The following is a 93,401-nucleotide window of genomic DNA, read 5'->3' on the forward strand; positions in this document are numbered from 1 at the left end:
CCGACTGGTACCCCGACCGCACGGTGATCGGCTACAGCGGCCGACTCAGCATGGAGAAAAACGTCGACGAGATCCTCCGCGTCGCCGACGCCCTCCCCGAGTACGACTTCGCGATCGTCGGCGACGGCCCCTTCCGCGAGCGCCTCGAGCGGGAGGCGCCCGACAACGTCGAGATCCGGGGGTTCCTGCCCCGCGAGGAGCTGCCGGCGTTTTACTCCTCGCTCGACGTCTTCGTCACGGCGTCGACGGCCGACACGCTCGGGCTGTCGACGCTCGAGGCCAACGCCTGCGGAACGCCGGTGGCCGCGACCGACGCGGCCCCGTTCGACCGCACGATCGGCCTCGACAACGGCGAGCGCTTCGCCTACGGCGATCTCGAGGGAATGAGCAAAGCGATCGAGTCGTGTCTGGCGGGCTCGCGGGAGACGCGGGCAGCGGTCGAACGCTACGACGTCGAGCGCACGCTGTCGCACCTCGAGTCGCTCTACCGGGGCGCGCGGTCGGCGGCGGAGGTGCCGACGGCGAGCGACGACGAGTGGGGCTTCGGCGGCGAACCCCGGGAGTTCGGCGACTGACTGCCCGACGGAGCGGAACGCGGTCTCCGGGATACAGTCGAGCGCGACGACGACCCGCGGTACCGCGGGTTACGACGAGCGGTTCGTCGTCAACACCGGCACCGGGGCCGTGCGAACGACCCGTTCCGAAATGCTTCCGAGGAACCGTTCGTCGAGTCCCGTTCGGCCGTGCGTTCCCATGACGATCAGATCGTTCCCGCTGTCCTCGGCGTAGGCGGTGATCTCCCGCGGGACGGAGCCCGACTCGACGGCGGTCGCGACGTCGTCGACTCCCTCGTCGTTCGCCGTCGACTCGGCGTCCTCGAGGACGTCCTGCGCTCGGCTCTCGCGTTCGTCGTCGCCGGTGAGCGAGCCCAGCAGTTGGTCGTCGAGAACCGAGAGGAGGGAGAGCTCGGCGCCGCCGCGCTCGGCGACGGCCGCGCCCAGCCCCAACGCGGCGGTCGCGTGGTCGCTCCCGTCGACGGGAACGAGGATCGACTCGTAGGGGTACGTCGGGGGATCGTCGGTCGCGCGAACCGTCAGTACCGGCATCGACGCCGCGTTGAGCACGCGTTCCGCGACGCTGCCGACGACCTGACGCTCGAGCCCGTCCCGACCGTGGGTGCCCATCGCGACGAGGTCGACGTCCTTCCGCTCGGCGTAGTCGACGATCGCGTCGTGGGGAGCCCCCTGCACGACGTCGGTGGTCGCGGGGACGTCGCGGGCCGCCGCCCGTTCGCGAGCGTTCGAGACGATCTCGTCGCCCTCGCGCTCGAGGACGTCGACGACGTCGGTGCCGACGCGGGTCTGGCTGGGTTCGTTCGTGTCCGCGACGTAGAGCAGCGTCACGGTGGCGTCGTGATCGGCGGCGATCTCGAGGGCGTGCTCGAGCGCCGCGGTCGCAGGATCGCTTCCGTCGACGGGAACGAGGATGCGGTCGAACATGGCTGCCCTCGACTACGTTCCGCGACGGTTTACGAATTCGCGTGGCGAAAGCCGGCGACGGGATCGGGGGCGGTCACTCGAGGTAGCCGAGTTCGCGCAACCGCTCGCGGGTTTCCTCGTCGGCGTCGTCCAGCGCGTCGGCGTCGTCGGTCGTCTCGGCCGGATCGTCCCACGCGCCGCCGACGGCCTCCTCGAAGCGGGCGAGCGCCCGCTCGGTCGCGGCGACGGCGTCGTCGTCGTCGGGATCCACCGGAGACTCCTCGAGCGGGTCCTCGTCGAGTCGGTAGGCCTCGTCGGCGATTCGGTCCGCCCGGACGTACTTCGCGTCGGTGCCGCGGGCCGCGCGCAGTCGCGAGTAGGCCCGGTGATCGTCGGGGAGGTCGATTCCGGCCTCGTCGGCCTTCTCCTCGAGGTGGTGGAGTTCGATCACCGGCTGGGCGTACTCGACGAACGCGTAGTCCTCCCCCTCGTGGGTCGCTCGCTGGCCGGGATCCGGGTCGGCGACCCCGTCGAAGGCCCGATACTCGTTCGAGAGCAGCGACCGCGTCGGATCGAAGTCGGTCGCATCGCCCTCGCCGACGGCGTCGGGGTCGACGTCGAGGGCCTCGAGGACCGTGTGATAGCAGTCGAGCAGTTCGACGAGGTCGTCGCGTCGGTCCGCCTCGAGGGCGGGGTGTTTGACGAGCAGTGGGACGTTGATCAGCTGCTCGTAGAGCGCGAACTCGTGGCCGTAGAGGTCGTGCTCGCCGTGGAGTTCGCCGTGGTCCGCGCAGACGACGACCGTCGTCTCCTCCCACCGACCGGTCTCGCGAAGCCAGTCGAACAGCCGTCCGAGTTCGGCGTCCATGTGGGCGATCTCGGCGTCGTAGAGCCCGCGGATGGCTTCCCACTCCTCGCCGTCGATGTCGCGGGCGCCCGAGTTGTACTCCTTGGAGTTTTGACAGACGTCGTCGGGGTCGACGCCGGGAGCGAACTCCTCGCGGTACTCCTCAGGCGGGTAGTACGGCAGGTGGGCGTCCATCAGGTTGACGAACGCGAACCAGCCCTCCTCGCCGTCGCTGTCCTCGACGAACGACTTCGTCCGGTCGATCACCGAGGGCGTCTTCGAGTCGGCCCCCTCGCCGCTGGCGAGTTTCGAGTGGGCCTTCGCGCCGAGGTGAACGAGCGTCGACGCCAGGTCGCGGAGGTAGTCGTTGTCGTTGACCGCCTGCCACGCGCTGGCCAGTGGCCCCGAGAGGACGTCCCCGGGCAGCACCTCGAAGAACGAGTCCTGCTCGGAGAACCCGTCGGTAAGGCCGGTGTAGGGCGTGATCCAGGCGTTCGAGGAGTAACACGCCGTGTCGTACCCCGCGGCCGACAGCGCCGACGCGAGGGTGGTCTCGTCCTCGAGGTACGGGCTCCCCTGGTCGGCCCCGTGCTGGCTCGGATACAGGCCGGTGAACACCGAGGCGTGGACGGGCAACGTCCACGGCGCGGGCGCCACCGCCGACTCGAAGACGGTCGCCTCTTCGGCGAACCGCGAGAGCTCGGGGGTCGTCCCCCCATCGTAGCCGTACGGACCGAGCCGATCCTTCCGGACCGTATCCAGCACGACGAAGAGCACGTTCGACTGCTGTGTCCCGTTCATTAGGTGTGACGAGTGAGTCCACTCAGATAAAACGCGCCTTCCTCGTTCGGCGGCGTCGTCCGCGACGCGTCGGGCGCGGGTCCCACGGGCGGGTCGACGAGCCTCGAGCGGAGCCGAAACGACCGAGTCCGTCGCTCCGAACGCGCGCTCGAATAGCTACTTTTTTTAATCGACACCGCCGACTCGTGAGGTATGGCAACTCGTGACTCCCGTAGTGTCGACGACGCCCCCGTCGAACTCCCGCCCGCGATTCCGCTCGACGTGTCGCAACCGACGCGGCTGAGCTGGGCGCTGGGATCGCGCACCCTCGAGGACGAGGAAACGAGGCTTCGGAGCCGCTGGGAGGACACCGAAACGCCGTGGCGACTGTCGGTCTTCCGCGCGACGGACGCGACCGTCATCATCAAGGTGTGCACGCCAGTCGGGAGAGAGCGGTTCTACGGCGCCGCGGAGGCCGATCTCGAGAGCGCCGTTTCGGCCCTCGAGGCGGCGCCGACCTGGCGACGAGCCGAGTGAGACGCGGCGACGGGGTCGGCGCCGCCGAATCCCGTCGGCGCATCGTCGCCGAGCAGGGAGCCGACCCGTCGAACTCGAGGAGTCGCCACGCCGGACCGGTGGGACTCACCGCGGTCGAGCCCTCCGCGGGCGGCTGAAGATGCCGGGCGGAACGTGATACGACTGCGACCGCATAGCGGTAGTATGGGTATGCTCGAGGGAAAATCGGCCCTGGTTACCGGCGCGTCGCGAGGCATCGGCCGCGGGATCGCGGCGGCGTTCGGTCGCGAGGGCGCCGCGGTCGCGGTCAACTACCGCTCGAACGAGGACGGCGCCGCGGAGACGGTCGAGGCGATCGAGAGCGAGGGCGGCACCGCGGTCTCGGTCCAGGCCGACGTGAGCGACGAGGACTCGGTCCGACGACTCGTCGAAACGGTCGAGGACGAGTTCGGCGGGATCGACGTCCTCGTCAACAACGCCGGCGTGCTCGAGCCGTCGACGCTCGACGAGATGGACGTCGAGACGTGGGATCGAACCGTCTCGGTCGACCTGCGGGGCACCTTTCTGGTCACCCGGTTCGCCATCGAGGGGATGCTCGAGCGCGGCGACGGCCGCGTGATCAACGTCGCGTCGCAGCTGGGGATCAAGGGCGCCCCGGAACTCGCCCACTACTCGGCCGCGAAGGGCGGCGTAATCTCCTTTACACGCGCGCTCGCCAGGGAGGTCGCACCCGACGTGCGGGTCAACGCCATCGCGCCGGGCCCGATCGAGACGGACATGCTCGAGAACACGACCGAGGAGTGGCGCGAGAACAAGGAAGCGGAAGTGCCCCTCGGTCGAATGGGAACCGTCGATGATGTCGCGCCGACGGCGGTTTTGCTCGCCGGGGACGGCGGCGACTACTACACGGGCCAGACGCTCAGCCCCGACGGCGGCGACGCGATGCACTGAAAACCCAGCGACGCTACGCGTCGAGCCGCCGTTCCCACTCGTCGGCGGGCATCGATTCCCCGGTTACGCCGTCGGCCCCCTGGGCGAGCAGGCGCGTCGCGGCGTCGTCCATGACGTCGGGCTCGAGGATCTCCGATCGCTCGTCGTCCGGGAGGTGGTCCCAGAACGTCGTCGCGACCCGGCCGCCGGGATCGACGGCGTTGACGGTGATCCCGTACTCCGCGAGTTCCTCGGACTGGGTCCGGGTCATCCCCTCGAGTGCCCACTTCGAGGCGACGTAGGGGCCCCAGGTCGCCGATCCCCGACGGCCCAGTCCCGACGAGACGTTGAGGACGGTTCCCCCGCCCGACTCGATCATGGCGGGGACGGCGTGTTTCGAGAACAGGAAGACCCCGGTGACGTTCACGTCCAGGATCTGCCGGAAGTCCTCGGTCGCGACCTCGTGGAGGACGCTGCGCTCGTCGTGCAGGGTGAGCAGCCCGATGGCGGCGTTGTTCACGAGCCCGGTCAGTTCGCCGTATTCCTCGAGGGTCGCGTCGACGACCCCGCGTACCGCGGCCTCGTCGGTGACGTCGGCGGGCGCGACGAGCGTCTCGCCGTCGATGCCGTCGGCGACGTCCTCCAGGTCGGATCGACTGCGGGCGGTCAACGCGACGTTCGCGCCCTCCTCGGCGAACCGGGTCGCCATCGACGCGCCGAGGCCGCGGCTCGCTCCGGTCACGATCACCGTCTCCCCGTCGAGTAGGCTCATGGACGGAACTACCGCGAAGCGAGAGAAGAGGGTGGCGTTTCGGCCGCGTCAGGAGCGCCGTTCGGTCGCGATCGCGGCGCCCTCGACCAGCGCCTCGAGTTTCGCCCACGCGATCTCGGGGTCGACCATCCCGATGTCGGCCTGCGTGTCGAAACCGCAGTCGGGGGCGGCCACCAGCGGCGTCGAGTCGTCGACGGCCTCGGCGACCCGTTCCAGCCGATCCGCGATCGTCTCGGGGTGGTCGACGATGTTCGTCTTGACGTCGACGACGCCGGGGATCAGCGTCCAGCCCTCCGGCAGCGGCTGCTCGGCGAACGCGCGGTACTCGTGTTGGTGGCGGGGGTTGGCCTGCTCGACGCTCAGCCCCGAGATGTCGGCCTCGTAGATCTCCGGGAGCATCTCGACGAGGTCCGTATCGAGGTGGTGGGGGCCCTCGTAGCTCCCCCAGCAGGTGTGGAGCCGGACCTGCTCGGCGGGGACGGTCGACAGCGCCTCGTTGAGCGCCTCGACGTGGAGACGGGTCACGTCTTTGACCTCCTCGAGGGGCGCGTCGGCGAAGGCCGCCGTGTGGCCGGCCGTGAGGAGTTCGGGCGCGTCGATCTGGATCGTCGCGCCGGTGTCGGCGACGAGCTCGTACTCCTCGGCCATCGCCTCGGCGGTGGCGAAGAGGAACTCCTCGTAGTCGTCGTAGTAGTCGTCGACGTGCGTGGCCGTAACGATGCTCGGCGAGGCCGCGGTTACGAACGTCTCCTCGATGTCGGCGTCGACGGCCTCGAGCGCCGCCTCGAACGCCGCGAGCTCGGCCTCGGCTTCCTCGTGGCCGGTGTATTCGACGGGACCGGTAACGACGGGGTGCATCGAGAGGTCGATGACGTCCGTCTTGAACGTCTCCTCGGCGTAGTCGGGGAACTCCTGGAGGTCGGCCCACAGCTCCTGCTCGCGTTTGCCCTCGATCCCGCTGAGGCGGTCCGCGACGTACCAGTTGAACGAGACTCGGGACTGTTCGCCGTTGTTGACGATATCGAGTCCGACCTCGGCCTGGCGCTCGACGACGTCCCGCGTGGCCTCGTCGACGGTCGCGTCCCACTCCTCGTCGTCGACGTCCTCGCTCTCCTGGCGCGCCGTCAGTAGCTCGAGCAGCGCGGGCGGTCGCGGGAGGCTTCCGATGTGCGTCGTCCGGATTCGGTCGTTAGTTCCTGTCATTGTGTACTTGCATGAGTAATATATTCAGACCGTATTATAACCAGCGGTATTCGAACGCCGGCCTCGAGTGCGACCTCCGTGCGGGCGAGGGCTGTAGCCGACGGACTCGAGGAGGAGGCCGAGAGACGGGCCGAACGAAGGCCCCACGAGTGGGACCACGACCGGTCGATCCTGTAGGGTGTTCTAGGTGATATAGCCAACGCGTTCGAGCTAGCAATCCCCCCCTCAGTATGTAGATCCTGAGTTCGATTAGCGGGAGCGATTATATACCGGCGCCCGCTTCGAACGAACGATGACCGACGCCGAAACGGACCACCCGATCGAGGACGTCGACGAGTCGACCGAAACCGCGCTGGCCGACGAGACCGAACGCGTGCAGTACGTCTCCCCGTCCGCATCGAGGATCGGCAGCCACTACTAGGCCCGAGCGAACCAAGTAGCTCCGCTCGAGATACGGGTACATGGCACGCGTTCGCGTACTGAGCACGGGCGGCACGATCGCGTCGACGGACGGGGCGGACGGAGCGACCCCCTCGAGGGACGGCGACGACCTCGTCGCCGCGGTCCCCGAACTCGAGGACGTCGCGAGCGTCGACGTCGAGTCCGTCTGCGACGAACTCAGCTTCCACCTCTCCGTTTCGGACGTCGCCGCGCTGGTCGAGGCGATCGAGCGAGCCGACGACGACGGCGTCGACGGCGTCGTCGTGACCCACGGGACCGACACGATGGAGGAAACGTCCTACTACGTCGACATGGTGACAGACGCCGACGTCCCGGTGGTCTTCACCGGAGCGCAGCGACCCGCCGACAGGGCGGGAGCCGACGGCCCCGCGAACCTGCTGCAGGCGGTTCGGACCGCGGCCGACGACCGATTCGAGGCGGGCGCGTACGTCGCGTTCGGCAACCTCGTCCACGCCGCCAGGTGGGTGACGAAGGCGCGGGCGGGACGGCCGGAGGCGTACGCCTCGCCCGACGCGGGACCGGTGGCGGAGCTCACGGCCGACGGGCTCTCGCTGCGGCGCGAGCCCGGCAGCGAGTCGGTTTCCCTCCCCGCGAGCGAGCTGACCGCCCGGGTCGAGACGTTGCCCAGCGGGCTCGGCGTCGACGCCCGCCAGCTCGAGCGCGCCCTCGAGGACGGCGTCGACGGGCTCGTGCTGGCGGCCAGCGGCATCGGGAACACGACGCCCGCGCTCGGCGACGGCGTCGCGGAGGCGATCGAGGCGGGCGTGCCGGTCGTCGTCGCGACGCGGTGTTTCGACGGCGCGGTCGGCGCCCGGTACGGCGGGCCTGGCGGCAGCCGTACCGTCCGCGAGCACGGGGCGATCCCGGCGGGCGATCTGCCGCCCTGGAAGGCTCGCATCAAGCTCGGTCTGGCGCTCTCGGCGTTCCACAAGCTCGAGGACGTCCGGGCGGCCTTCGAGGCCCAGCGCGGCGTCCCGACCGCGGAGTAGCCCGGACCCCGTCGCGCCGATCGCACCCGCGCCCTCGAGGACGCCGGCCCGAACGAGGGCTCGACGCCGCGGGACGTGTCGGCTCGCCGATCAGATCGGGGAAAGGGTTTCGGCCCCGCGACGCGGATGGTACTCCAGAGAGTACAGTGAGCCGAAACGGTCGGGATCGATCGGTTGACGTCATCGACGGCGGACTGGTGTGGCCGCTGGTGGTCCTCTCGGCGCCGATCGTCCTCACCAATCTGCTGATGGTGGGGTACAACCTCGCCGACACCTTCTGGGTCGGTCGGCTCGGCCAGGCCGGCGTCTCCGCGCTGTCGTTCTCCTGGGCGATCATCTTCCTGGTGATCAGCTTCGGGATCGGCTTCAACGTCGCGGGAACCGTCCTCGTCGCCCAGAACAAGGGCGCCGGCAACCTCGAGCGGATCGCGCAGGTCGCCGGGCAAACGATCTCGGTCATCCTCGGGCTCTCCGCGCTCGTCGCCGTCGTCGGGTTCGTCCTCGCGCCGGCGATGCTCCGGTTCGTCGGCGCCGAGCCGGGGACTCTCGAGTACGAGTACGCCCTGGCGTACACCCGGACCGAGTTCGCCGGGATGCCCTTCATCTTCGCTTTCTTCGTCTTCCAGTCGCTGCTGCAGGGGTGGGGCGACACGCGGACGCCGCTGTACCTCATGAGCGTCAGCGTCGCGCTCAACGTCGTCATCGACCCGTTTTTCATCCTCGGCTTCCAGGACAACGTCGCCTTCGCGTGGCTGGGCCTCGAGGCCCTCGAGGCTCGGCTGTTCGCGCTCACGGGATTCGACGGCTGGGCGGTCCAGGGGGCGGCGTTCGCGACGATCCTCTCGCGGGGGCTCGCCGCGGCGGTCGGGATCTGGCTGTTGCTCTCGGGGCGGGTCGGGATCGAGCTCTCGACGGACGACTTCCGGCCCGAGCGAGAGACGGTGCGAGAGCTCGTCGCGATCGGCGCGCCCGCAAGCGTCGAGGTGAGCACCAAGGCGTTCAGCGTGACGATCCTGACCGCGCTGGTCGCGCTCGCGGGCCCGACGGCGGTCGCCGGCTACGGGATCGGCACCCGGGTCACGTCGATGGTCGTGTTACCGGCGCTCGGCCTCGCCCGGGGCGTCGAGACGGTCGTCGGGCAGAACCTCGGCGCCGGACAGGTCGGTCGCGCCGAGCGCGGCGTCTACGTCGCGACGGGGCTCGTCGCCGGCGGCTTCCTGCTTTTCAGCGGCGTCGTCTACGCCCTCGCCGACCCGATCGTCGGCGTCTTCGTTGCGGGGTCGGGATCGGCCGCGGTGACGGCCGTCGGAGCCGAGTACCTCCGCATCGTCTCGCTCTCTTACGTCTTCCTGGGCGCGTTCTACGTCGTCCAGGGCGCGTTCCGCGGCAGCGGCAGCACCCGAACCGCGATGGGGTTCGCGATCGTCGGCTTCATCGTTCTCCGACCGCTGCTGGCCTACGGGCTCGCCGAACCGCTCGGGCTGGGAGCGACCGGGGTCTTCGTCGGCGACGCGCTGACGAACGCGCTCATCGTCGTTCTGGCCGGAGCGTACCTCCTCCGAGGGACCTGGACCGAAAGCGTCGTCGAGCCGGACGCCGACCGCGAAGCCGAGGCGACGGCCGACGACCGGTCCCCCGCGGCGACCGGTCCCATCGAGGATCACGACTGAGCGGCCCGGCGTCGGGGAGCCGGCCGGATCGAATCGACCCGGCACGCGAAATCGTCACCGGGTAGTCTCTCTCCGAACAGCCGAGTGTGTCGGTTGTTGCAGCAGTAAGAACGTACTTCTCCGCCCGTGGCGACGCGATCTTCGAGTGCCGAAACTGCGGAACGGGACTCGAAGGAGCCGAGTGGACCTGCCCGTCCTGCGACTCGATCGAGGTCGCGGAGTACGACCGCCTCGAGTGCGACGCGCGCTGAATCCGTGTAACAGCCCTGCCAGGACGTCCCTCTCGGCTGCCGGACGCCGAACGCTCGGCGCGTCTCGCGGACGGCGAGCGTTCGGGGTTCGAGCTACGTCTCCTCCGGCATCGGCGCTCGGATCCGTCCGACGTCGACGACGACCGTGTTGGTCGTGCCGTCGGTGGCGACGACGGCGCCGACGACGACGAGGTCCGAGACCGGGGTCGGGCCGACCACGAGCGGATCCCCCTCCTCGAGTTCGCGAACCGACTGCTGGAAGTGGATCTGGGCTCGGCAGAGATCGGGGTGGTGGACGTTCGTGAAGTCGATCTCGTCGACCGTCGCGTCGACGCGGTCGTAGTCGCGGGCGAGGGTGACGGTCTCGGCGTCGTCCAGCCGCCGTCGCTCGAGGATGCGGTAGGCGGCGTCGGTCGGTTCGTACCCGCCCTCGGGTCCGGCGACGCTCTCGACCAAGCCGACAGCGGACAGCGTCTGCATCTGATTGCGGATCGTTCCGGAGTTCCGTCCGGTTTCCTCGGCGATGACCCGTGCGCTGACGGTCGAGTCGGTCGATTGATACTCGTTGACTAGCGCGGTGAGCGTCGTTCGCTGGCTGTTCGTCAGATCGATCTGGTCCATACCGGAACGAGCGGCGGTTTATATATACGGGTTGCGTTTGTCAGCTTCCGAATCAGTTTCTCGTCGACCGTCGGGAGCGGACGCTCAGACGTTTCGCCGCTGCGGGACGTCGCGGACTCCGTACGTGAGCGCGTAGGCGAGCGCCGCCGCGACGAGCAGCAACGGCAGTGCGTACAGACCCAGCGTGAACGGGTCGGGGGGCGAGACGACCGCCGCGTTCGTCACCGCGATCATCGCGAGCAGCAGCATCGCGGAGAGAAACTTCGAGAACGTCTTCGAGTGCATATAGTCGGTTATCTGGTAAGTGAGGATATCCGTTGTGTCTCGAACGGCGCGGACACCAAACGACTATAACCAATGCGCGGTATTGTCTCCCATGGTAGAAACGCACCTCCCGGAACTCGAGGGCGAGCAGGTCAGGTACAACGACGACACCTGGGAGTTCACCGGGACGATCGACGTGAAACAGAACGGCAATCGGATCCGCGCCGCCGCGATGAAGCCCGAACGGGTACGCGGGAACACCGGTACGCTCAACTTCACGCTCGACGATCCGCCGGCGTCGCTCAACCCGGGAAACCTCGGAGAGTTCCGGTGCGAGCTTCAGCGGGCCGCAAACGGACCGACACTTCTCGTCGACCGAACCCACACGGCCGACAGCTACACGTTGGACAGCCTGAGCTACGACTGAGCGCCCGCCTTCGATCGCGGGTTCGACGTCGGTCGATCAGTCGATCCTGACGACGGGCTCGTCGGCGCACTCGATGTGGATCGTGTACCCCGCGTAGGGGAACTCGATCGTCCCGACCCGCGACGCGCCGCGGCGCGGATCGGCGAAGATCGCCTCGAGCGCGTCGGGATCGACGGCGTCGAACAGCGGCGGCAGCGACAGGGGATCGGCGTCCTCGAGAGAGGCCACACCGACGACGATCCGCTCGTGGATATCCTCAGTCGTTTCCGTCAGAGTTTCAGTCATCGTTTCCCGAAACTATATGATTTCATAAATACTTTCGGCTAATTATTGATCGACGCGACGGACGATCCGCTCCCGTCGCTTCCGGCTCGGTCTCCGTCCTCGGTGACGGCGCAGACGTCGGTCGAGCGGGCGCTCGAGACCGTCTCGAGGGTCGAACGCGGTCGCCCGTAATCGGCCTCGGAGCCGTCGTCCCTCACGAGTTCCGCTCGCTCCCCGATCCGACGGATTCGTCGGCGTCCGCGATCGTGTACGGAACTTGCTTCCGAAACCCCGCGAGGCGGTATCGTTCCCGCGAGGTGCCGTTTCGGGTGGATACTTCGGGGCAGCCAGTCGTTTCAGCCGTTCGATAATCGGAGCGAGTCGTCGGAAATCCGACGGTCGGGCGGTTGCGCGGGAGGACGCGACCGTCCCGTCGGGACGATCAGTCCTCCCGTCGCCCGTCCTCGGCCGTTTCGACCGCCGCGGCCAGTCGCTCCGAGAGATCGCGAGCCTCGTCGGGAGTCAGGGTCGCGTCGACGTGGCCCGTCCCGTGGTCGCCCGCCATCGCGTCGACGCTCAGGACGACGCCGTCCGCGCTCGAGCGAACCGAAACGTCCGCGCGGTCGGGGTAGTCCCGCGGGGGGCCGATCTCGAGGTCGTGCTCGCCGCGCGTGACGCCGATCTGGATCTCCGCCGATCGCTCGAGGTCGAGCGTGTCCGCCGGATCGGAATCGTCGGCACGGTCTGAGTCCGTGGGCATGGTCGGCAGTTACCGGGCTGGAAACTTGGCTGTACCGCCGGCGGAGCGGGGACGGTCGGTTCCGGCGTCGCCGCGACTCGCGGCCCCTGACACAGACGACGGGTAGGGTATCGGCGAACGATCGACAACGCGGTCGGGCCGAGTCGCGCGGGCGCCTACGAGTCGGTGTACTGTCGCTCCCAGTCCTGGCGCTCGCGGATCGCCTGCTCTCCGGCCTCGGTGATGGCGTAGTAGTTCGTTCGCCTGTCGAGTTCGCCCTTCTCGACCAGTCCCTTGTTGACGAGGGTATCGAGGTTCGGGTACAGCCGTCCGTGGTCGATCTCGGAGCTGTAGTACCGCTCGATCTCCGACTTGATGTCCTGGCCCGACGGTTTGTCGGCGCCCGCGATCACGTACAGCAGGTCCCGCTGGAAGCCGGTGAGGTCGTTCATCCCGTCGGCGAGTTCAACGAACAAGTATTTGATATCATTCCCGGGTCGGACTGTAAGTCCCTGCACCGTGAACGTAATCGCGAACGGATCCCGTCGGGTGACGTTCTCGCCACGATTGCGGTTCGGGATCGGACCGAACATTATATTCTAAGGTCAGAATCTAAGACAAGTATCGTAGGCATCTGTCTCAGTCGAGGAGCTAACGGGAGAGTCGGCGTACTCGAGGACTCACTCTCGCGTCGCCGCCCAGTCGAACGCCCGGTGGATCCGTCGTCCCTCCTCGTTCGAGACGGGGCCGACGACGTCGGTGACGCCCTCGAGGATCGTCGCCGCGCGAACCGGCGGGTCGCTACCGGTGTACGCACCGATCTCGTCGCCGCCGACGCTGTAGACGACGCGGTCGAACCCCGCCCGAATCATCCCGCCGGCGCACATCGGACACGGCTCCGTGCTGGTGTACATCGCGGTTTCGGCCCGCTCGTCGGGCTCGAGTTCCCGGCACGCGCGGTAGGCGAGGTGGAGTTCGGGGTGGCGTCGAACGTCGTCTTCCGTGACGACGCGGTTCGACGCCGACGCGACGAGACGGTCGTCGCGGACGAGCACGCTGCCGAACGGTCGGTCGCCGCGGTCGGCGGCCTCGCGCGCGAGTTCGAACGCCCTCCCCATGTGCGATTCGTGGTCGAAGTCGTCGGGGTCCATACGCGAAAAACGGCGAGCGGTCGGATAAGTTCCCCGTCGACGGAACCGGGGGGAACATCTTCGGGAAAAACGGCTTCGAGGGACGCTGGGACGTTGCGCGTACGGAGCGAACGAGCGGACGCGTCGAAACCGAGCGGGCGCTCGAGGGCGACTGCTCGGGTCCGTCCCGACTCGTCGCTCTCGAAGTAGTTCGTCCCCTGATAGGTGTATAAATATACAATTGGGACGACGTGGACGCTACCGATGGATGATCACCTGACCCATGGAACTCACGAACGTGCTACCGGACGACGCGAGAGGAACCGATAGGCTGGGGTCCGTAGCCGAGCGCCTCGAGGGCACCACGGAGGCCGTCGCCGCCGCCTCGGCGCGGATCCGTCGGGCCGCCGGCGAGCGGGCCGCCGACGCCGTCGACCGGGGGGCGGACGAGCTCCGCGACCGGTCCGACTCCGACGGGGCGCTTCGCGACCGCGTCCTCGAGCGCGCGGCCGACGAGGCGTGCAGACGCGCCGTCGGGCGCTCCGCCGCGGAGCTGCGCGAGCGGGCCGAGACGGAGCGCGACGCGAGCCTCGATCGGGCGCTCGAGGCGTTCCTGCGCCGCTACCGCCTCGACGCAACCCGACTGGACGAGGCGACGCTGGCGGCGATCCGCGATCGGGTCGCGCCCGAGGCCGACCTCGACCCCGAGGAGTTGCTCGAGCGTCTCGCCGACGCGGACGGATCCACGTCGAATCGGGACTCGCGGGCGGGCTCGACCGACGCGGCGGTTCCCGTCGCCGACGCGTCCGAGGACGCATACGCGCAGTTCCGTGCGGCGTTAGATCTCGAGGCGGAGTCGCCGGACCGCGTCCTCGAGGCGGTCCTGGACCGGGACGCCGTCGAGGTCGCCCGGGCGCTCGAGCAGGGGCTCGAGGAGTTCCCGACGGATCGAGTCCTCGGAGGACGGCGGCCCGGGACGGAACCGACCGCCGGACACAGCCGGGACGCTAACGTCGGACCGGCGGCGCCGACGGAGCCGACGGTCGCGGCGGGGGCCGACGCCGGCGCCGACCCGGACTCGTCGGCGACCGCGGGGTCCGCCTCCGTAGCGACCGCGGCGGCGCTGGCGGCGACGACGCTCCTGTCGGACGGCGTCGGTGATGGGCGAGCGCTCGCCCGACTGCTACCGGTGCTGGCCTCGGGGGGAGGGGAGAGTAGCGGCGGTCTCGGCGACGGCATCCTCGGGTGGCGCCTCCTCGAGTTGCTCTCGAGTTCGCTGACGACCGCCGACGGCGGCGGCGTCGATCTCGCGTCGCTTCGCTCGAAGTCGACGGGATCGAAGGCGCTCGTCGCGCTGTTCGTCGCCAACCTCGTCGCGATGAGTATCGGGGCGTGGCTCTCCCGGGAGAAGGCGCCGCCGATCCCCGAGGAGATCCGCGATCCCGACGGGGAGACCGTCGTGACGGCCGAACAGATACGGCTGGGGAAGAAGGCGTTCCAGTCCAACGGCCTGATGAGCCACGGCTCGATCCTGGGCAACGGTTCCTACTTCGGGGTCGATCTCACCGCCGACGCCCTGGAACTGAAAGCCGAGTACATCCGCGAGTACTACGCCCGCGAGCGGGGCGCCGACTCCGTCGAGGACCTCGAGGCGGACGAGCGCGCGGTCGTCGCCGAGCGGGTCGAGCGGGAGTTCGACAACGACGCCCCCGCGGGGCCGATCGCCCGCTACTCGGCGGCCGAGGCCTACGCTCACCGCCGCCTCCGCGAGGAGTACATCGACCGTTACCACGGCGGCGACCCCGACCGCGGCGTCCCGGAGGAGTTCGTCAACTCGGCCGCCCAGGCCGCCCGGATCGCCGACTTCGCGTGCTGGACGGCGTGGATGGCCCACACCGACCGCCCCGGCTCGGATCACTCCTACACGAACGACTGGCCCTACGTCCCGGGCACCGGGAACCAGCCGACCGGGCAGGTGCTGGTCTGGAGCACGATCAGCGTCGTGTTGCTCATCGCCGGCGGCGGCGCGGGCGTCTGGGCCTACCACGCGTTCGACTTCGCCGAGCCGGCGACCGAGGTCGTCGACATTCCCTCGCCGGACTCGGTATCGATCACGCCGACCCAGTACGCCGCGGCGTGGTACGTGCCCGTCGCGGGCGCGCTGTTCGTCGCCCAGACCCTCGTCGGCGCGTTGCTGGCTCACTACTACGTCGAACGCACCGGGTTCTACGGCATCGGCGACGCGCTGGGGATCGACATCGTCTCCCTGTTGCCGTTCTCGGTCGGACGCACCTGGCACATCAACCTCGCCATCCTCTGGATCACGGCGCTGTGGCTCGCGGGCGGGCTCTTCCTCCCCGGGCTGTTCACCGACAGCGACCCGCCCCTGCAGGCCGCGGCCGCGACCGGGCTGCTCGGCGTCCTCGTCGCGACGACCGTCGGCGCGTTCGCGGGCGTCTGGCTCAGCTCGCAGGGCGCGTTCGACTCGCCCGACGAGGGCGAACTCTGGTGGTGGCTCGGCTCCGAGGGCCTCGAGTACCTCGAGGTCGGCCGGCTGTGGAAGGTGCTGTTGCTCGTCGGCTTCGTCGGGTGGACGGGTCTGGTGTTACGCAGCGTCCGCCGGCTCGAGGAACCCCCGACCGGGCTCGGTCACTTCATGACCTACGCGGGCGGCTCGATCGCGCTGATGTTCGCCGCGAGCATGCTCTACACCCCCGAGACCAACATCGCCGTCACGGAGTTCTGGCGGTGGTGGGTCGTCCACATGTGGGTCGAGGGCGTCTTCGAGTTCTTCGTCACCGCCGTCGTCTCGGTCGCGCTGGTCTCGATGGAGCTCCTAGAGAAGGGCGACGCCGAGAAGGCGATCCTCTTCGAGGTGTTCGCGATCATGGCCGCAGGGATCGTCGGCGTCTCCCACCACTACTGGTGGGTCGGCCTCCCCGACGTCTGGGTACCGATCGGGACGACGTTCTCGACGCTCGAGTTCGTCCCGCTACTGTTCGTCCTCTACCGGAGCTTCGGCGAGTACCGCACGCTGAAAGCCCAGGGCGAGTCGTTCCCCTACACGCTGCCGCTACTCTTTATCGTCGGCTCGAGCGTCTGGAACTTCGTCGGCGGCGGGGTGCTCGGGTTCTTCATCAACCTCCCGGTGATCAACTACTACGAGCACGGCACCTACCTGACCGTCGCCCACGGCCACGCGGCCACGTTCGGCGCGTTCGGACTGCTCGCACTCGGACTGGGCACCTACGTCCTCCGGGTCGTCACCCCCGAGGCCGCGTGGGAGCCCGGCTGGTTCCGCGGGGCGTTCTGGCTGACGAACGTCGGGTTGGCGGTGATGACGTTCGTGTCGCTGCTGCCGCTTGGCTTCCTCCAGTTGCAGACCGCCTTCCAGGACGGCTACGCCGCGGCCCGCAGCCTCGAGTTCTACGAGCGCGACCGCGTCCAGACGCTGCTGTGGGCCCGAACCCTCGGCGACACGCCGATGATCCTCGGCGCCCTGGCGTTCACCGCCGGGGCGGTTCGCCACCTCCTCGCCGCGCGGCGACACCGGCGAGCGGCTCCGCGGTAGCTCGACCCCCATTCGCTTTCGATCGCAGGCCCGGACGGACGTGACGCCGCGTTCCCGGAAGCCGGGAACCGCCGGCGGTTCTTCGTCGCTCGCGGTGCTCCGTTCAGGTGGAGGGGAGCATGGTCGACTACTACGACAGGGTGCTCGCGGGCATCGCGGCGAGTCTCGCCGGCGGTCTGGCCCTCGGCGTCGCGACGTCGCTGCAGCTCCACACCGGAGTCTTCGTCGGGGCGCTGGTCGCGACCGCGTTCGTCTACGACGCGATGTTCCGGAACCCGCCCCTGCCGACCGCCGAACCCGAGCGGGCGGCGGCGGTGCTCGTCTGGCACGCGGTGCTGTTCGCGCTGGCGCTCGCCGTCTACGTCGAGTAGCGCTCGCTCCCGGCGGCCGGCGGGAATCGAACGCGGGGTCGGCGGCGAGACGTTACCCGTCGCTCGCCTCGAAGGCGGGCGGGAGTCCCCCGTGTTTGATCCCCGTCTGCTCGTCGATCCGGAACTCGTAGACCGCGAGCGTCCCCGAAAGCGACGCCGACTCGAGGATGCCCGGTCGCCACGCGTCGTCGAGCACCTGCTCGAGTTCGTCCCAGGCCGACTCCGGTACGAGGGAGATCCGTCCCGTCAGGAGGACGCTCTCCCAGTTGTACACCGTATCCACCGAGTAGGCCAGAAAGCTCGCGGTGTCGGCGGCCTCGGTCAGCGCCTCCTTGCGGCTGCCCGAGCCGAGCAGGTAGGTGAAGTAGAGCCGGGAGTCCCCATCGTAGCCGAACGACAGCGGCAGGAGGTAGGGCGCGTCGTCGTCGGGGAGGCCGAGGACGCCCGCCTTCCGGGCGGACAGGAAGTCCCGAATCTCGTCGTCGGTCATCTCGACCAGGCCGTACTCCCGCAGTTCGTCGACTGACATACGCGAGCCGACGTCGAGCAGCGCCGAAAAACCCTCGCCCCGTCCTCGGGCGGTGAGGACGATCCGAGCGCTCTTGGCTACGGGGCGGGCGAACAGTCGAGTTCGACCGCCTCGAGGACGGCGGGGACGAGCCCACAGCGGTGGTACCGGATCGTCCCCTCGCGGTCGTCGTAGTCGACGAGCCCCGCGTCCCGAAGCGCCGGCAGGTGGACGTGGTGGAGCGCTACCGCCCAGTCGTTCCGCCGCGGGTTCGGACCGTCGGCGGCCGTCTCCCGGACCAGTTCGTCGATTTCGACCCGGTCCGACGCGGACGCCTCGAGCGCGGCGACGATCTCCCGACGGCGCTCGTCGGCCAGCGCTCGAAGGATCTCGTCCGCCTCGGACGTGCGGGACGCGGCGCCGTCCTCGTCGCGAATGGGACGTTCGTTCATGTGCGGTTAGCTACGAAATAGCTGCAAGCGCACAAAGTACCCCACTGGAGTTCCCGCGAGGTAAAAACTCGAGCGTCGCCGATCCCGTCGGACGGTGTGCCGACCCGACCGTCCGACGGCGGTTTTTGCTCGCGGACGTATCGGTTTTCGATTACATACATACCTACGTAATTCACGTTTCCGTACGGGAGTTTCGGATCGAGCGGGCTGTCCCGTTCCGACGGGTACGACCCGCCGTCTCGGAGCGACGGCGGGGTCATCCGTCGTCTCGGATCGCTCGAGTCGGCCGGGGCTCCCAGTCCGCAGGCGCCGCGACGATCCACCAGTGGACGGCGGCCGAGGGGTGTCGGCGCTCCACGTGTTCGCGGAGGAGCGGACCCGTCGGCAGGGTCGTCCCGCAGAGCGCACACCGGTGGTGGTGGTGGGACGGGGATAGCAGTCGATCGCGACGTCCAGCCCGGTGGATTCGAGGGGGACACCGCCGAGAGGCGTCGGGGTCGACGGCGCCCCGGAGGCGGAACGCGAGCCGATCGAAGTGTACGAACTTCGGGTGGTCGACGACGATCTCCGAGAGGAGAGCGAAGGGGATCGCGATCAGAACCACGACGGCGACCACGCCGGGCGTCACGTCCGCGTCGGTCGCGAACAGGACCGCGAGGACGTCCTCCGTAACGCCGAAGACGATGCCAATGACGAAGAACTCGAGGACGCGCTTGAGTCGCTCCGCGTTCATACGCGTCCCACCTCGAGCGGACGGATGTAGCTTTCAGATCGCCCGAGCGCGTTTGTCCGTTCGCGTCGAAGGGAACCTATGGACGATTCGAACGGAAGCTGGGTCGCGCTGTTTTCCGGCGGCAAGGACTCCTCGTGGGCGCTCCACCGGGCGCTGGAGGCGGGGCTGGACGTGCGCCGACTCGTCCTCGTCCGACCGCCGGAGGAATCTCACGCGTATCACGCGCCCGCACCGTCGGTCGCTCGAGCGGCCGCCCGAAGCGTCGGCATCCCGATCGTCGAGGCCGGGCTCCCCGCGGCGGACGTCGAACCGCCCGACCTGGCGAACGCGGGAGCGGGGAGGGGGACCGACGGCGACGTCGAGCCGCTGGCGGACGTTCTCCGAGCGATCGACGACGAACTCGAGGACGGGCTGGCCGGGGTCGTCGTCGGAGCGATCGCGAGCGACCACCAGGTCGACCGCCTCCGCGCGCTGTGTGACCGCCTCGACTGCGAGCTCTTCGCGCCGCTGTGGCGGGCCGAGCCGCGCGAGCTCGCGACGGAGATGATCGACGGGGGCCTCGAGATCGCGATCGTCGAGGTGGCTGGACCCGGGTTCGACGAGCGCTGGCTGGGACGGCGGCTGGATCGGGAGGCGCTCGTCGAGCTGGAGGCGCTGTCCCGCGAGTTCGGGATCCACCTCCTGGGCGAGAACGGGGAGTTCGAGACGGTCGTGACCGACGGACCGCACATGTCCCGCCCCGTCGCCCTCGAGTACGAGCGGGAGTGGAACGGCGACTGGGGGCGTGTGCGGATCACCGACGTCCGACTCGAGTGATCGACGCGGGCTCAGGGATCGGTTCGGACCTCCTTGCGCCCCGTCATCGCCTCGGGCTCGAGGCGGAAGAACCGGAACGAGACGTCCCGCAGCGGGCGCTCGAAGATGTCGACGATCGGAATCTCGATGGCCCACATCCCGTGGAGATCCCCCGGCTCGAACGGGGAGTCCTCGATCTCCGCGAGCCGACCGTCGGCGACGACGCTTCGCCACCCCTCGTCGGTCTCTCGGTGGGCGACGAACGAGACCGAACGATCGACGAGATCCGCCTTCTCGCTTTCCTCGGTCATCGAGAGGCGGTAGTAGAACGCGGCCTCGTCGGGGTTGTACCCGTACGAGACGGGAATCGAGAACGGGGCCTCGTCGGCTCCCCGCCCGAACGAGAGGACGCCGATTCCGCCCCGACCGAGGAACTCGTTCATCTCGTCGGCGCTCAGCTGGACCCAGCGAAGTCCTTGCATGTCCGTACCTACGGCGAGCGGGCAGAAAGTACCTCGTTACGAGGGCGCTGACAGTCACCGCGAGCGAAACGGCGCGATCCGCAACACCCCGCCGCGAGCGACCGCTACTCCTCGCGGCCGAGGACGCGCTCGTACCGGTCCAGAACCGGTCGGTACCGCTCGCGGTGAGCGTCGGGAAGCTCGGCGACGACGCGGCTGCTCTCCGCCGGAACGACGACCGTCCGCGGGATCCCCCGCCAGTTCTCGCGGTGACCGAAGTACTCCCGTTCGACCCCGTACCGACCGCTCTCGTCGACGTATGCGACCCGCGTCACCGGAAGATCGAACCCCGTGTTCGGAACCGACGCTTCCTCGAGCGAGCGCGCGACCGCCGCGAACCGACACCCCGTGCGATCGGGGTCGCCGTCCTCGAGCCGGCGGATCGTCGACTCGTCGATCAGCGCGACGTCTCGGACGGCGGGACGGGGAGTCGCGTCTTTCGTGTTCGTGTGCATGGTCGATGATACCCCGGAGAACGCGAGGCTCGCCGCTGATACAGCGGGTCGAGGTCTCTCGGCGGACCTCGAACGTCTCCGTCGTATCCTAGGGATCCAGCATCTTAACCCTGTGCCGTTTCTTTCAGAATATAACTGATCGGAAAACCGCGGGACGAGCTCCGGGTCGATCGCCGGACCTCGGAGAGGGTGTCACCAATCTGATAAAATGGGGAGCGCGGATGCGGGTCCGCGTCGGGGGAGCGAACGCCGCCGCTTCTCGAGCCGCGTCGGTCGCGGCCGCGACGGTCGACGCTACCGGCGGTCGCTCCGGCCCGGAACCTCGAGGGCCGCGGTGAGCCGCTGGAACAGTCCCGACCGGTGGGCGCCGACGCTGTCGGTCGCCTCGTACTCCGGCACGAGCGATCCCTCGCCGCCGTCGTCGAACGCAAGCACCGTCAGCTCCGAACGCTCCGCGCGCGCCGCGACGTCGCTTTCGACGGTTCCCGAGGTCGTGACGACGACCGGGTGAGCGTCGACCGACGCCGCGAACGCGACGAACGCGTCGACGGTTTCGGCGTCCGGCATCTCGTGGATCGCGACGATCCGTCGCTCGCCCATCAACCGATCCTCCGCGAGGACGTGGACCGGTCGGGAGGCGCCGTCGACGGCGACGTCGACCTCGGTCTCGAAGCGCCGCTCCTCGAGCGCCGCCGCGGCCGTCCGCCGGGCCGCCTTCTGGCGCCCGAGCCACGCCTCGCCCTCGTCGGCGACGTCGTACCGGTACAGCACTCGTTCGATCGCCTCGAGTGGCGGTACCATCGACGAACACTCGCGACAGCGGAGCCGATCGTCGGGGACGTCGAACGATTCCGGACACCCGTGGCAGCTGTAGCGACGCTTCTTCTCGATGTCGACGGACTCGAGGTCCTGCTCGCAGTCCGGACAGCGGTAGCCGTCGTCGGCGTCGAACTCCGACTCGGGACCGACGTAGCCGCAGGCGTGTTCGATGACCTCCGTTTCGACGGCGTGGGGATCGCCGCAGGCCGGACAAACGGTGGTGTACTGCAGTCCCTCCGCGCCGCAGTCGGGACAGACGTACACCTTCGAGACGAACTCCTGATCCAGCACGTCGCGGCCGGCGAACCGCTCGAGCACGGCGGCCGGTTCGTCGTCGGGCTCGTCGAGCAGGTCCGCGACGCGCGAGTAACTCACCGAGCCGTCCTCGGCGATATCGGGTTCGACCGCGCCGTCCTCGAGCACCGCATCGATCAGTCGAAGCTCCCCTGGTGAAACCATACTCTCTCGAAACTGGGACTACAATCCACCTATATTTTCCCCTTGAGTGGCTACTAGTTCGAATGTGAGATAATTGAAGAGAGTAACGGTGGACGTTTGATCAGCGACGGACACGGAGAAATATATCGACGAACGGCATCGAGCGGGCCGACGACCGCGGGAGCGGTCGCGGCCGGATCTCAGTCCCGCCCGACGTATCGAGCGAGCGAGTGCGGGAGGTGGATTCCCCCGATTTCGATCGCGCCCACCCTGTGGGCGGCGAGGTAGACGAGCAAGGCGCCGAAAAAGGTTGCCGGCGTCAGAACGAGATGCCAGAGGAGCGTCCCCTCGACGTCGTACCCGGCGAACTCCAGGGCCTCCGCCGTCCGCTCTAAGACGAACAGCACCGCCGGGTGCGCGACGTAGACGCCGACGGCGTAGGTCCCCCACGACGGAAGCGGGGTCGACCGCCCGAGGTTCGGCCTCGAGAGGAGGAAGACGAACAGCGAGATCGAGAACAGTGCGGTCCCGACCGTGTAGCTCGCCACGTAGACTTCCTCCGTGATCGACGCCCCGGTCGACGCGTACCCCAGCGCGTACCGCTCGGCGAGGTGGAGCGCGCCGAACAGGAGGGTCGCGCCGAGGTAGCGGCGACTTCGCTCCGCGGTCGGTTGCCACTCGCGCGAGGCGATGACGTAGCCGACGCTGGTGTAAAAAAAGCCGAAGAACAACGCGTCCCTGACCTCGAGCGGGACGTCGACGAACATCGTGTAACTCGCCCCCAGGAGGCCGACGACGTGCAACGCCAGCGAGACCGGAAGCAGGTACTCGGCGGCGTCCAGCCTGGCGAACGCGCAGACGAGCCCGAGCGAGAACAGCAGCGCCGGGAGGAACCACAGGATCACCGAGACGGAGTCACCGTAGTACAGCAGCTCGAGCGGCGACACAAACGTCGCTAATCGCTCGACGGCGACGCTCGCAACCGCTCCGCCCGTGGCGGCCTCGCGAACGACGGCGCCGGCGAGAAAGACAGGCGCCGCGAGCGCCAGCCCGAAGGCGTAGATCGAGCCGATACGGACGGCTCGGGTCTTGAAGTACGCGACGGGGTCGCCGTCGGCGGTCTTGTGAGCGAAGAAGTATCCCGCGGCGAGAAAGAAAAACGGCACCGCAAAGCGCGCCGTGGAATCGGTCACGAAGTTGATCGCCGTTCCGTACGCTCCGACCCCCCTGAATAGATCGGTGTGTATCGTGACGACGAACGCCATCGCGACCATCCGCATCGCGTCGATGCTGTGTATCCGTCCCGTCACTGCCCGAAGCGATTCCGCTATCGATTATGATCTTTTCGTTTCTCGGGACAAAACGTACGGACAATAATAGTATCTGGCGATAAGTCCACCTATCCTGTCAGACATTCTTAGGAGAATGTATTATAATAGTGAATTTCGTGTCGGTTTCCGAACCGTGGGGGGCCGCCTCGAGAGGACGCGGTGTCTCGGTCCGGAGCGGGTAGCTCGTCAGCGCGGTGCCGGACCGCACCGCGACGGCACGGGGGGGACTCAGCCAGGCTACCGATACGCCTCGAACTCCTGACCGAAGGCGGCGAAGTAGGCGACACCGAGCATCCCGACGATCGTCGCGATCGTAAAGGAGAGCTCCGGCGTGGCGAACTCCCAGAGGAATCCGCCGATCGCGCCGCTTGGGATCACGATCGCGCCGCGAATCAAGTAGTAGGTTCCGGTCACTCGGCCGCCGGCCCCGCGCTCGGCCGGACCGACCACGAGCGCCTTGTGGGCGGGCAGCCCCGCGAACCGCAGTCCCGAGAAGGCAAACAGCGCGACCAGGAGCCAGGTCTCGTTGCCGACGTACTGGGGGCCGAAAATCAACAACACCGGGAAGATCGCGTAGACGAAAAAGCCCAGGCCGACGACAGGCTTGAGTCCGACGCGCTCGGCGACCGCGGCCATCGGCGCCATCGTCACGAGTGCGACGACCATCTCGACGCCGAGCAACACGCCGAAGAAGGCCGCGGGCGAGAGGTCGATCGTGCCGACGACGGGCGTCGAGAGCGTCAGCCCGATCTCGAGCAGTTGGGTGATCACGAGGATGAAGAAGGCGTAGACCATTCCGTTGGCGAATCGGACGAACGCGTCGGCGACCAGCAGCGGTCGCAGCGGATCGGGGAGCGCCCGCAGGTCGTCGGCGATCTGACCGATTCCTTCGAACTCCTCGCCGACGGAGTCCGCCTTGGCCTCGTAGAGCAGGTGCTGGACGATCGTTCCGAGGACGGCGAAGACGATCGCGATCGCGAGGACCCACAGGAAGCCGGGCACGAGCTCGTCGGCGACCAGTGCCGCGACGATCAGCGGCGCGATCAGGAACGCGGTCCGCCGGAACGTCTCCGTGCTGGCGAACCCGCGAGCCAGCCGGCTCGGGTCGGTCGCCTGCTTGACGATCGCGTAGTGGCCCCCGATGCCGAAGGACTTCCAGCACTGGGCCAGCAGGAGCCCGACGAACACCCACGCCCACGGCTCGACGGTGACGACGCCGAGGTCGATCGCGGGTACGTAGGCCGACGCCAGCCAGATCGCGAAGCCGAACGTCGAGAGAAAGCCGAAGACCGTCAGGGCGTACCGCGAGCCGACGCGGTCGGAGACGATCCCGCCGTAGTAGGGGTAGACGGCGCCGATGACGTTGCCCAGCGTGGCGAACAGTCCGACGACGAACCCGCCCGCGCCGAGGTAGACGAGGTAGTCCGGCAGGAACCGACTGGTCATCTGGAAGCCGAGGCTGAACGCGAACATCGCCAGCGAGAGCACCAGCACGTCCCGCTCGAGCGAGAAGAACTGCCGAAACGGTCCGGGAGTATCGACGGATTCGCGCTCGGTTCTCATTTATCGGTCGCGTTGGAGGTGAATACTTATTACTGTACACCCAGTCCGCGGTCCGATCGGAGACCGCGGCGACCGCCAGCGAGGAGATCCGGGAGCGGTTCGCCGACCAGAGGGAGGACACGGTGGCACGGATCACCCGCATCGAGGAGCGCTTCGAGCTGGCCGAGCGTCCCCTCGAGGAGCGGGGCAACCCGCTCATAGGAGGTTGCTCGCGGAGAGCGACGAGTTCGTCAGCGAGGGCGCTCTCGCGTTCGACCGGGTGCGTCGGCGGATTCGGCTCACGATCGGCCGCGGGTGCCTGTTGCACTGGCAGGTGTCGGTTTTCAGTGCCTCGAGTCGGACACGCCAGTATGAGCGTCGTCGCCGAGTTCACGATCCCCGCTGACGGCTTCGCGCTGGAACACACCTTCGAGGCCGTCCCCGACGCAACGGTCGAGATCGAACGGCTCGCGACCCACAGCCGCGAGTGGGTGATGCCGTTCCTGTGGGTGACCAGCGACGACCTCGAGGCCGTCGAGCGCGCCCTCGAGGACGATCCCGACGTCGACGGAGTGCGAACGCTCAGCGTCGCCGACGGAATCGGCTACTTCAACGTTCACTGGAGCGAGCGGATCCAGGAGCTGATCGATCTGACCGTCGACCAGCGCGGGATCATGCAGGAGGCCGAAGCGAAAAACGGCCGCTGGTACCTCAAGCTGAAGTTCGTCGATCGGACCCTCCTCGAGGAGTTCCAGGCGTACTTCCGCGAGCGGGACTACACGTTCGAGCTGCAGCGCCTCCACCAGGGGGTCGAGCCCAAGGAGCGTCGGTACGACCTCACGCCGGGACAACACGAGGTTCTCACGACCGCCCGAGAGATGGGCTACTTCGAGGTCCCTCGCGAGACCCAGATCGAGGAGCTGGCCGCGGAGCTGGACGTCTCGACGAACTCGGTCTCCCAGCGGCTGCGCCGCGCGACGGACAACCTCGTCAGAAACAGCCTCACCGTCTCGCCGCCGAAGAGGATGTCCGAGTCGGCATCGGAGTAGCCGACCGCGGCCGTATATAAATGCCCTCGAGTTCAATGCAGAGTCGGTTTTGACGGTGGCTCTCATGATCGAACAAATGGAAGATCCATCCGCCGAGAAATCGGCGTTCGATTCGGCCGCCGAATCGGAGACGACCCGGAAGGTCGCGGCGATCTGTACCGCGTGTGGAAAAGCCTACGCCTCCGAACAGCAGCCGGACGGAACGGTGCGGCCGATCGGACAGCGAACGGGGTGTGAGTGCGGCGAAACGTCGTTCGAGGTCGTCGACTCCGAGGAGGCCGCGTTCGACGACTGACAGTCGATCGGCCCCGTCTACGACGGGACTGCTGAGTCGACAAGAGCGACTCAGGCGTCGCCCCAGTCGGGGCGCTCGCGCGGCGGCGCGAGGACCCCGATCCCGACCGCCGGCTCGGACGAGCGGTTCTCGGCGCCGTGGCACTCCCGGCTCGGAAACCGGTAGCAGTCTCCCGGATCGAGTCGTACCTCCTCGCCGTCGGCCCTCGCGATCAGTCGTCCCTCGAGCACGTACCCGATCTGTTCGTTCTCGTGTTCGTGTACTGGGAGTTCGGCCCCGGGATCGATGCGCCAGAGCTTCACGCTCGCTCGCTCGCCCGTCGCGAGGGTCGCGAGGTACACCCCGTCGCTGACCTCCTCGAGTCCCGCCTCGCTCGCGTTCGCCTTTTCCATGTTATCACACCACGTGACACGTATCCACGAACCTCCTTATAAAAGTTGACGAGAAACGTTTATTAGTGGGGTCGTGATGGGTGTGCCTGTATGCCAGAGAGTGACAGTCTCAATCTGTTCCACCTCCCGTTCTCGTTCGTGTTGCCACAGCGGGTGGCGGCCGAGCGGGGGTACTTCGAGGACGAGGGGCTGGACGTCGACCTGATCGAGCGCGACCGCGGGTCCGTCGAGATCAAGTACATTCCCGCCGAGGAGACGCTAACGGGTGACTACGAGGTCGACCTCTACCCCGTCTGCAAGTGGGAGAGCCTGAAGCGGACGTGGGGGATGGGCGACGGCGAGGTCGTCGCGAACGGCACCTTCGCCGACCAGCCGTACACCGTCTTCACGCGACCGGAGACGCCGATCGAGTCCCCGGCGGACCTGGCCGGCGTCGAGGTCGCCGTCAACCGCCGCACCGGGCAGGAGTACACCGCGATGCGGGCCCTCGAGGAGCACGTCGATCCCGACGAAGTACGGCTGGTCCACTACGGGATGCCGACCGATCGGCTGCGAGCGTTACGGGACGGCGAGGTCGACGCCGTCACGCTGCTGGATCCTCAGTCGGCGCTGGCCGAGCAGCTGGGGTTCGAACCCGTCCTCGAGTTCGAGAACCACATGGGGATCGTCGGCGGCGACGGCGTCGACGCCGAGTTGCTCGAGGCGTACGTCGCGGCCTACGCCCGCGCCGTCCGCGACATCAACGACGATCCCGAGTCGTTCCGCGAGGAGTACCTCGAGATGCTCGAGAAGGACGCCCGGGTCGCGCCCGACCTCTTCGAGGACGTCGACGTGGACGCCCTTCGGGAGCGGGTAACGGTCCCCCGTTACGAGGTGCCGGAACTGGCCGATCGGGAGGATCTCGGCACACAGCTCGAGTGGATGAAAGAACGTGAACTGATCGACGACGAGGCCGAACTCGACGCCATCGTCGCCTCGCTGGGGTGATCGGGATGGCCGAGACTACCGTCGACGTCGCGAGCCAGCAGGCCGAGCTCGACGCCCACCACGGCGAGCCGGGCAATCGACCCGTGTTGCGGGCCCGCTTCGAGCACAACGGAAGCCCGCGGTACATGCTGTACACGATCAAACGGCTCGGGCTCGACCGCGAGCACGGCTTTCACCTCGACGTACAGCTCGTCTCGGATTCCCTCGAGGGCGGCGTCGAGACCGTCGAGGCGAAACTGCAGGAGGGCGACGCCGACCTCATCGACATCGACTACATCTCGACGGCCCGCGAGCGCGCCGACGGGGCGCCGATCGTCGCGATCCACCCGTACGGACGGACCGTCGGCGGGCTCGTCACGCCCGAGGACTCCACGGTCGAGGATCTGACCGACCTCCGGGGCCGTCGGATCGGCGTCGTTCGCCGCCTCGACAAGAACTGGATCCTCGTGCGGGCCGCCTGTCGGAAGCGCCACGGGTTCGACCCCGACGAGGCGGCGACGCCCGTCGAGGCGGGCTCGAAGGTCGAGCTCACCCGCATGCTCCGGGACGGCGAGGTCGACGGCGTTCTCCAGTTCTGGCCGATCGTCCCCGAGATCACCGAGACGGGGCCGTACCGCGAGGTGCTCCCGATGTCCGAGCTCGTCCAGGACCTCTCGGAGACCGACCGAAAGCTGCCGATCTCGACGTTCCTGACCAGCGAGCAGTACCTCTCGGAGAACCCCGACGCGGTGCGGGGGTTCAAGCGCGCCTACCGGGACGCCGTCGACCGACTGACGAGCGACGACGAGCTCTGGGCGGACATCGGCGAGCGCCTGATGTACGAGGACGACCCCGAGATCGTTCGCGCCGTCCGGGACGGCTGGCGGGACATGGTCGTCGCCGACTGGGACGAGGAGACGATCGACGGGATGGATCGGCTGTTCGACCACCTGCTCGAGGTCGCGGGCGCCGACGCGCTCGGCGTCGATCACGTGCCCGACGACATGTTCCACCTGGGGGAGTGAGAATGGAGTCGCTCACCTTCCAGCTCAACTGGGAACCGAACGGGTTTCAGGCGCCGTACTTCCTCGCCCGCGAACGGGACTTTTACGAGGAGGAGGGCGTCGACGTCGCCTTCCTCGAGGGCCGCGGCTCGCCCTTTTCCGCCGAGCAGGCGGCCGAGGGCGAGGCGGATATCGCCCTCGCCGGCGCCAGCGCCGTCCTCTCGGTGCAGAGCCGGGGCCACGATCCCCTGGCCGTCGCGGCGGTGACCGCGAAGACGCCGGCGGCGATCTACACGCTCCGGGACGTCTTCGGCGAACCGCTCGAGGAGCCCGAACAGCTGGCGGGGCGCACCGTCGCTCCCTCCGCGACGAAGACCAGGATTCTGACCGCCCAGCTCCTCGAGGACGTCGGCATCCGCGAGGAGGTCGACCTGCTCGAGGTCGATCCCCACACCCACCACCGCGTCCAGCACCAGGTGCTCGACGACAGCGTCGACGCGGCCGTCGGCGTCGTCACCAACGGCCTCGAACTCGAGTACGAGCACGACCGGGTCGCCGACGAGCTCCCGATCGGGGATCACCTGCCCGTTTACGGGATGACGCTGGTCGCGAACCCCGCCTTCGCCGCCGCGGAATCCGAAACCGTGGGCGCCTTCCTCCGGGCGACCGCCCGCGGCTGGGCCGAGGCGACGGCCGATCCCGAGGCTGCGATTGACGCCCTGGTGGCACGGAACGCAACCCTCGAGCGACGCCGCCGGATCGAGCGCGAGAAGTTCGAGACGGCCGCCCGAGACCTCCAGTTCAGCAGCCACCTCGAGGACGCCGGCTGGGGGAACCACGACGGGGAGCGCTGGCAACGTCTCGGACGGGCGCTCGCCGAGACCGACCTCCTCGAAGGTGAGATCGATCCCGACGCCGCCTGGACCAACGACTACCTCGATCCGGAGGCACCGATCGTCAGGGAGTACGTCGAGCGGGTGAGGCGGTGACGATGCAGGCCGTCGATCACGTCAACGTCGACGTCGACGACCTCGAGGCGGCGTACCCGTTCTACCGCGACGTCCTCGGACTGTCGGTGCGGCGACCCCCGGAGGAGTTCCACGGCGAGCACGCCATGTTCGCCGTCGGCGACACCGTCCTGACCCTCGTCGAGACGGGACGGGCCGACGGCTGGGCGGCCGCGGACCTCGAGCATCCACTGGACAAGGCCCATCTCGCCTTCGAGACCGATCGGGCGAGCTACGACGAGTACGTCGCCGAGCTCGACGGCCAGTTCCCGAATCAGGGCCCCTACGACTGGGACGAGTTCGAGGGGTTCTACTTCCTGGATCCGGACGGGAACCTCCTCGAGGTGATCACCGACAAACCGCCGAACGGGGAGCGGGATCGACCGCTGCTCACCCACGACGACGTCGCCTGATGACGGGTGAACGGTCCGAACGCTACGGCGCCTACGTCGACGGCGAGTTCCGGGCCGAAGACGGGGATGGGAGCCGAGAGGACGGCCCGCTCCGGGTCACGGATCCGGCGACCGAGAAGACGATCGCGACCGTCGCCACGGCCGGCGACGCGGGCGTCGACGCCGCGCTCGAGGCGGCGCGACGCGCCCAGCCCGACTGGGCGGGGACGGATCCCGCCGAACGCAGACGGGTGCTGTACCGCTTCGCCGAGGCGATCGAGAATCGCGCCGACGAGCTCGCCGACCTCGTCACCCGGGAGAACGGCCGCCCGATCGGTCAGTCGCGCGCCCTCGTCGACGGCGCCGCGGACTACATAGCCTACTACGCGGGCGCGACGACCAAGATCGAGGGTGAGACGATCCCCGTTCCGGGCGACAGGCAGGCGTTCACGCGGCGGGAACCCCTCGGCGTCAGCGCACAGCTCGTCCCCTGGAACGCCCCCCTGGCCCTGTGCTGTCGCGGGATCGCGCCCGCGCTCGCCGCGGGAAATACCGTCGTCGTCAAGCCCGCTCCCGAGGCGCCGCTGGGGCTCTTGGGGCTCGCCGAGATCGCCACCGAGGCCGGCGTCCCGGACGGCGCGTTCAACGTGGTTCCCGGCGGGGAGGCGACCGGGGCCGCGCTCGTCGAGGACTCCCGCGTCGACGAGGTCACGTTCACGGGCTCGGTCTCGACGGGCCGGGCCGTCGGACGGACCGCCGCCGACAACCTCGTCCCGTCGACCCTCGAGCTCGGCGGGAACAGTCCCGCGCTCGTGTTCGCCGACGCCGATCTCGAGGACGCCGTCGGGGGTGCGCTCCAGGCGCTGACCCTCGTGAGCGGGCAGGCGTGTTTCGCGACGACGCGCGTGTTCGTCCACGAGGACCGTTACGCCGTGTTCCGCGAGGCGCTTCGCGAGGCCGTCGACGCGCTCACGATCGGCCCCGGTCTCGAGGATCCGGATCTCGGGCCGCTCGTCTCCGCCGACGCTCGCGAGCGGGTTCGGGAGTGCGTGGACGGGGCACTCGAGAACGGGGCGACCGCCCTCGTCGGAGGCGACGTCCTCGACCGCGAGGGGTACTTCTACGAGCCGACGGTGATCGAGGACGTCTCGGACGGCGCGCCGATCGTCAGGGAGGAGGTGTTCGGCCCGGTACTCACCCTCCACGAGTTCGCCGACGAGCGGGAGGCGATTCGGCGCGCCAACGACAGCGAGTACGGGCTGTACGCCACGGTCTGGACGAACGACCTCGGGCGCGGCCACCGGGTGGCGAACGCGCTCGAGGCGGGGAGCGTGATGGTCAACCAGTACGCCGGCTCCTACCCGCAGACGCCCTTCGGGGGCTACAAACGGAGCGGGCTCGGGCGCGAGAAGGGCATGCAGGCGCTCGAGCACTACACCCAGCTCAAGACCGTCAACGTCGACTACGGGAGCCCGAGGGACGGGTCCGACTCCGAGGAGTGAGTCGGTTCGGTCGGCTCTCGCCTCTTCCGCGCGGACGATCGGGAGCTCCAAGGTCTCGCGGTCGGACCTGTACGTATGACCGACGACCGCAGTCGATGGAACGAGAAGTACGACGATCCGGAGTTCGAGCTGCCCGACGACCCGATCCCAGAGCTCGAGCGCCGAATCGAGACCCTGCCGGACGGCCGCGCGCTCGACGTCGCAACCGGTACCGGGCGGAACGCGCTCTATCTCGCCGAGCGGGGGTACGACGTCGACGCGGTCGACGTCTCCGACGAAGCCCTCGAGAGAGCGCGTAAGCGGGCCACGGAGCGGAACGTCGACGTCGACTGGATCCGCGCGGACCTCGAGGAGTTCGAGCCCGAACCCGGGACCTACGACGTGATCACGGTGAGTTTCTTCGCCGCGCTCGAGCACCTCCCGGAGCTCAAGGAGGCGCTCGCGCCGGGCGGGGTTCTGGTCTACGAACACCACCTGCGTTCGGCCGACGACGTCGAGATCGGCCCCTCGAGCGATCGCTACCGGTACCGCTCGAACGACCTCCTCCGGGCGTGTCTCGATCTGACGATCCTTCACTACGAGGAACGCGTCCGGACCGTCACCGACGGATCCGCGGCGGTCGCGACGGTGGTCGCACGGAACTCGAGGGGCGGTGCACAGTCGTATCCCGACCCCGAACGGAACGAGTGATCGTCGCGACGATCCGCGGTTCGCTGTTCCGATCCCGACCGGAGAGCGATAGCGCCGTATATTAGATTCGTAGGACCCCTTCTTAGAAAAGTGTCTTAGAATAGAATCTTAGAGGCGAAGGTCGGCAGTGTGGCCTCTCTTCCGAACCGCGCTACAGGAATGTACCGTTTCTACGGAAACGAAGTACGTCTCGATTCCACAGAGAGGGGGGAACGACGTAGTAACTCGTCTTAGATGAGAATCTTAGATTAGAATACTAGGTAAGATATCGAGCTACGTAACGTACCTGTCAATCGTAGATTGATTGTCTGACGTACTTTCATAGCTATGCAGTGTCTCCGAGGGAGTATGCTGTCGTACACGGTTTACTCCGAGGCCGGGGGCGTCGGGAAGTCCTCGCTGGCGGCGAACCTCGCCGTCGCGCACGCTCGAGCCGGACTCGACGTGCTGGTCGTTCCACTCGACCCCCAGGACGGCGATCTCAGTCGGCTGCTCGGGGTCGACGAGGGACGCGCCGACCGGGACATCGACAACCTCGTTCGCCACCTCGTCCAGAGCGGAAAGGGGTCGTTCGGCGAGCTGATTCGGTCGGCCGAGGGCGTCGATATCGTCCCGGAGCACAACATGCTCTCGGATCTCTCGAGCCACCTCGCTCGCGAACAGCGGAAGGCCGAGAAGCTCGGCGACGCGTACAACGTCTACGCGCAGCTCCAGCGGGTACTTCGGGAGGGCGACGTCCCCGAAGAGTACGACGTGTTGATCTGTGACCCGCCCGCGACCGAGTCCGACCACCTCTACAACGCGATCTACGCGACCCGAAACCTCGTGCTTCCCGTCGAGCCGAGCGCGAAGGGACGGGCCTCGGTCGACGGCCTCGAGGAACTCGCGAGCAACTTCGCCGACCAGATGGGGATCGAGGTCGGCGTGCTGGCGGCCGTTCCCAACGGGTTCAAGCGGACGAACGACCAGGCGGAGCTGATCGAGGAGATCGAGTTCCCCACGCCCGAGGTCCTGCCCGACCGAACCTCGCTGATGGAAGGCTGCTGGAAACGGCAGTGCTCGGCGTTCGAGTTCGTCCGCGAGCACCGCGACCGTCGCCGCGAGTACGAACTCGAGACGCTCGTGCAGTTCGATCAGCTCGCCCGCTATCTGGAGTCCCAGGCCGGGATCGACGCGTCGAACCCGCCCGAGCCGGGCGCGCTCGAGGAGGTGCCGACGGCATGAGCGGGTTCAAAAGCGGCGCGAGCAGCGACGACCCGTTCGGTAGCGGTACTGAAACTGACGGGGAGGACGAAGAGGACGAGCCGAACGACTCCCGCGACGAACCGGCCGCGGAGTTCGACGCGGAACCGTCGACGTCGGTCCCGGAAACGGAGCCGGAGTCGCAATCGGCCACGGACCGCGAGTCGAGCAACGGCGACGGCGCGACCGCATCGGCGAGCGGCGGACTGCCCTGGATCTACAGTCGTGATAGCATCTCCGACGACCGTCCGAAAACGGTCCAGCTCCACCTCCAGGAGTCGACCCTCGATCACCAGCGCGAGACCCGTCGAAGTCTCGAGAGCGAACTCGGCGAGTCGGTCAAGAAGGCCGATCTTCGGGAGGCGGCACTCCTCGTCGGCATGACACGTACCGACGAGATCGCGGACCTCCTGCGCGAGTGGGGCTACGACTTCGGATAAAAGCGCCATCGATGCACCGCCGGATTCCGATTCGGAAGCAGCGCGAGCGAAAAGACGCGTTCGCGAGGATCCCGATCGGGACAGCCCGGTTCGAGTATATATCGTATGGTGCGATACGAACCTGTAGCCCGGCCGGAGAGGCGATACTCCCTCGAGTACTGGTTCGGGGCGAGGAAACTCACCCTACCCATCGGAAAGCTACTTTGGGAACGTCGTGGGGAGTTGGAGTGGAAGATGTCGCGAATATCATACGCGAGCAGACGGGGCCGGAGTAGCACGCGACGGGTTTTGAGGGGAACTGAGGGGACGGAGATCGCCGACCTCGCGAGCTGGCTGGGTGGCAGGCTGACGGTAACTGCCACCGCACCCGAGGGGACGATAGCAGCGACGAAGACGGCGAGGGTGGTAAAGCGTCGACGGGCGCGATCACGCTCGGCGGCTCGACGAGTCTCTCTGACGTCGGACGGCTGTGCGCGCACGAACGTCTGCCGACCCCCACTACCGAAACCGGCGGCGGGAAAGCGGGCGGCGGTACCGCTTCCGGCCTCGAGGTGGGCCTGCAAAACGACGGGAACGACTCCTCGAGGAGCGAAACCGTCTGCCGGGATCTCGTCGGTCGGGAGGAGATCGACTCGTTGGTAGAGCCGAGTGCCCCGAAACTGGTCACTCAGCAGTAGCGGTAGTTGCCGTGACCGAGAGGTGAGTGGTGGTGTCAACAGAACGTCTGAAAGAACGAACGAGCCGACGATTGTCGTCGATTCTCCCGGTACTGGAGTGGCTCCCGCAGTACGGCACGTCGTGGCTCCGCGCGGACGTCGTCGCGGGAATCACCGTCGCAGCGGCGGTCGTTCCCGAGGGGTTAGCGTACGCATCGCTTGCAAACTTGCCACCGGAGACCGGCCTGTACGCCGGGTTGATGGCCGCCATCGCGTACCTTTTTCTCGGCACCTCTCGGCAAGTCATGGTGGGACCGACCTCGGCGCTGGCGATTCTGCTCGCGAGCGGTGTCGGGGTAGTCGCCGGCGGGAACAGCGCCTCATACGCATCGCTTGTCACCGTGACGACGATCCTCGTTGGCGTCTTCGCAGTTCTCGCGTGGGTGTTTCGATTGGGGTTTCTCGTCAACTTTATTTCTGGTTCTGTTCTTACGGGATTTTCGGCCGGGGCGGCACTGTACATACTGTCGACCCAATTAAACAAGCTATTCGGCATCGAAGGGAGCGGGTCGGGTGCCTTCTTCGAGGAAACGTTCTTCGGGCGGATATGGTACACCGGAACCCATCTCGCTGAGGCGAACCCCGAAACAGTTGCCGTCGGCGTTGCTGGCATCGCGTTGCTCGTCCTCGGAGAACGGTATCTGCCGCACGCCCCGAATACACTGTTCGTCGTCGTTCTCTCCATCGTTCTCATGTCGGTCACGAATCTGCAGGCCGAGGGCGTCGAGATCGTGGGATCGATTCCGAGCGGTCTCCCCTCGCTGACGGTTCCGGCGGTTCCCAGCGTCGAGACGCTGGGATCTCTCATCCCCGTCGCCGCCGCGTTGTTCCTCCTGTCGTACGTCGAAGGCATCAGTGCAGTCGAGACGTTCGCCAGACGCCACGACTATCGGACCGATGCGAACCAGGAGCTGCTGGCTGACGGCGGCGCCAACCTCGCTGCCGGCTTCGGTGGCGGATTCGCCGTCGGTGGAAGCATGTCCCGATCGGCGCTCAACGACGCCGTCGGGGGCAAGACACAGCTCACGAACGCTATCGTTGCCCTTGTTCTCGTCGTCGTCTTGCTCTTCCTTACCGATGTGTTCACGAATCTCCCGGAGACAATTCTCGCAGCGATCGTTATCGTCGCCGTCACGGGCCTTATCGACGCGAGCGCTATCCGTCAGCTGTACCGAGTGAGCAAGAGCGAGTTTGCCATCGCGATGTCGGCCTTACTCGGAGTACTCACAGTCGGGATGCTGTGGGGCGTCTTCGTCGGCGTCGTCCTCTCGTTGCTGGTCGCAATCTCTCGAGTCAGTCGTCCGTCGACACACGAACTCGGTCGGCTCGACGGAACGGACCACTTCGTCGCTCTCGACTTGTATCCCGCGGCAACGACTATCGCGGACGTGTTCGTCTACCGCGTCGAAGCCGAGCTGTTCTACGCGAACGCGGATACGATCCGGACCGATCTCCTCGAACGACTCGAAAAACGCGACTCCGACGTCGAATTGGTCGTCTTCGACCTCACGTCGTCATCGACGGTCGATTTCGGGGCCGCACAGATGTTGGAGAAACTCGAAGGAAAACTCGAGTCGCGTGGAATCGACCTCCGTGTTGCGGGGGCGGAGTCCGAGGTTGTACAGATACTCGAAACGACGGGACTTGCGGCGAACGTCGGCGGCGTGAAACTCGAGGAACCGATCGACGACGTCATCAACCGCTGGAGAGCGGAGCCATCGTCCTCGTAGGCGGATCTGTATTCAGTTGGACTCGCTCGAACCTCGCTGAGCCGATCGGACGGATGACCGCGCTCATCCGAGGTGCCCGATCCGGCGTTTTCGGTTAGTCCTCCACGGCCGTTTCGGAAGTGTCACGTGTCGAACCCCGGGGCGATTCGGAGCGGTCAGTTTCGTCGTCGGCTTCCGGTATCTGCCGTGGTAAGAACGTCGATGCGATGAGCAGGAGCACTACGAGCAGTACGAGGAGGAGCAACGCCGCCCGCTGAGCGTCGAACATCGCAGCCTCGAAGATCCCCTCGAGCAACTGTCGTTGCGTCGGAGTGAGTCGGTTCAGGAACTGTTGTTGCGTGGCCTCGGTCGCCGTCTCTGTTGCATCTTCGAGAGCGATCACCAGATCGTTTCGTCGCTCCGTCGAAACGGTCACGTGTTCCGCTCGGAGCACTCTGTCGACGACGCCACCGTAGAAGTGACCGAGAAAGTACGAGCCGACGACTGCAGTGCCCATGGCGAATCCGATCGAACTGCTTACGTTCAGGACGCCGGATGCTTCGGCGGAGTTCGCAGTCGGGACGGCCGACATCGTCATATTGGAGATCTGTGCCAGTATGAGTCCGACACCAGTTCCGTACAGCGCCACCGGGATAACCATCCTGCCGATCGTTTGATCGGGTCCCGTCTGCTCGTACAACAGCGCCAGTCCGAGGCCGATACACACGATGCCGACCTGAATTAGCGTCCGTGGAGAGACGTACTTCCGCCAGTTGGTGGTAAACGCCGCAAAAAGGACCGACGTAAGAGAGTAGGGTAATAACCCGAGCCCGGTTTCGAAGGCGGTGTATCCGAGTACCGCCTGAAGGTAGACTGGAAAGATAAACAGGAAGCCAGCCGAGACGATCGAACGAATATTGTACGTAACGACACCGGCTACAAAAGGGCGGTTCGTCAGCACGTGCAGCGGAACGAGCGGTGATTTCCCGGCACGTTCCAGTCGGCGTTCGTACTGAACGAACGCGGCGAACGCGAGCAGTCCGATGCCGAGCAGCCAGATCGCTGGTGACGTCCCGACGGGATTGAACTGCACGTCGCCGACGAAAAACGGCCGCCGTTCGACTACCCACCCGTACTTCCCGCTCAGAAGGAATCCAGTGACGAACGACGTCGCGCCGACGATGGTCAGCGCTGTCCCACCCTTATCCAGCGAACTGCTCGTTTTTGACAGCGGATTCGGGCGCACGTATCGAACGAAGTAGAGAATAACCCCCACACCAACGATTTGGAGCGTAAATCCCCACCGCCAACTCGCGTACGTGGTGAGTGCGCCACCGATAATCGGTCCGAGCGTCGATCCGACCCCGCTCACGCCAGCGAGTAGTCCGAACGCCTTCGCCCGGTCATCGTCTTCGTAACTGACCGTCAATACGGTAAACGTCAGGGGAAATATCACAGCGGCCGCGGAACCCTGGACGAGTGACCAGCCGAGATAGAGGATCGTCGTGTTCCAGCTAATCGCTGCTACCAGCGTTCCGCCGGCGTAGACGGTCAGTGCGACTGCCATTACACGCCGAGGACTACGCCGAGACGGCAGCGTACCGGCTGGCAGAATCAGCGCAGCGATCACCAGCGAGTAGAGCGAAACCGCCCCCTGAATCACGGTGACAGAGGTATCGAACTCGTCTACCATCGTGGGGATCGCCACGTTCATCAGGGAGGCGTTGACGACCACGATGAACGTCGTCAGGCTCATGGCGATTGCTGGAGCCCAGTATCGTACTCTCCTCTGTAACTCCTCAGATAGAGAGGGATTTCCGTTTGTAGGGGACCCATCTGGGATCATAGCGTAGCCTCATGCTTTTGTCCGTCAAATAATCGGGACGTGGCCAGGCACTTCGACTCGCCGGAGACAGAAGTGTGCGCGCTTCTCGAGTACGATGTTCGGGGGACATCTCTACACAAAAGGCAAATCGAGTGCTTCTGGGGCTTGCCCCCGAGGCGGTTCACGGTGCCGTTACTGTCGTTCCAGGAAACCCGTTCTCTCGATTTCCTCGCTCGCGTGATCCAAACGCGAGCGAAACCGTCGCCTCGACAGCAGATCGAGCTGTCCGCGCGTACCGCCGGTTAGTGGTCTCGAGGTGCGCGCCGAAACTCCGTCACGAGAGAACTATTTCGACGGTCTCGGTCGGACACACCGCGTTTCCGGTGAAACGAGGCCCCTGAGCGCGTATCCGTCGATCCGTACAGAAGAGTGACTGACGAAGCAGTGTCCGATCGGTTTTCACCGGAATCCCGGTGTGAACGCTCGGGACGTGCCGAACCGATCGAGACACCGTCCTTCCGGTGGAATTCGAGGAGCGGAGTGAAAAATCAGGCCTGGAAAGGCTGTCCTTCGGGATTCCTCGGATCGACGTTCATCGGAGGTCCAATAGAATGGGTCAGCGTCGTGCGAGCGGGAAAGAGGCACCGAATTTCCGGTGAATAGTACACACCACGTTTCCGGTGAAGTCGAAGGGTTTCATCCCGTAAACGGCCGGTTCCATCGCGAACGGACGAACCGACAGTTCGAAACTCACTCGACGGTGTCCTCGAGGACGTTTTTGACCACTCCCGGATCCTCGAGGAGGGTGTGTTCGGTGTAGCTCCCCTCCGCGCTCCCACCGCTGTGGCGCGTCTGCTCGAGGATGTCGAGGAAGGCGTGTTCCTTGAGCAGGTCGCGGACGCGGCGAAGCGAGAGGGCGTCGGTACCCTCCTGCCGGCAGATCTGTTCGTAGACGTCGTAGATGCGGGTCGTTCTGAATCCGCTGTTCTCGATATCTCCGTCCTCGCGTTGCTGGTCGAGCGAGAGCACGGTCAACGCCTGGAGGACGTACCGCGAGTGGGGTGTCGAGCCCCGAATGAGCTCGCGGAATCGGTCGATCTCCGCGCGCTCGCGCGCCTGAACGATGAACTCCTCGCGGACCGTCTCCGTTCCGCGCGTCTGGGCGATCTCGCCGGCGTACCGGAGGATGTCGATCGCCTTGCGCGCGTCGCCGTGTTCGCGGGCCGCAAGCGCCGCGGCCCGCGGGATCACCGCGTCCTCGAGAACGCCCCTGCGGAACGCGTCGCTTCGGGCGGTCATGATCTTGTTGAGCTGACTCGCGTTGTACGGCGGAAAGACGAACTCGCGCTCACAGAGGCTCGATTTAACCCGTTCGTCCATTCGATCCTTGTACTTGATCTTGTTGCTGATACCCATGACGCCGATCTTGCAGTCGGTTACCTTTCCCGCCTCGCCGGCACGGGAAAGCTGCATCAGGATCGCGTCGTCCTCGAGTTTGTCGATCTCGTCGAGAATGATGAGCGCAACGTCGTACTCGTCGTTGAGCAGCCGCCAGAGCCGCTTATAGTAGGTCGCGGTGCTGATCCCCTTGTCCGGAATGTAGATATCCGTCGCGTCGGTGTTGACCGAGCTCGCGATCGTCTGGACGGCCTGCGTTTCGGTGGTATCTTGCGCGCAGTCGACGTACGCGAAGACGGCGTTGATGTCTTCTTCCTCGGCAGTCTCGACGAGCCGCCTGGAGATGTACTTCGCACAGAGGGACTTTCCGGTCCCAGTTTTCCCGTATATCAGAACGTTGCTCGGACTCTGTCCGAAGATCGCGGGGTTGACCGCGTTGGCGAGGTGGCTGATCTCCTCGTCCCGCCCGACGATCCGACCCTCGTCCGGAAGGTGGCTGATCTCGAGGAGTTCCTTGTTCGTAAAGATCGGATCCTCCCGAACGAACAGGTCGTCGGACTCCGGCATTGATTCAGACACCGTATTTCCGGTGAATCGACTTGAGGGTTTCGGCACCGGGAACTTCCCGGCCGCACACACACACCACGTTTCCGGTGAAATCGGCTCCGAAGGCGGGTGGGGTGGACTGGAAACGGGGGTCGAAACGAGTGCGAATCCGACTATTCGAACACAGAACGCGAGACGCGGAAGAATTTGATCTGGCGATTCGACGGAAAAGACGACGGGTTCGGCTCGAGAAGGCGGATCCAATAGTGATCAAGGTCACTTCCTTTAGAATGTGATCCAGTCAATGGGCTTTACTCACTGGTCCCTAATAAAACATATGATACTGTACCGAAATGTCTAGATGAAAACCTAAGATACTATCAACGATCGCCGGAGAAATCAGGCAACATTCTCCTGGACCTGCGCTGGAACCCCTCCTCCAGCGGACCGTTTCACCGGAAACGCGGTGTGTGTGTGCGACTCCAAACTCGCCACCTCACCGGACCGATTTCCACCTGCCTTCGGCGTATCGCTTTTCCATCTCCATCGTATCTCTCCATCGAGTTCAGAGTTCTCTCCGCTGTTAGGCCGGGACCGACGAATCCGAAGTAACGAACACGACCGAAGGACGAACTACCGGAATCCCGGACTGCCGTGGCTTCCGCTGCCGTAACGTCCTTGTAATCTCGACCTTTTCGTAATCCCGCCTTCCTCGTATCCCGACCTGTCTCGGTTTCGCACTCGTATCCGACGAGTTCGGTTACGGGTTCGCCTCGACGAGTTCCGCCTCGCCGTACGTTTCGTCGACGGCGGTTACTCGGACCGTCGCCTCGATCGCAGCGATGTCGGCCTCGAGAAAGAGCACGAACCCGCTCTCGGTCTTGCATACGAGCGTCCCGTCGGCCTTCTCGTCGACGATATCGACGGTCACCTCGTCGCCCGTCTCGGGCTTTCCGCCGAGCGGTTCTCCGCACCGCCAACACTCGGCGTCGTACTCGGGAGATCCTTCGGGAGCATTGCTCGCCCCGCACCGAGGCGCCTCGCACTTGATGAACGAATCGTGTCGTCCCGGCTGATATCGTCCCACACGGCCACCGTCGCCATCGTCTCTTAAAAGCATACCGCTAAGTCGACTCCGATTCCTGGTCGATTCCAGGAGCCGTGATCGCTTGCGAGCCGACTCCAGGCGGACGGGGATCGAGTCGCGAGAACGGGATCGACTTCGGATCGCTCGCCCGCGTCGTTCGAGCCACTGCTTTCCTCGAGCGTGCGCCGAACCTTCGTCCGCTGTTTCCAGATCGGGGCTGCTGGCGCGCTCGTGCTCGTCGCCCGATCCGAGCGATCGGTTACGCGGACCGTGGTTCGACGAGGAGGGCGTACTCGCCGCGGACTTGGCCCTCGTCGTGATACGCGACGGGTTCTTCGATCGCGACGATCCGCTCGTCGTCGACGGCCGCGGCCGTCACGATCCCCTCGAGGGGCCGCTCGCCGCTCTCGCCGGTTTCGAGGTCGAACCAACGGAGCGCGTGTGTCTCTGGATTCCGGACGCGGAAGTTTTGAGCGCACGGCGCGACGACCGCGCCGTCCCGCGTCGCGAGCTCGCGGACGAACCCCCGAACGGGCGCGTCCCACAGGGGGTTGCCATCGATTCCGACGGCGACGATGCGGTGCTCGTTCGGGTGGCGGGACGCCGTCTCCCTGCGCCCGACGGCGTACGTGCTCCCGGTGACGAACGCCACGCGTCCGTCGGTCGCGCAGGCGTGATTCGGGTACGCGTACAGCGTCTCGCCGTCGACGTCGGTCTCGACTGCGAGATCGACGCCCCACCGCTCGGTTCCGTCCGCCTCGAGGACGTAGCCGCGCTTGTCGCCGTGGCTCGCGACGGCCAGGCGACCGCCGGTAAACGAAACGTCGCCGACGCGACGGTCGCCGTCGGTTCCGGTGTCCCACGTCCAGTCGGGCTCGCCCGTCCTCGAGTCGAGGACGACGACGCCGCGGTCGTGCGCTCCTGAACACCGGTTGTAGCCGACGGCCAGCCGGCCTCGCTCGTCGTCGAGCGAGAGCGCGGTCGGCGAGGCGTCGGTCTCGTACCGCCACCGGACCGTCCCGTCGTGATCGAGGCCGTAGACGGCGCCGTGCCAGCGACGGTCCTCGCCGTCGCGCTCGTAGCGTCGGGCGGCCGCGTACACCCTTCCGGCGTCGTCGGTCGCGAGCGAGAGGACGTACGGGAGAGCGAAGAGCCGGTCCGTCGCGGGCGCGCCGACGTCCGCGGCGGTGTCCAGGGACCACCGTCGTGTCCCGGACTCGAGGGAGTAGGCCGCGACGGTTCCGTTCTCGCCGCGTTCCCCGACGACGAGCGCGCCGTCGGCGACCGCCAGCGAAACGGCCCGTTCCGGTTCGTCGACCTCCCACCGCGGGGCGAGCGATTCGCGGTCGAACGCGGTGACCGTCCCGTTCCACCGTCCGGCGACGACGAGGTCGTCGGTCAGCTCGACGCTCGAGCGCGTCCACAGCTGCCGGCTTCCCGCGGGATCGATCTCGCCGAGCGGGCGTTCGAACCGATCCGTGCGTTCGGCCATCTTACTCCTCGGTAGGGAAGGTCTCGTGGAGCAGATCGTGGGCCTCGCCGAGGCCGTCGACGACGCTGTCCCCCTGGGCTCGCAGCCGATGGACGGCGCGTTCGGCGTCGCGAACGGCTAACAACCGACCCCGAGTGTAGTCGTACTCCGGGTCGTCGGCGTCCATCGACGCGACGGTCTCCTCGAGGTCGACGAGCGCGGCGTCGAGGTGGCGTTCGATCTCCGCGAGGCTCTCCGCGTCGGCGAGCCCCTCGATGGGGCCCTCGAGGTGGCCTTCGAGTTCCGTCTCCGCGTGGTCGCGGGCGTGTTCGTCCTCGACGCCGAGGACGGTCATCAGTCCGAGTCGAAGCGCTTCGATTTCGTAACAGCTCATGTGGAATCTGGTGTGTGTACTGTGTCGGTGTCGTTCGTTACGAGCGGGCTGTGCGTCGGGTCGTTCTACAGGGTCTGATCGATGAGATCGCTAACGAGCCGATCCCGCTCGAGATGGGTGGAGACGATCCGTTCGGCGTCCGCGGCCGCGACGTCACCGTACCAGGCTCCGTCGGGATAAACCGCAACCATCGGCCCGTCGCCGCAGCGGCCGAGACAGGACGACCGCGTGATGCGGGCGTCGCAGTGCTCCGAGTCGCGGGCTTCCTGCCGGAGTCGCTCGAGGACGGCGGGCGACCCCGCGTCGGCGCAGGTCCGGTTCGTACAGACCGCGACGTGCTTTTCCGGCGCGTCGTGGCTGTGGGGCTCGTCGTCGACGTCGTCCCGATCGGCGTGAGCCTCCCGGTGGGCCAGCGCACGAAGCATGGCTCGCGCGCCGCCGACGTCCTCCTCGTAGCCCTCGAGATCGACCTTGTACTTGCAGGTGTCACAGGACATGGCGACGCTGTCGGTGCGGGCCTCCTGCCAGCGGTCGGCGAGAACGTCGAGCAGCCGCGAGTCGGTGCCCAGCGGATCGCCCGCCAGCGCGTCGACGTACGGGTACTCGTCGTCGAACTCGCTCGTCCGATCCCGCACTCGCTGGGTGAGAACGCCGTCCCCAAGCATGTACGGCAGGACGACGACCCCGTCGGGACGGTGCTTCGAGAGCCCGTGGAGGGTGTCCTCGAGCGTGGGTTCGGTGACGCCGACGAAGGTCGCTTCGCTCCGGTCGAACGCCCGCCCCTCGTACAGCAGCCGGGCGAGCTTGTGGACGTCGCCGTTCGCATCGGGGTCGCTCGAGCCACGCCCGCAGAGGACGACGGCAACGTCCTCGCACGTGCGGTCGACGCCCAGTTCGTCCTCGACCGCGCGGGCCCGGTCGTCGAGCAGGTCGAGTATCGCCGGGTGGATCCCAAGGTGGGCCCCGGTGTCGATCTCGAGGTCGTGTGCCGCCCGCGCTCGCTCGATCGCCAGCGGGACGTCGTTTTTGACGTGGCTCGCCGCGAACAGCGAGCAGTGGACGACCGTCACCCGCGACGTAAGCGTCGCGAGCTCCGCGAACGCCTCGTCGATCGACGGCTCTGCGAGCTCGAGGAACGCGGCGTCGACCGGGATTCCCAGTCTGGACTCCAAGCCGGCGGCCAGCTCTCGCACCTGCTGGTTTGACTTCTCCCGGCGGGAGCCGTGACCGACCAGCAGAACTGCTTCGTCGTCGAACGCCGCCGCGGGCGCGGTGTCGTCTGGCGTGCTCATCTCGGTCTCGTGGGTGGTCGTTCGCTGGTGAGGGTCATGATCTGATGTCGATCGTCGGTTACAGCTCGTCGTACGCCTCGGCCTGCTCGAGGCTCCGCTCGAGTTTGCGACGACGGCTGGGCGCGTACAGTCCGGTCTCCTCGCAGCCGTCGTAGAGCCACGTTCCGAACGCGGGCGCGTCGTCGTCGTCGATCCCGAACCAGTACCCGCCCGAGGACGTCTCCGAGAGGTCGTCGACGGACGCCTCGACCGGACACGCCGCGATCAGCTCCCGGATCAGCTCGAGCAGGTCGCGGTCGTCGTGGACGAACGAGATCCCGACGGTGCCGCTCGAGGACTTGAAACAGATCGTGCCACAGCCCTCGAACAGCCCGCGAAGGAGCTCGCGGTCGTGGCTCGAGAAAGCGCCGAACCGGTAGTTGCCGCGCCCGTCGACGGGAAGTCCGAGCGCGCCGTTGCGCCCGAGCAGGTCGGTGCCGCCCTCGTCGGTCTCGACTCCGTCGTCGCCGATCGAGAGCGTGTACTCGTCTTCCGTCCGAGTGATCGAGGTGTCGTGGGCGTAGTCGCGACTCGTCGTCTCGTGCTCGAGGTCGCCGCCCGCGACGGTCGCGAGCACCTGCGCCGAGGCCTCGTCGTTGGTGACGACCTCGATACGCGCACGGCTTCGCCGTGCGCCATCCGCGGTTCTCACTTCGTTCCGAACCGCGCCATCCGAGACGTCGCCGCTCCCGGCGACGTGCCCCCAGAAGTACGCGCTCGCGGGGTGACCCGCCAGCGGATCCGCAGGCAGTTCGATCTCGAGGGCGTCGCCGTCCTCGCGCGCGCGAATCTCGCTCATTCGCCGACCTCCTCGACGACGATGGCGTCGGTCGGACAGGCCGCGGCGGCCTGTCGGGCCTCGTCGATGCGGTCGTCGTCGAACGTCGCGACGACCTGCCGTTCGGTATCCGCAACCTCGCCCTCGCAGTCGTAGACCGGATCCGCGCCCGGATCGATCGTAGCCAGGTCGTCCTCGCCCTCGACAAAGCGGGGATCGCGCGTCAGGCAGGCGAAGATGCCGTCGCAGGCGTCCTTCTCGATGGTGATCTCGTAGCGCGGCATGGTCAGTACTCGTACTTCGTCTCGTAGCCCCGCGGCGTCACCATCCGGTCGTCCCAGACGTAGGTGTCCTCGGTGCCGACGAGGATCGTCGTCGTCATATCGACGATCTCGCTTTCGCCGAGCTCCTCGAGCTCGCCGAGTTCGGTGATCACGACCTCCTCGTCCTCGCGGCCGGCGCCGTGGACGATCCCGACGGGCGTGTCGGGGTCGCGGTGGGCGAGCAGGATCTCGCAGCACTTCTCGAAGTTCTCGCGGCGCTTGCGGCTCCAGGGGTTGTAGATCGTGATCGTGAAGTTCTCGCTCGCAACGGAGTGCAGGCGCGACTCGATCTCGGGCATCGGCACGAGGTGGTCCGACAGCGAGACCGAGACGGTGTCGTTGACCAGCGGGGCGCCCAGCCGTGCTGCACAGGACTGAGCCGCCGGAACGCCGGGAACGACGTCGAACTCGACCATCGACGCCGTCGCGCCCTTGGACTCGAGGATCTCCAGGGCCAGCCCCGCGAGCGCGTAGACGTTCGGATCGCCGCTGCCGACGATCGCCACGTCGTTGCCCGCCAGCGTGCGGTCGATCGACTCCTCCGTGCGGGACACTTCGCCGCACATCGGCGTGTCATAGATCTCGTCGGCCGCCTCGGTGATCTCGTCCGGAATGAGCTCGATGTAGGTCGTGTAGCCGACGATGTGGTCGGCCTCGAGCAGCGCCGTCTTCGCGCGTTCGGTCATCCCCTCGGCGTGGCCGGGGCCGAGCCCGACCGCCGTCAGCTGGCCGGGCTCGGCGTCGAAGTCGGCGAGGGTGGCGCCGACCTCCTGCTCGTGGGAGGCGCTCTCGTCGTCGGAGCTCGAGGCGCCGCAGTTCGAACTCGAGGACGAGGCGGAACTCGACGCGCCACACTTCGAGCCGCTCGAGTCGTCCGTACTGCTCGAGGCGCCGCACTTGCTGCTCGAGGCGGTCCCCGCGTCGGTGGCGGTCTCGCTCGTATCGCTCGAGGAGGCGCCGCAGTTGGAAGTCGATTCGTCGTCGGTATTAGTATCCATGCTCATAGCTGTGATCAGAAGTCCTCGACGTCGCGCCCGCCGCGGGGCGTGACGAGGTACGTTCGGTCGTCGTTGCTCCAGGTCTCGGTCTCGTGGGTGCCGACGATCAGCGAGGTGCCCATCCCCGAGACCTTGTCGTCGTGGTCGGCGGCCTCGCCCAGCGTCGTGATGAACTCGCTCTCGCCGTTGCGGCCGGCGTCGGCCCGGCCCGCGTCGTTGACGATCGCGACCCGGGCGTCGTCGGTCCGTTCCTCGCGGACGATCTCGACCGCCCGCTCGTAGTTGCGCCAGCAGTTGTACAGCACGATCACGAAATCCGAGATCGCCGCCGCGCGCAGCTTTTCCTCGATCTCGTCCCAGCCGCGCCACTTGTCCGACAGCGAGACGGTACAGAAGTCGTTACACAGCGGCGCGCCGACGTTGGCCGAGCCGCCGAGGGCGGCCGTCATTCCAGGGACGATCTCGATCGGAACGTCGGTCGCATCCTCCTCGTCGGCCATCTTGAAGATGAGGTCCGACTTGCCGTACACCGAGGGGTCGCCCCCCGAGACGTGGGCGACGTCTTTCCCCTCGCGGACGTAGTCGAACGCCGCGCGGGCGAGTTCGATCTGCCGTCCCATCGTCGAGCGGACGATCTCCTGTTCAAAGCCGTCGTCTCGAGTCGCGATACCGTCCTCGTCCGTTCGCTCCTCCGAGGGGATCGTCCCGTCGGCTCGCAGGAACTCCTGGTAGAGACTCGAGGCGATGACGACGTCGGCGGTCTCGATCACTCGCTTCGCCTTCACCGTCATGTGGTCCGGGAGCCCGGGGCCGATGCCGACCACGGAAAGCGTCCCGTGGTCCTCGGGGGTTCCGGCGGTCTCTGCAGCCGCCGAATCGCTCTCCGAACTCATCGGCCGATCGCCACCGTGACCTCGTTCTCGTAGCCGATCTTCTCGAGCACCAGCTCCCGCTCGGCGCCGCCCGCGATGGCGCTGGCCTCCGAGACGCCGGGCCAGCCGATCAGCTCCTTGGACTTCGAAGGGGTCGGGCCCTCGTGGGCCAGCAGCGTCTCCTTGTCGAAGACGACGACGCCCAGATCGAGCTCCCGGGCCGCCTCGAGCAGCCCCTCCTCCTCTTCCTTCCGGGTCGCGGTGGCGACGAACTCGACGTCCGCGAGGTCGTAGTCGGTCCGCTCGAGGGCCACCTCCCAGGCGGTGAGGAACGCCTCCTTGTCGGCTCCGGAGACGCTCCCCGTTCCGAGGACGACGCCCTCGTCCGCGTTGCGCTTGAGGACGGTGACGTCGTCGCCGACCAGCACTGCTCGGGGACCCTCGAGTCGCTCGACGGGGCCGAGTTCGTCGTCGAGCACGGCGAGGTTCGTCTTGACCGTCGAGTCGCCGTTGACGACGTGGGCGTCCATCGCCTTGGCCTTCGACTCGACGCCCTGCTTGCCCGCCGCCTCGCTGGCGGTGGTCATCGCCGGAACGGCGCCCATCGTCGCCAGGTCCTGGGCGACCTGGTTCGCGCCGTGGTGGCCGCCCGTGATCGGGATCGCCCACGTTAGCTCCTCGTCGACGACGCAGATCGCGGGATCGTCCCACTTGTCGTCGAGCAGGTGGGCCGTCTTCCGCATCGCGATGCCGGAGGCCATCAACCCGACGAAGCAGTCGTACTCGCCCCAGTGGTCGGCGAAGACGTCGCCGTGGTACTCGAGGATCTCGATCGACTCGTAGCGATCCTCGAGTTCGTCCCTGATCTCCTCGGCGGTCTCCAGCTTGCGCTCGAAGGAGACGATCGCGATCTCCTCGGCGACCTCGCCGTCCGAATCGGGCGTCGAACAGTGGCCGCCGGAACCTGTACTCGAGTCGTCCGTTCCGTCCGCGTTTTCAGTTCCTGAACTCATTGTCGAACCTCTCGCATAACAAATCCGTCCGTTCCACGCCGAATCGACCCGTCCAGTCCACCGTCGGGCTGGCCCCTTTCACCGCGTTCGCGGTGACCGCACTGCGGTTCAGTCATCGCTCGCCTCCGGCTCGCTCGTGTTTTCGGCCGAACTTCCCGACGATCCCCGATTCGCCCAGTCGCCGTACAGGTACGAGCGCTCGTAGCCTGCACCCGTCACGGCGTCGCCGATGACGACCAGGGCCGAGGCCCGATACCCCGCATCCTCCACTTTATCGGCGATGTCGCCGATCGAGCCGACGATCACGTCTTCGTCCGGCCAGGAGGCGTGGTAGATCACGCCGACGGGCGTCTCGGGGTCGTGACCGTCCTCGAGCAGCCGATCCATCGTCTCCCGGACCGCGTGGGTGCCCAGGTAGATACAGGTCGTCACGTCGCCCATTCCCACAAAGTCGGAGATGTGGTCCTCCTCGGCGCTCAGGGTCTTGCCCTGCGGCCGGGTGAACGCGACGTGGTTCGCGACCTCGTTGAGCGTCAGCTGCGTCCGCAGGGTCGCGCTCGCGGCGAACGCCGAGGTGACACCCGGCACGAAGTAGGTGGGAACCCCCTCGTGCTCTAAGGCGTCCATCTGCTCCAAGGCGGCGCCGTAGATCGCGGGGTCGCCGCTGTGCAGGCGGACCACGCTCCGGCCCTCCTCGTGGGCGTCCCGCATCAGCGGGATCAGTTCCTCGAGGTCCTTGCCCACCGAGTTGACCAGTTCGGCGTGGCCGCAGTACGCCTCGAGCAGCTCGCTGTTGACCAGCGACCCCGCGTGAACGACGAGGTCGCTCTCCTCGAGCAGCTCGCGCCCGGCGACCGTCAGCAGCCGCGGATCGCCGGGACCGGCCCCGACGAAGGGAATCCCCGCCTGTTTGTCGCCCGCGCTGTGGTCGAAGATCCGATCGTCCAGTTCCTCCCGACGGCGCTCGCCCTGCGCGTCGATCGCGCTCTGGGGATCGCCGTCCGCGGCGTCGTCCGTCTCGGTCGTCTCACCCATCAGTACCAGTGCTCGCTACAGTCGCCGTGTTCGCAGCCCTCGGCGCGCTCGAGGTCGGCGAGCGCGCCGTCCGCGTCCGAATCCTCCGGCAGGGACCGAAACTCGACGCTTCGTTCGCGGTCGGACGACGTCTCGCCCGCCGACGATCGCCCCGCGACGGTCGGCTCGCCGCCGTCCGCGATCGACTCGCCGCTCGACGTCGCGTCGTCGGGCTCGGCATCGCCGTCGCTCGAGGGATCGCCCGTTCTGCCGTGCGCCGAAAACGCCGCCGTCGCCCGCTCGATCTCGAGGTCGGCCTTCTCGGCGTAGGCCAGCGTGTAGTAGTCCCGTTCGTCGATCTCGGCGGGGTCGTCGGTCACGAGAGTCTCGCCTTGCTCCATGAACAGCCGACGGCCGTAGGTCACCTCGTAGCCCGCCTCGAGGAGGCCTGCGTGGGTCGCCGGCGCGTCGGTAACCTTGAACAGGATCATCCGATCGGGTCCCGTGGGACTCGCACCGTTCGCGGCCTCCCGGAGCGAGAGCCCCGCGCCGGCCTCGATCTCGACGCCCAGCGCGGTCGCGAAGGCCGTCACCGCGCTGACGCCGGGGACGATCTCGAGGTCGACGTCGGGGTGAAAGGCCTCGATCGTCCGCCGGAGGTGGCCGAACGTCGAGTAGACGTTGGGGTCGCCCAGCGTGACGAACGCGACGTCGCCCTCGCGGGCATTGGGTGCGATCTCCGCCGCGGCCTCCTTCCAGGCCGCCCGAAGCGTCTCCTCGTCCCTCGTCATCGGAAACTCGAGGTCGCCGATCCGCTCCTCGGAGACGTGCTCGAGCGCGACCGACCTGGACAGGCGACCCGGCGAGTAGACGACGTCCGCGCCCTCGAGAACCCGCTTTCCCCGGACCGTCACGAGGTCGGCTTCGCCGGGGCCGAGCCCGACGCCATAGAGGGTCATTCGCCGGACCCTCCGTCGTCCCGAGCGCTGCCCCCGTCCGCGACCACGGTTTCGCCACCGTCTCCGCCCTCCGCTGCCGTCGCGCTGCCGACCAGCGTGTACACCGGGTTCTCCGAGTCGAAACTCGTCGCGCCGGCGAGTTCGTAGCCGTGACTCACCTGGAACTGGACGACCTCCTCGAGGAGATCCCGCTCGCGGAACGCCTCGGTCGCCCGGCCGGCGACCTCGAGCCGCGAGACGTTCATGACGACGCGATCGACGCCGGTCTCGGCGACGCGGTCGAGGACGGCCTCGAAGTTACGGCTCCCGCCGAGAAAGAGCGCGTCGGCGTCCGCGGGCAACCCCTCGGGGGCCTCGGCGTTGCGCAGCTCGACCTCGGCCCGCACCGAGTCGGCGTTCGCCGCGAGGTTCTTTTCGGTCGTCTCGAGCCGTTCGGCCTTCCGCTCGAGGGCGGTTACGCGCCCCGCTCGCCGCGCGGCGGCGATCGTGACGGCGCCCGTACAGGAGCCGACCTCGACGAAGTGGTCGTCCGCCCCGAGCGCGAGCTTCGAGAGGGTAACGGCCCGGACCTCCGGCTTCGTCGGTCCAGCCTTCGCGTCGTGTGGCAGCGCAATCGGTGCCATTACCCGTGGATGACTGGTGCCTCCACTAAAACAATTGTGGTTGGTTTAGATCAACTACTATTGGGCATTCTGAGTTTCGGTAGCGAAAGTTTCGTTGTGTAGTCGAGTTGGCTGAGGGGGACGCGAGGATGATCGTCGGAATCCGGAAGCGGAACGCGCGACCGCTACACGGGTTGTCGCACCGCGAGCACCACCAGATCCGAGAACGGGGTGTCCTCCCGTCCGCTACCGCCCGCGTGTTCGGACAGTTCGGCCAGCGTGAACCCGTGGATCCGCTCGTCCTCGTGGGTCAGCTTCTCGCAGACCAGCGCCTCGAGGTCGGGCTCGGCGTCGCGCTCGAGCAACAGCTCGGCGAGGTCGCCGGGCATCCGATCGTACGGTCGCGGGAGCGCGAGCAGGTGGCGGTCGCCCTCGACGACGGCTCTCGCGAGTCGGTCGACGTCGGCCTCGAGGTCGCCGCTCTTGTGCAGCGTGACGAACGCGGCGTCCTCCATCGGCGTTCGAGCCCGACTCGCGGCTACCTGCAGCGAGGAGATGCCGGGGACGACCCGAACTGGAGTCGCAGGCGCCTCACGCTCCACCGTATCTTGCACTTTCCCGACGAACTGGTACCCCGAGTGGTTCGGATCGCCCATCGCGACCGCCGTACCGCGCTCGCCGGCGGCGACGCGCTCGCCGAATTCCTCGAGCGCGGCTGCCTCGTCTTTGTACCCGCAGGTCAGCAGGTCCGCGTCGGTCAGCTCCTCGACGAACTCGACGACCGTAGTGAAGCCGACGACGACGTCGGCCTCCCGGATCGCGCGTTCGCCGCGTGGCGTGAGGAACTCCCGATTCCCGGGACCGACGCCGACGACGTAGACGGGATCGTCGACCGCCTCGTCGACGTCGGGCTCCGCGCTCCCGGCCGCGAACGTCGCCGGATCGGGCCCCGCCTCGAGGTCGTACTCGTCGCTCATCGGTCCCCGTCGTCGGTGCTGTCGCTTTCCCGGGCGGCTCGCGTCTCGGCCGCGAGATCCAGCTCGAGCCCGTCCGTTCGAACGTCGCTCGCGACGTGGATCAGCTCGTTCGTCAGCGCGGCCGCCAGGCCGCTCCCGCCGCGGCGGCCGACGTTGGTGATCGCCGGCACGCCGTACTCCTCGCTGACGTCGCGAACGCGCTGGCGACTCTCCTCGGCCTTGACGAAGCCGACGGGCGTCGCGACGATCGTCGCTGGACGGGTGCCGTCCTCGATGCAGTCCGCGAGCGCGAACGCCGCCGTCGGCGCGTTGCCGACTACGGCGACCGCACCGTCGTAGACGCCCCGCCTGTCGAGCTCGAGCACCGAGGCGGCGGTCCGGGTCATTCCCGTTTCCGCCGCGAGTTCGGCCCCGTTGCCGATCGCCTTGCGGGTCTCGCAGTCGTGGCCCCGACCCGTGACTCCGGCTTTCGCCATCGTGATGTCCGTGACGATCGTCGCCTCCTCGAGGACGGCTCGAGCGCCCGCCCGAACGGGGGCATCCTCGTCGTCGCCCACCGCGTCGCCGCCGGTGAACTCGAGGAGGTGCTGGAACTCGATGTCGCCCATCGAGTGGACCGACTTCTGGCGGACCCGATCGGCGAGCGTCTCGTCGGGAACAAATTCCCGGACGATGTCCATGCTCGTCTCGGCGATCTCCATGGCGTTCTCCGTCGTCGCCCCGAGGTCGGCGTACGCCTCGTCGTACTCGCCCTCAGTCATCGTCGGACACCTCCGCGCCGACGACCTCGTTGGTCGTCCGCGCCTCGAGGTCGCCCTCGACGGTGAGGTTCAGATCGCGCAGGCGGTCGACGGTCTCGTCGTCGGCGTCCCAGAGGTCGCGATCGATCGCCTCGAGCAGCGTGTCGGTGATCGACTCGAGGGCCCACGGATTGACGTCGCGCATCCATTCTTGACGAGCGTCGTCGAAGGCGAACTTCTCGGCGACCTCGTTCCAGAGGGTGTCGCTGACAACCCCCGCGGTGGCGTCCCAGCCCAGCGTCACGTCGACGGTCGTCGAGAGGTCACCAGCGCCCTTGTAGCCGTGCTCCTCCATCGACTCGAGCCAGTCGGGGTTCAGGACCCGCGAGCGCATCGCCTTGCGGACCTTCTCCTCGTTGGTGTAGACGTCGACGTTGTCCGGGTCCGAGGAGTCTCCGACGTAGGAGGCCGGCTCCTCGCCAGCGATCTCGCTCACCGCCGAGATGAACCCACCGTGGAAGGCGTACCAGTCCGAGGAGTCGAACTCGTCTTGCTCCATCGTGTCCTCGAGCTTCACCGTGGCGTCGACGCTCGAGAGGCGACGTTCGAAGGCGTCGTGGGCGTCGGAGACGCGTCCTCGCGACCCCATGGCGTAGCCGCCCCACTGGACGTACACCTCGGCGAGGTCGGCTCGGTCGTCCCAGTTGCCCTCGTCGACGGCCTTGTTCGTCCCGGCGCCGTAGCCACCCGGTTTCGTCGTGAACACGCGGTGTTTGGCGGCCTTCCGGGCGTCTTCCTCGCCTAACCCGTCCTGGGCCTCGAGCTCTGCGGCCTCCTCCTCGACGTGCTTTTTGACGTAGTTCAACTCCGGCGGTTCCTCGAGGTCGACGACCGCATCCACGGCGTCGTGAATGACGCCCGCTGCGGCGGGGAACGCGTCGCGAAAGAGCCCTGAAACGCGCGTCGTCACGTCGATCCGTGGCCTGTCGAGCTCCTCGAGGGGAATCGGCTCGACGTCGTCGATTCGGCCGGCGTCGGTCCACTGCGGCTCGACGCCCATCATCGCGAGCACCTGGGCGATCGTCTCGCCGCGAGTGCGGACGGTAGGGGTGCCCCAGGCGACGACGCCGATCTCCTCGGGGTACTCGCCGCTCTCGGACCGGTGGCGCTCGAGCACACCCTCCGCCACCTCGCGGCCGACCTGCCAGGCCGGTTTGGCGGGCACCTTCCGGGGATCCAGCGTGTAGAAGTTCCGCGCCGTCGGCAGCAGATCGACGCCGCCGCGAGTGGGCGCGCCGGAACCGCCCGGTGGGACGTACTCCCCCGAGAGGGCGTCGGCGGTCCGGGGGACCTCGTCCTCGGACGCCTGCACGCGGGGCTGGGCCTCCTCGCAGATGTAGGAAAGCACCTCGCGGAGGTCGTCGTGAGCCCTCGAGGTCGCGCGGGCGTCGCCGATCGTCTCGAGGTCGACGACGAGCAGGTTCATGTTCACTTCATCTTCCGGACCCGCATCTCGCTCCGATTCCGGGACGTCGAACCCGTGTTCGGCCAGCGTCTCGACCAGCTCGAGGCTCGTCGCCCGCACCTCGTCGGCGGCCTCGGCGTAGGTCATGCCCAGCTCGTCGTCGTACTCGCCGGGCGCGTTCAACATTTTCTCGTAGTCCACGCCGAGGACGCCCGCGACGCTCTCCCGGAGGCTCGGCGCGCCGGGGTTCTCGAGGCGGGTGAGCGCGACGAGGTACTCGACGAGCCGTTCGTCCGCGGGCGGCTCGGACATCGTGTGCAGCCCGAGCCGGATCTGGGTCGATTTGACGTCGGTGAGGTACTCGTGAATTCGTTCGACGAGTTCGTCGATCTCGACCGCATCGCCGTCCACGTCGCCCTCTGCGAGCGTCGACCCGGCTTCGTCGGGACCGCGAACGTCCGCTTTCTCGTCGATCGTCCCCGATATCCCGAGCTCGACGGCGAGGTCGAGTTCCTCGACTGTCTCCCGCATGAGGTCCTCGAGGTGCTCGCCGCTGTCGGCGCGGGCGTCTTCCATCCCCGCCTCGCGGTACTGGTTGGCCAGCTCCTCGAGCTCCGCGAGTTCATCGTACGTTCCGGCGGCCCGCATGACGGGCGTGAGGTAGTCGACGATCGCCGCGTACGAACGGCGCTTGGCCTGCGTTCCCTCGCCGGGGTTGTTGACGATGTAGGGGTAGACGTTCGGCAGGTCGTCGATCAGCTGGTCGGGTGCGCTGGCACCGTTCAGCCCGACGGTCTTGCCGGGGAGCCACTCGAGGCTGCCGTGGGTGCCCAGATGGACCACCCCGTCGGCCTCGAACGCGTTGCGCAGCCAGCCGTAGAACGCGTAGTAGTCGTGGGGCGGCTGCAGGTCGGAGTCGTGGTAGACCTTCGAGGGATCCATCCCGAACCCGCGCGGGGGCTGGACCGTAACGAGGACGTTGCCGAACTCGACGCCGGGAATCGCGAACGGACGATTTGGGACCTCGCCCCACTCCCCGATCACGTTCTCCCGGAACCGTTCGTCGGCGTCGGTGAACCAGTCGGCGTAGGCGTCTGGGGAGACCACGTCGACCGAGAGGTCGCGGACGTCCTCGGGGGCGACCCAGCGGTCCTCGAGGGTCAGCTGCGAGGTGAGTTTCTCGACCAACGTCTGTCCGTCCTCGGGCAGCTCGGTGCCTAAATCGTAGCCTCTGGCGTCGAGCTCCTCGAGCAGGTTCACCGTCGACTCCGGCGAGTCCAGCCCGAACGCGGTGCCGATCCCGTCGTCGCTCGGGGGGTAGTTGTGCAGGACGACGGCGACCCGTTTTTTCTCGTTGGGCGTGTGCCGGAGTTCGGCCCAGTTGACCGCCAGCCGCGTGGCGTGGTCGATCCGGTCCTCGATCGGGAAGTGGTGTTTCGGCGCCGACCCGATCCCGGCCTCGTCGTCGGTGCGTTCCTTCCCCGAGATGGGATGCGTGATGACGTTGCCGTCGAACTCCGGCAGCGCGACCGAGAGCGCGAGCTCGAAGCCCATCACGCCCGTGTCGCTGGATTCGTAACGCGACCGGGACCGCATCGTCGTAATCGTCTGGAGCACCGGAACGCCGAGTCGGTCGAGAAAGACGTCCTCCGCGCTCGAGCCCTCGTCGCTCGCACTGCGACCGCGCTCGTCCATCGACAGCGAGAACATAAAGGAGGAGAGGACGGCGTCGACGACCGGTTCGCCACCGTCACTGATGAGCCATTCGTCCGTCACCCACTCGGCGTCCTCCTGTTCCTCCGTATCCGTGGCGGGGTTACAGAAGATCGGCAGCGCGTTCGCTCCTTGCTCCTCGAGCGCCCGAACCTGGGCGTCGACGTAGCGGGTGTTCTCGTGGGTCCAGTGGGACTCGTAGAACCAGATCGCGACGGTCGGCTTCCCCGGGTCGTGAGTCTCGAGCAGTTCCTCGTAGCCGATCCCCGGATGGTCGGGGTGGTAGACCCCCTCCGTGGGGAGTTCGGTCGGCTCCTCGTACGCGCCATCCCGGTCGCCGTACTCGCTCACGAGGAACCGACAGCAGTGCTCGACGTTGATCGTGCCGCCCCGCTCGAGGTACTCACAGACCCGCTCGCGGTGGGCCGTGGTGACCGTCGTGTCCTCGAGAGCGAAGGCGTCGCCGGTCGCCGTGACGACCAGCGGGACGCTCGCGTCCTCGAGCGCGCTCGTCGCGTAGTCGTAGCCGGGCATGCTGTCCTCGGCGCCGTGCAGCCAGAAGATCGCCGCGTCGGCGTCGCGCAGTTCCTCGACGAACGCCTCGATCGCGGCCTCGTCGTTCAGGTCGCTCTCCGAGCGAACGACCAGTTCGACGTCCTCGAGGCGCCCGGCCGCGCGTCCGATCGATCCGAGTTCGTTCTCCGTCGCAGTGTAGATCCCGATGCGTGTCATCGAATTTTTAAACCTCTATTGTATTAACGCAACTATGGTTGCAAACTCCGGGGGCAAAAAACTGTCGTCGACCCCGTTTCCGGCGATCGTCGGCCAGCCGGAGCTCAAGCGCGTGCTACTGGCGGTCGCCGCCAACGGCGCGCTCGACGGGGCGTTGATCGTCGGCGAGAAGGGCACGGCGAAGTCGACCGCCGTCCGGGGACTCGCCGATCTCCTCCCCGAACAGCGCGCCGTCGCGGACTGCCGGTACGGCTGCGCGCCCGACGAGCCGACGCTGCAGTGTGCGGACTGCCGGGAGCGCGATCCCGACGAACTCCCCGTCGAGACGCGGCCCGTGCCGCTGGTCACGCTCCCGCTCGGAGCGACCCGCGACCGGATCGTCGGAACGCTCTCGGTCGAGGACGCGCTGGCCGGCGAGGCCGAGTTCGATCCCGGGCTGTTGGCCCGCGCGCACCGGGGGATCCTCTACGTCGACGAGGTCAACCTGCTCGACGATCACCTCGTCGACGTCGTTCTCGACGCGGCGGCCAGCGGCGTCAACACCGTCGAGCGCGACGGCGTCAGCGTCTCCCATCCCGCGTCGTTCACGCTGATCGGGACGATGAACCCCGAGGAGGGCGAGCTTCGACCGCAGCTTCGGGATCGATTTGCCCTCCGGGCGACCGTCGAGGGCTGCCAGGAGATTACGGACCGCGTCGAGATCATCGACCGGGCGATCGACCGCGGCACCGACCTGGATCCCACCGAAACGTACGCCGACGCGGTCGACCGACTCGGCGAGACGATAGCCAGAGCGCGCGACCGTCTGTCCCGCGTTGAACTTCCCGCCGAGTTCAAAGCCGAGATCGCCGAACTCTGCCTCGAGGCCGGCGTCGACGGCCACCGCGGCGACATCGCGATGGCCAGGACCGCGATGACCCTGGCCGCCCTCGAGAACCGAACGACCGTCATCGAGTCGGACGTTCGCGAGGCGGCGACGTACACGCTGCCACACCGCCTCCGGAGCACGCCGTTCGAGGACGAGCCGGAGCTCGACGATCTGCTCAAGGATCGGTTCGGCGAGGAGCCGTCGGACGGGACGGAACCGGACGACGAGGGCGACGACAGTGCGGACGACCGCGAGAGCAACGGGGAGGCAGACGACGAGGGCGATCGAGAACCGAACCGCTCGGGCGCCGGCGACCGCGGGGACGACGCCGACGGCGGTCGCGACCGCGACGAGCCCGGCGAGAGCGCCGGCGGCGCGGACCGTCCGGGCGCCGAGTCCGAACCCGGGAACGCCGAGCGCGAACGGGAACCGGGCCGCGACGGGAACTCGACTCCGACCGGGGCGGAGCGTGCGGACGCCGGCGACAACGGCGAACCTGGCGGAGGAAACGAGGACGGCCCGAAACCGGACGAGTCCTCGGGATCGAACGAGAGCGGTGACGACGCCGCCCGACCGCTCGTTCCGGGCCAGCGTCGGGCCGAGATCGGCGACGCGGGCGCACCGACGCTCGAGCCACCGGAGGCTGACGCCGACGATCCGGCGCGGACGGGCGGAGCCCGCGCGAGCGCCGCGCCGGACGCCGACAATCGGGGCGCCCGCGTCAGAACGGAACCCGCGTCGGGCGACGATTCCGTCGATGCGGCGGCGTCGGTCCGGGCCGCCGCGGCGCGCGGCGCCTCGAACGTCGAGGCGGAGGACCTCCGGCGGTCCGTGCGAGTCGGCGACGCGACGACGACGATCGTCTTCGCCGTCGACGCGAGCGCCTCGATGCGGCCCGCGATGCGGACCGCGAAGGGCGTCGTCCTCGAACTGCTGCGCGACGGCTACCGGGAACGCGACGAGGTCGCGTTCGTGGCGTTCGCGGGCGAGGACGCCGACGTGTTGCTCCCGCCGACCGACAGCGTCTCCCTCGCCGCGCGCCACCTCAAGGAGCTTCCCTCCGGGGACCGAACGCCGCTTCCCGCGGGTCTCGAGACCGCCCGACGGGTCGTCGAGCGCTCGGACACCGAGACGACGGTCGTCGTCCTCGTCACCGACGGACGGGCGAACGCGGCAGGGAGAAGCCCGACGGACGCGACGCGGGACGCGGCCCGTCGGCTCGCTCGCACCGGGGCGGAACTCCTCGTCGTCGACGCCGACGCCGGCTCTCGAGCCGGACTCTCGACTCTGGTTGCCGACGAAGCCGACGGCGAACGCGTCCCGCTGTCGTCGCTCTCGGCGGAGCTGGTACGCTCGAGCGCCGATCCGGAGTCCGTCGAGTGATACGTGACTCGGGACCGATAGATTTTACAACTACACTTTCGTTAGTGAAGATGAAGTTGTATGACTACGTCCAACGAAACCGTCCGCGATCGAATCGACCGTGCTAGGCTCGAGCTGTCTCCCCCGCAGATCCTCGCGGTAGTCGCGCTGACGGCGGCGCTCGGGTTCGCGCTGCTGTTCCTGCAGGAACCGCTCGCACACGACTCGATGCACAACTTCCGGCACGCGGCCGGCATCACCTGCCACTGAGACGATGATCGCACGCTATCTCGAGCGCGGCGTCGCCGCCGGCACGATCGCCGGCCTCGCCTACGGCGCGTTCATGGGGCTGGTGGGCAACCCGCTGGTCGCGTACATGGAAGCTGCGGCGCATCACGATCACGGCCACGAGCACGCTTCCGCCGTCGCCGAAACGACGACGACGATCGTGAGCATCGGTAGCGGGGTCCTCTGGGGTATCCTCCTCGGCGGACTCTTCGGACTCGCGTACTACTTCCTCGAGCCGTCGCTTCCCGGGGCGGGGACGGCCAGAGCGTACGTCCTCGCTGGGGCGGGATTCCTCTCCGTGTCGGTCGCGCCGTGGCTCCTGTTACCGCCGGCTACCCCGGGTGCCCAACAGGCGCTCGACACCGGCACTCGACTCCTCGTCTACGCGGCGCTGATGGCCGTCGGCGCGCTCGTCAGCGCCGCAGCGGTCCTCGCGTACCGGAGCGTCGCGGCTCGCGGCCGACTCGTCGCCGCGGTTGCGGCCGTCGCGCCGATCGTGATCCTCGGCGTCGCGGCGTCGCTCGCAGCGCCGACGGCGACCGCCAACGACGCGCTCGCCCGCGAACTGGTCGCCGCGTTCCGCGGTGTGGTGGTGCTGAGTCAGGCCGCACTGTGGCTTCTCGTCGCCGGCTGCTTCGGCTGGCTCCACCGACGCGGCGGGAGCGACTCGACGACCGCGCGCGATAGGACGTCCGCCTCGAACGCATGAAACGGCGGACGAGCGAACAGCGGACGCGCCTCGAGGCCCACGTGTTCGTCTGCACCAACGCTCGCGACTCCGACTACGCCTGTTGTGCCGACGCGGGCGGAGCGGCAGTCGCCGACGCGGTTCGGGACTGGCTTCGGGAGCGAAACGCGTTCTGGTCGCCGGTTGGCGTCAGCACGACGACGTGTCTCGGCCTGTGCAGCGAGGACGGGTCCGCGCTGACGATCCAGCCCCGAAACGAGTGGTTCTCGGACGTCCGGCCCGACGACGTCCCCGAACTGCTCGCGAACGAGTTCGGACCCGACGCCGAGCGGCTGTGACTCGAGCGCCCGACCGTTCCGCAGTCCTGCGGGAGCGTCGCGTTCGGAGCGGACGGAAGCGGGCGATCCCTCGAACCGACACTCCCAGCGTTTAACCTTCTCGGGCGACTCTTTCAACTCGACCGATGAAACGCCCGACCCGCCAGAAACAGCGCGACGAGCAGACGACGAACAACGAGGCTGCACAGGAGGGCGTTCGGGCGTGTCCCGAGTGCGAGTCGACGGCGCTCGTTCGAAGTTCGGACGGCAGCGAGGTCAGCTGCGAGGACTGCGGACTCGTCCTCGAGGAGGAGGGAATCGATCGCGGACCGGAGTGGCGGGCGTTCAACCAGTCGGAGCGGGACAGCAAGTCCCGCGTCGGGGCGCCGACGACCCAGACGATGCACGACAAGGGGCTGACGACGACGATCGACTGGAAGAACAAGGACGCCTACGGGCGCTCGCTGTCCTCCGAGAAGCGAACGCAGATGAGCCGGCTCCGGAAGTGGCAGGAGCGTATCCGCACCAAAGACGCCGGCGAGCGCAACCTGCAGTTCGCCCTCTCGGAGACCGACCGCATGGCCTCGGCGCTGGGCGTCCCCCGTTCGGTGCGCGAGGTTGCCAGCGTGCTCTACCGGCGCGCGCTCGACGAGGACCTCATCCGCGGTCGGTCGATCGAGGGCGTCGCCACGAGCACGCTGTACGCGGCCTGTCGTATGGAGGGCATTCCCCGCTCGCTCGACGAGGTCGCGGCGGTCTCGCGGGTCGATCGGATGGAGATCGGCCGCACGTACCGCTACATCTCCCAGGAGCTCGGCCTCGAGATGGAGCCCGTCGATCCCAAGAAGTACGTCCCGCGGTTCTGCTCCGAGCTCGACCTCCCGGAGGAGGTTCAGCTGAAGGCAAACGAGATCATCACCACCACCGCCGAGCAGGGGATGCTCTCGGGGAAGTCCCCGACCGGGTACGCCGCGGCCGCGATCTACGCGAGCGCGCTGCTGTGTAACGAGAAGAAGACCCAGCGAGAGGTCGCCGACGTCGCGCAGGTGACCGAGGTCACGATCCGGAACCGGTACCAGGAACAGATCAGCGCGATGGGAATTCACGACTGAGCCGGGTCGATCCGCGTCGCTCTTTTTCGCCCCGCGCGAGCGGAACGCGTCCGACGAGAAACTTCGCCCCCGCCGACGCGGTTGCGCCGCCTGCCGGTCTCGAACCCGACCGCGACGGACGCCACTCGCCGATAACTGGCCGAGCGTCGCTGGAGCTCCTCCGAGCGCGGGAGCTCGTCGACCCGTCGGGGCGGCGGGAACCGACCGAGACCCGGCGCCTCGAGCGGGGGGCAACGTCGAGGCCTCCCCGCCGCGGACGGAACACACCGCGAGGACCTCGCCTTCGAGCCTAACGAGTGGACGGGACGCCGGTCGTCGAACGTTCGCCGGCGACGGTCGGTTCGAGAACGCCACCGACACTCTCCGAATGTCCCGATGCACCCGGTCGTCGCGCTTCTCGCCTCGGAATCTCGCGAAAGGATAGTATTTTATGACTGTAATAGTATTATTACTTTACCAACCATAGATCAACCATGTCGGAGAAACCCAACACCCGGCGGCGGTTCCTCGCACTGTCCGGATCGGCGACGCTGGCGGGACTGGCGGGCTGTACCGATCGGTTCGGATCGGAAACGTCGAACGACAACGGATCCGACCCGTCGGACGATACGCCGTCCGGGAACGGCGACTCGGACGAGACGAACGGCTACGACTCGCCGCCGCTGACGGTCGAAACGGAGTACGACAGCCGCGAGGAGTTCGGCCAGCCGGGCGACTCGTTCGACGACTTCGAGGACCTCGACGTCTGGGAGACGATCCGGGGAACCGCGGAGCCGGACGACGACACCGCGTTCGACGGGTCCCAGAGCCTCAAACTCACCGCCGAGGACGGCGAGAACGTCATGGTCGAACGGTCGATCGAGACGACGGATCTGACCGACCACGACTTTTCGCTGGCCGTGCGCACGTCGACGCCGGGTAACGTGGCGATCGACATCCGGCTCGTCGACCTCTACGGCGGGTACGCACACCACCAGCTCCGGAGCGTCACCTACCGTACGCCGGATATCGGCTGGTTCCGAACGAACCCGGGCGTCTTCGAGGAGAGCACGACGCCGCTCGAGCGCGACGCCGTCGACAAGATTCAGCTTATCGTCTACAACACCGACGACGCGGAGGTGTGGGTCGACGATCTGCGCCGCCACGAGAAACCGGAGAAGGGGTACGTCGTCCTCAGCTGGGACGACGGGTCGGAGGAGTTCTACGACACCGTGAGTCCGCTGCACGACGAGTACGGCGTCAACGCGGTCCAGGCCGCCGTCAGGCAGTGGACGCGCGGCCAACGCGAGGGGACCATGAACGTCCAGCAGCTCCGGGAGCGCCAGGAGGCCGGCGACCAGATCGTCACACACGGCACCCACACCCGGCTCGCGCAGGCGGACGAGAAGTCGCTCAGGGAGCGCCTTCGACGGGACAAAAACTGGGCCGTCCAGAACGAACTCGAGGGCGGCCACTACATCGTCTACCCGCACAACAGCTTCGATCGGACGTCCCTGGACGTCGTCTCGGACTACTACTACGCGGGCGGGTTCAACCAGTCGGGTAACGTCAACCCCACCGGCGTCCACGGGTTCGACCCCCTCGTTCTGCCGCGCACGATCGGTCACGACCTCGACATCTCGATGCGGTGTGTCGATCTCGCCGCCGAACACCGTCAGTGTTCGATCCTGAACTTCCACGGCTTCGACCAGGACAACACGCTCGACCGGAAGGAGTACGAACGCCTGCTCGAGCACATCGAGAGCAAGGGCGACGACCTCGAGGTGATCGACTTCGACGACCTCTGGACGATGCGTCGCAACGGTCACTGACGCCGGACTGTCCGGACCCGTTCTACTAGTGGCATGCCTTAACACGCCACGGAACGTACTTGCGATCGGAATGAGCCCCAACCGAAATTCCCTCGACAAGAGCGAACTCAGAAACAAAGACGAGACGGAGGTTCCGATCGGCGAACCGCGGGAGGCGGACAACCGCGGCCACAACATGTGGCGGTGCATAGACTGTGGCGAGATGGGGCGGTTCGTCGACAGCCTCCCGGACGCCTGTCCAGCCTGCGAGAGTCCGAAGGAGGAACTGTACTACTGGGAGGAGGACTAGCGCGAGAAGACCCTGCGGCCCCCGCGGCTCCCCCTTCGTCCACGGACCGTCCGAACCGCTCCGCGAACTGAACCCGAGCGCAGCGAGGCGCCGACTTCCGGGACGAGTTCCCGACGACCCCCTCGAGACGGCAGATCGCGTCGCGTTCGACGCGCTGTCGGCCGCCGAACGAACACGAACACTGAGGGTGATGCGGCCCCAACGACGCAGCGTGGAACCGACGATGTTCACCGCAACTCGAGACTCCCGACTCGAGGACGATCCGTTCAGGAGCGTTCGCTCCGGAGCCGAGGGCGTTCCGGCGGTACCCGAACTCGGATCCGCCGCGGGACGCGGCGGACGCGCCGAGGGGGGACGCCGATGACGAACGCGCGGTCGTCGTACGACGAACTCGCGAGCGCCGACTGGCTCCACCTCACAGAGGGCGAGCGGGTCCGCTGGGCGGGTCGGCCGTCCTGGCTCACCATCGCGGTCTCGGTCGCGGCAGGCGTCGGCATCGCGCTCGTCGGGATCGTGCTTACCGTCTGGCTCTCCGGCACGAACGTTCCGTCCTGGCTCGTGTACCTTCCGCTCGCGTTAGTTCTGGTCGGTGCGGGACGGGTCTGCTTGACGTATCTCAACTGGATTCGACTCCTGTACGTCATCACCGACGAGGAGATCTACGTCAAGCGCGGCCTGGTCTCCCGCGACGTCACGCAGATTCGTCTCGACAGGATCCAGAACACCGCGTACAATCAGTCCGTCCTCCAGCGGCTGTTCTCGTACGGCGACGTCATGATCTACACCGCCGGCACGTCGACCGAGGACGTCACGTTTCACGGCGTCCCGGATCCGGAGCGCGTCAAGCAAACGCTCACCCGTCTGCTGAGCGAGAGCCGAGCGCCGCGATCCGGCGGCCTCTGAGGACGACGCCGACTCGGGCTTCGCTCGAGCGAGGACCCGTCGTGGCTAGCCGTCGGGCCGAAAGAGGGCGCAGTTCGGACACCAGACGGAGTCGTCGGTCCGTGCGATCCGTCGTCCGCCACAGTCTGTGCATCGATCGCCGGCGTAACGAACCATGTAGTACGAACGACAGTACCACCACATATGCTTTCCGTCGGATTCCCCCGCGCGACTCTTCGTCGGTGATCCGCGCCGAAACGGTTCTGCGGGTCGGCCCCCGAGAACGGCGACTGCTGGTGCGGAGACCAGTTCACGTCGGCTTTTCGGCGGGACGCTCGTCGTCGACCTCCCCGGTGGGATACCCCGCGGTCTCCTCGGCGTCCCCCCTCGCCGTCAGCTCCCGGAACTTCCGCGAGCGCCGCTCGAGGAACGCGACCGTGTCGCCGTCCGGCGTCAGTTCGCGCGATTCGATCAGGAACGTCGTGATCACGACGGTCTCGACCCAGGGTCTGAGCACGCCGAGGTAGACGGTCAGGCCGACCCCGGCGACGGCGACCCAGCCGAGGATCTCGAACGTCGGCGAGAGGCTCCCGAAGACGGCGGCCAGCGGCGTCAGCGCCAGCAACAGTCCGAACGCGACCGCGTACATCCCGAGAACGATCGCCAGCGTCGAGCCGAGGATCGACTTCCAGGTCTTCGCGTAGAGGACGACGCCGTCGCGGGCGGCCCGCCAGTTGTTCTCCTCCTCGGCGATGAAGACGTACGCGATGATCGCCTCGTCGATGTACGACGCCGCGAGCCCGATCGCCCTCCGGAGGACGGTGAGGACGTTCTCTAGCGTCGGGACGACGCTCACGAGGTTCGACGGCGAGACGGCCCGGTTGTTGAACTGCCGGATCGCCGCCTTCACCAGCTGATCGACGACGAACAGGGCGTTGGCCTCCGTGAAGTGCGATCGCACCTGTCCGGTACCGAACGAGAGCTGGTTTCGCGGCGTCTCGCCCGTGTCGACGATCCGTGCGATGACGGCGATGTGGCCCGCGGCGACCATGTAGAGGACGTATCGGCGGGCGAACCGCATCGCGGCCAGGAACAGCAGGGTCGCGACGAGCAACCCGATCCCGCCGATCGGTCCGGAGACGGTCCCCGCGTCGAGCAGCGTCAGCACCAGCCAGCCGACGATCCCGAAGTAGACGACCGTGACGAGGCCGAACAGGATCCCGACGGCCATCCGTAGCGCGACGAACGGAAGCGTCCTGAGGAAGACGGTCGTCGCCTTCAGGAAGTGCAGTGCCAACGCTACCCCCTCCGACGGTTCGGCGGTGACGACGAGGCCGCCCTCGCCGAGGTCGTCGTTCGGTTCCGCGCCGTCGGTGTATCTCGCGTTAGCATGCTATCTCCCAGGTTACCTCCCCGCCGTCGGGGTCGTGTGCCACGTCGTCGTTCATGTGATGTGAGGGCTCGAGGTGGAGGCTGCCCGACGTCCCGCGTCCCAGTTCGAACTCGACCTCGTCGACGGTCGTCCGGGCGGTGTAGGCCTCGATCTCGCCGATCGTTTCGTCCGCGCCGCCCTCCGGGAAACCGAGGTAACCCTCGACGACGTCGGACGCCGCCGGGTCGTCCCGCTCGACCCAGAACTCGAGCCCGTTGTCCACGTCGCGGTGGCGAATCATCTCGTTTTCCGGCGGAAAGGTGGTGCTCCCCTCACACGAAGCGTCGTCGTAGGTGTACGTCTCGCCGAGGAACGCGATTTCGGCGGTTCCGACGCTCTCCTCGCTCCCGCCGTCGGTGCTCGCGTCGCTCGATCTCCCCGTTTCGTCGTCGTCTGCCGACTCGTCGCTCGCCCCCTCGGCCCCGTCACCGTTGCCATCGGCATCGTCCTCGTCCCCGCTGAGGCAGCCGCTCACGACGGAACCGCTCGTGACGCCCAGTACTCGGAGAACCGTTCGTCGGTCGACGCTCCCTCCACCGCTCCGCCCTGCCGTCGTCATCGTCTCCGCGAGTGGGTTCGTCGTCATTCGTCTCTCAGCTCCCGCCACTCGCCGATTCGTACTCGAGCAGTTCCATCTCGAGCAGTTGCTCGCCGCTCTCGTCGTAGTATGCGACGAACGCCGGAAACGCCAGGTCGGGCGAGAGACAGCTCTCGTGGACGACCGCGCCGTCGACTTCGGTGACGGCCACGTAGCAGTCGGTTCCGACGTAGGAGTCGGTGTCCTCGACGGCGTACCGGAAGCTTCCCTCGTCGGTCGCGACCCGCCACTCGTAGCCGACGTAGACGCCCTCGTTGGCGGTGACGTACGGCGAGTGCAGCCCCGAGCCGATGAAGATCGCCGCCGGCGTCGCCAGCAGCTCCGAGAACACCTCGTCCTGGGTTCCGGTTACGGTTCGAGCGAACTCGTCCCCGCTCTCGAACGTCAGCCCCGTGTCGACGACGAGCCGATCCTCGCCCGCGTCCTCGACGGTCCAGCTGAAGGTTCCGGGTCCGTCCGCCTCGGTGTCGATGCGGTACTCGTAGCGCTCGCCGGGCTCGAACTCGTACAGCCGCCACTCCTCGTCGGTTTCGGGCGGCTCCTCGGGGGTCTCGACGTCGATCCCCGTTCGATCCCGGAGCTCGTCGCCCGCCCGGTCGCCGGCCTCGCCTCTCGCCCGGCTCGTGATGTCGTCGACGCTGAGACAGCCGCTCAGTGCCGTGAGCCCGGCGACCGCCACGAACGAACGCCGGCGTACTCCCATCAGACGTACCTCTCTGCGACCTCCCCGGCGACGGGGAGGGCGTATCGCTCGCCCGTGAACGCCTTGTACGTCAGCAGCGCCCAGAGGATGAACCCGAGCGGGGCGAGCACCAGGAACGTCAGCATCGAGATCGCCAGCGAGAGCATCCAGCCGACGAACGGCAGGAACTCGAGGACGAACCCCATCACGAACACGCCCATCGAGAGGGCGAAGAAGCCGCCGAAGACGACGATGCTCTGTGCGGCGTGGAACCGGACGAACTCGTTTCGGTCCTCGAGGAGGTAAAACAGCACCGCGATAAACGGTGCGAAGAGGTAGGCGAGCGCCCCTGCGACGTTCTCGCTGAGTCCGCCGACGACGTCCGCTTCGGCGGTCGAACCCTCCGCGTCCGGATCGGCGACCGCCGGATCCGGACTGGCAGACTCCCTCTCCCCCGGGATCGGGTCCGGGCCGCTGGTCGATAGCTGTTCGTCGATGTCGGTGTTGTCTGTTGCCATTGGTTTCTCCTCCGTATCGCCGTTCGGGGCCGTCCGCTCTCGAGGAGGGGACGTGCCGTCGAATCGAAGCGTGTCGGATCGCGTCCCCGGCAGCGGGGCCGCCGCGATCGAGTCTCCCACCCCCGTCGCGTTTCGCGGGTACCGACCCGCGTCCGCCGACAGATCTGCGGGGAAGACGTTCACGCTGTATTACAACAGTTGTCACCCGAACGGCAGAAGCGTTACCGCGACATATGTCGCGTCGACGGTCGGTCCCCGCGGGTCGGAGTCGGTGTCGACCTCCCGGGAACCGACACATGAAGGTACCGTCTTTTTATATGTGTGTCGAGCGTGACCGTCACGCCCACCAGCACTGCCCGCTCCCTCGAGGGGAGTCGGGTGTCGAAGCCGTCGATCGCGGACGTCGGCCTCAGTCGCCGTAGAACGCGGCGAACACCTTCTGCTGGGCCGCGCGCAGGTGTTGCAGGTACGTCGAGTGGGAGATACCCAGCACGTTCGCGATGTCGGTCGCGGACGAGCGACGCGGCTGCTCGAAGTAGCCGTGGCGGTAGGCCGCCTCGAGGGCGACCGCCTGTTTTTCGGTCAGCGCGCTCGTATCGACCGTCAGCGCCCCGTCGCGGTCCGCCCACTCGCGCTCGACGAGGGACAGCACCGACACGCGACCGTACCGGTCCTCGAGGCCCTCGACCAGCGCGTCGAGGTTCTCCCTCGAGGGGAGTTCGATCCGAAGCACCGCGCGGTCGGCGGTGACCTGCGTCGATCGAACGCGCGCGTTGAACGGAGCCAGGGTCGACTCCGGGGTCTCTCCGTCGACCGTCAGCTGAAACGAGTCGGCTTCGGCCCGCCGGACCGGGACGACCTCCCGGACGGCCGGGTGAGCCGCGGCGGCGTCGCGAAACTCCTCGGTGGAGCCGCCGCGGAGGGTGGCGTACTGGACGAGTTCGCCGTCGCCGTTCGAGTAGGTGCTGTGGACGACCAGTTCCGGCTCGGACGTCTCGACGGCGGCGACGACCTCGCTCAGGTAGTGCGAGCCGTCCCGGAGTTCGATTCGAGCCTCGACGCCGTGGTCCGCGGTGAGCGCCTTCCGGGCGTTCGTGTGGTGGATCGCGTAGCCCACGGTCGCCGCGAGGTCCCGGAGGAAGTCGCGCTCGGCGTCGTCGATCGAGTCGGGTTCGGTCCGGTAGGCCGCGAGGACGCCGTAGACGACGTCCTCGTAGCCGACCGGAAGCGCGATCGCGGCCCGGAATCCGCGCTCGAGCGCGAGGTTCCGCCAGTCCGTCGGAAACAGCGCCTCGAGGTCGGCGATCACCTGCGCCGTTCCGGTTCGGGTCGCCCAGACGCTGGGCTCGCACTCGTGTGCGGTCCGCTCGAGCGAGAGTTCGACCTCGTCGACGTACCGCCGGTCTCCGGCGACGGCCCGCGGCTGGAGCCTCCCGTCGACGGCCGCGCCGAACCAGACGAGGTCGTACCCCTGCTCGGCGAGTTCGGTGACGACGGCGTCCTCGAGTTCCTCCCGACTTCGCGACGCCACGAGCGCCCGCTGGAGGTGTCTGTTGAGGTTTCGCTCCCGGCGGTGGCGCACCTCCTTCAGTCGCTTCGCCGTGACGTCCCTGATCGAGAGCATCGTCGCCGGGACGCCGTCGTACACGAGTTCGCGCCCGGTGTACTCGCAGTGGGCGACCGTTCCGTCGCCGGTTAGCAGCCGAAAGCGGTGGACGCCGTCCGTGAGGATCANAGAGATGTGTATAAGAGACAGGCGAACCGGGTGTCGACGAGGTCGTCCACGCTCGAGTCGGTGAACTCGCCGAAGCGTTCGTTACAGAACAGGATCCGTCCCTCCCGAAGGATCACGATCGCGTCGCGGCTCTGCTCGATGACGGTCCGGTAGCGCCGTTCGCTGTCCTCGATCGCCCGCCGCAGCGCGCGGCGCTCGACGGCGTTTCGGATCTTGCCGGCCAGAACGGGCGTCTGGTCGATCGTGGGGTCCTTCGGAAGGTAGTCGGTCACGCCGGCGTCGATGGCCCGCGCCGCCACCGCCTCGGCGTCCTCGCCCGCCACGAGGACGATCGGGAGCTCCGGACGCTCGTCGCGGATCCGTTCTACCAGCTCGATCCCGTCCGTCTCCGGCAGCCGGTAGTCGACGACGAGACAGTCGATCGACGCCTCGTGAACGACGGCGAGGGCCTCGTTCGCGCCGAGTGCCGACTCGACGCGGAGATCCGGTTCGCGCCGCTCTAGCTCCTCGGCTACACCCGTCGCCCAGCCATCGTCGCCGTCGACGAGCAACACGTCGATCGCCTCGAGCGTCGCCGTCGCCCGTTCGCCGCCCGCCGCGCGTTCGGTCATCCGACCCCCCGCTTCGACCCCTCGCGGCACGGAACTCGGGCGAGCGCGGACGCCCCCGAAACGGCGGCTGACGCCGTCGCGAACCGGACCGAGCGGGAGCGTACAGCCCGTTGCCACGCCATACCCCGTTCTCGAGCGTCGGTGATATAACAGTACCGGTGACTTTCCCCTCGAGCGCTCTCACTCGCCGGTGGGAAACGCGATCGCCGCCCGGACCGTCCGCGGATCGACGCGGTAGATCGCGTGTATCGTCGCCCCGTCCCATTCGTTCTAGACTTTTACACTATCCCGATACTATTCTATTACTGCCACTTTCTGCGACCGGATACGGGGCTCGCCAACGGGACACGACGACCGCCGGTCGCGGGGACGTATTCTGTCCCGCTCGTTCTCCGATTCCGACGACGGTACCGAGGCCACTCGAGCACGATCCGTCCGTAGCGGGACTCAGTTCGGATCGTCCCGACCGTCGAGAGCCGATCCGGTTCGACAGAGAACAATACGAAACCGTACAATAACATATCGCTGATGTATTTCGCCAGTTTCGGCCCTCGAGTCCTCCCGGAACCGACGGCTGGAGGGACGGTGTATCGCTCCGTTCGGGAACCGAAGACGGTAGCAAAACCGTCGGTGTCAGTAGACGTCGAACACCGACGGGAGCACGTCGGGCATGACGTAGACGAACAGCAGCGCCCAGACCCCGACGACGAGGGCGTAGTAGAACAGGGGGATCAGGTTCAACCGCATCACCCGTCCCTCCTGACCGACGAGGCCGACGGTCGCCAGCGCCGCGACGATGTTGTGGATCGCGACGAGATTACCGATCGCGCCGCCGACGGCCTGCGTTCCGACGACGATCTGGCTGGGCAGGCCGAGCTCGTGTGCGGCCGTGAACTGGAAGCCGCCGAACGTGATGTTCGACACCGTGTTCGAGCCGACCATCGCGGCCGCGAGCGCGCCGATCAGCGCCGCCAGCGCCGGGTACAGCGGTCCCGTCACGTCCGCGGTCGCGATGGCGAGGATCTCGATCATGCTGCCCGCCTCGGGGGCGCCGGGCGCGCCGCCGGACTGGATCATCACTTGCACCATCGCGATCACGAAGACCAGCGCGATAAACGGCGAGACGAGTTTCTGTATCGCCTCGCTCCAGGCCGCCTTGACCTGCTGGCCGGACATTCCGAAGATGCCGATCGCGATGATCGCGCTGAGCAACAGCCAGAAGCCCGGGGCGTTCATCCACCCGATCGCCGCGGAGAGATCGTACCCGAACATCTCGGACCACTCGATCACCACGCCGATCGTGAACTCGCCGACGCCGGCGATAGCGAACTCGGTACCGAGGTCAGCGTCGTTTATCACCGCCGAGATCGGGTCGACGACGCGGGTGACGACCAGCAGGACGATGAGCACGATGTAGGGGGACCACGCCTTCAGCAGCGACATCTGCTCGCCGCCGTTCGGGACGGCCCCGTCCGCGCCGTCGTCGCCGGGTTCGATCGCGCCGACCCAGTGGTCGGCCCACTCCTCGCGTGGCGGGAAGTCCCACTCGTCGTCCGGAAGAAGGTAGCCCTGTCGGAGCACCGACACGGTGATCGCGCCGCCGACCATCGCGCCGATCAGCGCGGGAAACTCCGCGGTGAGAAACCACGCGGAGATCCAGTACGGGATCGCGAAGGCGATCCCCGCGAACAGACAGAGCGGCCAGACGCTGAGCGCCGGCTTGATCGTGCGCTCGTCCGACGGGCCGAAGAAGTAGACGACCATGGCGACGGCGAACAGCGGCATCACGAAGCCGGTCAGGGCGTGGTAGGTCGCGGCCCACGCGGCGACCTCGTAGGAGTACTGGACGACGCTCATCCCGCCCTCGTTGACGATCTGGTCCTCGTAGATCATCAGCGGCTCCTGGATCCCGACGATGATCGGCGTCCCGACCGCGCCGTAGGTGACGGCCATGACGTGACCGATCAGCGCCGCGATGACGGCCGCCAGCGCCGGGAATCCGAGCGCGAGCATCAGCGGCGCGACGACCGCCGCCGGCGTCCCGAACCCTGCGGCGCCCTCGATGAACGTCGCGAGGAAGAACGCGATTAGCACGATCTGTACCCGCCGATCGTCCGAGACGGCGGTAAAGCCCCGATTGATCCGGTCGAACGCCCCGGCCTGCATCAGCGTGTACAGTAACACCAGCGCGCCGAAGACGATCCACAGGATCTCGAGGGCGGTCATCACCCCGACAAACGACGATCCCACCAGGTAGTCCGGTGGGTTGTTCCACCACACGTAGCCGACGGCGAGCGCGGCGATCCACGCGATCGGCATCGCCCGCGTCGCCGGCCACAGAAATCCGATGAGCAACACCGCGACGACCGCGAGCGGTAGCGCCGCGACGGCGACGTCCATCACCATCCGTCCCGATCACCTCGACTGAATCGGTCTTCGATCGCCGTACGTCCGTTCCCCTGTTCCGATTCGCACCGTCTCGCACCGTCCTTTCTCATCATGAACGTCCCGTGATCACGTCTCTCATAAGGTATAATAAATGGTTCTATTTATAATCTGATGGATACCTGTTACCTAGAGAACATCTCGATCGATATGGCGCTCGCGTCCGGGAGGGAGGACCGTCTCCGATCTCGAACGGCTCCAAAAATATCAGATGTGTTACTCTATCGTGCGGGCAACAGTTCGTTCACCTTCTCGATCGGGTGCGGCGGCTTTTCGCCGGGGCCGTCGCGATCGCCGATCTGGCTCCGACAGGAGGCGCCGGGGGCGACCGGGTCGCCGTCGCTCTCGTCGATCTTCTCGAAGAGGCGTTCGCCGATCGACTTCGAGAGGTCGTAGTGTTCGGCCTCGTAACCGAAGGAGCCGGCCATGCCACAGCAGGTGCTGTCGAGCGGATCGACGGCGTACCCCGCACGTCTGAGCACGCCGACGGCGTGGTGGTCCTTTCCGGTCGCCTTCTGGTGGCAGTGACCGTGGTAGGCGAGCGTCTCGTCGGTCTCCTCGAGCGGAAGCTCCTCGACGAGACGGTACGTGTCCATGTACTCGGTGATGCCATACGAGTGGCCGGCGACCTTCTCGGCGGTCGCGGAGGGGGCCAGATCGAGGTACTCGTCCTGGAACATCACGGCGTCGGAGGGCTCGAGCGAGACGATCTCGTACCCCCGATCGACGTACTCGGCGAACTTCTCGATGTTCGCCACCGCGCGCTCCTCGGCGTCGTCGAGCATGCCGACCGAAAACGCCGCGCGACCGCTCGGCCCGACGTCGTCGGGGACGGTGACGTGGACGCCCGCCGACTCGAGGACGCGCACGGCGGCCTTGCCGGGTCGGGGGTAGCTGTAGTTCGTGTACGTATCGGGGAACAGCACGACCTTTCGGTCGGCCGCGTCGGGATCGACCCGCGGACCGCGCTTCGCGAACCAGTCCTGGAAGGACTCCTGCCGAAAGCTGGGGAGTTCCCGGTCGGCGGCGATGCCCGCGACCTTCTCCATCGCGAGCCGGCTGCCGGGGAGCTTCGGCCCGAGGTTCGAGACGGGCGCGAGCGCGCTCCCGATCTTCGAGAGGGTGTCGATGTTCCCGAACAGCCGCTCGCGCAGACCCGTCCCCTCCCGCTCGTGGTACTGGTGTTTCGTCTCGGCTTTGAGCTTCGCCAGGTCGACTCCGGTCGGACAGTCGCTCTTGCAGCCCTTACAGCCGACACAGAGATCCAGCACCTCCTCCTGAAAGCGCTCGGAGTACATCTCCTCCTCGGGGAGGTCGCCCGAGATCGCCGACCGGAGCATGTTCGCCCGACCGCGGGTGGTCGCGATCTCGTCTTTCATCCCCCGGTAGGTCGGACACATCACGTCGTCGGTCTGTCGGCAGGTGCCACAGCCGTTACACAGCTCCACGAGGTGGGAGAAGCCGCCCTCCTCGGAGAAGTCGAGTTTCGTCTGGGGCTCGATCGAGGCGTAGGCGTGTCCGTACCGGAGGTTCTCGCGCATGTCCGTCGGGTTCTCGTCGGTGTAGACGACCTTCCCCGGGTTCATCCGCCAGTCGGGGTCGAACGCCGACTTGATCTCCTTGAACGCCTCCCAGAGGTCCTCGCCGTACATCTTCGGGTTGAACGCGGTGCGGGCGAGTCCGTCGCCGTGCTCACCGGAGAACGACCCCTCGTGTTCGAGGACGAGATCGGTGACGGCGTCGGTGATCGACTGCATCGTCTGGATGCCGCCGTCGTCCTTCAAATTGAGGATCGGTCGGATGTGGAGGGTCCCGCTGCCCGCGTGAGCGAAGTAGGCGGCGGAGGTGTCGTGGTCCTCGAGGACGTCCATGAACTTCTCGACGTACTCGGCGAGTTCCTCGGGGGGGACCGTCGCGTCCTCGATGAAGGGGTACGGCTTCGGGTCGCCCTCGAGACCCATCAGCAACGGAATCGCGGCCTTCCGGAGCTTCCAGAGGTCGGCCTGGTCCGCCTCGCTGTAGGCCTCGAGGGCGTCGAAGGCGTCGCCGTTCTCGACGAAGTGCTCGTTGGTGCGGCCGACGGCCTCCTCGAAGTCGTCGTGGAGCTCCGAGTCGTACTCGAGCATCAGTGCCGCCTCGGTGTCGTCGGGGATCGGTTCCTCGTACTGCGCGAACTGCTCGGATTCCCGGGCGAGCCGGAACATCTCCTCGTCCATCAGCTCGACGGCGCTGGGATCGAACTCCAGCGCCTCGGGGACGGCCTCGAGGGCCTCGATGAGGTCGTCGAAGCAGTACAACACGAGCGCGGTCTCCTCGGGGAGGGTGACGAGGCTGATCTCGGCCTCGACGACCACGCCAAGCGTCGACTCGGCGCCGACGAACAGCTTCGAGAGGTTGACGACCTCCTCGCCGTCCTCGTTCTCGTAGACGACCTTGTTGAGGTTGTACCCGGAGACGTTGCGCTTGAGGTTCGGGTACTTCTCCTCGATTTCCTCTCGGTTCTCCTCGACGAGGCCGCGGACGGTCTCGTAGATCTCGGCCTCGCGGTCGTTCTTCGAGACGATCTCCTCCCATTCGGGGGAGTCGACGACGACCTCGCGGGTGTGGATCAGCGAGCCGTCCGCGAGGACGACGTCTAACTCCTCGGTGTAGGCGTCGGTGATCCCGTAGCGGACGGAGTGTGCGCCCGTCGAGTTGTTCCCGATTCCGCCCCCGATCGTCGCGCGGTTCGACGAGGCGGGATCGGGCGCGAACTTGAGCCCGTACTCCTCGGCGGCGTCGTCGAAGTGATCCTGGACGACGCCGGGCTGGACCCGCGCCCGCCGGCGATCGGGGTCGATCTCGAGGATATCGTCCATGTAGGTCGTCATATCGAGCACGACACAGCCCGGACCGACGGCCTGCCCGCCCAGCGACGAGCCGGCGCCGCGGGCCATAATCGGCACGTCGTGCTCGGCGGCGACGCGCACGGCGTTTTGCACGTCGTCGGCGTTGCGGGGGAGCACGACGCCGGCCGGTTTGGCCTTGTAGATACTGCCGTCGGTCGCGTACAGGACCTGCGCGTACTCGTCGAAGCGCACTTCCCCCGTTACGACCGACCGAAGATCCGCAGCGAGATCGACGTACTCCTCGACGTCGTCGTACTCGTGATCGAGTTCGTCACGAAACTCCTCGTAGTTAGCTAAGCCACCGTGTGGCTTTTCAACAGCCATCAGTCGACTCTGAGGGATCGATTATGATAAATCCTGTGCCTCCCGGACCCACACGTCTCCGAAAAGGACCGCTTTCGGCGCCGTTATTCGGCAGTTATTGCCAGCCCGCCCGAACGCGGCCGTCCGTTCTCCGCCGGGGTCAGTCCTCGACGACGAGGATCCGGAGGTCGTTGACGTTCGTCCCCGTCGGTCCGGTTCGAACGATCGTCTCGGCCGACTCCAGGATCGGCAGGGCGTCGTTGGTCGCGAGCGCGCGCCGTCCCTCCGTCCGCGATACGTCGGCCGCGGTCGCGATCGCGCCGGCGGCGTCGGTCGCGCCGTCGATCCCGTCGGTGTCGACGCTGGCTACCACGACCGCGTCGCTCTCGAGTTCGACGGCGCCGCTCAGGACGAACTCCTGGTTCGGGCCGCCGCTGCCGTGATCCCCGGCGAGGGTCACCGTCGTCTCCCCGCCCGACAGCACCGCCGCGGGCGGGGAGATCGGATCGCCCGTCTCGGCGCACTCCTCGGCGATCGCGGCGTGGGTGATCGCCGACTCGCTGGCCTCGCCCCGAACCCGCGAGGACAGCACGAGCGGCTCGTAGCCGCGGTCGGCTGCGACCTCACGGGCCGCCTCGAGGGCGGTCCGTCCGCTCCCGAGGACGTGCACGCGGACGGATTCCAGCAGGGGATCCCCGGGGGCGACCGTCTCGGGGTGCTCGCCGCGGTCGCCGGCCTCGAGGTACGCGGAGACGGTCTCGGGAACCGAGAGTTCGTAGCGCTCGAGGACCTCGAGCGCGTCCGCGTACGCGGTCGGATCGGGCGCGGTCGGCCCGCTCGCGATCACGTCGAGGCGGTCGCCGACGACGTCGCTGATCGCGAGCGTCGCGACCGTCGCCGGCGCCGCCCGCCGGGCGAGCTGGCCGCCCTTGATCGACGAGCAGTGCTTGCGGACGGCGTTGATCTCGTCGATCGACGCGCCACACTCGAGCAGCGACTCGGTGACCGACTGGAGGTCGGCGAGCGAGATCGACCCGGCCGGAGCCGGCAGGAGGGCGCTTCCGCCCCCGGTGATGCAGGCGACCACGAGGTCGTCCTCGCCCGCCCGGTCGGCGACCTCGAGGACTCGTCGGGCGCCCGCGACGCCGTCCTCGCTCGGGATGGGGTGGTCACCGAGGTGTTCCTCGACGACCGACGTCCCGGCGGGATCGTCAGTGACGACGACCCCGCCCGCGAGCGCGTCGCCGAGCGCGTCCTCGATCGCCCGCGCGAGGTGGCCCGCGGCGTTGCCGCCGCCGACAACGTAGACGTCCTCGTACCGATCCAGCTCGTACTCGGTGACGTCGCCCTCGGCGCCCGCGACGGCGAGGACACCTTCGCGCGTCGAGATCGACTCCGCGACGATCCGCTCGGGGTGGGCGGCCTCGATCCCGGCGACGATACACTCGAGCGCGACCGCATGTGCGTCCGTTCGCTCGAGCGCGTCGCGGTTCTCGATCGTAACCATACGGATCACTAGCGAAAGTCCCTTATGTAGGTTTTTGTGCCTGGTTGGCCCAGTCACGGATCAGACGTCGAGCCCGCCCGCGACGATCGACGCGTCCGCGGGATCGTCGACCGCCGTCCTCGCGCCGTCGTCGACGTACCGCGGACGGAGCGGTGAGGACGCCCTCGTCGCCGTCTCAGGCGACGCGGTTTTTCAGGTCCTCGCCCGACCGGTAGCGCTCGACGTTCTCCGCGACGAGCTCCGCGATGTCGAGGTGGTACCGGTTCGTCGCCGACCCCTTGTGGGGGAAGACGATCACGTCGTCGAAGCCCCACAGCGGCGACTCCTCGGGGAGCGGTTCGGTCTCGAAGACGTCGAGGCCGGCACCGGCGATCGCGTCGGCCTCGAGAGCTTCGACGAGCGCGTCCTCGTCGACGACGGGACCCCGAGCGACGTTGATCACGTAGGCGTCCTCGCGCATCGCTGCGAACTCCGCGTCGCTCAGCATGTCGTCGGTGGCCGGCGTGTGGGGCACGGTGAGGACGACGAACCTGGCGTCCTCGATCGCGTCGTGGAGCCGATCGGGTGAGAAGATCTCGGAGACGCCGGGTACCGGCTCGTCCGAACGGCGAACGCCGACGACCTCCATGCCGAGGGCGTCACACCGGGTCGCGGTCGCCTCGCCGATCGTGCCGAGCCCGACGACGCAGACGCGCTCGTTCTCGAGCGTGAACGGTCGTTCGTACGGCGGTTCCCACCACTCCCGTTCCTTCTGGTGGTCGCGGTAGCGGTGTCCAAGGCGGGCCAGCGAGAGCATGCAGTTGAGCGCGACCTCGCTGACCGTCGAGCCGTGGATCCCCGAACTGTTCGTGAGCGGAACCCCCTCTCGCTCGTAGGCGTCGGTATCGAACTCGTCGTAGCCGGCGCGGATGCAGTGGACCCAGCCCGCGTCCAGATACTCCGGTCGCGGGACGTAGGTCGCCACCGCGTCCGTCGAGTCGTACTCGCGGCCATCGCCGACGAGTTCGGCTGGAATCGGGAGGTCGTCGAACGCCTCGACGAACGCCGCCGGCGGGATCACGTTTTCGACCGACTCGTGGACGTACAGCTGCTCGAGCTCGTGGCGCTCGGTCATACGCTACTCCTCCCGTGGAGGGGAATTGAATGTTGCGTATTATTCAGAATCCGGAGAGAGTGAATACAGTCGACACGGGCCTCGGATCGCGGCGGTCGCGTCGCCACCACCGCAATCTTTTTTGAGACGCGTTGTGCGTATTGCGGTATGGAGTACCAGGAAGTGGAGTCGACGCGGGAGTTCCTCGCGCGACTCGAGACCGGACAGGACTGGCGCGACGAGATCGAGAGCCTCGCCCGGGAGGAGGAGGTCGAGGCGGGCTGGTTCAACGCGATGGGCGCGGTGCAGGACGCCGAGATCTGGTTCTACGACCAGGACGACCAGGAGTACCGGTCGATCACCTTCGAGGAACCGCTCGAGGTCGCCGCCTGCGTCGGGAACGTTGCGAAACTCGACGGCGACGTGTTCGCCCACACCCACGCCGTCCTCTCCAGGGAAGACGGCGAACCCCTCGCGGGCCACCTCGAGGGCGGGACCGTCTTCGCCGGCGAGGTCCACCTCCGGGCGTTCGAGGAGCCTCTCGTCCGGAACTTCGACGAGACGACGGGCCTGGACCTCTGGCTCAACGAATAGCGTCGAAAATCGATTATTTTCGCAATGATCGTGGCGGTGTCGAGGGGTCCGCTAGAGGCGACTCCGGAGATCCTCGACCACGTCCTCGGTTCCGCTCGAGCCGCCCAGGTCGGGCGTTCGCGGGGCGTCCGCGTCGGCGAGCTGGTCGGTGGCGGCGTTCCACAGCGCCTCGCCGGCGTCCTCCTCGCCGAGGTGATCGACCATCATCGCTCCGGACAACACCGTGGCGAGCGGGTTCGCGACCCCGTCGCCGACGATGTCGGGGGCGCTGCCGTGGACGGGTTCGAACATCGAGGGGGAGGTTCGGGTCGGATCGATGTTGGCCGACGGCGCCAGCCCCATACTCCCGGTGATGATCGCGCCGATGTCGGTCAGGATGTCGCCGAAGAGGTTCGAGGCGACGACGACGTCGAACTCCTCGGGACGGCGGATAAAGTCCATGCTCGCCGCGTCGACGAGCAGACGCTCGACGGTGACCTCGGGGTACTCCTCGCTGACCTCCTCGACGATCTGGTCCCAGAACACCATGCTGTGGGCCTGGGCGTTGGACTTCGTGATGCTCGTCAGGTGGCCCTCGCGCTCGGTCGCCGCGTCGAACGCGGCCCGAACGATGCGCTCGGTTCCGGTCCGGGTGAAGACCGCACTCTGAATCGCGACCTCGTGGTCGTGGCCGGGGTGTTCCTGGCCGCCCATGTCGGCGTACTCGCCCTCCGTGTTCTCCCGGTAGACGACGAAGTCGATGTCGCCGCCGTCGTACCCCTCGAGCGGGCTCTCGACGCCGTCGAGGAGGACGGCGGGTCGCTTACAGATCGACTGGTCGAACCCCTTGCGGATCGGAAGCAGGAGGTTGTTCAGCGTGACGTGGTCCGGGACGTCGGGGTGACCGACCGCCCCCAGCAGGATCGCGTCGTACCCCTCGAGTTCCTCGAGGCCGTCGTCGGGCATCATCGAACCGTGCTCGAGGTGGCGCTCGGTGCCCCAGTCGTACCGCGTGAAGGAGAGCTCGAACCCGTGTCGCTCCGCTACGTCTTCGAACACGGGTCGGGCCGCGTCGACGACCTCCGGACCGATACCGTCGCCCGGAATACTCGCTATCTCGTAGGCCATGGTGAGCCATACCGCTCGACCATCAAAAAGACTCGGAAAGGGTCAACGACCGCATTTCCCGTCAGCGTTCGCCACTGGCGGGTCTCGGCACCGATCGTCGTATCCATTGCATTTAATAGGGTGGTTATCCGGGAGAACGGTATGGAGCTCATCCATATCAACGTCAACGTCGCCGACGCCGACGAGACCATCGAGTTCTACGAACAGTTCGGCTTCGAGGAGAGCTGGGAGTTCGAGACGCCGGACGGCGAGACCCACAACCGGTACATCGCCGACGAGAACGGGATCGAACTGCAGCTGTCGGACACCGACGGCGAGGAGAGCTTCGAGGACGGAACGTCCTGGGACCACCTCGCGATCGGCGTCGACGACGTCGACGCGACCTTCGAGGAGATCGACCACTACGGCGTCGAGAAGGAACCGGGCGATCAGCCCGAAGCCGGCGCCCGGACGGCGTTCATCTACGACCCCGACGGCCGGAAGGTCGAACTCGTCGAGTCGCTGGACTGAGAGAATCGGAAGCCGTCGTTCGGTTTTCGGAACCCGAAACGGTAGTTCCCGTTTCCAGAACCCGGCGCTGCCGGTTTCGACTGTTCTCCATTTCAGAACTGGCGATAGTCGCGAAGCGGACCGAATGGAATTACGAAAATACAGATGTAAAAATATACCTTCGAATTCGGGGACAGCGTACGCGAGTACGGCGTATCGTTCCCTATTTCAGAACACCCGAACGGCGGTCGAGGGGCCGGTGATTCCGGTTCGAGAGGCGGGCTGCCGTCGCTCCGCAAACCCGACGTTCGTCGCCACCGACTTCCTCGCAACCTCGCGTTCGCCGCCCCGTTCGTCGATTTGCAGGAATAATCGTTTCCTATGTGAGAACGGTCGAACCCCGCTTCGTGTCCGTTCGGCTATCGCGCACACGAAACGTGCGGATCAGGGTGCCGTCACCTCGCGGTCGGTCGCCTGTCCCCGATTACGAGGGCGCCGATCGCAGAACGTTACCACATCATTTTAATATTAGAACGCAATAGATCCAGACGGACTCATGAGCACGCATACCGACCGTCTACACGAACGAGCGTTCGTACGGACGTTCTTTACTACCCCGACTGCTGTCGAAGGAGAGGACGACTCCGCCAAGATGCTGCAAAGCGCCGCCCAACTCAGCGGCATGGAGGCGCCGGACGTCTGGGTGCCGGACAACGAGGACGCGACGGCGCCCTCGATGCGCGACGAGGGCGTCGAGAACATGATCGACGTGATCTCGGAGAACGGGGCCGACTTCCCCGGCGAGATCCACCCCCGCGTCGTCTGGCACCGCGAGAGCCCCACCACCCGCTACCAGGGGTTCCAGCAGATCCTGAAGCTGGCTGACCCCGAGAACGGCGCCGTCGACCACCTCGACGGCTTCGTGATCCCCGAGGTCGGCGACATCGACGACTGGAAGAAGGCCGACGAGTTCCTCACGATCGTCGAAAACGAGCACGACCTCGAGGAGGGGAGTCTGGCCATGTCGGTCATCGTCGAGAGCGGCGAGGCCGAGCTGGCGCTGGGCGACCTCCGCGAGGAGATGGGCAAGCCCTCGAACAACCTCGAGCGCCTGTTCATGCTGGTCGACGGCGAGGTCGACTACACGAAGAGCATGCGCGCGATCACGCCCACCGGCGAGCTCCCGCCGTGGCCGGAGCTGCGACACAACACCTCCCGCGGCGCGAGCGCGGCCGGCCTGATCGCGGTCGACGGTCCCTACGACGACATCCGCGACGTCGAGGGCTACCACGAGCGCATGACCGACAACCAGGCGAAGGGGATGCTCGGCATCTGGTCGCTGACCCCCGGCCAGGTCGTCGAGGCCAACAAGTCGCCGCTCCCGCCGAAAAACGGCAGCTGGCAGCTCGAGGTCAACGACCGCACGATCGAGCTCGAGGAGGAGGACGGGCGTCACGTCTACGGCGGCGACGAGGTCGAGCTCGAGGAGACGGGCGACGACCAGTACACGCTCCGCGTCGGCGGCGACGAGCTCGAACTCGACGGCGAGGAACTCTCCCAGGAGCTGCTCGACATGACTTCCTACATCCCGAGCCTGGACGACATCGTCGACTCGATGGAGGAGTTCGAGGCGGCCAAGGAGGCCGGCAAGGGCGCCATCGCGATGGAACGGTCGGGGACGCTCGTCATCGACGGCGTCGAGGTCGAGGTCAGCAACGACCGCATGTGGGACGAGGCGACCTACCAGGCGGCTCAGACGCCGATCACGCTGTTCCAGGACGTCTACGAGAACCGTCCGGACCAACACGAGGACCTCGAGGAGCTGTACGGTGAGGACCTCGTCGAGCGCGCGATGGTCGTCGGCTGATCGTCCCCGCCGAATCGATTCTTTTGGTCGCTTGCTCGTGCGTAGTTCCGCCGCGATACTGATCGCCGTAACTCGGCCCCGGCCTCCCACCCGTCGGCTGGTTGGGCCGGGAACTCGGGACAGCGTTCCGTCCGAGTCGGCGTTCGCCGCCGAGGGAGTGCGTCGCTGATCTGACCGCTTCCCGCAAACCGCGCGCCCGCGGAGGACGATTAGGTCGGTGCTCGGATCGTCGCCTCGAGCCGAGTCGAACGCTCGGTGCGCTCTCCGGCTTTCCGACGGCGGCGCGATCCGACGCCGATCGCGTCCGTTTCCGGGCCGCGCTGCCGCGGATGTCCCGCTCCGATCGACGGTCCGGACCGCCGATCGGGTCTTCCTTCCGTCGCCTGGGAACACGACGTTCGGGTGTGGGCTCGAGGACGGTGCGCGGTCGCTCGGTTCGGAACTCGTCGACGGGTAACCGTTCTCCATCACAGAATTCCTGTTACGATGCGGGCCTCTCGAGCGGCCGAGGTCCGAACTTCCGCTAGCTCGACTGTACAGCCCGAAACCCCCGCTTTCGTTACGCGTGCCGATCTCGGAGATCGGCCAAACGCTGCAAATTACGCTCGAGAGTACCCGAACCGCGGCGAAACGGCGTTCTCTATGAGAGACCAACCTTTATTGGGCTCCGATAACACCCTCCGCGTATGGAAAACAGAGCCAAACACCCGGTCCGCACGACCGAGAAGTCGCTGACGCTGATCGAGGAACTGAACCGGCGCGGGGGCGCGCGGATCACGACGCTGGCCGACGAGCTGAGCATGGGTAAGAGCGCGATCCACAACCATCTCAGCACGCTCGAGGAGCAGGGGTTCGTCGTCAAGAACGGGAACACCTACGAGCTGAGCCTGCGCTTTCTCGATATCGGCGGCCAGCTCCGCAGCGAGATGGACGTCTACAGGGTCGCCGAGCCGCAGGTCGAGGCCCTGGCCGAGGAGTCCGGCGAGCTGGTTCACTTCGTCGTCGAGGAGAACGGGGAGGGCGTCTACCTCTGTCGGTCGAAAGGCGAACGAGCCGTCGACCTCGACACCTACGTCGGCTGTCGTCACCCCATGCACAGCTCGGCGTTCGGCAAGGCGATCCTCTCGCACCTGCCCGCCGAGCGCGTCGACGAGATCGTCGACCGCCACGGGTTACCCGCGGTGACGCCGAAGACGATCACGTCGCGCGCGGAGCTCGAGGAGGAACTCGAGCGCACCCGCGAGCGCGGGTTCGCCGTCGACGACGAGGAACGCCTCGAGGGACTGCGCTGTATCGCCGCGCCGATCCGGTTCGAGTCCGAGGTCATCGGCGCGATCAGCATCTCGGCGCCGACGGCTCGCATCGACGACGACTGGGAGGAAAACGCGTTCGTCGAGCAGCTCCGTCGCACCGCAAACGTCATCGAGCTGAACAAGTACAAGGTGTAGTCGCCTACGCGAGCGACGCCTCGAGTTTCGCGATCGGGTGCGGCGGCTTCCCGTCGTACTCGTCGCCGATCTGCGTTCTGCAGGACGCCCCCGTCGCGACGACGCCGTCGCCGTCGCTGTCGTCGATCTGACCGAACAGCTGCGAGCCGATCGCCCGGCTCATCGAGTAGTGTTCGGCCTCGTAGCCGAACGAGCCGGCCATCCCGCAACAGCTGCTGTCGAGCGGATCGACGGCGTACCCCGCCCGCCGGAGGACGCCCACGGCGTGGTGGTCCTTCTTCGTCGCCTTCTGGTGGCAGTGGCCGTGGTAGGTCAGGCGTTCGTCGACGGGCCCGAACTCGAGGCGGTCGTCGAGGCGGTGGACGTCGAGGTACTCGCAGACGCCGTAGGCGCTTTCGGCGACGTCGCTTACGTCGTGGCCGGTGACCAGATCCGGGTAGTCGGACTGGAGCATGACCGCGTCGCTCGGCTCGCAGACGACGACGTCCCACCCGTTCCGAACGTTCGGGATCAGGGCGTTGACGTTCTGCTCGGCCCGTTCGCGGGCCGTCTCGAGAAACCCTTTCGAGTAGGCCGGACGGCCGCTGCTGGTGGTGCCCGAGGGGAGGTCGACGAAGACGCCCGCGGCCTCGAGGAGCCGAACCGCGGCCTTGCCGATCTCTGGATCGTTGTACTCCGTGGTGACGTCCGGGAACAACAGGACCTTGTGGTCGGCCGTCTCCGGATCCACCGGCGACTCCCGGCTCTCGAACCAGTCGGTGAACGTCTCCCGGTGGAACGTCGGCAGGGATCGCTCCCGGGCGATCCCGACGGTTTTCTCCATCACCGTCCGGGCGCCCGGCAGCTTCGTCATGTAGTTCGACAGCGGCGCGGTGGCGCTGCCGAGCTTCGAGAGGGTGCCGATGTTGGCGAACATGCGTTCCCGCAGCGAGGCGCCGTTACGCTGGTGGTACTCGTGTTCGACCTCGACTTTGAGCTTGGCCATGTCGACCTCGCTCGGACAGTCCTTCGCACAGCCCTTGCAGCCGACACAGAGGTCCATCACCTCGGTGACGAATTCGTCGGAGAAGGCCTCGTCGGGCTCGAGCTCGCCGGTCATCGCCTGGCGGAGCATGTTCGCCCGGCCGCGGGTGCTCGTGATCTCCTCGTCGGCAGCCCGATAGGTCGGACACATCACGCCGCCGGTCCCCTCCTGGCTGGTCCGACAGCCGCCGCAGCCGTGACAGAGTTCGACCATCCCCTGGAACCCCTTCTCGTTCTCCCAGTCGAGCACGGGATCGAAACCGGCGTCGAACCGGTCGTCGGAGTCGAACCGGAGGTTCTCGGTCATGTCGTGGTCGCCACAGACCGAGCCGGGATTGAGCAGCCAGTCGGGATCGAAGGCGGTCTTCAGCTCGCGAAACACGTTCCAAACGTGATCGCCGTACAGCTTGCGGTTCCACTGGGTCCGGGCGCGACCGTCGCCGTGTTCTCCCGAGACGCTGCCGCCGTACTTCACCGCGAGGTCGGTCGCGTCGTCGGCGATCGCTTCCATCGTCTCGATCCCCGCCGCGGTTTTCGTGTTGATCAGCGGGCGGATGTGGATACAGCCCGGGCCGGCATGGGCGTAGAAGCTACCGAACGTATCGTGGTCTTCCATGACCGCCTGGAAGTCCGCGATGTACTCCGTGAGGTTTTCCGGCGGGACGGCGATGTCCTCGATGAAGGCGATGTGTTTTTCGTTGCCGGTTCTGGAGAGCAGGATCGGCGTCGAGGCCTTTCGCATCTTCCACAGCCGGGACTGTTGGCTCTCGTCGTACGCCGTCAGCGCGTCGAAGGCGACGTCGCCCTCGCGGTCGTCGATCAAGTCCGCGACCAGCTCGCGGCTCCGCTCGTCGTCGTCGGCGTAGAACTCGACCAGCAGGAACGAGGCCGTTTCGTCGGGGAGGATGTCGACGACGTCGGTGAACTCCTCGGTGTTTCGGGCCAGATCGAGCAGGACGTCATCCATCACCTCGACCGCCGCCGGATCGTGCTCGAGGATCGCGCCGACGTCGTCCATCGCGTCGAGCAGACTTCGGTAACAGAGCACCGCGACCGACGTCGTGTTCGGAATCGTCTCGAGGGAGACCGCCGCTTCCGTGACGATCCCCAGCGTCCCCTCGCTGCCGACCAGCAACTTCGCGAGGTTGACCGTCCCCGTCTCGGCTTCCTCGACCAGCACGTCGAGGTTGTACCCCGAGACGTTTCGCTTCAGCGTCGGGTAGGCGCCCTCGACCGCGTCGCTCTCCTCGTCGACGATTCTGACGACCTCCGCGTAGATCCGCTCGAGGAGCTCCCCGTTGGGGTCGCCCCGATCGCGCAGTTCCCCGAGGTCGATCTCGCCGAACCGCTCGACGGAGCCGTCGGCGAGCACGACCTCCACCTCCTCGACGTAGGCGTCGGTCTTGCCGTACTTCAGGGAGTGTGCGCCCGTCGTGTTGTTCCCGATCGCACCGCCGAGGGCGCTGCGGTCGGCGGTCGACGGATCGGGCGCGAACTTGAGTCCGTGGGGTTCGAGGGTCCTGTTGAGTTCGCCGATCGTGATCCCCGCCTGGGCCCGGGCTCGCCGGGCGTCGGGATCGATGTCCGTCACCGCGTTCATATAGCGGGTGAAATCGAGGACGACGGCCTCGTTGACCGTCTGGCCGGCGAGGCTCGTTCCGCCGCCGCGGGGTAACACCGGGATCTCGCGGTCGGCGCAGTAACTCATCACCGCCGCGACGTCGGCGGTGTCGGTCGGATAGACGACGCCGATCGGTAGCATCTCGTAGGCGCTGGCGTCGGTCGCGTACAGCTCGCGGGTGTACTCGTCGAAGCGGACGTCGCCGTCGACCCGTCGCTCGAGGTCGTCGACGAGATCCGGGCGTTCCGTCGCGTCGTTTCGGTAGTCGTACTTCGCGCGTCGATCCGTCGCCGGATCTCCGTCGGTCGGTCTGTCGTGTGTAGCCATTATACTCGGTGTCCGTTCTGGATCGGTCCAGTCGCAAGCGAAACGCTTCCGATCAGGAGGCGTTCGGGGCCGTTCGTTCGCCTCCGTCGGTAGCTGTCGGTCGGTGGGAGGCGGTTGCGGTCGGGGAGGACCGCCGGTTCGCCCACCGACGACGGGTGCGGCGTCGGGCGGTCGCCGGCTCTTTGCTAATCGCTTGCATATCTTGTGCGTGATACTGTTAACCGAGCGGCCCCACATAACTGTTGTGCCCTCCGCCGCCGTTGGCCCGGTGGCGACTCTCAGTCAACGTAGCCGCCGTTCGTCCGGTAGACGACGACGAGATACGCTGCAACGAACAGGAATACCGTCGCGTAAAGCAGCGATCGGGCGTAGAGGCCGTAGACGAACGCCACCGCGTTGAGCAAGATCCCGCCCAGTACGAGTCCTCGTTGCAGCCGTGGCATGGATCGGGATACGGTAATCCATCCCTTAAGCGCGGTGATCGAACTCGGTCTCGAGCTGTCGTTCGAACGGTACCCCTCTCACTCGTCCGGGACGTTCTCGACCGCGTCGTCGGTCGTCTCGAGCTGGTGAACCGGGTACCGGCCGTCCTGCGGCCAGCCGAGGGCGACGAGCTTGCACGGCTCCTCGAAGGGGTTGTAGAGCACGTGCGCGCCCACTTCTCCCTCGTCGAACGCGATGAGGTCGTCCGCCTCGAGTGTCACGGTTTCGTCGACCGTTCTCGCGCGGCAGGAGCCCGAAACGACGTAGAACAGCTCCTTCTGGTTCTCGTGGTAGTGAAAGTGGTTCTGCGAGAGGCGCTCGCCCGACTCGAGAACGGCCACGTTGACGTTGAACGCGTCGATACCGAGCGCCGGCGAGGCCTCCCAGCGGTTTCCGGGCTTGTCGGGATTCGTCTCGAGTTCCTCGAGTGTGACGTGTTGCCAGCCGTCTTCCATAGGCGAAGGGTTGTACGTCGGGACTTAGCCGTTTCGGTTCCGACGGTTATCCGGGGTCTCGAGGGTGATCAGCTGCTGCTGACCATTCGTTCGGCTCGCCCCTTCACGAACGGACCCAGCAGGATCGCCAGGATCGCCAGCGACAGGAGAAACGACAGCGGCTGGTCGATCGGATTGACGAAGATGGTGTACTCGCCTCCCGATATCTGGAGCGACCGGAAGAAGTTCTCCTCGGCAATCGGTCCGAGCACGATTCCGAGCACGAACGCGATAATCGAGTAGTTGTTCCGGACCATGTAAAATCCCAGAATCCCGAGCGCGATGACGGCGCCGACGTCCCACCAGTTCTGGTTGAGAGTGTACGCTCCGGCGAACGAGAGGACGACGACCATCGGGATGATCACGTTCGTATCGAGTTCGGTGATCCGGCTCGCGAAGGGGATCAGCGTCAGCCCGACGGCGAGGATGAGGACGTTGCCGAGGAACAGCGAGATGAACAGCGCATAGGTGATATTGAGCTGGTCGCCGAAGAGAACGGGGCCGGGCTGGAGTCCGTGCATGAGGATCCCGCCGAGTAAAACGGCGGTGGAGCCGCTTCCCGGGATTCCGAACGACAGCGTCGGAACGAGCGAGCCGCTGACGGTCGGATTGTTCGCCGCCTCCGGTGCGATGACCCCGCGAGGATCGCCCTCGCCGAACTTCCCGTCCTTGGTCGAGGAACGAGCCTCCTCCGCGTAGGCGACGAACGTCGAGGTCGTCGCCCCCGAACCGGGGATCATTCCGATCCCCATGCCGATCAGTCCGGATTTGATCGTCGTGACCGGATACTTGAAGATCGTCATGATGCCCTTGCGGACGCTGCCCGCGAGTTCGACGTCGTCATCGGAGATCTGATCGCGCGCGGCGAGTTTCATCATCTCGGCGAACGCGAACATTCCGATCAACGCCGCCACGAAGTCGATCCCCTCGTAGAGGCCGAACTGACCGAACGTGAACCGCGGGCGCGGACTGAGGATTGCGGTTCCGATCGTCGAGATCATGAAACCCAGCGCCCCGGCGACCAGGCCCTTCACGATCGATCCCTGAGTGACGATCGTGATCAGCGAGATGCCGAGGATCGCCAGCAGGAAGTACTCCGGTGAACCGAACGCGAGGACGACTTCGATCAACACCGGCGAGAGGACGACCAGCAGGATCGCCGCGAGAAATCCGTTCAGCGCCGAGGCCGTCGTCGCGATCGCCAGCGCGTTTTTCGCGAGCCCGTTTTTCGACATCGGGTAGCCGTCCAGCGTCGTCGCCGCTGCCGATTCGGTCCCCGGCGCGTTGATCAGTATCGCCGAGATCGAGCCGCCGAACATCGCGCCGCTGTATATCGCGACCAGCAGGATGATCGCCGCCGTCGCCTCCAGCGGAAGCGTCAACGGGAGCACGATCGCCATTCCGACCGGTGAACCGATACCCGGAAGGGCGCCGAGGATGATGCCGAGAAGCAGGCCGACGGTCAGCCAGAGGAGCATTTCCGGGCTCGTCGCGACCACGAGCCCCTCGAGAAAGGCGTCGACTGCCATCTACGCACCACCTCGAAGCAGTAGCGACGTGCTATCGATAAGCGTCGGAACGAGCGGACTGAAATCGAAGATCTGGCCCTCGTCGAACGGCATCACGAGGTACGTTATGAACAGGTAGATGACGATCGTTCCCGCTGCGGCCAGTCCCAGACCGACGACCGGATTCACCCGGAACCAGAGGGTGTATCCGAGGATGTACAGGGGAGTGACGAAGAGGAAACCGGCCGCCCACCCCGCGACGAAGTACAGGACCGCCGTCGAGACCATAAACACGGTCTCGTTCACCTCGTACCCGTACTTCGAGCCGAGCGTGTCCTTCCCGTTCTTCTGGTCCCGTTCGTCCAGCAAATCCTCCTCGTCGCCAGCCTGTTCGACGACCTCCGACTCGTCGGAACTGGTGATGCTGACGCTCTCGGCGACGAACGTGTAGAGGGGGCCTGGAAGGTAATTCTGTAGCAACAGCAACAGCGAGCCGATAAAGACAGCCGACGCGGTTAGCTGGGGAAACACACGAGCGTCGTCCGGATAGTCCGCGATCACCGGCTCGATAATGAACACCGCGCTTAGGACGAGAAACGTAACGAGCATTATCCGTTCCGGCGTTACGTTCCTCTCGGTTGACTCTGTGTTACTCATAATATTACTGGGCGGAGGGGGGTTACGAGTGTTCTTCGATCAGCTCGATGATCCCGAGTTCCTCGATCTCCGCGAACGCGTCTTCGATCGCCGCGTTCGCCTCGTCGGGCCCCTCGTAGAAGATCGGGTTTCCGGTCTCTTCGGACCACTCCTGGTAGCGCTCGTCCTCGGTCGCCTCCTCGACGCGTCCGGTCAGTTCCTCGATGACGCCGTCGGGCGTATCCGGCGGCGCGTACAGCCCGCGAGTGACACCGGAGATGAAGTCCATGTCCGGGTACCCCTCGTCGGTGACGGATGGGATGTCGGGGTACACTTCCGTTCCCTCGCTCCAGAACGTACAGATCGGGTAGACGCCTCCGGAGGAGACGTTCGGCTCCGTCCCCGCGTCGGTTCCGATCCCGCAGGGTACCTCGCCGGAAGTAACCGCTTCGGTGATCGGACCGGTTCCCGTATACTGAACCCGCTCCTCCCACTGCCAGTCGTATTCCTCGGCGTACCCCTCGCCGTGTTTCGCCAGCAGGGTCATGATGTCCTGGGGGCTGCCCGGCTCCTGAATCCCGATCGTTTCCCACTCGCCGGAGTTGTGCATCTCGCGGACGTCGTCGAACGTCTCGACCTCACCCTCGTACTCCTCGTTGACGATGAGACACCACGTCGAGCGGCCGATGTTCGCGATTCCCTCGAGGTCGCGCTGATCGAACCCGGGGTCCTCGAGCATCTGCGGCGGCACCTCGAGCGGGGTCGCGCTCCCCGAGATCGTGTGTCCGTCCGGATCCGAGCCGTACAGTTCCCCGAACCCGTTTAGGCCGCCGCCGCCGGGGACGTTGTCCACCTGGATGTCCTGTCCCATCGCGTCGGTGAGCGATTCGACGATACCGCGGGCGTAGACGTCGGTGCCGCCTCCTTCGTCGTACGGCACGATGTATCGGATCGATTCGGAGGGTTCCCAATCCTCACCGTTCCCCGATCCCGGGCTGTCGTCCTGCAGACAGCCGGCCATCGACGCGGCAGCACCCGCACCGGCGATTCCGAGGAACCGTCGCCTGGTCGTTGCCTCCACCGTCACACTTCGTTGCGTTGTTTCTTCGGACATACGTATTAGCCACAGACCCTGGGATGTGTTGCTTGACTCCGTGAGTCAGGGTTACACTACCATGATCAAACAGTACAGATATAAAGCTTTCTCTTATACCGGAATATTTCGACAGTATAGACGAAATCAATAACGAGGTACGACGTGAACTAGTAGTTCCGTTCCGATCGCTCTCGACGGGTGATCCGTTGCGGACGGAGCCGGCGTGCGGGTAACTGATTTACGGGTGGAGATCCTTCTCGAAGCTATGACCGTCGTTGCAGCGATCGATCGTTCCGACAGGGCAGCCGCCGTCGTTACCCAGGCACACCGTCTCGGACGCGCGTTCGACGAACCGGTCGAGGTCGTCCACGTGCTCACCCGAGACGAGTTCGTCTCCCTCGAGCGGACGAACGTCAGCGAGACCGGGGAGACGGTACCGGTGGCGGACGTCGTCGAGATCGCGGAGGAGATCGCCGCGGAGGCGATCGAAGACGCGAGCGTCGAGGCGACTCCAGTTGGACTCCTCGGCGACCCGGCGGACGAGATCGTCGACTACGCCGAGGAGGCGGACGCGAGCTATCTGGTGGTCGCTGGACGCAACCGATCGCCGGTCGGGAAGGCGCTATTTGGGAGCGTCACCCAGTCCGTCCTCCTGAACGCGTCCACCCCGGTCGTCTCGCTCCGGGGCGAGTAAGCGTCGGCGCCGTAATACAAAATTTTTTGCAAGAGACTCACTAACGGCGGTACATGGTCAGCTACAGTGCCTACGAGAGCATCACCGTCGACGTCGACGACGGGATCGCGACGATCGAGTTCCACCGACCCGAGGTCTACAACGCGCTCAACAACGAGGTCATGCTCGATCTCAAGCGCGCGTTCGACGAGATACAGCTGAACCGCGATATCGAGGCCGTGGTGATCACCGGCGAGGGTGAGGACGCCTTCTCCGCAGGCGCCGACATCTCCCAGTACGCCGGGACGGCCGAGGAGCACGATCCCCTCCAGAAGGACCGCCAGGAGCTGTTCTACGAGATGTACCAGAAACCGTACGACTGTCACGCGCCGGTGATCGCGAAGATCAACGGCTACTGCGTCGGCGGGGGCCTGATCTTCGCGATGTACTGCGATCTCCGGATCGCCGTCGATGACGCGAAGTTCGGCGTCCCGACCGCGAACATCGGCCAGATTCCGACTGGCGGCTCGACCTGGCGGGCAGTCGAGCTGGTCGGCGAGGCCAAGGCCAAGGAGCTCGTCTACACCGCGGGGATGATCGATGCCGACGAGGCCGAGCGTATCGGGCTGGTCAACCACGCCGTCCCGCGCGAGGAGTTAGACGAGACCGTCGACGGGATCGTCGACGGGATCCAGAAGACCGGACGCACGGCGGTGAAAAACTCCAAACGCGCGCTCAACGGCGCAGTACGCGCCGGCAGTCTCGAGGCGGCGCGGGAACAGGAGGCCGAGATCTGGTGGGAGCAGTTCGCCACCGACGAGCGCCGCGAGCTGGTCGACGAGTTCAACGAGGAACGATGAGCGGGGGACCCCTTTCGGGCGTCTCGGTCGTCGAGATGACCGGTCACCGCGCGGGTCCCTTCTGCGGCGCGTTGCTCGCCGACATGGGTGCCGACGTCGTGAAGATCGAACGCCCGGGCGTCGGCGATCCGGCCCGATCCCAGGGGATCGGTCCCGACGGCAAGTCCGGCTACTTCATGGCGAACAACCGCAACAAGCGGTCGGTCACCCTCGATCTCAAGACCGACGCCGGAACGGAGGCGGCCCGGGACCTGATCGCCAGCGCCGACGTGTTCGTCGAGAACTTCGGCTACGGCGTCACCGACAAGCTCGGCATCGGCTACGACGAGATCAGCGAGCGCAACTCCGAAATCGTCTACGCCAGCATCAAGGGGTACGGCGAAACCGGCCCCAAACGGGAGCAGCCGGGACTCGATCTTATCCTGCAGGCCGAGGGCGGGATCATGAGCGTCACCGGGCCCGAGGGCGGCGAGCCCGTCAAGGTCGGCCAGGCGATCGGCGATCTCACGACGGGGATGTTCGCCGCGATGGGCGTCCTCGCGCGATTGTACGAGCGCGACCGCCTCGAGGACCCGGACGCGTTCGTCGGGAAGTTCGACGTCGGCCTGTTCGACTCGATCGTCACCCTGCTCAACGAGTACCTCACGGAGTACTCGATGGACGGCTCCGTTCCCCGACCCCAGGGCGTGACCCACCAGACGCTCGTTCCCTACCAGCGCTTCGAAACCGCCGACGGCGCGCTCGTCACCGGCGTCCCGAGCGACGAGCGTTGGGGCGACTTCGTCGATCTGGTCGGCGCCGAGGAGCTCCGGGAGTATCCGACCAACGACGACCGTCAGGCAAACGCCGAGCGGGTCACCGAACTGATCCAGACGGCCCTCGAGGAAGAGCCGACTGAACACTGGCTCGAGCAGCTGACGGCGGCGAACTTCCCCTGCGGTCCGATCAACGACGTGGCCGACGTCGTCGCGGACGAACAGACGAGCGCCCGGAACCTCGTCGTCGACCACGAGGACCCCGACTGGGGCGAGTGCCTGCTGCCGGGCCACCCGATCAACTACCCCGAGTACGACGCCGTCGTGCGCTCGCCCGCGCCGCGGCTGGGCGAACACACCGAGGAGGTGTTCGACGAACTCGCGGACGATCAGACGACCCTCGAGCGGTGGAGCGAGGACGGCGCGTTCGGCGACTGACGCGCTTGCACGTCTTTCGGCGGGAGCGAGGG

93 protein-coding genes are annotated in these 93,401 nt (G+C 66.9%); 39 read left to right on the top strand and 54 right to left on the bottom strand.

Going from position 1 to position 93,401, the window contains the following annotated elements; translation table 11 throughout:
• A partial coding sequence (locus C492_RS09580; protein WP_008422876.1) for a glycosyltransferase occupies positions 1-575 on the top strand: 575 nt, incomplete at its 5' end.
• Positions 576-644: 69 nt separating this feature from the next.
• On the opposite strand, the gene C492_RS09585 is transcribed toward C492_RS09580, so the two are convergent.
• Together C492_RS09585 and C492_RS09590 are read right to left on the bottom strand one after the other, a co-directional pair.
• Positions 645-1,499, bottom strand: coding sequence for a universal stress protein (locus C492_RS09585; protein ID WP_008422878.1), 855 nt, complete (start codon positions 1,497-1,499; stop codon positions 645-647).
• A 73-nt stretch (positions 1,500-1,572) separates the two neighbouring features.
• Positions 1,573-3,126 carry a sulfatase gene (locus C492_RS09590; protein ID WP_008422880.1) on the bottom strand — a complete coding sequence of 518 codons (1,554 nt, stop codon included), beginning with the start codon at positions 3,124-3,126 and terminating at the stop codon, positions 1,573-1,575.
• A gap of 192 nt (positions 3,127-3,318) precedes the next feature.
• Here C492_RS09590 and C492_RS09595 point away from each other — a divergent pair, with 192 nt between their 5' ends.
• The 3 genes from C492_RS09595 to C492_RS09600 are packed head-to-tail and all read left to right on the top strand — an operon-like array spanning position 3,319 to position 4,572.
• Entirely contained in the window at positions 3,319-3,642 is a 324-nt protein-coding gene (locus C492_RS09595; RefSeq protein WP_008422881.1) for a hypothetical protein, read from the top strand.
• Positions 3,639-3,779 carry a hypothetical protein gene (locus C492_RS24190; RefSeq protein ID WP_160166980.1) on the top strand — a complete coding sequence of 47 codons (141 nt, stop codon included), beginning with the start codon at positions 3,639-3,641 and terminating at the stop codon, positions 3,777-3,779. Before C492_RS09595 ends, C492_RS24190 begins: the two co-directional genes overlap by 4 nt.
• A 46-nt stretch (positions 3,780-3,825) precedes the next feature.
• The gene (locus C492_RS09600; protein ID WP_008422883.1) at positions 3,826-4,572 is read left to right on the top strand and encodes a 3-oxoacyl-ACP reductase family protein; all 747 of its coding nucleotides are present in this window, start codon (positions 3,826-3,828) and stop codon (positions 4,570-4,572) included.
• A 13-nt stretch (positions 4,573-4,585) separates the two neighbouring features.
• Here C492_RS09600 and C492_RS09605 read toward each other — a convergent pair whose 3' ends face one another.
• Both C492_RS09605 and C492_RS09610 read right to left on the bottom strand, forming a co-directional pair.
• Complete coding sequence (locus C492_RS09605; protein ID WP_008422885.1) at positions 4,586-5,323, bottom strand: SDR family NAD(P)-dependent oxidoreductase; 738 nt, start codon at positions 5,321-5,323, stop codon at positions 4,586-4,588.
• Between the two features lie 48 nt (positions 5,324-5,371).
• Entirely contained in the window at positions 5,372-6,526 is a 1,155-nt protein-coding gene (locus C492_RS09610; protein ID WP_008422887.1) for a cobalamin-independent methionine synthase II family protein, read from the bottom strand.
• Positions 6,527-6,818: 292 nt separating this feature from the next.
• Here C492_RS09610 and C492_RS25570 point away from each other — a divergent pair, with 292 nt between their 5' ends.
• The 4 genes from C492_RS25570 to C492_RS24570 all read left to right on the top strand — a co-directional run bounded on the left by C492_RS25570 (position 6,819) and on the right by C492_RS24570 (position 9,898).
• Positions 6,819-6,947, top strand: a complete 129-nt coding sequence (locus C492_RS25570) for a hypothetical protein (protein WP_275040333.1) — start codon at positions 6,819-6,821, stop codon at positions 6,945-6,947.
• A gap of 40 nt (positions 6,948-6,987) precedes the next feature.
• Positions 6,988-7,977: an asparaginase gene (locus C492_RS09615; RefSeq protein ID WP_008422888.1), complete on the top strand. Its 990-nt coding sequence runs from the start codon at positions 6,988-6,990 to the stop codon at positions 7,975-7,977.
• Positions 7,978-8,123: 146 nt separating this feature from the next.
• Positions 8,124-9,647 (top strand): MATE family efflux transporter, encoded by a 1,524-nt coding sequence (locus C492_RS09620; RefSeq protein ID WP_008422891.1) that lies wholly within the window; start codon positions 8,124-8,126, stop codon positions 9,645-9,647.
• 86 nt (positions 9,648-9,733) lie between these two features.
• Positions 9,734-9,898 carry a hypothetical protein gene (locus C492_RS24570; RefSeq protein WP_008422893.1) on the top strand — a complete coding sequence of 55 codons (165 nt, stop codon included), beginning with the start codon at positions 9,734-9,736 and terminating at the stop codon, positions 9,896-9,898.
• Positions 9,899-9,991: 93 nt separating this feature from the next.
• Here the strand turns inward: C492_RS24570 and C492_RS09625 are convergent, their stop codons facing one another.
• Positions 9,992-10,519 carry an Rrf2 family transcriptional regulator gene (locus C492_RS09625; RefSeq protein WP_008422896.1) on the bottom strand — a complete coding sequence of 176 codons (528 nt, stop codon included), beginning with the start codon at positions 10,517-10,519 and terminating at the stop codon, positions 9,992-9,994.
• A gap of 84 nt (positions 10,520-10,603) precedes the next feature.
• Positions 10,604-10,804: a DUF7534 family protein gene (locus tag C492_RS09630; protein ID WP_008422898.1), complete on the bottom strand. Its 201-nt coding sequence runs from the start codon at positions 10,802-10,804 to the stop codon at positions 10,604-10,606.
• A 91-nt stretch (positions 10,805-10,895) separates the two neighbouring features.
• Here C492_RS09630 and C492_RS09635 point away from each other — a divergent pair, with 91 nt between their 5' ends.
• Positions 10,896-11,210, top strand: a complete 315-nt coding sequence (locus C492_RS09635) for a hypothetical protein (protein ID WP_008422900.1) — start codon at positions 10,896-10,898, stop codon at positions 11,208-11,210.
• 36 nt (positions 11,211-11,246) lie between these two features.
• Here the strand turns inward: C492_RS09635 and C492_RS09640 are convergent, their stop codons facing one another.
• The 5 genes from C492_RS09640 to C492_RS09655 all read right to left on the bottom strand — a co-directional run bounded on the left by C492_RS09640 (position 11,247) and on the right by C492_RS09655 (position 13,364).
• Positions 11,247-11,495 (bottom strand): HalOD1 output domain-containing protein, encoded by a 249-nt coding sequence (locus C492_RS09640; RefSeq protein WP_008422902.1) that lies wholly within the window; start codon positions 11,493-11,495, stop codon positions 11,247-11,249.
• A 38-nt stretch (positions 11,496-11,533) separates the two neighbouring features.
• Positions 11,534-11,692, bottom strand: a complete 159-nt coding sequence (locus C492_RS24195; protein ID WP_160166981.1) for a hypothetical protein — start codon at positions 11,690-11,692, stop codon at positions 11,534-11,536.
• Positions 11,693-11,916: 224 nt separating this feature from the next.
• On the bottom strand, positions 11,917-12,234 hold the full coding sequence (locus tag C492_RS09645; protein ID WP_008422903.1) for a hypothetical protein: 318 nt from the start codon (positions 12,232-12,234) through the stop codon (positions 11,917-11,919).
• A 155-nt stretch (positions 12,235-12,389) separates the two neighbouring features.
• Positions 12,390-12,665 (bottom strand): PadR family transcriptional regulator, encoded by a 276-nt coding sequence (locus C492_RS09650; protein ID WP_008422905.1) that lies wholly within the window; start codon positions 12,663-12,665, stop codon positions 12,390-12,392.
• 228 nt (positions 12,666-12,893) lie between these two features.
• A complete protein-coding gene (locus C492_RS09655; RefSeq protein ID WP_008422908.1) occupies positions 12,894-13,364 on the bottom strand; it encodes a nucleoside deaminase in 471 nt (156 codons plus the stop codon).
• A gap of 262 nt (positions 13,365-13,626) precedes the next feature.
• Here C492_RS09655 and C492_RS09660 point away from each other — a divergent pair, with 262 nt between their 5' ends.
• Positions 13,627-16,914 (top strand): nitric-oxide reductase large subunit, encoded by a 3,288-nt coding sequence (locus C492_RS09660; RefSeq protein WP_008422910.1) that lies wholly within the window; start codon positions 13,627-13,629, stop codon positions 16,912-16,914.
• 119 nt (positions 16,915-17,033) lie between these two features.
• Complete coding sequence (locus tag C492_RS09665; RefSeq protein WP_049892944.1) at positions 17,034-17,285, top strand: hypothetical protein; 252 nt, start codon at positions 17,034-17,036, stop codon at positions 17,283-17,285.
• Between the two features lie 52 nt (positions 17,286-17,337).
• On the opposite strand, the gene C492_RS09670 is transcribed toward C492_RS09665, so the two are convergent.
• The 3 genes from C492_RS09670 to C492_RS24980 form a co-directional block, all read right to left on the bottom strand.
• Positions 17,338-17,814, bottom strand: coding sequence for a pyridoxamine 5'-phosphate oxidase family protein (locus C492_RS09670; RefSeq protein ID WP_008422917.1), 477 nt, complete (start codon positions 17,812-17,814; stop codon positions 17,338-17,340).
• A 77-nt stretch (positions 17,815-17,891) separates the two neighbouring features.
• Positions 17,892-18,245: a DUF7344 domain-containing protein gene (locus C492_RS09675; protein WP_008422922.1), complete on the bottom strand. Its 354-nt coding sequence runs from the start codon at positions 18,243-18,245 to the stop codon at positions 17,892-17,894.
• A 256-nt stretch (positions 18,246-18,501) separates the two neighbouring features.
• A complete protein-coding gene (locus C492_RS24980) occupies positions 18,502-18,978 on the bottom strand; it encodes a hypothetical protein (protein WP_008422924.1) in 477 nt (158 codons plus the stop codon).
• Between the two features lie 78 nt (positions 18,979-19,056).
• Between C492_RS24980 and C492_RS09685 the strand changes: the two genes are divergently transcribed.
• Positions 19,057-19,794, top strand: coding sequence for a diphthine--ammonia ligase (locus C492_RS09685; protein ID WP_008422928.1), 738 nt, complete (start codon positions 19,057-19,059; stop codon positions 19,792-19,794).
• Between the two features lie 11 nt (positions 19,795-19,805).
• Here C492_RS09685 and C492_RS09690 read toward each other — a convergent pair whose 3' ends face one another.
• The 5 genes from C492_RS09690 to C492_RS09710 all read right to left on the bottom strand — a co-directional run bounded on the left by C492_RS09690 (position 19,806) and on the right by C492_RS09710 (position 24,900).
• On the bottom strand, positions 19,806-20,255 hold the full coding sequence (locus C492_RS09690) for a pyridoxamine 5'-phosphate oxidase family protein (protein ID WP_008422930.1): 450 nt from the start codon (positions 20,253-20,255) through the stop codon (positions 19,806-19,808).
• 104 nt (positions 20,256-20,359) lie between these two features.
• Positions 20,360-20,749 carry a hypothetical protein gene (locus tag C492_RS09695; protein WP_008422931.1) on the bottom strand — a complete coding sequence of 130 codons (390 nt, stop codon included), beginning with the start codon at positions 20,747-20,749 and terminating at the stop codon, positions 20,360-20,362.
• 294 nt (positions 20,750-21,043) lie between these two features.
• A complete protein-coding gene (locus C492_RS09700) occupies positions 21,044-22,027 on the bottom strand; it encodes a TackOD1 domain-containing metal-binding protein (protein ID WP_049892945.1) in 984 nt (327 codons plus the stop codon).
• A gap of 179 nt (positions 22,028-22,206) precedes the next feature.
• Positions 22,207-23,316 carry an acyltransferase gene (locus tag C492_RS09705; protein WP_008422933.1) on the bottom strand — a complete coding sequence of 370 codons (1,110 nt, stop codon included), beginning with the start codon at positions 23,314-23,316 and terminating at the stop codon, positions 22,207-22,209.
• A gap of 258 nt (positions 23,317-23,574) precedes the next feature.
• Complete coding sequence (locus C492_RS09710) at positions 23,575-24,900, bottom strand: MFS transporter (protein ID WP_008422934.1); 1,326 nt, start codon at positions 24,898-24,900, stop codon at positions 23,575-23,577.
• Positions 24,901-25,250: 350 nt separating this feature from the next.
• Here C492_RS09710 and C492_RS09715 point away from each other — a divergent pair, with 350 nt between their 5' ends.
• A complete protein-coding gene (locus C492_RS09715) occupies positions 25,251-25,928 on the top strand; it encodes a helix-turn-helix domain-containing protein (RefSeq protein WP_008422935.1) in 678 nt (225 codons plus the stop codon).
• 76 nt (positions 25,929-26,004) lie between these two features.
• Positions 26,005-26,223: a hypothetical protein gene (locus C492_RS09720; protein WP_008422936.1), complete on the top strand. Its 219-nt coding sequence runs from the start codon at positions 26,005-26,007 to the stop codon at positions 26,221-26,223.
• A gap of 50 nt (positions 26,224-26,273) precedes the next feature.
• Here C492_RS09720 and C492_RS09725 read toward each other — a convergent pair whose 3' ends face one another.
• Positions 26,274-26,615: a cupin domain-containing protein gene (locus tag C492_RS09725; RefSeq protein ID WP_008422937.1), complete on the bottom strand. Its 342-nt coding sequence runs from the start codon at positions 26,613-26,615 to the stop codon at positions 26,274-26,276.
• A 90-nt stretch (positions 26,616-26,705) separates the two neighbouring features.
• Between C492_RS09725 and C492_RS09730 the strand changes: the two genes are divergently transcribed.
• The 9 genes from C492_RS09730 (at position 26,706) to C492_RS09770 (ending at position 36,304) form a co-directional block, all read left to right on the top strand.
• The gene (locus C492_RS09730) at positions 26,706-27,602 is read left to right on the top strand and encodes an ABC transporter substrate-binding protein (RefSeq protein ID WP_049892947.1); all 897 of its coding nucleotides are present in this window, start codon (positions 26,706-26,708) and stop codon (positions 27,600-27,602) included.
• Between the two features lie 5 nt (positions 27,603-27,607).
• Positions 27,608-28,606: an ABC transporter substrate-binding protein gene (locus C492_RS09735; protein ID WP_049892956.1), complete on the top strand. Its 999-nt coding sequence runs from the start codon at positions 27,608-27,610 to the stop codon at positions 28,604-28,606.
• A 2-nt stretch (positions 28,607-28,608) separates the two neighbouring features.
• Positions 28,609-29,574: an ABC transporter substrate-binding protein gene (locus tag C492_RS09740; protein WP_008422942.1), complete on the top strand. Its 966-nt coding sequence runs from the start codon at positions 28,609-28,611 to the stop codon at positions 29,572-29,574.
• Between the two features lie 2 nt (positions 29,575-29,576).
• Positions 29,577-30,005, top strand: coding sequence for a VOC family protein (locus C492_RS09745; protein ID WP_049892949.1), 429 nt, complete (start codon positions 29,577-29,579; stop codon positions 30,003-30,005).
• Positions 30,005-31,486: an aldehyde dehydrogenase family protein gene (locus C492_RS09750; protein WP_008422946.1), complete on the top strand. Its 1,482-nt coding sequence runs from the start codon at positions 30,005-30,007 to the stop codon at positions 31,484-31,486. Before C492_RS09745 ends, C492_RS09750 begins: the two co-directional genes overlap by 1 nt.
• A gap of 75 nt (positions 31,487-31,561) precedes the next feature.
• Positions 31,562-32,176, top strand: a complete 615-nt coding sequence (locus C492_RS09755) for a class I SAM-dependent methyltransferase (protein WP_008422948.1) — start codon at positions 31,562-31,564, stop codon at positions 32,174-32,176.
• A 348-nt stretch (positions 32,177-32,524) separates the two neighbouring features.
• Positions 32,525-33,400 carry a ParA family protein gene (locus C492_RS09760; RefSeq protein WP_008422950.1) on the top strand — a complete coding sequence of 292 codons (876 nt, stop codon included), beginning with the start codon at positions 32,525-32,527 and terminating at the stop codon, positions 33,398-33,400.
• Positions 33,397-33,858, top strand: coding sequence for a hypothetical protein (locus C492_RS09765; RefSeq protein WP_008422953.1), 462 nt, complete (start codon positions 33,397-33,399; stop codon positions 33,856-33,858). Before C492_RS09760 ends, C492_RS09765 begins: the two co-directional genes overlap by 4 nt.
• Positions 33,859-34,567: 709 nt before the next feature.
• Entirely contained in the window at positions 34,568-36,304 is a 1,737-nt protein-coding gene (locus tag C492_RS09770) for a SulP family inorganic anion transporter (RefSeq protein WP_239643421.1), read from the top strand.
• A gap of 94 nt (positions 36,305-36,398) precedes the next feature.
• Here C492_RS09770 and C492_RS09775 read toward each other — a convergent pair whose 3' ends face one another.
• The 17 genes from C492_RS09775 to cobN form a co-directional block, all read right to left on the bottom strand.
• Positions 36,399-38,039, bottom strand: a complete 1,641-nt coding sequence (locus tag C492_RS09775) for an MFS transporter (protein ID WP_008422956.1) — start codon at positions 38,037-38,039, stop codon at positions 36,399-36,401.
• A gap of 819 nt (positions 38,040-38,858) precedes the next feature.
• Complete coding sequence (locus C492_RS09780) at positions 38,859-40,073, bottom strand: Cdc6/Cdc18 family protein (RefSeq protein ID WP_008422958.1); 1,215 nt, start codon at positions 40,071-40,073, stop codon at positions 38,859-38,861.
• 739 nt (positions 40,074-40,812) lie between these two features.
• Positions 40,813-41,139, bottom strand: a complete 327-nt coding sequence (locus C492_RS09785; RefSeq protein ID WP_008422959.1) for a TRAM domain-containing protein — start codon at positions 41,137-41,139, stop codon at positions 40,813-40,815.
• Positions 41,140-41,398: 259 nt separating this feature from the next.
• Positions 41,399-42,631 (bottom strand): outer membrane protein assembly factor BamB family protein, encoded by a 1,233-nt coding sequence (locus C492_RS09790; RefSeq protein WP_008422961.1) that lies wholly within the window; start codon positions 42,629-42,631, stop codon positions 41,399-41,401.
• 1 nt (position 42,632) lies between these two features.
• Positions 42,633-43,004, bottom strand: a complete 372-nt coding sequence (locus C492_RS09795) for a DUF3209 family protein (RefSeq protein ID WP_008422963.1) — start codon at positions 43,002-43,004, stop codon at positions 42,633-42,635.
• A 65-nt stretch (positions 43,005-43,069) separates the two neighbouring features.
• A complete protein-coding gene (locus C492_RS09800) occupies positions 43,070-44,296 on the bottom strand; it encodes a CbiX/SirB N-terminal domain-containing protein (protein ID WP_008422964.1) in 1,227 nt (408 codons plus the stop codon).
• 58 nt (positions 44,297-44,354) lie between these two features.
• Positions 44,355-45,134, bottom strand: coding sequence for a hypothetical protein (locus tag C492_RS09805; protein ID WP_008422966.1), 780 nt, complete (start codon positions 45,132-45,134; stop codon positions 44,355-44,357).
• Positions 45,131-45,397, bottom strand: a complete 267-nt coding sequence (locus tag C492_RS09810; protein WP_008422968.1) for a ferredoxin — start codon at positions 45,395-45,397, stop codon at positions 45,131-45,133. The genes C492_RS09805 and C492_RS09810 overlap by 4 nt, the downstream gene beginning before the upstream one ends.
• A gap of 2 nt (positions 45,398-45,399) precedes the next feature.
• Positions 45,400-46,440, bottom strand: coding sequence for a precorrin-3B C(17)-methyltransferase (gene cobJ / locus C492_RS09815; RefSeq protein WP_008422970.1), 1,041 nt, complete (start codon positions 46,438-46,440; stop codon positions 45,400-45,402).
• Positions 46,441-46,448: 8 nt separating this feature from the next.
• Positions 46,449-47,327 (bottom strand): precorrin-3B C(17)-methyltransferase, encoded by an 879-nt coding sequence (locus C492_RS09820; protein WP_008422972.1) that lies wholly within the window; start codon positions 47,325-47,327, stop codon positions 46,449-46,451.
• Positions 47,324-48,319: a cobalt-precorrin 5A hydrolase gene (gene cbiG / locus C492_RS09825; protein WP_008422974.1), complete on the bottom strand. Its 996-nt coding sequence runs from the start codon at positions 48,317-48,319 to the stop codon at positions 47,324-47,326. Before cbiG ends, C492_RS09820 begins: the two co-directional genes overlap by 4 nt.
• A 108-nt stretch (positions 48,320-48,427) precedes the next feature.
• Positions 48,428-49,354, bottom strand: a complete 927-nt coding sequence (locus C492_RS09830) for a cobalt-precorrin-4/precorrin-4 C(11)-methyltransferase (protein WP_008422977.1) — start codon at positions 49,352-49,354, stop codon at positions 48,428-48,430.
• Positions 49,354-50,292 (bottom strand): cobalt-factor II C(20)-methyltransferase, encoded by a 939-nt coding sequence (locus C492_RS09835; protein WP_008422978.1) that lies wholly within the window; start codon positions 50,290-50,292, stop codon positions 49,354-49,356. Before C492_RS09835 ends, C492_RS09830 begins: the two co-directional genes overlap by 1 nt.
• On the bottom strand, positions 50,289-50,915 hold the full coding sequence (cbiT, locus tag C492_RS09840; RefSeq protein ID WP_008422980.1) for a precorrin-6Y C5,15-methyltransferase (decarboxylating) subunit CbiT: 627 nt from the start codon (positions 50,913-50,915) through the stop codon (positions 50,289-50,291). The genes C492_RS09835 and cbiT overlap by 4 nt, the downstream gene beginning before the upstream one ends.
• Before the next feature lie 164 nt (positions 50,916-51,079).
• Positions 51,080-51,871 carry a cobalt-precorrin-7 (C(5))-methyltransferase gene (locus C492_RS09845; RefSeq protein WP_008422983.1) on the bottom strand — a complete coding sequence of 264 codons (792 nt, stop codon included), beginning with the start codon at positions 51,869-51,871 and terminating at the stop codon, positions 51,080-51,082.
• Positions 51,868-52,632 (bottom strand): precorrin-8X methylmutase, encoded by a 765-nt coding sequence (locus tag C492_RS09850; RefSeq protein ID WP_008422985.1) that lies wholly within the window; start codon positions 52,630-52,632, stop codon positions 51,868-51,870. Before C492_RS09850 ends, C492_RS09845 begins: the two co-directional genes overlap by 4 nt.
• Positions 52,625-56,521 (bottom strand): cobaltochelatase subunit CobN, encoded by a 3,897-nt coding sequence (gene cobN / locus C492_RS09855; RefSeq protein WP_008422987.1) that lies wholly within the window; start codon positions 56,519-56,521, stop codon positions 52,625-52,627. The genes C492_RS09850 and cobN overlap by 8 nt, the downstream gene beginning before the upstream one ends.
• A 34-nt stretch (positions 56,522-56,555) precedes the next feature.
• Between cobN and C492_RS09860 the strand changes: the two genes are divergently transcribed.
• The 9 genes from C492_RS09860 (at position 56,556) to C492_RS09895 (ending at position 64,159) form a co-directional block, all read left to right on the top strand.
• Complete coding sequence (locus tag C492_RS09860; RefSeq protein WP_008422989.1) at positions 56,556-58,772, top strand: VWA domain-containing protein; 2,217 nt, start codon at positions 56,556-56,558, stop codon at positions 58,770-58,772.
• A 60-nt stretch (positions 58,773-58,832) separates the two neighbouring features.
• Positions 58,833-59,021 (top strand): CbtB domain-containing protein, encoded by a 189-nt coding sequence (locus tag C492_RS09865; RefSeq protein ID WP_008422991.1) that lies wholly within the window; start codon positions 58,833-58,835, stop codon positions 59,019-59,021.
• A gap of 4 nt (positions 59,022-59,025) precedes the next feature.
• On the top strand, positions 59,026-59,748 hold the full coding sequence (locus tag C492_RS09870; RefSeq protein ID WP_008422992.1) for a CbtA family protein: 723 nt from the start codon (positions 59,026-59,028) through the stop codon (positions 59,746-59,748).
• Positions 59,745-60,065 carry a (2Fe-2S) ferredoxin domain-containing protein gene (locus C492_RS09875; RefSeq protein ID WP_008422994.1) on the top strand — a complete coding sequence of 107 codons (321 nt, stop codon included), beginning with the start codon at positions 59,745-59,747 and terminating at the stop codon, positions 60,063-60,065. Before C492_RS09870 ends, C492_RS09875 begins: the two co-directional genes overlap by 4 nt.
• Before the next feature lie 125 nt (positions 60,066-60,190).
• Positions 60,191-61,156, top strand: coding sequence for a transcription initiation factor IIB (locus tag C492_RS09880; RefSeq protein ID WP_008422996.1), 966 nt, complete (start codon positions 60,191-60,193; stop codon positions 61,154-61,156).
• A 473-nt stretch (positions 61,157-61,629) separates the two neighbouring features.
• Entirely contained in the window at positions 61,630-62,967 is a 1,338-nt protein-coding gene (locus C492_RS09885) for a polysaccharide deacetylase family protein (RefSeq protein WP_008422998.1), read from the top strand.
• A 70-nt stretch (positions 62,968-63,037) separates the two neighbouring features.
• Entirely contained in the window at positions 63,038-63,256 is a 219-nt protein-coding gene (locus C492_RS09890; protein WP_008422999.1) for a DUF7130 family rubredoxin-like protein, read from the top strand.
• 223 nt (positions 63,257-63,479) lie between these two features.
• Complete coding sequence (locus tag C492_RS24200; RefSeq protein WP_204365610.1) at positions 63,480-63,620, top strand: hypothetical protein; 141 nt, start codon at positions 63,480-63,482, stop codon at positions 63,618-63,620.
• Positions 63,617-64,159 carry a PH domain-containing protein gene (locus C492_RS09895; protein WP_008423000.1) on the top strand — a complete coding sequence of 181 codons (543 nt, stop codon included), beginning with the start codon at positions 63,617-63,619 and terminating at the stop codon, positions 64,157-64,159. Before C492_RS24200 ends, C492_RS09895 begins: the two co-directional genes overlap by 4 nt.
• Before the next feature lie 289 nt (positions 64,160-64,448).
• On the opposite strand, the gene C492_RS09900 is transcribed toward C492_RS09895, so the two are convergent.
• The 10 genes from C492_RS09900 to ddh all read right to left on the bottom strand — a co-directional run bounded on the left by C492_RS09900 (position 64,449) and on the right by ddh (position 77,971).
• Positions 64,449-65,435 (bottom strand): hypothetical protein, encoded by a 987-nt coding sequence (locus C492_RS09900; protein WP_008423001.1) that lies wholly within the window; start codon positions 65,433-65,435, stop codon positions 64,449-64,451.
• An 88-nt stretch (positions 65,436-65,523) separates the two neighbouring features.
• Positions 65,524-66,156, bottom strand: coding sequence for a hypothetical protein (locus C492_RS09905; protein WP_008423002.1), 633 nt, complete (start codon positions 66,154-66,156; stop codon positions 65,524-65,526).
• Positions 66,157-66,163: 7 nt separating this feature from the next.
• Positions 66,164-66,871, bottom strand: a complete 708-nt coding sequence (locus C492_RS09910) for a hypothetical protein (RefSeq protein ID WP_049892950.1) — start codon at positions 66,869-66,871, stop codon at positions 66,164-66,166.
• Entirely contained in the window at positions 66,871-67,368 is a 498-nt protein-coding gene (locus C492_RS09915; RefSeq protein WP_049892958.1) for a DUF4870 domain-containing protein, read from the bottom strand. The genes C492_RS09910 and C492_RS09915 overlap by 1 nt, the downstream gene beginning before the upstream one ends.
• A gap of 409 nt (positions 67,369-67,777) precedes the next feature.
• Positions 67,778-69,016 carry a bacterio-opsin activator domain-containing protein gene (locus C492_RS25285; protein WP_008423005.1) on the bottom strand — a complete coding sequence of 413 codons (1,239 nt, stop codon included), beginning with the start codon at positions 69,014-69,016 and terminating at the stop codon, positions 67,778-67,780.
• An 83-nt stretch (positions 69,017-69,099) separates the two neighbouring features.
• Complete coding sequence (locus C492_RS25290; protein WP_008423006.1) at positions 69,100-69,714, bottom strand: response regulator; 615 nt, start codon at positions 69,712-69,714, stop codon at positions 69,100-69,102.
• A gap of 633 nt (positions 69,715-70,347) precedes the next feature.
• Positions 70,348-72,114: an L-lactate permease gene (locus C492_RS09925; RefSeq protein ID WP_008423007.1), complete on the bottom strand. Its 1,767-nt coding sequence runs from the start codon at positions 72,112-72,114 to the stop codon at positions 70,348-70,350.
• Positions 72,115-72,380: 266 nt separating this feature from the next.
• On the bottom strand, positions 72,381-75,371 hold the full coding sequence (locus C492_RS09930) for an FAD-binding and (Fe-S)-binding domain-containing protein (RefSeq protein ID WP_008423008.1): 2,991 nt from the start codon (positions 75,369-75,371) through the stop codon (positions 72,381-72,383).
• Positions 75,372-75,510: 139 nt separating this feature from the next.
• On the bottom strand, positions 75,511-76,857 hold the full coding sequence (locus C492_RS09935; RefSeq protein WP_008423010.1) for a glycerate kinase type-2 family protein: 1,347 nt from the start codon (positions 76,855-76,857) through the stop codon (positions 75,511-75,513).
• A gap of 175 nt (positions 76,858-77,032) precedes the next feature.
• Positions 77,033-77,971, bottom strand: a complete 939-nt coding sequence (gene ddh / locus C492_RS09940; protein ID WP_008423011.1) for a D-2-hydroxyacid dehydrogenase — start codon at positions 77,969-77,971, stop codon at positions 77,033-77,035.
• 147 nt (positions 77,972-78,118) lie between these two features.
• On the opposite strand from ddh, the gene C492_RS09945 reads away from it, so the two are divergent.
• On the top strand, positions 78,119-78,544 hold the full coding sequence (locus C492_RS09945) for a PPC domain-containing DNA-binding protein (RefSeq protein ID WP_008423013.1): 426 nt from the start codon (positions 78,119-78,121) through the stop codon (positions 78,542-78,544).
• A gap of 51 nt (positions 78,545-78,595) precedes the next feature.
• Here the strand turns inward: C492_RS09945 and C492_RS09950 are convergent, their stop codons facing one another.
• Positions 78,596-79,651 carry a tartrate dehydrogenase gene (locus C492_RS09950; protein ID WP_008423015.1) on the bottom strand — a complete coding sequence of 352 codons (1,056 nt, stop codon included), beginning with the start codon at positions 79,649-79,651 and terminating at the stop codon, positions 78,596-78,598.
• A 141-nt stretch (positions 79,652-79,792) separates the two neighbouring features.
• Here C492_RS09950 and C492_RS09955 point away from each other — a divergent pair, with 141 nt between their 5' ends.
• The 3 genes from C492_RS09955 (at position 79,793) to C492_RS09970 (ending at position 83,455) form a co-directional block, all read left to right on the top strand.
• Complete coding sequence (locus C492_RS09955; protein ID WP_008423016.1) at positions 79,793-80,161, top strand: VOC family protein; 369 nt, start codon at positions 79,793-79,795, stop codon at positions 80,159-80,161.
• Positions 80,162-80,696: 535 nt separating this feature from the next.
• Positions 80,697-82,007: a malate synthase AceB gene (gene aceB / locus C492_RS09960; protein WP_049892952.1), complete on the top strand. Its 1,311-nt coding sequence runs from the start codon at positions 80,697-80,699 to the stop codon at positions 82,005-82,007.
• Between the two features lie 686 nt (positions 82,008-82,693).
• Positions 82,694-83,455, top strand: a complete 762-nt coding sequence (locus C492_RS09970) for an IclR family transcriptional regulator (RefSeq protein WP_008423019.1) — start codon at positions 82,694-82,696, stop codon at positions 83,453-83,455.
• A 4-nt stretch (positions 83,456-83,459) separates the two neighbouring features.
• Here C492_RS09970 and C492_RS09975 read toward each other — a convergent pair whose 3' ends face one another.
• The 6 genes from C492_RS09975 to C492_RS09995 form a co-directional block, all read right to left on the bottom strand.
• Positions 83,460-86,426 carry an FAD-binding and (Fe-S)-binding domain-containing protein gene (locus C492_RS09975; RefSeq protein ID WP_008423020.1) on the bottom strand — a complete coding sequence of 989 codons (2,967 nt, stop codon included), beginning with the start codon at positions 86,424-86,426 and terminating at the stop codon, positions 83,460-83,462.
• A 278-nt stretch (positions 86,427-86,704) separates the two neighbouring features.
• Positions 86,705-86,869, bottom strand: coding sequence for a hypothetical protein (locus C492_RS24575; RefSeq protein WP_169333448.1), 165 nt, complete (start codon positions 86,867-86,869; stop codon positions 86,705-86,707).
• Between the two features lie 78 nt (positions 86,870-86,947).
• Complete coding sequence (locus C492_RS09980; RefSeq protein ID WP_008423021.1) at positions 86,948-87,364, bottom strand: cupin domain-containing protein; 417 nt, start codon at positions 87,362-87,364, stop codon at positions 86,948-86,950.
• Between the two features lie 68 nt (positions 87,365-87,432).
• Positions 87,433-88,932 carry a tripartite tricarboxylate transporter permease gene (locus C492_RS09985; RefSeq protein ID WP_008423022.1) on the bottom strand — a complete coding sequence of 500 codons (1,500 nt, stop codon included), beginning with the start codon at positions 88,930-88,932 and terminating at the stop codon, positions 87,433-87,435.
• Positions 88,933-89,520: a hypothetical protein gene (locus C492_RS09990; protein WP_008423024.1), complete on the bottom strand. Its 588-nt coding sequence runs from the start codon at positions 89,518-89,520 to the stop codon at positions 88,933-88,935.
• A gap of 70 nt (positions 89,521-89,590) precedes the next feature.
• Positions 89,591-90,595, bottom strand: coding sequence for a Bug family tripartite tricarboxylate transporter substrate binding protein (locus C492_RS09995; protein ID WP_049892959.1), 1,005 nt, complete (start codon positions 90,593-90,595; stop codon positions 89,591-89,593).
• Between the two features lie 313 nt (positions 90,596-90,908).
• Between C492_RS09995 and C492_RS10000 the strand changes: the two genes are divergently transcribed.
• The 3 genes from C492_RS10000 to C492_RS10010 are packed head-to-tail and all read left to right on the top strand — an operon-like array spanning position 90,909 to position 93,369.
• Entirely contained in the window at positions 90,909-91,337 is a 429-nt protein-coding gene (locus C492_RS10000; RefSeq protein ID WP_008423027.1) for a universal stress protein, read from the top strand.
• A 53-nt stretch (positions 91,338-91,390) separates the two neighbouring features.
• A complete protein-coding gene (locus tag C492_RS10005) occupies positions 91,391-92,176 on the top strand; it encodes an enoyl-CoA hydratase/isomerase family protein (protein ID WP_008423029.1) in 786 nt (261 codons plus the stop codon).
• Positions 92,173-93,369 carry a CaiB/BaiF CoA transferase family protein gene (locus C492_RS10010; RefSeq protein ID WP_008423031.1) on the top strand — a complete coding sequence of 399 codons (1,197 nt, stop codon included), beginning with the start codon at positions 92,173-92,175 and terminating at the stop codon, positions 93,367-93,369. Before C492_RS10005 ends, C492_RS10010 begins: the two co-directional genes overlap by 4 nt.
• The last annotated feature ends 32 nt before the right edge of the window (positions 93,370-93,401 follow it).

It is taken from the genome of Natronococcus jeotgali DSM 18795 (assembly GCF_000337695.1).
GTDB classification, from domain to species: domain Archaea; phylum Halobacteriota; class Halobacteria; order Halobacteriales; family Natrialbaceae; genus Natronococcus; species Natronococcus jeotgali.

Coding starts and splice junctions, on each gene's coding strand:
- C492_RS09585 (WP_008422878.1), bottom strand. CDS start 1,499: ATGTTCGACCGCATCCTCGTTCCCGTCGACGGAAGCGATCCTGCGACC.
- C492_RS09590 (WP_008422880.1), bottom strand. CDS start 3,126: ATGAACGGGACACAGCAGTCGAACGTGCTCTTCGTCGTGCTGGATACG.
- C492_RS09595 (WP_008422881.1), top strand. CDS start 3,319: ATGGCAACTCGTGACTCCCGTAGTGTCGACGACGCCCCCGTCGAACTC.
- C492_RS09600 (WP_008422883.1), top strand. CDS start 3,826: ATGGGTATGCTCGAGGGAAAATCGGCCCTGGTTACCGGCGCGTCGCGA.
- C492_RS09605 (WP_008422885.1), bottom strand. CDS start 5,323: ATGAGCCTACTCGACGGGGAGACGGTGATCGTGACCGGAGCGAGCCGC.
- C492_RS09610 (WP_008422887.1), bottom strand. CDS start 6,526: ATGACAGGAACTAACGACCGAATCCGGACGACGCACATCGGAAGCCTC.
- C492_RS25570 (WP_275040333.1), top strand. CDS start 6,819: ATGACCGACGCCGAAACGGACCACCCGATCGAGGACGTCGACGAGTCG.
- C492_RS09615 (WP_008422888.1), top strand. CDS start 6,988: ATGGCACGCGTTCGCGTACTGAGCACGGGCGGCACGATCGCGTCGACG.
- C492_RS09625 (WP_008422896.1), bottom strand. CDS start 10,519: ATGGACCAGATCGATCTGACGAACAGCCAGCGAACGACGCTCACCGCG.
- C492_RS09630 (WP_008422898.1), bottom strand. CDS start 10,804: ATGCACTCGAAGACGTTCTCGAAGTTTCTCTCCGCGATGCTGCTGCTC.
- C492_RS09635 (WP_008422900.1), top strand. CDS start 10,896: ATGGTAGAAACGCACCTCCCGGAACTCGAGGGCGAGCAGGTCAGGTAC.
- C492_RS09640 (WP_008422902.1), bottom strand. CDS start 11,495: ATGACTGAAACTCTGACGGAAACGACTGAGGATATCCACGAGCGGATC.
- C492_RS09645 (WP_008422903.1), bottom strand. CDS start 12,234: ATGCCCACGGACTCAGACCGTGCCGACGATTCCGATCCGGCGGACACG.
- C492_RS09650 (WP_008422905.1), bottom strand. CDS start 12,665: ATGAACGACCTCACCGGCTTCCAGCGGGACCTGCTGTACGTGATCGCG.
- C492_RS09655 (WP_008422908.1), bottom strand. CDS start 13,364: ATGGACCCCGACGACTTCGACCACGAATCGCACATGGGGAGGGCGTTC.
- C492_RS09660 (WP_008422910.1), top strand. CDS start 13,627: ATGGAACTCACGAACGTGCTACCGGACGACGCGAGAGGAACCGATAGG.
- C492_RS09665 (WP_049892944.1), top strand. CDS start 17,034: ATGGTCGACTACTACGACAGGGTGCTCGCGGGCATCGCGGCGAGTCTC.
- C492_RS09670 (WP_008422917.1), bottom strand. CDS start 17,814: ATGTCAGTCGACGAACTGCGGGAGTACGGCCTGGTCGAGATGACCGAC.
- C492_RS09675 (WP_008422922.1), bottom strand. CDS start 18,245: ATGAACGAACGTCCCATTCGCGACGAGGACGGCGCCGCGTCCCGCACG.
- C492_RS24980 (WP_008422924.1), bottom strand. CDS start 18,978: ATGAACGCGGAGCGACTCAAGCGCGTCCTCGAGTTCTTCGTCATTGGC.
- C492_RS09685 (WP_008422928.1), top strand. CDS start 19,057: ATGGACGATTCGAACGGAAGCTGGGTCGCGCTGTTTTCCGGCGGCAAG.
- C492_RS09690 (WP_008422930.1), bottom strand. CDS start 20,255: ATGCAAGGACTTCGCTGGGTCCAGCTGAGCGCCGACGAGATGAACGAG.
- C492_RS09695 (WP_008422931.1), bottom strand. CDS start 20,749: ATGCACACGAACACGAAAGACGCGACTCCCCGTCCCGCCGTCCGAGAC.
- C492_RS09700 (WP_049892945.1), bottom strand. CDS start 22,027: ATGGTTTCACCAGGGGAGCTTCGACTGATCGATGCGGTGCTCGAGGAC.
- C492_RS09710 (WP_008422934.1), bottom strand. CDS start 24,900: ATGAGAACCGAGCGCGAATCCGTCGATACTCCCGGACCGTTTCGGCAG.
- C492_RS09715 (WP_008422935.1), top strand. CDS start 25,251: ATGAGCGTCGTCGCCGAGTTCACGATCCCCGCTGACGGCTTCGCGCTG.
- C492_RS09720 (WP_008422936.1), top strand. CDS start 26,005: ATGGAAGATCCATCCGCCGAGAAATCGGCGTTCGATTCGGCCGCCGAA.
- C492_RS09725 (WP_008422937.1), bottom strand. CDS start 26,615: ATGGAAAAGGCGAACGCGAGCGAGGCGGGACTCGAGGAGGTCAGCGAC.
- C492_RS09730 (WP_049892947.1), top strand. CDS start 26,706: ATGCCAGAGAGTGACAGTCTCAATCTGTTCCACCTCCCGTTCTCGTTC.
- C492_RS09735 (WP_049892956.1), top strand. CDS start 27,608: ATGGCCGAGACTACCGTCGACGTCGCGAGCCAGCAGGCCGAGCTCGAC.
- C492_RS09740 (WP_008422942.1), top strand. CDS start 28,609: ATGGAGTCGCTCACCTTCCAGCTCAACTGGGAACCGAACGGGTTTCAG.
- C492_RS09745 (WP_049892949.1), top strand. CDS start 29,577: ATGCAGGCCGTCGATCACGTCAACGTCGACGTCGACGACCTCGAGGCG.
- C492_RS09750 (WP_008422946.1), top strand. CDS start 30,005: ATGACGGGTGAACGGTCCGAACGCTACGGCGCCTACGTCGACGGCGAG.
- C492_RS09755 (WP_008422948.1), top strand. CDS start 31,562: ATGACCGACGACCGCAGTCGATGGAACGAGAAGTACGACGATCCGGAG.
- C492_RS09760 (WP_008422950.1), top strand. CDS start 32,525: ATGCTGTCGTACACGGTTTACTCCGAGGCCGGGGGCGTCGGGAAGTCC.
- C492_RS09765 (WP_008422953.1), top strand. CDS start 33,397: ATGAGCGGGTTCAAAAGCGGCGCGAGCAGCGACGACCCGTTCGGTAGC.
- C492_RS09775 (WP_008422956.1), bottom strand. CDS start 38,039: ATGAGCCTGACGACGTTCATCGTGGTCGTCAACGCCTCCCTGATGAAC.
- C492_RS09780 (WP_008422958.1), bottom strand. CDS start 40,073: ATGCCGGAGTCCGACGACCTGTTCGTTCGGGAGGATCCGATCTTTACG.
- C492_RS09790 (WP_008422961.1), bottom strand. CDS start 42,631: ATGGCCGAACGCACGGATCGGTTCGAACGCCCGCTCGGCGAGATCGAT.
- C492_RS09795 (WP_008422963.1), bottom strand. CDS start 43,004: ATGAGCTGTTACGAAATCGAAGCGCTTCGACTCGGACTGATGACCGTC.
- C492_RS09800 (WP_008422964.1), bottom strand. CDS start 44,296: ATGAGCACGCCAGACGACACCGCGCCCGCGGCGGCGTTCGACGACGAA.
- C492_RS09805 (WP_008422966.1), bottom strand. CDS start 45,134: ATGAGCGAGATTCGCGCGCGCGAGGACGGCGACGCCCTCGAGATCGAA.
- C492_RS09810 (WP_008422968.1), bottom strand. CDS start 45,397: ATGCCGCGCTACGAGATCACCATCGAGAAGGACGCCTGCGACGGCATC.
- cobJ (WP_008422970.1), bottom strand. CDS start 46,440: ATGAGCATGGATACTAATACCGACGACGAATCGACTTCCAACTGCGGC.
- C492_RS09820 (WP_008422972.1), bottom strand. CDS start 47,327: ATGAGTTCGGAGAGCGATTCGGCGGCTGCAGAGACCGCCGGAACCCCC.
- cbiG (WP_008422974.1), bottom strand. CDS start 48,319: ATGAGTTCAGGAACTGAAAACGCGGACGGAACGGACGACTCGAGTACA.
- C492_RS09830 (WP_008422977.1), bottom strand. CDS start 49,354: ATGGGTGAGACGACCGAGACGGACGACGCCGCGGACGGCGATCCCCAG.
- C492_RS09835 (WP_008422978.1), bottom strand. CDS start 50,292: ATGACCCTCTATGGCGTCGGGCTCGGCCCCGGCGAAGCCGACCTCGTG.
- cbiT (WP_008422980.1), bottom strand. CDS start 50,915: ATGGCACCGATTGCGCTGCCACACGACGCGAAGGCTGGACCGACGAAG.
- C492_RS09845 (WP_008422983.1), bottom strand. CDS start 51,871: ATGAGCGACGAGTACGACCTCGAGGCGGGGCCCGATCCGGCGACGTTC.
- C492_RS09850 (WP_008422985.1), bottom strand. CDS start 52,632: ATGACTGAGGGCGAGTACGACGAGGCGTACGCCGACCTCGGGGCGACG.
- cobN (WP_008422987.1), bottom strand. CDS start 56,521: ATGACACGCATCGGGATCTACACTGCGACGGAGAACGAACTCGGATCG.
- C492_RS09860 (WP_008422989.1), top strand. CDS start 56,556: ATGGTTGCAAACTCCGGGGGCAAAAAACTGTCGTCGACCCCGTTTCCG.
- C492_RS09865 (WP_008422991.1), top strand. CDS start 58,833: ATGACTACGTCCAACGAAACCGTCCGCGATCGAATCGACCGTGCTAGG.
- C492_RS09870 (WP_008422992.1), top strand. CDS start 59,026: ATGATCGCACGCTATCTCGAGCGCGGCGTCGCCGCCGGCACGATCGCC.
- C492_RS09875 (WP_008422994.1), top strand. CDS start 59,745: ATGAAACGGCGGACGAGCGAACAGCGGACGCGCCTCGAGGCCCACGTG.
- C492_RS09880 (WP_008422996.1), top strand. CDS start 60,191: ATGAAACGCCCGACCCGCCAGAAACAGCGCGACGAGCAGACGACGAAC.
- C492_RS09885 (WP_008422998.1), top strand. CDS start 61,630: ATGTCGGAGAAACCCAACACCCGGCGGCGGTTCCTCGCACTGTCCGGA.
- C492_RS09890 (WP_008422999.1), top strand. CDS start 63,038: ATGAGCCCCAACCGAAATTCCCTCGACAAGAGCGAACTCAGAAACAAA.
- C492_RS24200 (WP_204365610.1), top strand. CDS start 63,480: ATGTTCACCGCAACTCGAGACTCCCGACTCGAGGACGATCCGTTCAGG.
- C492_RS09895 (WP_008423000.1), top strand. CDS start 63,617: ATGACGAACGCGCGGTCGTCGTACGACGAACTCGCGAGCGCCGACTGG.
- C492_RS09905 (WP_008423002.1), bottom strand. CDS start 66,156: ATGACGACGAACCCACTCGCGGAGACGATGACGACGGCAGGGCGGAGC.
- C492_RS09910 (WP_049892950.1), bottom strand. CDS start 66,871: ATGGGAGTACGCCGGCGTTCGTTCGTGGCGGTCGCCGGGCTCACGGCA.
- C492_RS09915 (WP_049892958.1), bottom strand. CDS start 67,368: ATGGCAACAGACAACACCGACATCGACGAACAGCTATCGACCAGCGGC.
- C492_RS09925 (WP_008423007.1), bottom strand. CDS start 72,114: ATGGACGTCGCCGTCGCGGCGCTACCGCTCGCGGTCGTCGCGGTGTTG.
- C492_RS09930 (WP_008423008.1), bottom strand. CDS start 75,371: ATGGCTGTTGAAAAGCCACACGGTGGCTTAGCTAACTACGAGGAGTTT.
- C492_RS09935 (WP_008423010.1), bottom strand. CDS start 76,857: ATGGTTACGATCGAGAACCGCGACGCGCTCGAGCGAACGGACGCACAT.
- ddh (WP_008423011.1), bottom strand. CDS start 77,971: ATGACCGAGCGCCACGAGCTCGAGCAGCTGTACGTCCACGAGTCGGTC.
- C492_RS09945 (WP_008423013.1), top strand. CDS start 78,119: ATGGAGTACCAGGAAGTGGAGTCGACGCGGGAGTTCCTCGCGCGACTC.
- C492_RS09950 (WP_008423015.1), bottom strand. CDS start 79,651: ATGGCCTACGAGATAGCGAGTATTCCGGGCGACGGTATCGGTCCGGAG.
- C492_RS09955 (WP_008423016.1), top strand. CDS start 79,793: ATGGAGCTCATCCATATCAACGTCAACGTCGCCGACGCCGACGAGACC.
- aceB (WP_049892952.1), top strand. CDS start 80,697: ATGAGCACGCATACCGACCGTCTACACGAACGAGCGTTCGTACGGACG.
- C492_RS09970 (WP_008423019.1), top strand. CDS start 82,694: ATGGAAAACAGAGCCAAACACCCGGTCCGCACGACCGAGAAGTCGCTG.
- C492_RS09975 (WP_008423020.1), bottom strand. CDS start 86,426: ATGGCTACACACGACAGACCGACCGACGGAGATCCGGCGACGGATCGA.
- C492_RS24575 (WP_169333448.1), bottom strand. CDS start 86,869: ATGCCACGGCTGCAACGAGGACTCGTACTGGGCGGGATCTTGCTCAAC.
- C492_RS09980 (WP_008423021.1), bottom strand. CDS start 87,364: ATGGAAGACGGCTGGCAACACGTCACACTCGAGGAACTCGAGACGAAT.
- C492_RS09985 (WP_008423022.1), bottom strand. CDS start 88,932: ATGGCAGTCGACGCCTTTCTCGAGGGGCTCGTGGTCGCGACGAGCCCG.
- C492_RS09990 (WP_008423024.1), bottom strand. CDS start 89,520: ATGCTCGTTACGTTTCTCGTCCTAAGCGCGGTGTTCATTATCGAGCCG.
- C492_RS10000 (WP_008423027.1), top strand. CDS start 90,909: ATGACCGTCGTTGCAGCGATCGATCGTTCCGACAGGGCAGCCGCCGTC.
- C492_RS10005 (WP_008423029.1), top strand. CDS start 91,391: ATGGTCAGCTACAGTGCCTACGAGAGCATCACCGTCGACGTCGACGAC.
- C492_RS10010 (WP_008423031.1), top strand. CDS start 92,173: ATGAGCGGGGGACCCCTTTCGGGCGTCTCGGTCGTCGAGATGACCGGT.